The 81,805-nt window shown below is 37.3% G+C and carries 75 protein-coding genes, 2 tRNA genes, 1 other RNA gene, 2 pseudogenes and 3 other annotated features (1 of these 83 running past the window's edge); of the genes and pseudogenes, 72 read left to right on the plus strand and 8 right to left on the minus strand.

The features are described 5' to 3' along the window. The 4 genes from RZN25_02690 to RZN25_02705 all read left to right on the plus strand — a co-directional run. Positions 1–110: the end of a metallophosphoesterase gene (locus RZN25_02690; protein ID MEQ6375739.1), read on the plus strand. 403 nt of this gene lie to the left of the window's left edge; only the last 110 of its 513 coding nucleotides appear in the window; its start codon lies beyond the left edge, outside the window; its stop codon occupies positions 108–110. Between the two features lie 336 nt (positions 111–446). After that, positions 447–520, plus strand: a tRNA-Gly gene (locus RZN25_02695). 709 nt (positions 521–1,229) lie between these two features. Further along, positions 1,230–1,306, plus strand: a tRNA-Arg gene (locus RZN25_02700). 155 nt (positions 1,307–1,461) lie between these two features. After that, a complete protein-coding gene (locus tag RZN25_02705) occupies positions 1,462–2,475 on the plus strand; it encodes a site-specific integrase (GenBank protein MEQ6375740.1) in 1,014 nt (337 codons plus the stop codon). Positions 2,476–2,581: 106 nt separating this feature from the next. Here RZN25_02705 and RZN25_02710 read toward each other — a convergent pair whose 3' ends face one another. Next, positions 2,582–3,334: a DUF3888 domain-containing protein gene (locus tag RZN25_02710; GenBank protein ID MEQ6375741.1), complete on the minus strand. Its 753-nt coding sequence runs from the start codon at positions 3,332–3,334 to the stop codon at positions 2,582–2,584. A gap of 300 nt (positions 3,335–3,634) precedes the next feature. On the opposite strand from RZN25_02710, the gene RZN25_02715 reads away from it, so the two are divergent. Then, entirely contained in the window at positions 3,635–4,216 is a 582-nt protein-coding gene (locus RZN25_02715) for a recombinase family protein (protein ID MEQ6375742.1), read from the plus strand. A 675-nt stretch (positions 4,217–4,891) separates the two neighbouring features. Then, positions 4,892–5,434 (plus strand): helix-turn-helix domain-containing protein, encoded by a 543-nt coding sequence (locus tag RZN25_02720; protein ID MEQ6375743.1) that lies wholly within the window; start codon positions 4,892–4,894, stop codon positions 5,432–5,434. Between the two features lie 69 nt (positions 5,435–5,503). On the opposite strand, the gene RZN25_02725 is transcribed toward RZN25_02720, so the two are convergent. Further along, positions 5,504–6,184, minus strand: coding sequence for a hypothetical protein (locus RZN25_02725; GenBank protein MEQ6375744.1), 681 nt, complete (start codon positions 6,182–6,184; stop codon positions 5,504–5,506). 186 nt (positions 6,185–6,370) lie between these two features. Between RZN25_02725 and RZN25_02730 the strand changes: the two genes are divergently transcribed. From RZN25_02730 to RZN25_02775, 10 genes and pseudogenes are all read left to right on the plus strand, one after another. Next, on the plus strand, positions 6,371–6,988 hold the full coding sequence (locus RZN25_02730) for a hypothetical protein (GenBank protein MEQ6375745.1): 618 nt from the start codon (positions 6,371–6,373) through the stop codon (positions 6,986–6,988). A gap of 59 nt (positions 6,989–7,047) precedes the next feature. Continuing rightward, positions 7,048–7,407, plus strand: coding sequence for a hypothetical protein (locus RZN25_02735; protein MEQ6375746.1), 360 nt, complete (start codon positions 7,048–7,050; stop codon positions 7,405–7,407). 122 nt (positions 7,408–7,529) lie between these two features. Further along, complete coding sequence (locus tag RZN25_02740; protein ID MEQ6375747.1) at positions 7,530–7,757, plus strand: hypothetical protein; 228 nt, start codon at positions 7,530–7,532, stop codon at positions 7,755–7,757. A 614-nt stretch (positions 7,758–8,371) separates the two neighbouring features. Next, a complete protein-coding gene (locus RZN25_02745; protein MEQ6375748.1) occupies positions 8,372–9,352 on the plus strand; it encodes a DUF3196 family protein in 981 nt (326 codons plus the stop codon). Between the two features lie 136 nt (positions 9,353–9,488). Further along, on the plus strand, positions 9,489–10,778 hold the full coding sequence (tig, locus tag RZN25_02750) for a trigger factor (protein ID MEQ6375749.1): 1,290 nt from the start codon (positions 9,489–9,491) through the stop codon (positions 10,776–10,778). A gap of 512 nt (positions 10,779–11,290) precedes the next feature. Continuing rightward, positions 11,291–12,568, plus strand: coding sequence for an ATP-dependent protease ATP-binding subunit ClpX (gene clpX / locus RZN25_02755; GenBank protein ID MEQ6375750.1), 1,278 nt, complete (start codon positions 11,291–11,293; stop codon positions 12,566–12,568). Between the two features lie 322 nt (positions 12,569–12,890). Continuing rightward, positions 12,891–14,579, plus strand: coding sequence for an ATP-dependent protease LonB (gene lonB, locus RZN25_02760; protein MEQ6375751.1), 1,689 nt, complete (start codon positions 12,891–12,893; stop codon positions 14,577–14,579). Positions 14,580–14,699: 120 nt separating this feature from the next. After that, positions 14,700–17,024: an endopeptidase La gene (lon, locus tag RZN25_02765; GenBank protein ID MEQ6375752.1), complete on the plus strand. Its 2,325-nt coding sequence runs from the start codon at positions 14,700–14,702 to the stop codon at positions 17,022–17,024. Then, the gene (gene yihA / locus RZN25_02770; GenBank protein MEQ6375753.1) at positions 17,021–17,602 is read left to right on the plus strand and encodes a ribosome biogenesis GTP-binding protein YihA/YsxC; all 582 of its coding nucleotides are present in this window, start codon (positions 17,021–17,023) and stop codon (positions 17,600–17,602) included. The genes lon and yihA overlap by 4 nt, the downstream gene beginning before the upstream one ends. Positions 17,603–17,902: 300 nt before the next feature. Beyond that, positions 17,903–18,433: pseudogene (locus RZN25_02775) on the plus strand (amino acid ABC transporter ATP-binding protein). A gap of 167 nt (positions 18,434–18,600) precedes the next feature. Here RZN25_02775 and RZN25_02780 read toward each other — a convergent pair. Next, positions 18,601–19,077 carry a DUF5668 domain-containing protein gene (locus RZN25_02780; GenBank protein ID MEQ6375754.1) on the minus strand — a complete coding sequence of 159 codons (477 nt, stop codon included), beginning with the start codon at positions 19,075–19,077 and terminating at the stop codon, positions 18,601–18,603. A 238-nt stretch (positions 19,078–19,315) separates the two neighbouring features. Between RZN25_02780 and hemA the strand changes: the two genes are divergently transcribed. From hemA to RZN25_02820, 8 genes are all read left to right on the plus strand, one after another. Continuing rightward, the gene (hemA, locus tag RZN25_02785; GenBank protein MEQ6375755.1) at positions 19,316–20,686 is read left to right on the plus strand and encodes a glutamyl-tRNA reductase; all 1,371 of its coding nucleotides are present in this window, start codon (positions 19,316–19,318) and stop codon (positions 20,684–20,686) included. Positions 20,687–20,705: 19 nt separating this feature from the next. Continuing rightward, entirely contained in the window at positions 20,706–21,527 is an 822-nt protein-coding gene (gene ccsA, locus RZN25_02790) for a cytochrome c biogenesis protein CcsA (GenBank protein ID MEQ6375756.1), read from the plus strand. Between the two features lie 17 nt (positions 21,528–21,544). Then, positions 21,545–22,477 carry a hydroxymethylbilane synthase gene (gene hemC, locus RZN25_02795; GenBank protein ID MEQ6375757.1) on the plus strand — a complete coding sequence of 311 codons (933 nt, stop codon included), beginning with the start codon at positions 21,545–21,547 and terminating at the stop codon, positions 22,475–22,477. Then, on the plus strand, positions 22,474–23,229 hold the full coding sequence (locus RZN25_02800) for a uroporphyrinogen-III synthase (protein ID MEQ6375758.1): 756 nt from the start codon (positions 22,474–22,476) through the stop codon (positions 23,227–23,229). Before hemC ends, RZN25_02800 begins: the two co-directional genes overlap by 4 nt. 7 nt (positions 23,230–23,236) lie before the next feature. Continuing rightward, positions 23,237–24,217 carry a porphobilinogen synthase gene (hemB, locus tag RZN25_02805; GenBank protein ID MEQ6375759.1) on the plus strand — a complete coding sequence of 327 codons (981 nt, stop codon included), beginning with the start codon at positions 23,237–23,239 and terminating at the stop codon, positions 24,215–24,217. Between the two features lie 29 nt (positions 24,218–24,246). Then, positions 24,247–25,533, plus strand: a complete 1,287-nt coding sequence (gene hemL, locus RZN25_02810; GenBank protein MEQ6375760.1) for a glutamate-1-semialdehyde 2,1-aminomutase — start codon at positions 24,247–24,249, stop codon at positions 25,531–25,533. A gap of 124 nt (positions 25,534–25,657) precedes the next feature. Beyond that, positions 25,658–26,767 carry a stage VI sporulation protein D gene (gene spoVID, locus RZN25_02815; GenBank protein ID MEQ6375761.1) on the plus strand — a complete coding sequence of 370 codons (1,110 nt, stop codon included), beginning with the start codon at positions 25,658–25,660 and terminating at the stop codon, positions 26,765–26,767. An 80-nt stretch (positions 26,768–26,847) separates the two neighbouring features. Then, entirely contained in the window at positions 26,848–27,855 is a 1,008-nt protein-coding gene (locus tag RZN25_02820) for a phosphotransferase (protein ID MEQ6375762.1), read from the plus strand. Here RZN25_02820 and RZN25_02825 read toward each other — a convergent pair. After that, positions 27,852–28,040: a hypothetical protein gene (locus RZN25_02825; GenBank protein ID MEQ6375763.1), complete on the minus strand. Its 189-nt coding sequence runs from the start codon at positions 28,038–28,040 to the stop codon at positions 27,852–27,854. The two genes, RZN25_02820 and RZN25_02825, sit on opposite strands and share 4 nt — an antisense overlap. A 131-nt stretch (positions 28,041–28,171) precedes the next feature. Then, positions 28,172–28,391, plus strand: a binding site (T-box leader). A gap of 58 nt (positions 28,392–28,449) precedes the next feature. Here RZN25_02825 and RZN25_02830 point away from each other — a divergent pair. The 35 genes and pseudogenes from RZN25_02830 (at position 28,450) to yajC (ending at position 62,132) form a co-directional block, all read left to right on the plus strand. Further along, positions 28,450–31,083: a valine--tRNA ligase gene (locus RZN25_02830; GenBank protein MEQ6375764.1), complete on the plus strand. Its 2,634-nt coding sequence runs from the start codon at positions 28,450–28,452 to the stop codon at positions 31,081–31,083. A gap of 69 nt (positions 31,084–31,152) precedes the next feature. Next, positions 31,153–32,442: a folylpolyglutamate synthase/dihydrofolate synthase family protein gene (locus RZN25_02835; GenBank protein MEQ6375765.1), complete on the plus strand. Its 1,290-nt coding sequence runs from the start codon at positions 31,153–31,155 to the stop codon at positions 32,440–32,442. 120 nt (positions 32,443–32,562) lie between these two features. Next, the gene (locus tag RZN25_02840; GenBank protein ID MEQ6375766.1) at positions 32,563–34,299 is read left to right on the plus strand and encodes a sensor domain-containing diguanylate cyclase; all 1,737 of its coding nucleotides are present in this window, start codon (positions 32,563–32,565) and stop codon (positions 34,297–34,299) included. A gap of 691 nt (positions 34,300–34,990) precedes the next feature. Next, positions 34,991–35,974 (plus strand): pilus assembly protein PilM, encoded by a 984-nt coding sequence (pilM, locus tag RZN25_02845; protein ID MEQ6375767.1) that lies wholly within the window; start codon positions 34,991–34,993, stop codon positions 35,972–35,974. A 79-nt stretch (positions 35,975–36,053) separates the two neighbouring features. Beyond that, positions 36,054–36,467 (plus strand): hypothetical protein, encoded by a 414-nt coding sequence (locus tag RZN25_02850; protein MEQ6375768.1) that lies wholly within the window; start codon positions 36,054–36,056, stop codon positions 36,465–36,467. Positions 36,468–36,844: 377 nt separating this feature from the next. Further along, positions 36,845–37,759 carry a hypothetical protein gene (locus tag RZN25_02855; protein MEQ6375769.1) on the plus strand — a complete coding sequence of 305 codons (915 nt, stop codon included), beginning with the start codon at positions 36,845–36,847 and terminating at the stop codon, positions 37,757–37,759. Positions 37,760–37,950: 191 nt separating this feature from the next. Further along, positions 37,951–38,526 (plus strand): Maf family protein, encoded by a 576-nt coding sequence (locus RZN25_02860; GenBank protein MEQ6375770.1) that lies wholly within the window; start codon positions 37,951–37,953, stop codon positions 38,524–38,526. Between the two features lie 44 nt (positions 38,527–38,570). Further along, positions 38,571–39,122: a DNA repair protein RadC gene (gene radC / locus RZN25_02865; GenBank protein MEQ6375771.1), complete on the plus strand. Its 552-nt coding sequence runs from the start codon at positions 38,571–38,573 to the stop codon at positions 39,120–39,122. A gap of 550 nt (positions 39,123–39,672) precedes the next feature. Next, on the plus strand, positions 39,673–41,544 hold the full coding sequence (locus RZN25_02870; GenBank protein MEQ6375772.1) for a reverse transcriptase domain-containing protein: 1,872 nt from the start codon (positions 39,673–39,675) through the stop codon (positions 41,542–41,544). 79 nt (positions 41,545–41,623) lie between these two features. Further along, positions 41,624–41,764: pseudogene (locus RZN25_02875) on the plus strand (JAB domain-containing protein). A gap of 219 nt (positions 41,765–41,983) precedes the next feature. Continuing rightward, positions 41,984–43,024 carry a rod shape-determining protein gene (locus RZN25_02880; protein MEQ6375773.1) on the plus strand — a complete coding sequence of 347 codons (1,041 nt, stop codon included), beginning with the start codon at positions 41,984–41,986 and terminating at the stop codon, positions 43,022–43,024. A 15-nt stretch (positions 43,025–43,039) separates the two neighbouring features. Then, entirely contained in the window at positions 43,040–43,936 is an 897-nt protein-coding gene (gene mreC, locus RZN25_02885) for a rod shape-determining protein MreC (GenBank protein MEQ6375774.1), read from the plus strand. Further along, the gene (mreD, locus tag RZN25_02890) at positions 43,933–44,472 is read left to right on the plus strand and encodes a rod shape-determining protein MreD (GenBank protein ID MEQ6375775.1); all 540 of its coding nucleotides are present in this window, start codon (positions 43,933–43,935) and stop codon (positions 44,470–44,472) included. Before mreC ends, mreD begins: the two co-directional genes overlap by 4 nt. Positions 44,473–44,541: 69 nt before the next feature. Then, positions 44,542–45,225 carry a septum site-determining protein MinC gene (minC, locus tag RZN25_02895; GenBank protein ID MEQ6375776.1) on the plus strand — a complete coding sequence of 228 codons (684 nt, stop codon included), beginning with the start codon at positions 44,542–44,544 and terminating at the stop codon, positions 45,223–45,225. Next, the gene (gene minD / locus RZN25_02900; protein ID MEQ6375777.1) at positions 45,218–46,015 is read left to right on the plus strand and encodes a septum site-determining protein MinD; all 798 of its coding nucleotides are present in this window, start codon (positions 45,218–45,220) and stop codon (positions 46,013–46,015) included. Before minC ends, minD begins: the two co-directional genes overlap by 8 nt. 248 nt (positions 46,016–46,263) lie before the next feature. Continuing rightward, complete coding sequence (locus tag RZN25_02905; GenBank protein ID MEQ6375778.1) at positions 46,264–47,037, plus strand: M23 family metallopeptidase; 774 nt, start codon at positions 46,264–46,266, stop codon at positions 47,035–47,037. Further along, the gene (locus RZN25_02910) at positions 47,034–47,873 is read left to right on the plus strand and encodes a site-2 protease family protein (GenBank protein ID MEQ6375779.1); all 840 of its coding nucleotides are present in this window, start codon (positions 47,034–47,036) and stop codon (positions 47,871–47,873) included. Before RZN25_02905 ends, RZN25_02910 begins: the two co-directional genes overlap by 4 nt. A 24-nt stretch (positions 47,874–47,897) precedes the next feature. Continuing rightward, positions 47,898–49,307 (plus strand): ribonuclease E/G, encoded by a 1,410-nt coding sequence (locus RZN25_02915; GenBank protein ID MEQ6375780.1) that lies wholly within the window; start codon positions 47,898–47,900, stop codon positions 49,305–49,307. 59 nt (positions 49,308–49,366) lie between these two features. Beyond that, positions 49,367–49,441 (plus strand) — a sequence feature (ribosomal protein L21 leader region). Between the two features lie 13 nt (positions 49,442–49,454). Further along, positions 49,455–49,763 carry a 50S ribosomal protein L21 gene (rplU, locus tag RZN25_02920; protein ID MEQ6375781.1) on the plus strand — a complete coding sequence of 103 codons (309 nt, stop codon included), beginning with the start codon at positions 49,455–49,457 and terminating at the stop codon, positions 49,761–49,763. A gap of 11 nt (positions 49,764–49,774) precedes the next feature. Further along, positions 49,775–50,101, plus strand: a complete 327-nt coding sequence (locus RZN25_02925) for a ribosomal-processing cysteine protease Prp (GenBank protein MEQ6375782.1) — start codon at positions 49,775–49,777, stop codon at positions 50,099–50,101. Positions 50,102–50,120: 19 nt separating this feature from the next. Further along, on the plus strand, positions 50,121–50,405 hold the full coding sequence (gene rpmA / locus RZN25_02930; protein ID MEQ6375783.1) for a 50S ribosomal protein L27: 285 nt from the start codon (positions 50,121–50,123) through the stop codon (positions 50,403–50,405). A 400-nt stretch (positions 50,406–50,805) separates the two neighbouring features. Further along, entirely contained in the window at positions 50,806–51,342 is a 537-nt protein-coding gene (locus RZN25_02935) for a Spo0B domain-containing protein (protein ID MEQ6375784.1), read from the plus strand. Between the two features lie 9 nt (positions 51,343–51,351). Further along, positions 51,352–52,632, plus strand: a complete 1,281-nt coding sequence (gene obgE, locus RZN25_02940) for a GTPase ObgE (GenBank protein ID MEQ6375785.1) — start codon at positions 51,352–51,354, stop codon at positions 52,630–52,632. Between the two features lie 11 nt (positions 52,633–52,643). Beyond that, the gene (locus tag RZN25_02945; GenBank protein ID MEQ6375786.1) at positions 52,644–53,093 is read left to right on the plus strand and encodes an ACT domain-containing protein; all 450 of its coding nucleotides are present in this window, start codon (positions 52,644–52,646) and stop codon (positions 53,091–53,093) included. Positions 53,094–53,109: 16 nt separating this feature from the next. Then, positions 53,110–54,000, plus strand: coding sequence for a prephenate dehydratase (gene pheA, locus RZN25_02950; GenBank protein MEQ6375787.1), 891 nt, complete (start codon positions 53,110–53,112; stop codon positions 53,998–54,000). A 138-nt stretch (positions 54,001–54,138) separates the two neighbouring features. Further along, positions 54,139–55,293, plus strand: coding sequence for a SafA/ExsA family spore coat assembly protein (gene safA, locus RZN25_02955; protein MEQ6375788.1), 1,155 nt, complete (start codon positions 54,139–54,141; stop codon positions 55,291–55,293). Continuing rightward, positions 55,286–56,254, plus strand: a complete 969-nt coding sequence (locus tag RZN25_02960) for a phosphotransferase (GenBank protein MEQ6375789.1) — start codon at positions 55,286–55,288, stop codon at positions 56,252–56,254. The genes safA and RZN25_02960 overlap by 8 nt, the downstream gene beginning before the upstream one ends. Positions 56,255–56,289: 35 nt before the next feature. Further along, a complete protein-coding gene (gene nadE / locus RZN25_02965) occupies positions 56,290–57,039 on the plus strand; it encodes an NAD(+) synthase (protein ID MEQ6375790.1) in 750 nt (249 codons plus the stop codon). Positions 57,040–57,144: 105 nt separating this feature from the next. Then, entirely contained in the window at positions 57,145–57,687 is a 543-nt protein-coding gene (locus RZN25_02970; GenBank protein ID MEQ6375791.1) for a BofC C-terminal domain-containing protein, read from the plus strand. A 164-nt stretch (positions 57,688–57,851) separates the two neighbouring features. After that, entirely contained in the window at positions 57,852–58,451 is a 600-nt protein-coding gene (gene ruvA / locus RZN25_02975) for a Holliday junction branch migration protein RuvA (GenBank protein ID MEQ6375792.1), read from the plus strand. A gap of 10 nt (positions 58,452–58,461) precedes the next feature. Further along, the gene (ruvB, locus tag RZN25_02980) at positions 58,462–59,460 is read left to right on the plus strand and encodes a Holliday junction branch migration DNA helicase RuvB (protein MEQ6375793.1); all 999 of its coding nucleotides are present in this window, start codon (positions 58,462–58,464) and stop codon (positions 59,458–59,460) included. Further along, positions 59,460–59,657 (plus strand): DUF2905 domain-containing protein, encoded by a 198-nt coding sequence (locus RZN25_02985; protein MEQ6375794.1) that lies wholly within the window; start codon positions 59,460–59,462, stop codon positions 59,655–59,657. Before ruvB ends, RZN25_02985 begins: the two co-directional genes overlap by 1 nt. Before the next feature lie 13 nt (positions 59,658–59,670). After that, complete coding sequence (gene queA, locus RZN25_02990) at positions 59,671–60,696, plus strand: tRNA preQ1(34) S-adenosylmethionine ribosyltransferase-isomerase QueA (protein ID MEQ6375795.1); 1,026 nt, start codon at positions 59,671–59,673, stop codon at positions 60,694–60,696. A gap of 16 nt (positions 60,697–60,712) precedes the next feature. Further along, on the plus strand, positions 60,713–61,849 hold the full coding sequence (tgt, locus tag RZN25_02995) for a tRNA guanosine(34) transglycosylase Tgt (GenBank protein ID MEQ6375796.1): 1,137 nt from the start codon (positions 60,713–60,715) through the stop codon (positions 61,847–61,849). Positions 61,850–61,871: 22 nt separating this feature from the next. Next, positions 61,872–62,132, plus strand: a complete 261-nt coding sequence (gene yajC, locus RZN25_03000; protein ID MEQ6375797.1) for a preprotein translocase subunit YajC — start codon at positions 61,872–61,874, stop codon at positions 62,130–62,132. 47 nt (positions 62,133–62,179) lie between these two features. On the opposite strand, the gene RZN25_03005 is transcribed toward yajC, so the two are convergent. Together RZN25_03005 and RZN25_03010 are read right to left on the minus strand one after the other, a co-directional pair. Beyond that, the gene (locus RZN25_03005; protein MEQ6375798.1) at positions 62,180–62,530 is read right to left on the minus strand and encodes a hypothetical protein; all 351 of its coding nucleotides are present in this window, start codon (positions 62,528–62,530) and stop codon (positions 62,180–62,182) included. Between the two features lie 24 nt (positions 62,531–62,554). Continuing rightward, positions 62,555–62,947 carry a TIGR04086 family membrane protein gene (locus RZN25_03010; GenBank protein ID MEQ6375799.1) on the minus strand — a complete coding sequence of 131 codons (393 nt, stop codon included), beginning with the start codon at positions 62,945–62,947 and terminating at the stop codon, positions 62,555–62,557. A 152-nt stretch (positions 62,948–63,099) separates the two neighbouring features. Between RZN25_03010 and RZN25_03015 the strand changes: the two genes are divergently transcribed. Together RZN25_03015 and RZN25_03020 are read left to right on the plus strand one after the other, a co-directional pair. After that, a complete protein-coding gene (locus tag RZN25_03015) occupies positions 63,100–64,389 on the plus strand; it encodes an ArsB/NhaD family transporter (protein ID MEQ6375800.1) in 1,290 nt (429 codons plus the stop codon). 65 nt (positions 64,390–64,454) lie between these two features. Continuing rightward, positions 64,455–65,120: a DUF421 domain-containing protein gene (locus RZN25_03020; GenBank protein ID MEQ6375801.1), complete on the plus strand. Its 666-nt coding sequence runs from the start codon at positions 64,455–64,457 to the stop codon at positions 65,118–65,120. Between the two features lie 44 nt (positions 65,121–65,164). On the opposite strand, the gene spoVB is transcribed toward RZN25_03020, so the two are convergent. Continuing rightward, the gene (gene spoVB, locus RZN25_03025; GenBank protein MEQ6375802.1) at positions 65,165–66,715 is read right to left on the minus strand and encodes a stage V sporulation protein B; all 1,551 of its coding nucleotides are present in this window, start codon (positions 66,713–66,715) and stop codon (positions 65,165–65,167) included. 126 nt (positions 66,716–66,841) lie between these two features. Here spoVB and RZN25_03030 point away from each other — a divergent pair, with 126 nt between their 5' ends. The 7 genes from RZN25_03030 to dtd all read left to right on the plus strand — a co-directional run bounded on the left by RZN25_03030 (position 66,842) and on the right by dtd (position 75,935). Continuing rightward, a complete protein-coding gene (locus RZN25_03030; GenBank protein MEQ6375803.1) occupies positions 66,842–67,135 on the plus strand; it encodes a post-transcriptional regulator in 294 nt (97 codons plus the stop codon). 209 nt (positions 67,136–67,344) lie between these two features. Continuing rightward, entirely contained in the window at positions 67,345–69,603 is a 2,259-nt protein-coding gene (gene secDF / locus RZN25_03035) for a protein translocase subunit SecDF (protein ID MEQ6375804.1), read from the plus strand. A 234-nt stretch (positions 69,604–69,837) separates the two neighbouring features. Then, positions 69,838–70,164: a lipopolysaccharide assembly protein LapA domain-containing protein gene (locus tag RZN25_03040; protein MEQ6375805.1), complete on the plus strand. Its 327-nt coding sequence runs from the start codon at positions 69,838–69,840 to the stop codon at positions 70,162–70,164. A 65-nt stretch (positions 70,165–70,229) separates the two neighbouring features. Beyond that, positions 70,230–72,563 carry a single-stranded-DNA-specific exonuclease RecJ gene (gene recJ / locus RZN25_03045; GenBank protein ID MEQ6375806.1) on the plus strand — a complete coding sequence of 778 codons (2,334 nt, stop codon included), beginning with the start codon at positions 70,230–70,232 and terminating at the stop codon, positions 72,561–72,563. Next, positions 72,553–73,068: an adenine phosphoribosyltransferase gene (locus RZN25_03050; GenBank protein ID MEQ6375807.1), complete on the plus strand. Its 516-nt coding sequence runs from the start codon at positions 72,553–72,555 to the stop codon at positions 73,066–73,068. Before recJ ends, RZN25_03050 begins: the two co-directional genes overlap by 11 nt. A gap of 195 nt (positions 73,069–73,263) precedes the next feature. Next, on the plus strand, positions 73,264–75,465 hold the full coding sequence (locus RZN25_03055) for a bifunctional (p)ppGpp synthetase/guanosine-3',5'-bis(diphosphate) 3'-pyrophosphohydrolase (protein MEQ6375808.1): 2,202 nt from the start codon (positions 73,264–73,266) through the stop codon (positions 75,463–75,465). A gap of 14 nt (positions 75,466–75,479) precedes the next feature. Next, positions 75,480–75,935 (plus strand): D-aminoacyl-tRNA deacylase, encoded by a 456-nt coding sequence (dtd, locus tag RZN25_03060; GenBank protein ID MEQ6375809.1) that lies wholly within the window; start codon positions 75,480–75,482, stop codon positions 75,933–75,935. Positions 75,936–75,967: 32 nt separating this feature from the next. Here the strand turns inward: dtd and RZN25_03065 are convergent, their stop codons facing one another. Beyond that, entirely contained in the window at positions 75,968–77,467 is a 1,500-nt protein-coding gene (locus tag RZN25_03065; protein ID MEQ6375810.1) for an N-acetylmuramoyl-L-alanine amidase, read from the minus strand. Positions 77,468–77,603: 136 nt separating this feature from the next. Between RZN25_03065 and RZN25_03070 the strand changes: the two genes are divergently transcribed. The 4 genes from RZN25_03070 to ssrS all read left to right on the plus strand — a co-directional run bounded on the left by RZN25_03070 (position 77,604) and on the right by ssrS (position 81,484). Then, positions 77,604–77,780, plus strand: a complete 177-nt coding sequence (locus RZN25_03070) for a hypothetical protein (protein ID MEQ6375811.1) — start codon at positions 77,604–77,606, stop codon at positions 77,778–77,780. Positions 77,781–77,826: 46 nt separating this feature from the next. Further along, positions 77,827–78,055 (plus strand) — a binding site (T-box leader). An 80-nt stretch (positions 78,056–78,135) separates the two neighbouring features. Beyond that, the gene (gene hisS / locus RZN25_03075) at positions 78,136–79,422 is read left to right on the plus strand and encodes a histidine--tRNA ligase (GenBank protein MEQ6375812.1); all 1,287 of its coding nucleotides are present in this window, start codon (positions 78,136–78,138) and stop codon (positions 79,420–79,422) included. Then, positions 79,419–81,197, plus strand: a complete 1,779-nt coding sequence (gene aspS / locus RZN25_03080) for an aspartate--tRNA ligase (GenBank protein MEQ6375813.1) — start codon at positions 79,419–79,421, stop codon at positions 81,195–81,197. The genes hisS and aspS overlap by 4 nt, the downstream gene beginning before the upstream one ends. A 93-nt stretch (positions 81,198–81,290) precedes the next feature. After that, a non-coding RNA gene (gene ssrS, locus RZN25_03085) (6S RNA) lies at positions 81,291–81,484 on the plus strand. The last annotated feature ends 321 nt before the right edge of the window (positions 81,485–81,805 follow it).

Here is an 81,805-nt window from a genome sequence, read left to right on the forward strand (position 1 = left end):
CATCATATTCAGTATTATACTGGGATAATAGTGGTAGGGAACTGAATGTTGAGTTTAGGGATTTGGAAGGTAATTTAATTGAGGGATTAAGTGAAGTTTATAAGTTATAACTATTTAGGACTTCTTCTTGTTAGAAGGAGTCCTTTTATAAAGAATTTTTATGATTTTTTTCTTGTAAGTTTATTTAAATTAGTTTATTATAATAATGCTGTTGAAATTTCTTCTTTTAATTTAGGTTGACAAAGAATCCTATAAATTATATAATGATTTTTGTCTCTCCAAGAAGATTGATGATCTTAATTATAAAATGCGGGTGTAGTTACGAGCGATTACTTTTTATGAATTAGCTGCGAGTTGCTCCGAAGTACCCATCATCAGTGAATATGCTAGAAGATGCAAAGACATTGAAATTGCGTGAGTAATTTAAAATAAATAACTAATAAAATGCGGGTGTAGTTTAGTGGTAAAACCTCAGCCTTCCAAGCTGATGTCGTGGGTTCGATTCCCATCACCCGCTCCAACAAGCAAAACAACACTGAAAAAGCAACAAGTTGTCCCAAAGCATCCATCATCTTGAATAAGCTAGAAGATGCAGGGACAGGAATAAACAAATTAACTATAGATGTCCCAGTAGCTCAGCAACAAGCAAAACAACACTGAATAAGCAACAAGTTGTCCCGAAGCATCCATCATCTTGAATAAGCTAGAAGATGCAGGGACAGGAATAAACAAATTAACTATAGATGTCCCAGTAGCTCAGCAACAAGCAAAACAACACTGAATAAGCAACAAGTTGTCCCGAAGCATCCATCATCTTGAATAAGCTAGAAGATGCAGGGACAGGAATAAACAAATTAACTATAGATGTCCCAGTAGCTCAGCAACAAGCAAAACAACACTGAATAAGCAACAAGTTGTCCCGAAGCATCCATCATCTTGAATAAGCTAGAAGATGCAGGGACAGGAATAAACAAATTAACTATAGATGTCCCAGTAGCTCAGCAACAAGCAAAACAACACTGAATAAGCAACAAGTTGTCCCGAAGCATCCATCATCTTGAATAAGCTAGAAGATGCAGGGACAGGAATAAACAAATTAACTATAGATGTCCCAGTAGCTCAGCAACAAGCAAAACATCACTGAATAAGCAACAAGTTGTCCCGAAGCATCCATCATCTTGAATAAGCTAGAAGATGCAGGGACAGGAATAAACAAATTAACTATAGATGTCCCAGTAGCTCAGCAGGATAGAGCAACGGCCTTCTAAGCCGTCGGTCGGGAGTTCGAATCTCTCCTGGGACGCCATTACATAACAGTTTAACCCTTGATATGACAGGGGTTTTGACAGATAAGGGATGCTAACACAGATTAGAACACTGTGGGAGCATCTCTTTTTTTGTCCCTACAATATCTATGCAAAGTTCTACTACCTCCAACTTAAATGTAATGGAGGAGTTAGGATGACTAAGAAAAAAGGTATCTTTGATGTAAATGCAGATATTAACCTTTTTAATCAAGGAAAGGGAACAGCTGTAGAAGAAAAACTCTTAGGTGGTACAGCAAAAGGAACAGCATCAACTAAGAAAGATGGCAGAGACTTAGACAGTGTAATGGATATAATTATTCAGCAGATGAAAGTAAGTGGATACAGAGAAAGAACTATTACTGACTATATCAGGTATATGACACAGTTTAGAAAAATCACAAATGTAGAATACCTTGAGGAAATTACCACAGACACTATTTATTTATGGCTTGATTCAATGCAAGTATCAAATCAGACTAAATTAACAAGGTTAAAATGTCTTAAGGCAATACTAGGAAAGTGTTTCAATAATGGATGGTTTGGCTCAAAGTTCTGGCATGGCATCAACATTAAGGTTGATAAGAAGGTTAAAAAGGGTGCTAAAAAAGATGATGTAATGGTTTTATTGTCTTTGTTAGACTTGAATACCTTTATTGGGTTAAGAGATGCTGTGGCAGTTTTAACTCTTTATAAGACAGGAGTAAGAATTAACACACTAGGGCAACTCCAAGAAAGACATATTGACTTTGAGAATAAATTGCTCTGTATGGATGGCACAATCTTGAAAAACCACAAGGTTCTAAAATTACCTGTTGATGATGAACTTATACATTTGTTAAAAATACTAATACAGCAAAATGATAAAATTAGAGCATATTATGGGGAAAAGAATTCTTATTTGTTCATTACTTGCAAAGGTACTTCCCTTAATACCAAGTCCACCAACAATGCAATCTCAAAACAGTTAAACAAATATGCTAAAAAGTATGATCTGCACAATATTAATCCTCATGCTCTGAGAAGGGGTTATGCAAAGAGTCTGTTAGAGAAAGGAGCAAATCTTGCTTTAATCTCCAAAGCTCTAGGACATTCAAATCTAGGGGTTACAACTCAATATTTAGATATAGATGTGGATGAGGTTGCAGATAATCTAAGGGATTTTTTATAAGTAAGTATCCTCCTGCTGTTTAAGCAGGGGGTTTTCTTGTGATTAAATACAAAAGACAGAGCAATCATGCCCTGCCAACTTGTTTAGATTTGTTCTCCATGAAAAGTTACATATACCAAATTAATTCTTTTTTCATCTGTTTCCCTTGCTTAGTTTTCTTATCTATAACCTGCCATTTACCATCTTTCTTTTCCACTGTATAAACTACATTTGTTCCATCTGCTCTTTTAAAGAGTATAAATCCTTTGTTATCTTTAATATAAGTGACTGGATCAATTACATTTTTATATGGTGCTTTAGTTTCAGGATTTAGAATGTTAACTATTATGTTTTCTACAATGTCTAAAAGTGGCTTATAATCTTTTTGTACTTCTGCTTTATAAAACAATTGGTCATAGGTATATTGTTCATATGTGTTCAAGTCTAGATTGAATGAGTTTTTTATATCTGTAATTGCATCCTGATAAAATTTTTCAACTATTTTTTCCTCTTTGTCTCCTTGATGAATAAAATTAATTGTTTCTATACCAGAAGGAGTTACTTGAAAGGTTATTGTTTCTTTTCCATAAGGAGGGTTATGAGCATGTTCAAAGGTCTCAACTAGAACTTTAACTTCAAAACCAAACCCTCCCTCACTTTCCCTATTAATTGACAGTATTTCTACATCATATAAACCATATTGCTTCATGTATCCATAATAATTTATTATCTCTTTACTTATATGTGGAGAAAGTGCAGTAAGCAATGTATCATTTAGCAATTTATTATCTAAGCTATTTTGAGCTGCTTGTATCTTATAAGGTTGCATAAGAAAGAAAAATAACATAACTGAAATAACTAAAACATGTTTCTTCCTCACTTTGTCTAGCTCCTCTCAATTAATTAATTGTTTTTATTGTTACCATTCATAATGCAACTATTAAATTTACTCTAATTGGAATTTATTTACATTGAAAAGTATTTTTACTGTAGGTATCTTTGACAGCCTTCTCTCCCTCCTCAATACCCCCTAGTCCCCCCTGTACCCCCCTTTTGGCATCTAGTGTCTATTTAGACTCTACCTTAATTAGACAAAATGACTACTCTGAATTATACTGAGTTTCTAGTGTCTATTTTAAATGTCTATTTAATAATCTGCATAAATCAGGAGGATACATATATGGCTAAACAGTATGGATATGCAAGAGTTTCAACAGCAGAGCAAAGTCTTGAGGTACAGATACAGGCTTTAAAAGAGGCTGGAGTATCTGAGATTTTTAAAGATAAAGCTACAGGTAGAAATACTAAAAGGGATGGCTTACAATCTCTCCTGAGTATTCTAGATGTTGGAGATACCCTTGTAATAACAAAGTTAGATAGAATAGCTAGGAATGTTAAGGAAGGCATACAGCTTATAGATGAATTAGCAGAAAAGGGAATAAAGCTCCATGTACTAAATATGGGATTGTTTGATGGTACAGCTACCTCAAAGCTCCTGAGGAATATACTGCTCTCTGTAGCTGAGTGGGAGAGAGAAATGATACTTGAGAGACAAAGAGAAGGCATTGCAGTAGCTAAGACTCAAGGTAAGTACAAGGGTAAGCCTAAGAAATACACAGATAAAAATCCTGCTCTAGTCCATGCTTTAGAGCTGTTTGCAAACAGAGCAACAAATGGTAAGACTGTAAAAGAAATATGTGAGATAACTAAAATTAGTAGAGCATCCCTGTACAATATAGCAAAAGAGAAGGGAATTATTTAAGAGCATCCAATGTGATTGCTCTTATTTTTTTTCTTTTTTTAGTGGTCTTTTTCCCTGATCTGTGGAAAATACAAACTTTAAATATTTTTATGAATTGAGATACTCTGCATTTCTTGGATGTTGCATGGTTAGAAACATTGATATAACAACATTCCTACTATATAGAAAATCCAAGACCAGCTTAACCACTCCTGTAACATGCCTTATTCAATTTTTTTACTTTATTCATTTTCTTCTCAAGTATGGCATTCCATTCCCCTAACATTACTCCTATTTATTTAATCCATAATTGAAAAGGAATTCCCCTACAAGCAGTCACAGTTCTGTATTGGATATCTAATGATAGTTTTGTGAACAGGTTGTTTAGTGTGAGAATGTATAGCCTGTCACAGCAAAATTTAATCATCTAAATACAGGTTGGAGGAAAGGGAATATCTTATGTCACAGTTTTCATTTCTCATCTAATTATAGTTATGGGCAGTCATTCAATTCTAACTGTCTAACATTTTAAGGGGGAATGTCTACTTAACACTAAAGAACTGAAAGAACTGAAAGACATGAAAGCAGAGAAAGATTTTAAAGGTTGTAAAGGATGGATAGTACAACTATTAAATACAACTTTGTATCAATATGAATAACAACAATATATTAACAACATTGAGAGGGGATTAATAAATGAGTACAGTTAAAGTAAAGGATAAAAAGAATATACCAAAAGAAATTATTCAGGAGGGAAAAGGTCTATTAGGTGAAAGGCTTTCTAACTCTGATATAGAACAAGTACCATTTGTTCATCTGTCAGTAAAAGAATCTTACAACTTTGAAACTGATGAAATTGATAAAAAGGTTTATCTATCATTGGATAAAGATTTTATAGCTCAGGGTGGCTTAACTAATCTACATCCATCAGCATTAAAAGTGTTGCTTGTTATTGCATCTCATACTGATAAGGATGGCTATGCTTGGATTTCTCAGGAGAGCATTGGAAAGTTAGTTGGACTTACTAGACAGCAAGTGGGATCAGTAATTCATAAGTTTTTGTTGAGCAATGTTTATCTTAATAAAAAGCTATTGGAGGCTATTAAACTAAAGAAAGGAGATGGTCAGGAATTTTATCTTTACCATCCAATTAACTGTTATCTAGATTATGAGGTTTACTCAGGAGATGATGAGCTTAATGGGGAGTATGAAGACTTAGAGGCTATTGAGATTGACTAACAATGTGGGTGTTACCAAAAGGTTAAGGGAACCTCTGTACTAAGGAGTTTCCCTTTTTTCTTTTAGAAATCAAATATCTGCAGGTTGAAACTCAATTGATTTTGCTTGATACATTTTGTCAAGGTATTCATAAACAATAACAACTTCTCCAACAAAACCTGCAGGTGAAATTTGCCCCCCAACTCTGACTATAAGCTGATTGTTTTTTATTTCATAACTAATAATTCCTCCAAAAGCTATATCATCAAATAAATTTTCAGGGTTAATCTCTAAAGGGGTTATATCAATTATAGTTTTCTTCCCATCTATAGTAATTTCTGTCTTGTTAGTAGTTAATTTAGTCTTTACATTTTTTAATACTATTGCAATGGGATTATCTACAAGTACCTCTCTAAACCTATTGTGACCTGCATCAAAAACATAAACTTCTTCCCATAAAACTCCAGTGCCATAACCCTTTGTCAAAATGATAATAAGTTCTTTCTTTTCATCCCTATTTATATCTTCATAAATAATTTGTGGAGCATAAGAAGGTGCATTTGCTACACTAAGCCAAAAAGGTCTGTTATAAACTATTCCCTTGAAATCAATTTTGAAATCATGAAATAGCCCATCCCTTTCCTTGGCATACAAAGTTATATTTTCTTGGTTTGATTTTGCAACAATATCATACCCTTCAATACTTGCCATTGAATTATTAGGAACAATTACCATAAGAACTGCCAGTATAAGAATAATATTTCTTTTCATTTAGTTTAACACCCCTATTTAGTGTTCCTTTGTTGGTTGTTTTATCCATAAAACCTATAACTTATTCAAATCCCATGAACTTACAATTACTTACTTTAATCCACATAGACATAGTTAATCTAGTAGCAAATGGTTAATGGGCTTATCACCTGTTTTCCTGATAACTACAGAGGAGGAGTTAATTAAATGAAAGAACAAATGATTATTGAGATGACAGCTAAACTTGAAGAGGTACAAACTGCTAAAGAGGCAGTATATACATTTGTTGATGAGATTGAGGATAAATTGGCAGAGGGGGAGAAGGATGTATCAGCTTTGGAGCAAGACCTACAAGCTAAGCAGGAGGTTCTTTCTATTATTACAGACATTGGGGAGGCTAAATTAGCTAAGCAGGAGATTAAATTAATTGTAGAGGAAATTGAACTTACAAACTCAGTTACTGAGGCAAAGGTAAAGACAATGAAGGTTGAGCTTGAGAATAAAATTGAGGAGTATTTTAAGATTCATAAATCAGCTCATTTCTTATTTAGAGCAGTAGATAACTATTTTGTTTTAAATACAAGCATTTCATCTTTAGCAAAAGATAAGGAGACAATTGATGCTTTTGCTCAGTCATTAAATGGTTCATTCAGAGGAGTAAGACAAGTCTTATTAGATATAGGTATTGTAACCATTGCAGACCAAAATAAGCAGTACAGAGGTACTCACTTAGGACAAAGAGATTTAATGTCTGAGCTTACTAATTTTGAATATGAAATTAGACCATATGTAAACCATTTAAGGTCATCAGGAATTTATAAATAATAATGGGAAGGGTTGAGCAGACTGCTCAGCCTTTTTTATTTACTGAGAGGGAGAGGCAAATGAGCATAGACTACAAATTTAATGTTTGGAGAGTATCAGGAGAGAGAGCTGAGGCATGGAGTCCAAGGGCTTACAGGCTTATTTCATATAATCAAAATTCTGAATCAATGAGTGGCTATACAATTGGCAAAGTCTTGTATTTGCATCATTTAAAGAGGTTAGATGCTAAGCAAATAAGAGAACAATTAGAAAATAAAATACCCATTAATATGATAAAGGGAATCATCAGAGGTTTTAATAAAAAGTACCAGACAGCAAAGACAGAGAGTTATGAGGCTTATGCCATTGCTATGTATATGGTGGAACATCATCCAGAGGAACTTGAAAAGATATATTTATTTAAAATAAGCAGACTTTAAGGAGCTGGGCTTTGCTTGGCTCTCTGTTTATTTTAACTCCTAAGTCTGCAGCTTGAAAATACACTCTAATGGAAAAGTGGAAAGGAAATGACACTAATAAAACAGTTAAGGAGTTGGAAGGAATGAAAACAGTCATTGTTAAAAGAGGTAAGGAAATTAGAAATGCTTTTCCTGCTGAGATGGAAGAAGAGATAACTTTTTTTGAAATGTATTTAACCTTTGTTCTAAAGGTAAAAGAGTTAGAGGTAGTTTCTGATAGTCAAAGGGAACAGTATTTTGAGGATTACTTTGTCAGTGAGGGCTATAAGAATTTTCTGAAGAGTGCTGGGAAAATCCATCTGTTAGAGTAGCAATAAAAGATAGTAGGGAAAATAAAGTACTTGATAACTGATAATGTCTAAGTTATCCTTTTACTAGGTAATAGAACTTTGTTGGGGAATGGTACTAATCCCTACTATAAATACATTGTAGACAGACAGTGAAAATTTAATCTGTGTTAACCTTTGATATGCCTGTTGTTTGGCTGATAAGGAACAGGATTCCTCCCAGTAGCTCAGCTGGATAGAGCAACGCCCTTCTAAGCCGTCGGTCGGGAGTTCGAATCTCTCCTGGGACGCCATACATATTACATAGTAAACTTCCGCAATTAGCGGAAGTTTTTTTAGTTCATGATGTTCGGTGCTTTAACAACTATCATTGGAGAGAGTTTATTACTGGATGAAACATATTTTGCTGAGCCCCAAGGCTAAAAATAGTAATCATAAGCAGATAACCCGTGGAGCTTATATATTGTATTCTCTGAGAATATAAATCAGCATAAGGGGGATGACTCAGAACCCTTAAACTTGTGCTCAGTAATTTTCTCTATTATACTATGGACTCGAAAAGGTACATGACTATAGTTAAGTTGCAGTTATAAGGGCAAAATGGTTCATTATATGACAGGAAAGGGAAGTGATGAAATATGAGCGAACATGATGAAGATGTCGTTCTGTTCCCTAAATGGAGAAAGTCATTAGAGGAAGAAGGGTTTAAAGCCTTAGAAGAAAAGCGTTATAAAGATGCATTAGAAAGCTTTGAACAATTGCTTAGTTTTAGAATAGATAGCCATGATCTACTAATGGGAGTTTTAATATGTAAAACGGAGTTGGGTGAGCACGAGGATGCTTTAGAGATCTGCTCTAGATTGATGAAAGAGGCGGAAGAAGAACAATACTATCAATATTTACATATATACATCATGATCTTGTTTCAGATGGGACAATATTCAGAACTATTAGATTTGCTAGAAGAGATATTTAAGGAAAAAAATATTCCTACCCCGACAAGGCAACAGCTCTTTCAAATGTATGAGGCAAGTAGACAGTTAAACCTACAGCAAAGAGACCAGAACCGAGAAAAAGGAGAAAAAGAATTTACACAGGCGTTTCAAACAGAAGATCCACATCATCATTGGAGAATCCTACAGTGGATGAAAAATCATGATCTATATCCTCCTAAAGAAAAGATTAAACCAATATTAGAGAACCCTACTATTCATCCTGTTGTAAAAACAAGGCTGTTGGACTGGTTAAGTGAGGATTATATAGATCAAAATTTTACTATTCAAAAATTCATGAATACGACAACGATTAATCCTGCACATTCAGGTGTTTTTGCTGAAAATCAGAAAGTAAAGACCATTTTTAAACAACTAGAATCTATGGAACAGAAAGACCCCACTCTCTATGATTTTTGTAAAAAGGTCATATATAGGTATTTGTATGTAGTTTATCCTTTTCTACCAATTGAGGGTGAAGTGCAGGAATTAATAGATGCTGTCATCATCTATTCAAAAAGTACATTATATGGAGATGGAATTTCGAGGGATGTTGAATCTGAAAATAATTTTTTTGGTTTGCTTCAACAAATGGAAAAAATTTATTTATCAATCATCGACGAATAGGAATAGATGTAGAAGATTGTTGAAAGCTGTGTAACTTGTGGTATAATAAAATGGTTGTATTTTGCGTACGGAAATGTTGACCGTAACAATAAACAAAAACATTCAAATGAATAATAGATCTTGGAGGGAATTTTTAATGTCAGCAAAATGGGAAAAATTAGAAGGAAATGAAGGGTTACTAACGGTCGAAGTTGATGCTGATAAGTTTAATGGTGCATTAGACCAAGCGTTCAAGAAAGTAGTTAAAGATATTCAAGTTCCTGGATTCCGTAAAGGAAAAATACCTCGTGGAATGTTTGAAACACGTTTCGGTGTTGAATCTTTGTATCAGGATGCGTTGGATATTATCTTACCTACATCTTATATGGAAGCCATTGAAGAAACAGGAATCGAACCAGTTGACCGCCCAGAAGTAGATGTTAAACAAATTGAAAAGGGAAAACCATTAATTTTCACTGCTACAGTAACGGTAAAACCAGAAGTTATACTTGGTGATTATAAGGGACTCGAAGTGGAAGAATTAAGTACTGAGGTTACTGATGAGGATTTAGATGCTGAATTGAAGGAAATGCAAGAACGTCAAGCTGAACTAGTTATCAAAGAAGATGGAGAAGTTGAAAATGGCGATACAGTAGTAATGGATTTCGATGGTTTTGTTGATGGTGAAGCTTTTGAAGGCGGTCAAGCTGAAAACTATTCTCTTGAGATTGGTTCCGGTCAGTTTATCCCAGGATTTGAAGACCAATTAGTTGGTAAGAAATCCGGAGAAGAGATTGAAGTTGAAGTGACATTCCCAGAGGATTACCATGCGGAGGACCTTGCTGGCAAAGCAGCTACATTCAAGGTGAAAATCCATGAAATTAAATCAAAAGAGCTTCCTGAGCTTGATGATGAGTTAGCGAAGGATGTTGATGAAGAAGTTACAACTCTTGAAGAATTAAAAACGAAAACAAAAGAGCGTCTAGAAATGGATAAAAAGAGCGAAGCAGATACACAAAAGCGTGAATCCCTCATTGAGCAGGCTTCTGAGAATGCTGAAGTATCTATTCCTGATGCAATGGCAGACGCTGAATTGGATCGCATGATGCAAGAATTCGAACAACGTTTACAAATGCAAGGTATGAATCTTGATATGTACTATCAATTATCTGGAACAGATCAAGATGCATTGCGTGAACAAATGAAGAATGATGCAGAGAAGCGTGTAAAAACCAACCTAGTTTTAGAAGCTATTGCTGTTCAAGAAAACCTTGAAGTATCTGAAGAAGATGTTCAAAAAGAACTTGAAATTATGACTAGTATGTATCAAACAGACGTAGATAATCTAGTGAAAATGCTAGGTGGTAGTACAGATCCGGTGAAAGAAGATCTTAAGTTTAGAAAAGCTATTGATTTCTTAGTAGAAGAAAGCAAAACTAAAGCGTAAATAAAAAACAAGGTGCTTTTTAGTGCCTTGTTTTTTTAACAAGGAAAGTGAATAACCAATAGAACGGAACCATGCATCAACTAAACTTGGGGCTTGCCAAGTTTTTATGATGATCTCCGTTTATAAATCATAGTATTGTCAAAACTAAACAGTATGCAATCATTCATCCGTGGTAAAATAAAGATGTGCTCAAAAATGGAATGAAGACATCCCATAATTACATATAATAAATAAATATTAGAACCTTATAGATTGACGAAAAGGAATAAAATGTCCATAATATAAGAAACTTCCGACAGAGAAGGTAGTTCCTCCTATCTGTCGGTTTCATATCTATCGAGGTGCTATTAGAAGAACGGTAAGTAAAGAACATAATGAAAAGGGGTATTACTTTAGAAATATCTAGAATTTTGATATGATGAGCTCAAGGGGATGTAAGGAATGATACGGAGGAATGTTTGCATGGTAGCTTTCCTATAGATGGACCTAACATTTATAAAGAGGTGAAACAAATGTTTAAGTTTAATGAAGAAAAAGGGCAATTAAAATGCTCGTTCTGTGGTAAAACTCAGGATCAGGTTCGTAAGCTAGTAGCAGGACCAGGAGTTTATATATGTGATGAATGTATTGAATTATGTACTGAAATAGTGGAAGAAGAGCTTGGGAACGAAGAGGAAGTAGAGTTTAAAGAAATTCCTAAGCCAAAAGAAATCCTTGAAATTCTAAGTGATTATGTAATTGGCCAAGAAAAAGCAAAAAAATCTCTTTCTGTAGCTGTATATAATCATTATAAACGTATTAACTCCTCTCAAAAACAAGATGAGGTAGAATTATCAAAAAGTAATATTTGTATGATTGGACCTACAGGTAGCGGTAAAACATTACTAGCTCAAACTCTTGCTCGTATTTTGAATGTTCCATTTGCTATTGCAGACGCGACTTCACTTACAGAGGCTGGATATGTTGGGGAAGACGTAGAAAATATTTTACTTAAGCTTATTCAAGCAGCGGATTACGATGTAGAAAAAGCTGAAAAGGGAATTATCTATATTGATGAAATTGATAAAGTGGCTCGTAAATCAGAAAACCCTTCTATTACTCGGGATGTTTCAGGTGAGGGGGTTCAACAAGCGCTACTTAAAATTCTTGAAGGAACTGTAGCAAGTGTTCCTCCACAAGGTGGAAGAAAGCATCCGCATCAAGAGTTTATTCAAATTGATACAACCAATATCCTATTTATCGTAGGTGGTGCGTTTGATGGTATTGAACAAATTATCAAGCGTCGTCTTGGTAAGAAGACAATCGGTTTCGGTTCGGAAACAGAAAGCAAGGATTTAGACAAAGGAGAACTTTTAGCGAAAGTACTTCCTGAAGATCTATTGCGTTTTGGATTGATTCCAGAATTTATTGGACGTTTACCTGTTATCGGAAGCTTAGAGCCATTAGACGAAGAGGCATTGGTTGAAATTTTAACAAAACCAAAGAATGCTCTAGTTAAACAATATCAGAAATTATTCAGCATTGATGAGGTTGAATTAGATTTTGAAGAAGATGCCCTGCGTGAAATCGCTAAAAAGGCTATTGAAAGAAAGACAGGCGCACGTGGATTACGTTCAATCATTGAAGGAATTATGTTAGATGTCATGTTTGAACTTCCATCTCGTGATGATATTGAGACTTGTATTATTACGAAAGAAACTGTTGTTGAGGAAAATGGTCGTCCAAAACTTATCTTAAATGATGGAACAGTTATGGATGAAAATAAAGAATCTCCAAAAGAAAGTGCCTAATGAAAAGCCTGCCAATTCGGCAGGCTTTTTTCTCGCGAAATAAGTAAATCCTGCCTAGCTTCAGAGGAAAACTTCACTAACGTCTGTCTCATCTATTGTTAAAGTCGTCGCAGGAAGGAGAGCTACTCAAAGTTTCTTCGCAGAAATAATTGCTTTTCTTGTTTCGAAGGGTGCTTGCGCTTTTCTTATTAAGAAAGCTCGCTGAGTTCAAGCTTTTTCTAATATATTCCTATGATTGAAAACCTCTATCTTTACGTTTATCCCTCTTATTTCAGGAGATAATAGCTTGTAATGAAAGCATGATGGAGATGGAGGGAATAAGATGTCTTTAGTACACATCGTATTAGCAGTCCAATTGTTGTTTGGAATAGTCATTGGATTGTATTTTTGGAACCTTTTGAAAGGGCAAAGATCGCAAAAAATAACCATTCAAAAGGAATCTAAAAAAGAATTAGATCATTTAGCAAAAATGAATAGTATTTCTTTAAGTGTTCCTTTGTCAGAAAGAGTTCGTCCAGCTCATTTTGAGGATGTCATAGGACAAGAAGATGGTATTAAATCTCTGAGAGCAGCGTTATGTAGTGAAAATCCTCAGCATGTTATTGTTTATGGGCCGCCTGGTGTTGGTAAGACAGCTGCAGCGAGATTAGTTCTGGAAGAAGCTAAAAAAAGTGAGGGAACACCGTTTCGTTCAGATGCTGTTTTTATAGAATTAGATGGCACAACGGCAAGATTTGATGAAAGGGGAATTGCGGATCCCTTAATTGGATCTGTTCATGATCCTATTTATCAAGGTTCGGGTGCTATGGGGCAAGCTGGAATTCCACAACCTAAACCTGGCGCTGTATCCAATGCTCATGGAGGCGTTTTATTTATAGATGAAATTGGAGAATTGCACCCTATTCAAATGAATAAGTTATTGAAGGTGTTAGAGGATCGCCGTGTTTATTATGAAAGTGCCTACTATAGCGAAGAAAATGACCAAATTCCTTTACATATACATGAGATATTTAAAAAAGGGCTGCCAGCAGATTTTCGTTTAATAGGGGCTACTACAAGAAAACCAGAGGAGATTCCCCCTGCTATTCGTTCTCGATGCTTGGAAGTATTTTTTAAAGAGCTTGAAGAAGATGAAATTAAATTGGTGGCTCGTCGAGCGGCAAAAAAAATTCAACATGATATAAGTCAAGAGGCGGAAGAACTTATAGCACGGTTTGCTACAAATGGACGTGAGGCAGTCAACCTTGTTCAAATAGCAGCAGGAGTTATTGCTAATCAAGATAAGAATCAGATCACTTCAGAGGAAATGGAGTGGGTCGTCGAATCAAGCCAATTAACTCCAAGAATGGTGTCCAAAGTGCCTGAAAAAAGCCGTGTGGGTATTGTGAACGGTCTCGCTGTTTACGGGCCTAATATGGGCGCCTTACTTCCTGTTGAAGTTCGTGTTCTTCCTACAAGAAGTGAAAATGGAAAGGTGACTATAACAGGCATTGTGGAAGAAGAAGAAATTGGGAGCCAGCAGAAGTCGATCCGAAGGAAAAGTATGGCTAGAGGTTCAGTAGATAACGTGTTAACAATGCTGCAATCCCTTGGGGTTCCAACTCATCACTATGACATTCATATCAACTTCCCTGGTGGTGTACCGGTAGATGGTCCTTCGGCTGGTGTTACCATGGCAGCGGGTATAATGTCAGCTATTTATAAGAAAAAAGTGAAGTGTAAAGTTGCGCTAACTGGGGAAGTTAGTGTTTATGGATATGTTAAACCTGTCGGTGGGATTCCATCCAAGGTAAGAGCTGCCCAAAAAGCAGGAGCGGAAATGGTTATCATTCCGAAAGATAATAATCAAGCTTTGTTAAGTAATATATCGGATATTAGCGTTAATCTTGTGGAACAATTCCATGAAATTATCCCGCTTCTTTTTGAAGGCTCACCTAGTATTTCCGATTTATTACATCCACACGCCTATGATGTAGAAGAGGATAAAAGACCTTTTTCATCCTCCATGTAGTGAAATGTCAAGTTTGCTTATAAATTTACAAAGGGTTTTCTTTTCTTTATACTTTAAGCAAGCTTAATAATAAATGCAGCAATGAATCGAAGGAATTGAACTTTAGTGGAGGTGCAGAAAATGACAGAGAAGGAAGCAAGACAAATCCCCCTCCTTCCTTTACGCGGTTTACTCGTTTATCCATCCATGGTGTTACATTTGGATGTCGGAAGAGATAAGTCAGTAAACGCATTAGAAAAGGCAATGGTTGATGACCATATGATTTTCCTTGCCACTCAAAAAGAAGGCAGCATAGATGAACCAAGTACAGATGATATTTACAAAATTGGGACCGTTGCAAAGGTAAAGCAAATGCTTAAACTTCCGAATGGAACCTTGAGAGTCCTTGTTGAAGGACTTTATCGTGCAGAAGCCATTCAATATCTTAATCAGGATGATCACTTTGTCGTCGATATTGAGGAGATGACTGATCAACATGAAGATAAGGTTGAAGAAGAGGCACTCATGAGAACTCTTTTAAACTTGTTTGAGCAGTATATCAAAGTATCCAAAAAGATTAGCCAAGAAACCTTCGCTACTGTGTCGGATATAGAAGAGCCAGGTCGATTAGCAGATATTATTTCCTCGCATCTTTCCCTGAAGCTAAGGGATAAGCAAGAAATCTTAGAAATGCCAAAAGTTTCTGATCGGCTTCGAAGACTGATAGAACTGATTCAAAATGAAAAAGAGGTTCTTCACTTAGAACAAAAAATTGGTCAGCGTGTTAAGAAGTCCATGGAAAGAACTCAAAAGGAGTACTATCTCCGTGAGCAAATGAAGGCGATCCAAAAGGAATTGGGAGATCGTGATGGCAAAACAGGGGAAGTTGCTCAGCTTAAGGAAAAAATTGAAAAAGCAGAGATGCCTGAGCGAGTTTATGAAGTAGCCATGAAAGAACTTGATCGTTATGAAAAGGTTCCATCTAGTTCTGCTGAAAGCTCTGTTATCCGTAATTACTTAGAATGGCTGACATCCATTCCGTGGAAAAAAGAAACGATAGATGTCTTAGATATTAATAGAGCAGAAGGAATCTTAAATGCTGATCATTATGGATTAGACAAAGTAAAAGAAAGAATATTAGAATACCTATCTGTTCAGAAGTTAACAAAGTCTATAAAAGGGCCTATTTTATGTCTGGTAGGACCTCCAGGAGTTGGGAAAACTTCACTTGCACGTTCCATTTCTCGTGCCATCGAACGTAATTTTGTTCGAGTATCTCTTGGTGGTGTTAGGGATGAAGCGGAAATACGAGGACACCGAAGAACTTATGTTGGTGCTATGCCAGGACGAATTATTCAAGGGATGAAAAAGGTTGGAACCATTAATCCTGTCTTCTTATTAGACGAAATTGATAAAATGGCTAATGATTTTCGTGGGGACCCGTCTTCAGCCATGTTAGAAGTGCTTGACCCTGAGCAAAATAGTGCATTTAGTGATCATTTTATTGAAGAAAATTATGATTTATCTAAAGTTATGTTTATTGCTACTGCAAATAATATGAGCTCCATCCCAAGTCCCCTTTTGGATCGTATGGAAGTAATTTCGATTGCTGGATATACAGAGGTAGAAAAGCTTCATATCGCAAAAGAGCATCTACTTACAAAGCAATTAAAAGAAAACGGGTTAACTAAAGGACAACTCCAACTAAGAGATGAAGCTATATTGCAATTAATTCGATTATATACGAGGGAAGCGGGAGTTAGAAATCTAGAACGGCAAATTGCTTCTATTTGCCGTAAAGCAGCTAAGATTATTGTTTCAGAAGGAAAGAAGCGGGTTGTAGTTACTGAAAAATCATTGGAAACGATTCTAGGGAAGCCACGTTTCCGTTATGGACGTGCGGAAGAAGAGGATCAAGTAGGAGCAGCTACAGGATTGGCTTATACATCAGCCGGTGGTGATACTCTTTCTATAGAAGTCTCCATATACCCTGGAAAAGGAAAGCTTACCCTTACCGGGAAATTGGGCGATGTAATGAAGGAATCCGCCCAAGCGGCCTTTAGTTATATTCGTTCTAGAGCAGAGGAATTAAATATTGATCCTGAATTCCATGATAAAAATGACATCCATATTCATGTTCCAGAAGGTGCCACACCCAAAGATGGTCCCTCTGCAGGTATCACTATGGCGACTGCTTTAGTATCCGCTTTAACTGGAAAAGCTGTTAAAAAGGAAGTTGGAATGACTGGTGAAATAACATTACGCGGACGAGTTCTTCCAATTGGAGGGTTAAAAGAAAAGTCACTCAGTGCCCATCGTGCTGGGCTTTCCACAATTATCATTCCAGCGGAAAACGAGAAAGATTTAGAAGAAATTCCTGAAAGTATCCGAGATGATTTAACCTTTATCAAGGTTTCTCATCTAGATGAAGTGCTTAAACATGCTTTAGTAGGTGGAGATTCATGAGGGTAAATACAGCGGAGATCGTTATTAGTGCCGTAGGGCCCAAACAATATCCTACCGACCAGCTACCGGAAATAGCGCTAGCTGGTCGTTCAAATGTAGGGAAATCTTCCTTTATCAATAAGATGATTAATCGTAAAAACTTGGCAAGAACCTCTTCGAAGCCTGGGAAGACACAAACTTTAAATTTTTATCGAATAAATGATGCTTTCTATTTTGTTGATGTACCTGGTTATGGATACGCCAAGGTGTCAAAGAAAGAAAGGGAAGCTTGGGGGAAAATGATTGAGCAATATTTTACCTCTCGATCCAACTTGAAAATAGCAGTTCTTTTGGTAGACATTCGTCATGAGCCTACTAAAGATGATGTCACAATGTATGAGTTTTTTAAACATTATGGAATTAAAGTCATGGTAGTGGCAACGAAACTAGATAAAATCCCAAAAACAAAACGTGCTGCTCATAAAAATCGTGTGGAAAAAACGCTTGGGTTAGAAGAAGGAGACATCGTCATTCCTTTTTCCTCTGAAACGGCGGAAGGTAAAGAACAGGCTTGGAGTATATTAGAAAGCGTTCTTTAACATGAAAACCTATAGTTAGAAACACCTTATAAGAAAGGGGTTCTAACTATAGGTTTATTTTTTGGATAAAATGGAAAGGTGTATACAACGAGAATCTTGGACAATTATTGAGAATTCTTAAGCATTTTTCTCTATTTTAAAGAACATATAAGAATGACAATAAATATAGCTGATAAAACTGTTTTATCTTAGCATAGGGTTACATATACGCCTATATGAAAATTGAGAATTGTCTGATATGTTGTTACACTTATGAAGTGTCGTTAATTCGATATTAGGAGAATTATTGAGGATAATAATATAGATCCGAAAAATGAGAATTTAAATAAAGTAAGAGAACGTGTAGGAATGGTTTTCCAGCACTTCAACTTATTTCCTCATAAAACCGTAATCGAAAATGTGATAGAGGCTCCTGTACACGTGAAAAAGATTCCTAAAGAGGAAGCCTTAGAGGAAGGTAGGGAGCTTCTGAAAAAAGTAGGATTAGCAGATAAAGAAAATGAATATCCATCCCGCCTTTCAGGTGGTCAAAAGCAGCGTGTTGCTATCGCGAGAGCCTTAGCTATGAAGCCAGACATTATGCTTTTTGATGAACCGACCTCAGCGCTTGATCCCGAGCTTGTAGGAGAGGTCCTTGCAACGATGAAGGAGCTAGCTATGGAAGGTATGACGATGATTGTCGTTACCCATGAAATGGGATTTGCTCGTGAAGTAGCTGATTGGGTTTTCTATATGCATGATGGGAAGATTGTAGAGGTTGGAAAACCTGATGAATTATTCGATAACCCTAAAGAAACAAGAACACAAGAATTCCTAAGCAGTATTTTATAAAAACAAAAACAAAACTCGCCAATCGGCGAGTTTTTTTGTCTAGCTCCAGCGAAAAAGCTTCATCGAGTAATCTTCGAAGTTTTTGCCTCGAGTAATCGCACGAAGGAAAGCTACTTAGACCTTCTTCACAGAAACTTTTCTTGTTTCGAAGGGCGCTTTTGCTTTTCTTATCTATAAATGAAATAGAATCCGGCTATAATTAATAGAATGGGCCAATAGTTTACTGCATAGTTTACTGTTACATGAATCCATTGAAACCATCCAGGTTGTTGAGTTGAAAAAATAGCCATCAGGGCTATAGCTAATAAAATGAGCCCTGGAATCAACCCCTTTTTAGCTTTTTGGTATTGAACCAAAAAGCTTAGCCCAATAATTAATGGCACCATCCCCCAATGGTTAGGCCAAAAGGAATAATACGTAATCATATGAAAATGGACTCCGATTCCAAACAATATTGCGCCTAGAAGAAGATTACTATACTGTTTAGACATATAGGAATGAAGTAACATAGAAATACCAATGATGATAACTATGGTTGGCCATGAATAGAAGTTAGTGAAGAGAGGTAAAGCTAATTCTTTTAATAGAAAAAAGGCTCCAATTCCAATAAGAACCATTCCGACAAATGAATTTTGCTTTTTCATATGTATTCCCCACCTTATAAACGGTTTTCTTGATTCTACTTTCTCATTATGTTAGAGTACATACGGACTATATCCTATTACCATTATATTGTTTCATCTTATCATACACTTTCAAAAAGTGTTCACATTTTTCATAAGTTAGACACAAATAGCATGTGCTATAATAGATTAGAGCGATTAGGCAATTATATTTTATGGTGCTCTCGCTTAAATAGGTGCCTTAAGAAGGGTGATAATTATGCAAATAGTAGTCGTAGGTCTAAATTACCGGACGGCCCCTGTTGAAATTCGAGAAAAACTTACCTTTCAAGAAAATGAGTTAAAGGATGCAATGGTTGCATTAAACCAGCAAAAAAGCATTCTTGAAAATGTGATTGTTTCTACTTGTAACCGTACAGAACTGTATGCAGTTGTCGATCAACTTCATACTGGTCGTTACTATATTAAACAATTTCTTTCTCAATGGTTCAATCTGTCAATGGAATCATTTATTCCATATTTAACAATTTATGAAGAAGAAGCTGCTATTGAGCACCTTTTTCGAGTAACCAGTGGACTTGATTCCATGGTTGTGGGTGAAACCCAAATCTTAGGTCAAGTAAAACAGAGTTTTAGGCAGGCTCAAGAAGTTTCTACTACTGGAACTATATTCAATCAGCTCTTTAAACAAGCTGTAACATTAGCTAAGAAAAGCCATAAGGAAACGGGGATTGGAGCCCATGCAGTTTCCGTAAGTTATGCAGCTGTGGAATTGGCAAAAAAGGTATTTGGAGATTTAGGAAATAAACAAGTTGTCATATTAGGCGCGGGGAAAATGGGAGAGTTAGCGGCTAAAAATTTATATGGTTCAGGTATACAAACTCTATCCGTTGTTAACCGTACAAAAAGCAAGGCAGAAGAGTTAGCTAAAAGAATTTCCGGAATGGCCTATGCTCTTGATGAACTTAAAACATTGTTACCTTCTACTGATATTTTAATAAGCTCCACAGGGGCCAATGGATATGTACTAAAAAAAGAACATCTTCAAGAGATTCATCGTTTGAGAAAAGGAAAACCAATGATACTTGTAGATATTGCTGTTCCTAGGGATATTGACCCGTCTGTTGGGGAATTAGATGGAATCTTCCTCTATGATATTGATGATTTGCAAGGTATTGTAGATTCCAATATGGAGCAAAGAAAACAGGTAGCAGATACGATAGGCTTAATGATTGAAGAGGAAATCGTTCTATTTAAAGAGTGGCTTCAAACATTGGGAGTAGTGCCAGTTATTTCTGCACTCAGAATAAAAGCACTATCAATTCAAGAAGATACGATGAAAAGTATAGATAGAAAAATGCCAGATTTAACAGATCGTGAACGAAAGGTTTTAAATAAACACACTAAGAGCATTGTGAATCAATTGTTAAAGGATCCAATTTTACAAGTAAAAGAATTATCTGCACAAAAAAATGCAGAGGAAACATTAGATCTATTCGTTAAGATCTTTAACATAGAAGATGAAGTTAAAAAAGAAGTTCAAAAGCAAAATGCAAAGGGGACAGGGGCTTATCCTCTTAAATCTAATGGTAAAGCATCGGTTCAAGTTGTAAAACAAGCATCCTCTTGACCTAAGAAGGGATTCATTTATGAATATAGCTGAGATGAAGTGGATTTACGAACTTATTATAATTATTTATTGTTTAAGTATTACAGGGTATTTTATTGATTTTATTCAATCTAATCGGAAGGTTAATAAAATAGCCTTCTGGTTGCTTTCTTTCGTTTGGATACTACAAACATATTCCTTACTTTACAATATATTATCCACTTCAAGCTTCCCCATCACCTCTCTTCATGATGGGCTCTATTTTTATGCCTGGATTTTAGTGACTTTCTCATTGTTAATTAATAGGTTCTTTCGGGTAGATTTTTTTGTCTTTTTTACTAATCTACTCGGTTTTTTTATTATGGCTATTCAAATCTTTTCACGAGCAACGGCCCAATTAAGTGATTCGACAGGATTTGAAAATGAGTGGTTAATTACCCATATAACACTAGCGTTATTAAGCTATGGGATCTTTACCCTTTCATTCATTTTTTCCGTTATGTATCTTTTGCAATATCATATTTTAAAAAGAAAAAAGTGGAGTAAAGTTTTTTGGAGACTTGGAGACCTGGGGAAGCTTGATCGCTATTCTTTCTTTTTAATTATTGTTGGTGTCCCTTTGTTATTGATAGCAATTCTGCTAGGATTAATATGGGGGCACGTTTCGGGAGACCCTTTTTACTGGTATGACTCAAAAACATTAGGGTCTATTTTAGTCAGTTTTGTTTATATCATTTATCTGTTTTTACGTGTAGTGATGGGATATCAAGGGAAGGCGATTGCATTCTTTAATTTATGTGCCTTTTTATTTTTACTAGTCAATTACTTTTTGTTTGGAGCGCTATCTAACTTTCATTTTTGAGTTGTGGAGGATTGATTATGAGAAAAATTATTGTGGGATCTAGGCAAAGCAAATTAGCATTAACTCAGACCAATTGGGTCATCGAGCAGTTGAAAAAATCGAATCCCTCCTTTGATTTTGAAGTAAAGAAAATCATTACCAAAGGGGACGAAATTCTAGATGTGACCTTATCAAAGGTTGGGGGTAAAGGGTTATTTGTGAAAGAAATTGAGCAAGCCATGTTAGATAAAGAAATAGACATGGCCGTTCATAGTATGAAAGATATGCCGGCAGAATTACCTCCAGGATTTGTGATTGGCGGAATTCCCGATCGTGAAGATCATAGAGATGCTTTCATCTCAAAAAACCATAAAACATTAAAAGAGCTTCCGAGTGGCGCTATCGTGGGTACAAGCAGTCTTCGAAGATCTGCCCAAGTTTTAGCAGTACGTCCAGACATTGAAATCAAATGGATTAGAGGAAATATTGATACACGTTTGGAAAAGCTTAAAACGGAGGATTACGATGCCATAGTATTGGCTGCGGCCGGATTAAAGCGGATGGGTTGGTCTGATGATGTTGTAACGGAATATCTTGAGCCTGAAGTATGTGTTCCTGCTGTTGGCCAAGGGGCATTGGCCATTGAATGTCGAGAAGATGATGAGGAATTGCGTGAGTTGCTCCAAGCCTTTACAAATCGTCATACGGAAACAACGGTTCAAGCCGAACGAACATTTTTACACTTGCTTAATGGGGGCTGTCAAGTTCCGATTGCTGGATATGCCTTTTTAGAAAAGGATGAAGTAGTTCTAACAGCATTAGTGGGAACACCAGATGGGCAAACACTCCTCAAAGAAACGGTGAGAGGAAAAGACCCAGTTAAGGTCGGAATAGAAGCGGCTAACCTTATTCGAGAACGCGGAGGAAAGGGTATCATAGATTCTGTCAAGGAGGAGTTGGATCAGTCATGACTCCTCCCTTACAAGGAGTTCATGTCTTAGTAACAAGGTCTAAAGATCAGGCGCAAACTTTATCTGAGAAAATTATAAGTGTTGGAGGAGTTCCTATTGAGACTCCTTTACTTACCTACGTAGCCTATGAAAGTGGCGAAGAAAAGAAACTGTTGGAACTGGAAAAGTATGATTGGATTTTTTTTGCAAGTGTGAATGGGGTAGCATACTTTTTTGAGAAGTTGGATGGAAATATACGAATTCCTTGCAAGATCGGTGTAGTTGGAGAGAGAACAAAAGAAGCAGTAGAACAATATGGACATGAGGTTCATTTCATTCCGACTCAATATACAGCACTGGCCTTTGCAAAAGAGTTTTCTAGCTATTTCAGTTCACAGTCGATACTACTTGTTCAAGGTAATCTTTCAAGACCAACTTTACAAAAATCTTTAATCAATAAAGGACATAATGTCCAAAACTTTGTTGTCTACAAGACGGAAGTAAATCATGATATTAAAGATACATTGAAGGATATCCTTACAGAGAAAAAAGTCGATGTATTAACTTTTACATCACCTTCAACGATACAGGCTTTTTACCAACTGGGTGGTTCAATAGTCGAGGCCTACAAATCTGTGTTAACAGTATGTATTGGTCCGACGACAGCGGAAGAAGCAGAAAAATGCGGATTTAAAAATATTCTTACCCCTAAGATTCATACAGTAGATGGTATTATCAATGAATTAGAAAATCATTATAAAAATAGGATGTGATCTTACAATGGTAAATAATCAATTTCGTCGTCATCGAAGATTACGGTCTTCAGAGGGAATGCGGTCACTCGTACGTGAAACACATTTGCAAGTCACGGATTTTATTTATCCCATCTTTGTAGTAGAAGGGGAAAATATCAAGCAGGAAGTACCTTCTATGCCAGGGGTATATCATGTCTCACTTGATCATTTAACAGAAGAAATGAAAGAGCTTGAAGATCTTGGAATCCGTTCAGTCATTGTTTTTGGTGTGCCTAAAGAAAAGGATGAAGTAGGTTCACAAGCTTATTGTGAAACAGGAATTGTTCAACAAGCTATACGACAAATTAAAAAAGATGTTCCAAGCTTGACGGTAGTAGCGGATACTTGCCTATGTCAATATACTTCTCATGGACATTGTGGTGTCGTTTCTGATGGTTCTATTGAGAATGATTCATCCCTAAAGCTATTAACGAAAACAGCAGTCAGTCAGGCTACCGCTGGCGCTGATATTATTGCGCCATCAAATATGATGGATGGATTCGTTTATGCAATCCGACAAGGACTCGATGAAGCCGGATTTCAAGATGTACCTATCATGTCCTATGCTGTAAAGTATTCATCTGCTTTCTACGGACCATTTCGTGATGCCGCTCATAGTACACCGCAATTTGGAGACCGTAGAACGTATCAAATGGATCCCGCTAATCGAATGGAGGCCATTCGTGAAGCGGAATCTGATATCCAAGAGGGAGCAGACTTTCTCATTGTTAAGCCTGCTTTGTCTTATTTAGATATAATGAGAGAGCTAAAGGATCGCTACTATCTTCCTCTTGTAGCTTATAACGTTAGTGGAGAATATTCGATGGTTAAAGCGGCTGCACAAAATGGTTGGATCGATGAGAAAAGTATTGTTATGGAAGAACTTACTTCCATGAAACGAGCCGGAGCAGATTTAATTATTACCTATTTTGCCAAAGATGTAGCAAAATGGATTCGTGAAGATTAATAATTTGGATAAGGAGTGAATCATCCAAGATGAGAACCTTTGAAAAATCAGTGAATGCGTATAAAGAAGCGGTACAGGTCATGCCAGGTGGGGTCAATTCTCCGGTGAGAGCATTTAAGTCAGTAAAGATGAATCCTGTTTTTATGGCCAAAGGGAAAGGCTCAAAAATATATGATATCGACGGAAATGAGTATATCGATTATGTGCTAAGTTGGGGGCCGTTAATTCTTGGTCATGCCGATGATCGTGTTGTTCAACGGATTAATGAAGTTGCCGCGAAAGGGACAAGCTTTGGTGCACCTACACTAATTGAGACAAAACTGGCACAGCTAGTCATAGATCGTGTACCTTCTATCGAAATGATTCGAATGGTAAACTCGGGTACAGAAGCGACAATGAGCGCTCTTCGTGTAGCACGTGGCTATACAGGACGCAATAAAATTCTAAAGTTTGAAGGAAATTACCACGGTCATGGAGATTCACTACTTATTAAGGCAGGGTCAGGTGTAGCAACCTTAGGTTTGCCAGATAGTCCTGGAGTTCCTGAGGGAGTGGCTCAAAATACTATTACAGTTCCATACAATGATATGGAAAGTGTGGAAGCCGCTTTCAAACAATTTGGTGATGATATGGCAGCTATTATTATTGAGCCAGTATCAGGAAATATGGGTGTCGTTCCACCAAAGAATGACTTCTTGCAAAAACTAAGAGACATTACGAAGAAAAATGGGAGTTTGCTTATTTTTGATGAAGTTATGACTGGTTTTCGTGTAGGATACCACTGTGCACAAGGATATTTTGGTGTAATTCCAGATTTAACTTGTCTTGGAAAAGTGATTGGAGGAGGACTTCCGGTCGGTGCCTACGGAGGTAGGAAAGAAATTATGGAACAAGTAGCTCCAATTGGCCCTATTTATCAAGCAGGTACACTTTCAGGGAATCCACTTGCCATGGCGGCTGGTTTAGAAACCTTAAAGGCTTTGACAGAGGAAACTTATACGGAAATGAATCAAAAAGTGGATTTTCTAATAGAAGGACTTTCAAGCGCAGCAGAAGAATACGGAATTCCTTATCAAATCAATCGTGCCGGGTCCATGGTTGGGTTCTTCTTTGCAGAACATGAAGTCTATAATTATGAGACTGCTAAAGCTTCTAATCTCAATCATTTTGCCCAATTTTATCAAACGATGCTACAGGAAGGAATATATTTACCACCGTCTCAGTTTGAAGGCCTCTTCCTATCAACTGCCCATTCAAATGACGACATTCAAAAGACAATTCAAGCAGCTAAAGTTGCCTTTTCTAAACTTAGTTAGACAGTAAACTAGAATCCAAAGCCTACTCATAAATGAGTAGGCTTTTTTCACGTATATTTGACTCAGTATACGCATATATCTGATAGAGAAATGAGGCACGTATGCAATGAAGGGAGGAGTCAAATTGAGTTTTGACGAACCAGTATTTCGTTTCTCAATGGATGAATCATTATGGTTTAAAAGAGGACAGGAAGTCGACGAATTAATGGGGATTTCTTTAGAACCAGACATATCCATTCAAGAAATGAAAGATCATGTATCTGTAAGAGGGGTGATACGTCTCGAAGGAGAGTATTTCCCAACAGAGAGTGAAGAAGTTGATCAAGAACAGCAGGTATTATCGTTTAGGGACCATGGCAAAGGAAGAGTAATTGAGCATGTAGACGAGCATGATGATGGAATAAGTGAGTTTACTTATGCATTTCCAGTAGAGATAACTATTCCAAAATATCGTGTTCCATCACTCGATGATGTACTTATTAGTGTTGAGTCATTTGATTATGAAATTCCTGAAAGGTCACAAATTAAGCTTAAAGCAACAGTAGCTATCGAGGGTATTCTGGCTGAAGCACACGAGGAGCAAAAGGAAGAGGAAGTAGAGGAACCCAGAGAGGAAGAAAGGGTAGAGGAATCCAGAGAGGAAGTGGCAGTAGAGCGCCCCAGAGAGGAAGAGATTGAAAGAGCAGACCTCATTCCTGAACCGCAGTGGGAAGAATCCTTTGATGTGGATGAACTCGTAGAGTCTCCACCAGAAAAACCCGAATTTATTCCAGAAACCCCTGATCTTTTGAAATCTTCAGAAGAGGTAGAATCCTCTTCATCTGAAGAATTAGTCGATGAAGAAGAAAGCTCCTCTTCTAGTGAAGAAGGAAGATTTCAATGGCAAAAAAAGAAGACACAAACGTTTGCTGAATTCTTTGGAAAGAAAGAGTCACCTGAAAAAGTGGATATGGAGGAATCTGTGGAAATTTCACATGAAGAAGCAGAAGATGTGGATGATTCTGATGAATACATGGAAATGGAGGAGCGAAAATCTGATGCTGGATACTTAACAAAAATGTTAAGAAGTGAAGGTGAATCAAGATCATCCATGAAAATGTGTATTGTGCAACCAGAAGAAACACTTGATCAGATTGCTGAACGCTATGGAACGACTATTTCCGGCATTGTTCAAGCCAATCGTTTGACAAGTGAAAATGTGGCAAGCGGACAAATCCTTTATATTCCAAAATGAAAAATACTAGAAAAAGACTTGCGATATATAAAGCAGGTCTTTTTCTATAATGGAATCTAACATTAGAAGGGATGAAATGTATGGAAATTAAAAAAAGTATTTTAAAAGCTTATCCCTTTTATTTACATGAAGTAAGAGAAGTCACTCATCGTGTCAGCTACGCAAAAACAAGGGATGGTACGGAATTAGCCATTAAAAAAATACCAAAAGATAGTGAAGAAATTCATCAATGGATATTTGCCTATCAACAAGCCAGATCAAATAGATTGCAAGGTTTTATGCCTGTTTATACCACACCTAAAGGAGAGCCTTTTACTCAAGATCAAGATCATTTTTATTATGTTATGCCCTGGATTCATGAAATAGAGGAGAATGAGGCACCTCTGAAGAAAATGCTACAAGCTCTTGCTAGAATTCATAAAGGTACTCAAGCAGAGAGTGACTCAGAAATCGACGAATCAATCCATCACTTAATTCAAAACGAACACGAAAGAGTTAAACAAGAAGAGCCTCAATGGGAAAAGATAGTTTCTTACTATGAACAAAAGCACTATATATCTCCAAATGGATTTTTGTTGTTGATGAATTATCCCCTTTTAATGGAATCAAGAAAATCTTTGGATTATTGGTATGATCAATGGGAACGGGATGAAGAAGAACATGACCATTTAAGGACAGTTCTATGTCATGGGAATTTAAGACTGTCTCATTTTAAAATAAGCCAGAAAAGGTCTTATTTATTTAGTTGGGAAAAATCCCAAATGGCCGTCCCCATTTATGATTTGCTTCGACTTCTCAGACATTTGTTTCTGGAACATGACCTTTCTATGGAACAAGTCATTAGCGCTTTTGAAGCATATGAGAGTATTTTTCCATTATCGAAAAGAGAAAAATACTTGTTGGGTTATCATTTATCCCAACCTTTCTGGTTTACGAAGCAATATCTAACCGAAAGAAAGTATTCTCAATACTCTTCTTTAAGTCAAACTAGAAAAATCCAAAGGAGAGTTCGACAACTAAGCAACAGCATAGCTTTCCAGTCGTATTTAAAATCCAAGCTTTCAGAACAAACAGAAGCTTCCTCTTAAATCCATTCTAGATAAAAGGCAATGAAAATACCTACAAATACTCCTAATAATAAAACGTCAAACGTTGTTGGTAGAAAGAGAGTACGGATTAATTGAAAGATTAGTATTGGAAGTGTCACTCTTTCAATGACAAGTAACCAATGTCTTGCCCATGGCGGAAGCCGATATCGATAAAATCTAGCCATTGTTGTTTCCTCCCCAAAAAGATTTCAATTACTATAGTCTATGTAGATAGGGAGAAGAATGGTGCAAAAAAAGAAAAAGCATTTGACTTCTTTCAGTGAAATTGGATAGAATATGTAATACCAATACATTGTCAAATGCAATGAAGGGGAAGAGTATAGGAAATGCCTCTTAAGAGAGGGAAATCATTAGCTGTGAGATTTCCTAGATGCGCTTATCCTAGAAGTCGCCCCAGATGCAGTACTCTTGAACTCTTAGTAGGGAGTACCGGTGGGTGACACCGTTACCAATTTTGAGAGTACAGGATCTTCCTGTAAACAAAGGTGGTACCGCGAATCCTTTTCGTCCTTTTTTGGATGAAAAGGTTTTTTTATGGCTATATTTATCGAAAATTTTTAGGAGGTTTTGGTTATGAGTGAAAAGGGTTTACCGCCAAAATATGACCCATCTAGTGTAGAGAAAGATCGTTATCAGTATTGGGTGGAAGGGAAGTTTTTTGAAGCTAAGGGAGAGCCTGAAAAAGAGCCCTTTACGATTGTAATTCCTCCACCAAATGTCACTGGAAAGCTTCATCTTGGTCATGCTTGGGATACAACACTACAAGATATTATTGCAAGAGTGAAACGAATGCAAGGATATGATGTTTTATGGTTACCTGGAATGGACCATGCAGGAATAGCAACACAAGCAAAAGTGGAAGCAAAGCTTAGAGAACAGGGAACGAATAGATACGAACTAGGACGAGAAAAATTTATAGAAACTTCATGGGAATGGAAAGAGGAATATGCAGGGTTTATTCGTAAGCAATGGGAGAAGCTTGGGTTAGGTCTTGATTATTCCAGAGAACGATTTACCCTTGATGAAGGTCTTTCCAAGGCTGTTCGTGAGGTTTTCGTAAAACTTTATGAAAAAGGTCTCATTTACCGCGGAGAGTATATTATCAACTGGGATCCTGCAACAAAAACAGCTCTATCTGATATAGAAGTAGAGTACAAGGATATTCAGGGTGCCTTTTATCATTTGAGATATCCACTAGTAGATGGCTCAGGGTCAATTGAGATTGCTACAACCCGACCTGAAACGATGTTGGGAGATACGGCTGTTGCTGTTCATCCAGATGATGATCGCTATAAACATCTTATTGGGAAAAAGGTTAAACTTCCTATCGTAGGCCGAGAAATTGAAATTATAGCTGATGACTATGTTGATATGGAATTTGGTTCTGGTGCTGTGAAAATTACCCCAGCCCATGATCCAAATGATTTTGAAATCGGAAATCGCCACCACTTAGAACGTGTGTTAGTTATGAATGAAGACGGAACCATGAATGAAAATGCTGGGGAATATCAAGGATTAGACCGTTTCGAATGTCGAAAACAAATTGTTAATGATCTGAAGGAACAAGGCGTTCTTTTTAATATTGAAGAGCATGCTCATTCAGTAGGACACTCTGAAAGAAGTGGGGCGGTTGTTGAACCGTATTTGTCAACTCAATGGTTTGTCAAAATGCAACCACTAGCAGAGGAAGCCATTAAGCTTCAAGACAAAGAAAATAAGGTGAATTTTGTTCCTGATCGCTTTGAGAGAACCTATCTTCACTGGATGGGGAATATTCGAGATTGGTGTATTTCTCGTCAATTGTGGTGGGGACATAGAATTCCTGCATGGTATCACAAGGAAACTGGAGAAATTTATGTTGGGCATGAGGCTCCTCAAGACGAGGGAAACTGGGAGCAGGACTCTGACGTGTTAGATACATGGTTCTCATCAGCATTGTGGCCGTTTTCCACTATGGGGTGGCCTGATAGAGAACATCCAGATTTTAATCGATATTTCCCAATTAATGTATTAGTAACCGGCTATGATATTATCTTCTTCTGGGTTTCACGAATGATTTTCCAATCCCTAGAGTTTACAGGGGATCGTCCATTCAAAGATGTTCTTATCCACGGGCTAGTAAGAGATGCTCAGGGAAGAAAAATGAGTAAGTCTTTAGGAAATGGCGTAGACCCAATGGACGTCATTGAAAAATATGGGGCTGATTCCTTGCGCTATTTCTTATCGACTGGATCATCACCGGGTCAAGATTTGCGTTTTAGTTGGGAAAAGGTAGAATCTACATGGAATTTTGCCAATAAAATATGGAATGCCTCTCGGTTTGCGTTAATGAATATGGGTGACCTTACTTATGAAGAAATGGATCTTACGGAAAAGAAATCTGTTGCTGATGAGTGGATTCTTACCCGACTTAATGAAACCATCCAACAAGTAACGAAAACGATTGATCATTATGAGTTTGGGGAAGCGGGAAGAGCTCTTTATAACTTCATTTGGGATGATGTTTGTGATTGGTATATTGAAATGGCAAAACTTCCTCTATATGGAGAAGATGAAACGGCCAAGAAGACAACTCGCTCCGTTTTAGCTTATGTTTTAGACCAAACCATGAGGATGTTGCACCCATTCATGCCGTTTATTACGGAAGAAATTTGGCAGCAGTTACCTCATCAAGGCGAATCCATTACGAGAGCTTCATGGCCACAAGTTAGAAGTGAATTATCAAACCAACAAGCTGCAACAGAAATGAAAAGGTTGATGGAAATTATTCGTTCTGTACGCTCCATTCGACAAGATGTGGATACACCAATGTCTAAATCAATTGATATTCTAATTAAAGCTGAAACGAAAGTTGTCCAAGAACTACAAAAAAACCAAGCGTATCTAGAACGTTTTTGTAATCCCCAAAACCTTACTATCGCTACTGAAATTTCTACTCCAGAAAAAGCAATGACAGCAGTTGTATCTGGAGCGGAGTTATATTTACCATTAGAGGGTTTAATTAACATCGAAGAAGAGATCCAACGACTTGAAAAGGAATTTAAAAAGTGGGATGATGAAGTTAGGCTCGTTCAAAAGAAACTTTCCAACGAAGGTTTTGTTAAGAAAGCGCCTGAGAAAGTAATCGCAGCGGAACGAGAAAAGGAAAAAGATTATTTAGAAAAACGTTCGAAAGTTGAAGCTAGAATTCAAGAGTTGAAAAAGTAAAAAATGAATCATACAAGGGGCTGATGTAGGGAATCCTGTCAGCCTCTTCCTTATGGGAGGAACTGAGGAATGACCTATGAAGAAGCCATTCAATGGATACATCAGCGTTTAAAACATGGAATAAAGCCTGGTCTTGCAAGAATAGAATGGTTTATGGAGAAGTTAGGCTCTCCAGAGAAGAAAATTCCAGCTGTTCATATTGCGGGTACTAATGGAAAGGGCTCTACTGTAACCTATATGAGAAATATCCTTGAGGCAGAAGGATATCGTGTAGGAACCTTTACTTCACCGTATATCGAAACTTTTAATGAACGAATAAGTGTGAATGGAGTTCCTATATCAGATGAAGAGTGGATTCAGCTTGTAGAGGTTATAAAACCACTTTCTGAAGAACTTGAAGCTACAACATCCCTTGGTTCTCCATCAGAATTTGAGGTTATAACTGCAATGATGTTTTATTATTTTGATACTCACCCCGTTGACCTTGTCGTCATTGAAACAGGATTAGGAGGAAGACTGGATTCAACCAATGTTACCCAACCACTTTTAACCATCATTACAAGCATCGGATTGGACCACACAGAATTTTTAGGGAATACTTATGAAAAAATTGCTTATGAAAAAGCTGGAATAATAAAGCCTGGAATCCCAGTTATAGCAGCTGGGACCACAACTAGTGCAGCTGCTGTGATCGAAGAAAAGGCCGTTGAGTTAAAGGCACCATATTATAAAGTTTCCGAGAATCTATCTTTTCTATGGAAGGAATCTTCTCGTAACGGAGAATACTTCGATGTTTTTCTACCAGAGGGAAAAGAATTAAAAAATCTCTTTATTTCTATGAAAGGAAGGCACCAAATCTCTAATGCAACCCTAGCTGTTATAGCGACTGTTCTTTTAAGGGAGAAAGGCTATGATGTATCTGATGAATCCATTAGACTCGGTTTGAGTAAATCCGCATGGATGGGAAGATTTGAAAAGGTAATGGATCAACCAGAGGTTATTTTAGATGGTGCCCATAATTTAGAAGGGATCCAAGCTCTTTGTCAGACGGTAGAGAAACATTACTCAACTTATAAAAAACACCTTGTTTTTTCTGCTTTAGGAGACAAACCTTTACGCCAAATGATTGAATTTTGTGATGAAACTTTTGATTCCATTTTATTTACAACCTTTAGTTTTCCTAGAAGCATTCCAGCAAGTGATCTAGCAAAATACAGTCAGAATCCCCAAAAATCTATAAACGAAAAATGGGAGGATGCGATTGAAGGGCTTTTAAGGACTGCGAGTAAAGAGGATTTAATTGTTGTGACTGGATCCCTGTACTTTATTTCAGAAGTAAGAAAATATTTCAAAAGATAATGAATTAGAAAAAATATTGTGTGAATTTTTTAATTTTTTATTAAACCATTAGGAAATTTAGCTTATAATAGAGAAATAGATAATAGAACTAAAGGATCAAGTGAATTGGAGATGCTGCTTATGGTTAGCCCATTTAAAAGTAGAATGATATGGATCGTTTGGTTAGTATTTTGGCCGACCACATTATTTTTGGTTTATCAATATTCTGGTTTTACTTTAACTGGAAGAGAATTTGATCTTATTTCATTTGTTGTCCTCATGTCTATTGTCGCTTTTTTCCCTATCGTGGTAAATGAAACACCTATTTTTTTCATTCATGGAATTAGTCTAGTCGTATTTCTTTATTTTGGATTGTTTACTGAGATTCTTTTAACCACTATAGCTGTATTTGTTTTAATAGGAAAAGTTCGTGTTAGAAAAAATGACTTATATCGTATACCTTTAAATCTACTGATGTTTTCAACGATCTCCATTATTGGTGCCCTAGTATTCTATGCCCTTGGTGGAAAAAATGGAGAAATTTCACTTGTTATTGCAAGTAACATGATACCAATTGTAGGCTATGCCCTAGCGGTGTTTATTTCTAATCAATTAATTTTATACGTTATTAGTACAAAAGTTATAGGTAGAAAAGAACGTTTTTTTGATAAAGGACTTTTATGGGAATTCATGACATCCCTATTCGTTCTTCCCGTTGGACTTGTTCTTTATATCATGTACACCGAGATCGGTGCAGCGGCCATTTATTATGTAGGGTTACCTTTCGTTAGTCTTTCCATTATTCTTACCCTGTACTACTCGAGTCAGAGGATAAACAATTATCTTCAAAAGGCAAGTGAAATTGGACATCTGTTATCAGGAAGATTGGAAGTTTCAGAGGTTTTAGATACTATGGTTGCAAAGCTTTCCGATTTACTCCCTTTAGATTATCTGTATGTTTATGATGTAGAAGGGGATAAAGAATTACGTTTAATGCGTTTTTTTGACTCTAATGAGAAAAAAGATAGGCCAAATGTTTTTCTGCAAAAGTTTGAAGGAATTAGTGGGAAGGTTTGGGGACATAGAGAAGGGGTTTTGTATCGCAATAGAAAAGAATGGGCTCACTTAACGAGTGGGCAAATTCCTTCATCAGTCGAGAGCATTATTTCTATTTTGATTGAACGAGATCACCAGCCTATCGGAGTTCTAACGGTGGCATCTAATAAAAAGAGAGCCTATGAAAAGTTTCAATATATGATCCTTGATATCTTAGGGAATCATCTGGCAGTAGCACTAGAAAATGCCAAGCATTATGAAGAAACGAAAAATAAGAGTGAGCGCTGTCCTTTAACCAAATTATATAATTATCGGTATTTTGAAGATCGCTTAATAGAAAGCTTTTCACTAATAGATAAAAACAGTCAAAATCATAATATGTCCCTGATCCTATTAGACCTCGACCACTTTAAGTTGGTAAACGATACTTATGGCCATCAAAGTGGAAATGAAATCTTATGTGAGGTAGCAAATCGTTTAACCAATATCATAGGAGATAAGGGGATTGTAGCAAGGTACGGGGGAGAAGAGTTTGTCATTTTGTTACCTAAAGTGAACCGAGAACATTGCTTACATATTGCAGAAAATATAAGAAGAAAGATTGCTAACCATCCGTTTCTAGTACATGAACATATTTTAGATGATCCTAATGACGTTTATGTAACAGTAACTGCCAGTATAGGAATAGCTACCTATCCTGAGGATTGTGAAGATGCTATGGATCTTGTTCGTCATGCTGACCGCGCCATGTATTTAGGTGCTAAACGAAGAGGAAGAAATAAGGTAGCCTCTTATGCTACATTGTCAGAAGCAGCTGAATAAGCTGCTTTTTTTATACTATCAGAATTTGTAAGGTGATAGAGAATTTGTCTAGCTCCAGCGAAAAAACTTCATCGAGTAATCTTCTGAATTATTGCCTCGAGTAATCGCACTAGGGAAGCTACATAGAGCTACTTCGCAGAAACAAGTGATTTTCTTGTTTCGAAGGGCGCTTGCGCTTTTCTTAAGAGATAGGAAAGTATAAAATTTGTCTAGCTCCAGCGCCCTATCGACTAGAGTCGGTTCCCTCCTCTCTATCGATAAGTCAACATCGATGAAGGAGGTTCGGTTAAAAACGCGACATCCGATTACTCGGCCCACCGAAAACATTTGTCGCAACACCGAACTGACTCGCAGGATGCGAGCCCTCGTGAACCGTGTTTCCTTTGGGCCTACACGATGTAGGTCACGTCGGCGTTGTCACACGATGTGACGGTTTTAGCCGACGATCCTTAATATCGATGAGGTCCACCGCCTTACGTCGATGATCAAGGGCGCTTGTGCTTTTCTTATGGGACAATGGGAAGTCTTATTCTCCTTGTGATTGGGAAGGTTAAAAAGAAGAAGAAAATTCTATTTGGACCCTATATTTAATTGGGAACATTAACAGCCTATTTTTGAAGATAAACTTATACAGTGTATATAAACAGCTTCTTCATACATTAATAGTTATTAGTAGTTAGGAGGAAAATGTGTGTCTCTTTATCGCCGAACAAAGTCAAGGCTACATGTAATCATAAAAGATCATGTGGTTCGTTACGTGATTAACCATCAGCCGAAAGTAGAGAGTATTATATCTTATGGTGAAATCCCCATTCCAAAAGGCGTTTTACAGGATGGTAAAATAATGAATCATAAAGCATTTGTAGAATTAATGAAAGGAATGGTAGAGAAAGAACGAATCCACAGGTCTGAAGTTTTCTTTACTGTTCCAGATGCAACAGCTATCATCCGTACCCAGGGAGTCCCCAAGGGATTATCAATAGATGAGATTAAGGGATATTTATATTTACAAATAGGAAATAAAATCCATTTACCTTTTTCCAATCCTATTATCAATATTCATCGAACAAACCACGTAATGGATGAGGAAGAGCAAGTATTACTATTTGCATTTCCAGCAGAAAGACTTAGACAGTTTCAATTGTTGTTTAAAGAGTTAACCCTAAACCCAGTTGTAGCCGATTTATCTACTTTATCCTTATATAGATTGTATGTCCAAAAAGAATTAGCGGAAACGGATGAATATTTATTGAGTGTTCAGTGGAATGTGGATTCGATAGTCTTAACCGTATTTCATGAGTCACATCCTGTTTTTTTCCGTCATATGAAATCTACTCTTCCTAGCGAAAAATGGGTTTATAAACCCGATAAATGGATCCACAGTCCTGATTCTGTTTTTTTCTGGAAAGGAGAAAAAGGTCATATCAATGGATATGTGGAAGATAAATTATTGGAAATAGAGAGGTTTATGAATTTTTATAAGTCTCCTACTGCTAATGGAGAAGCAAGTATTAACAAAATTATTCTTACTGGAGACTTTCCAGAATTAGAGGGCATTATTGAAAAATGCAGACAAAGATTTAAGTTGCCAATAAATGATATACAGGAAGACATTACTATAATACCAAAGAGATATGTAGAGGCCCTTGGACTTGCAATTAAACCAGTAATATAAGGGGGAAAATGATTGTCAAAATACACTTTCTAGAAGAAAAAAGAAGCAAACTGTTTCTGCTGTCCTTTAATTCTATAAAATGAAGATACCGAAAAGTTTTTGGGGTGCTAAGAAACTTCGTTTCAAATTACGTTATTGGCGTAAAACGGCGATTCAACACAAAGTCGAAGAAATGGCTCATTATGCAGGTATACGTATTTCAAGAGTCCATCCTCGAAACACAAGTGCATTAGCATATGATGGTTCTGGAAAAGTAGAACGTAATAATAAAAAAGGCCTTGCCACGTTCACTACGGGCAAGATCTATCATGCTGATCTGTCAGCTAATTATAATATAGCAACTCGTTATTTTATTCGGGCATATCAAAAATCCATGTCTGAAAATTCATGGTTGTCCCTACAGGCAAAAGTTCCTGTATTGGAAAAAAGAACATCACAAACTTTATCTTCGTTAATTAGTCTTAATCGTGCTTGTTTTGTACTGTATTCATGATAAGGGATGCTCCATCAAATTGCGTAAGCAATTAGTTGGAGAGGTTCACTTGTAAGTATCATCAAAAGGATATGAGGAATTTATTCGGTTTTTGTCGGAATTGCAAAACCTGTCAAGAATAAATCAAATAGAATCTCTTAATTTCTAATTCGCTACAGCAGAAGATGCGTTCTTATTCTCGTTATCTTTTTCTATATTCTATTATCCCCTGCTAGAAGACGAATTTCTTCAGGAATCGAACCTATAGAATAGGCGAATGAAAACAAAATTTGAATAAAAATGACGAAAAGCTTTTTCAAGAAGACGACATTAGTCGCCTTCTTTTTTTTCTATACTGTGATAGAGTTAATAGAAATCGATGGCTAAGGAGGGGCAATGTGGATAAGCAATCTATTACAGTAAAGCTTAATAAGGATCCGAATTTCAACGAAACCAAGCCAAAGAACATAGACTCCTTTCAGAAAGAGGATGAAGAATCTCCTTACACAATAGTAGAGTGGGATCGTAACGATTCCGTCCACTCTCATAAAAATAAAAAAAAGAGAAAATCTAGAAGGAAATGGCCATCATCAAACTCTTCATTTAAGGGACTAGCTATAACGCTTATTTCTGCCCTCATTGTTGGAGGGATCTTTGGCTTTGGAATGTTAAAGCTATTTACAGGCATGGAAGGAACAAATAATCTTCCCCCTGTTTCAGTTCCATCTGCATCCAATAATGGAGAAAAAGAAGTCCAAGATAACAATGTAAACTCTTCTTCACTTACATTGTCGGGAATATCCATGTATGTGATTCAGCTTGGGATATTTTCAACTGCTGAAAAAGCAGAAGAGCAAAGGGACATCTACCAAACAAAAGGGGTACAAAGTATCGTTTGGCCACGAGAGAATCAATACTTTTTATTTGCTGGTTTAGGTAGTGATAAGGATGATTTAAAAACCTTTGCCTCTTCTATTTCCGAGCGAGAGATAGAAATCTATGTGAAGGAATGGGAAATTCCAGCTATGGAAAAAGAAATTGACACGGCTGATCAAAACTTCATAGAAAGTAGTATTCAAAAGATAAAGGAGGGAATTACTGCCCAGTCAAATGGGAGCCAAGCCAATTGGACTCAATCCCTATCTGATTTTCATGGAGAAGGAGTGGACATGGAAAAGTATCCTTTTATGCAAATATTACAGAATTCATCTAGGGATATGGGGGGGGGAGATGGAGAATTTGAAACAAAACAGAGAATACAAATAAACTTACTGGCAGCACTGAAGGAATATGAAAAGTGGGGCAGCAACTAAATATTTTTTTATTTTTACAGGTTTTTTAAAAATAAACATTGGTGAATAATGAATAATAGCAAAAAGCATGGTGTAAAATTGCTTTTTGCTATTTTATTTGTCTTTAAAAATACAATAATGTAAGCTTGTGTTCATTGATTAAAAACAGATAAGATAAGTCTACCCTTATCTTTAGATATGGAGTGAACCAAATGAACGAACTAGTATTAGCTTCTACTTCTCCTAGACGTAAGGATTTATTATTTCAACTTGGGTATTCTTTTTCTATTCGTCCATCCCATGCAGATGAATCCCTAGATGAAGGCATATTACCAATGGATGCAGCGATTTTATTAGCGAAGAGAAAAGGTGAAGAGTGTCCATTTCATTCCAATCATGAGGTCATTATAAGTGCTGACACAGTCGTAGCATTGAATCAAAAAATTTTAGGAAAGCCATCCACTCCTATGGAAGCTTTAGAGATGCTACAGTTCTTAAATGGTCAAACACATGAGGTTATTACTGGAGTACGGATCGCTTCAGTATGTGATGAAGTTCTTTTCTCCGAAACAACTAAGGTTACTTTTTGGGAGCTAACTGATGACGAGGTAAATCGCTATGTTACTACTGGTGATCCCTATGACAAAGCTGGTGGCTACGGTATACAAAGTCATGGGGCCTTCTTAGTAAAGCAGATTGAAGGGGATTACAATAATGTAGTTGGCCTTCCGATATCGAGACTAGTCAGAGAACTTGAGAAATTTGGCATTCATCCTGCAACATGGTAAGGGAATTTATTTAAAAGGGGGTAGAAAACCACGTGGCATCTGTCATGATCAAGGATGTTCCAAAATGTGATCGTCCTCGTGAAAGACTGATCCAGTTGGGCGCAAAGCATCTTTCCCAACAGGAATTAATTTCTATTTTATTAGGAAGTGGTACAAAAGAAGAATCGGTTACCAATTTAGCACAACGGCTACTCATGCATTTTGAAGGAATTCAGTTACTTAAGGATGCGTCTGTAGATGAACTTGTTGCTATTAAAGGTATTGGAGAAGCGAAAGCAGTGACTATATTGGCCGCTGTTGAATTAGGGCGCAGAATCCATCAGCTACAACCTCAGGAACGCTATGTTATTCGAAGCCCAGAAGACGGTGCAGATTACATTATGGAAGAAATGCGAGATTTAAAACAAGAGCATTTTGTGGCCATGTACCTTAATACGAAAAATCAAATTATTCATAGGCAGACCATTTTTATTGGTAGCCTGAATTCTTCCATCGTCCATCCGCGTGAGGTCTTTAAAGAAGCGATTAAGAGATCGGCAGCTTCCATCATATGTGCGCATAATCATCCTTCCGGCGTGCGCCTGCGAGGTGCGTAAATTTAGTGATTTCTTGGAAATCTAGAACTCCTTACAATGTTCTATGGTCAGCATCTTACCTTGAGAGGAAACTCATAGAGGGAACAGAGCATGATGTGAAAAGGAGAAAAGACGACAAAGCTATCTAATGTCGAGTCAGTTCTTCAGACCAAGTGATGTATGGTAAAAGCTATACTGCTTGAATCCTAGGCGAATGAGCGATGGGTGCGCCATTGTCTACGATAGCTAACAGGCAATGAGGACAAAATGGGGGACGTATCGCCTGAGCGTCCGTTGGAAATCACCGCTTTCCTGTCCATAGTAAGGTTTGTCCTTCAATCCTCAACTAGAGGAAACCGTCGAAAGGGATACCTAACCATCACATATCTAAATTTATGTCATAATGCAGGGATTACCTAAGTGCAAGTGCCAAATGGCTATTAGACATTGGTCTATGAAAATTGCATATGGTAACGGAGTCTCCATAGTACCCAACGTTTGCTTGTAATGAGTTTAGCAGGGGGAAGGGAGATAGGTTGATGTTAACGTCAATGAGAAAGGAGTCATGAATATGGCAACAAATCCATTTCATCAGTTAGACGTTATAAGGAACGCTTCTCAAAAAGGTAAAACTATAACCGATTGTTACCGTCTTATGTATAACAGAAAATTATGGATAAAGGCATATGCAAAACTATATCCGAATGATGGGAATCTAACAAAAGGAACGTCTGATGAAACCATCGATGGTTTTAGTTTGCAAAAGATTGATGAAATCATAGAGCAACTTAAAAATGGGACGTTTCGTTTTGCACCTGTAATTCCAAAAGCAAATGGTAAAAAGAGAACTTTAGGGGTTCCTAACTTCAAAGATAAGTTGGTACAGGAAGTAATGAGAATGATTATGGAAAACGTTTATGAACCAACCTTCTCAGATAATTCACACGGATTCAGAGAGGGAAGAAGCTGTCATACAGCATTATCCCAAATAAAGAATACGTGGAAAGGGTTAACATGGTGTATAGAAGGAGATATAAAAGGCTTTTTCGACCATATTGACCATTCTGTTCTATTAAATCTTATTTCAAAAAGAGTCAATGACCATCGTTTTCTTCTGCTTATTCACAATGCACTTACAAGTGGTGTCATGGAAAATTGGACTTATCATAAAACTTACAGCGGAACACCACAGGGTGGTATTATCTCACCATTACTAGCCAATATCTACCTTCATGAGTTTGACCTATTCATGGAAAAGCAAATGGAGAATTTTGATATAGGTAAAATAAGGGATAGAAACAAGGAGTATAGGCGTATACGCTCAGAAATCAGCACTCTCTCTCGAAAAGTTAAGAGACTTGATGAGAGAAATGGACATCAATTATGGGAAAACAGAGAGGTATTGATACTAGGTATCGAAGAACTTAAGCGCAAACAAGTTCTAATACCTTCAGTAGACCCTATGGATAAAAACTATCAAAGAATGAAATATGTCCGTTATGCAGATGATTTTGTAATTGGTATAGCTGGTTCCAAAGATAGTACAGTGGATGTAAAAGAAAAGATAAAGGACTACCTTAAACGAGAACTACACCTTGAATTAAGTGAAGAAAAAACACTTATAACCCTTTTGGAAAATCCAATTCCCTTTCTTGGATATGAATTTCGAAAGTGGAATGAAATCAAGGTCACCAGGGCTTCGTATAAAAACCATAAGCATCCTCTGAAAAAAAGAACTCTTTCTGGTGCAATAAAGTTAGAAATACCTGAGAAGAAAATTAGAAATTTTGCTATAACAAACGGATATGGTAATCTGGATAATTTCAAAATTATACATCGGGCAAAGCTTATTAACAATTCGGAATTAGAAATTCTGCATACTTATAACGCTGAACTTAGAGGAATTGCAAACTATTACAAGCTGGCAAATAATTATCATCATCTTGATAAGTTATTTTATCTAGCAGAGAGTAGTTTTATCAAAACCATTGCTAATAAACGAAGAAGTACCTCTATGAAGGTTGCCTCAACCATGAGAACACACAAACAAGGAGTTCTATGTATAGTTAGGAAAGATAAACATGGCAACGATAAAATCCACCAGTTTGTGAAACTAAAAGACTTGCCGAAACATAAAGGTGCAATAAAAGCAGACTCTCCTGAAATTGATACGTATGTAAATACGATGAAATATTCAGGAAGGACAGAATTTGAAAATCGTTTATTAGCAAATAAATGTGAAGCGTGTGGTACAACAGAAGGTCAGATGGAAGTCCATGACATCAGAAAGTTGAAGGACTTGAAAAAGAAATTAAACTTAAAATACTTGGACAAAATTATGATTGAACGCAACAGAAAAACAATTGTCCTGTGTTTTAAATGCCATCATGACCACCATGAGAAGCAAATTCCGATTAAACAACTGGCGAGCCGTATACGCTGAAAGGTGTACGTACGGTTCTGAGGGGGGGATTGTGAAACCTACTTGGGCGACCAAATAAGGCGCATGTTCCCTACCCTACGACCCTAGTCCTTCGCAAGAGGATATCCATGTAACTAGGAGATTGTTAGAATGTGGGAAAATACTTGGAATCGAACTTTTGGACCACATCATTATTGGTGATCGTAAATTTGTATCATTAAAAGAAAAAGGCTATCTGTAAGGGCTACCTATTTTTATTTTTTTCTCGTATAATAAGAAATACAACAGATTTCGTTAAGCGCCATTCATATGTCTTTTTGAAAAAGACAGGGATTGGCGCTTCTATACGTTTGTGCTAATCGTTTTTACAATACATATTTCTATCCGTTTTTGCATGTATATTTAAAAACAGGATCAAAGTTTTTTAGAAAAACTTTTAATAAAAGAAAGGGAGATTCAATTGGCTAAATTTGGATTTTCTCAAGACCTTGGCATAGATCTTGGAACGGCAAACACATTGGTTTTTGTTAAAGGAAAAGGTGTTATTGTTAGAGAGCCATCTGTCGTTGCTCGAAATTTAGATAATGGAACGGTTATCGCTGTTGGAAATGATGCGAAAAATATGATTGGAAGAACCCCTGCCAATATATCGGTTATTCGACCAATGAAAGATGGGGTTATTGCCGATTTTGATACAACGGCAGCTATGATGAACCATTATATGAACCAAGCTATGAAAAACCGGTCAAGATTTACAAGAAAACCTAATGTAATGGTATGTGTTCCCTCTGGCATTACTATGGTAGAAGAACGTGCAGTTATTGATGCTGCAAAACAAGCGGGGGCAAAGGAAGCTTACCCAGTTCCAGAACCATTTGCTGCTGCCATTGGGGCCGGGTTACCTGTTTGGGAACCGACTGGCAGTATGGTAGTTGATATTGGGGGAGGAACAACAGAAGTAGGAATTATTTCCCTGGGTGGGATTGTTCAGAGCCAGTCTATCCGTATTGCAGGGGATGAAATGGATGAGGCTATTGTTCAATACGTTAGAAAGCATTATAATTTGATGATTGGGGAAAGAACAGCAGAAGCTATTAAAATGGAAATTGGATTCGCAGGTACTCCTAGCGAAGAAGAGGAAATGGATATTCGAGGAAGAGATCTCATAGCCGGTCTTCCTAAAACCATATCCATTACCGTTCATGAAATATCGGAAGCATTAAATGATACAGTTGAATCCATAATAAATGCCGTCAAAAATACACTTGAAAAATCTCCACCAGAGCTTGCTGCAGATATCATAGATAGAGGAATTGTACTAACTGGTGGTGGAGCTCTTCTAAGAAACTTAGATGTTGTGCTAAGTGAACAAACGAATATTCCTGTATTTGTTGCGGAAGAGCCATTAGACTGTGTGGCAATTGGTACGGGTAAATCATTAGATTACATTCACCATTTTAGAAATTCTCCAAATGTCGCGAGGCGTCCAACCATTGAATAAGTAGGTGCTTTTACTATGCCGTCTTTTTTTCGAAATAAACGTTTAATTATTATTTTAATTAGTTTTATACTTTTAGTAAGTCTTATAGGGGTTTCTATGAGGGACCGAGAAAATCTTACTATTCCAGAACAAGTGATCATGGATTCTGTTGGGTGGCTGCAAACCCTTTTTAATCAGCCTGTACTTTTGGTGAAAGAAGTATCTGAAAACATTAGGGATATGAAAGATACCTACGACGAAAACCAGATTTTAAAATCTAAACTTACAGAATATCGTTCATTAATAGTTGAAGTACAGGAACTTAGAGAAGAAAATGAGGAATTACGTAATATTGTGGGTAAGGAAGAGTCGCTTCGAAACTACAAGCCCATACAAGCCACGGTTATTGCTAGAAGTCCTGAAAGCTGGTTTGATCAGCTAACCATTAATAAAGGAAAATTACATGGTGTTGAAAAGAATATGGCTGTAATAACGGGAGATGGAATGGTTGGGAAGGTTCAATCTGCCTCTCAAGGAAAGGCAACCGTTAAGCTCCTAAGCGGATTTGATCGCAGTAATCGAATTTCTGCTGTTATTTCAGGAGAAGAAGGAAATATTTATGGACTTATCGAAGGGTATGATGACGATAAAGAAGCCTTATTATTAGTCATTAAGAGAGGTTCTTATGAAGAAGACATTAAAGAGGGGCAAATGGTCTCGAGTTCAGGAATGGGCGGTGTCTTCCCAAGTGGACTATTCATTGGAACTATAATGGAAGTCTCTATTGACGAATATGGCTTAACAGAGAATGCCTATGTAAAGCCAGCAGCCAATTTGTACGATATGAATCATGTAATGGTCGTGGATCGGGAAATGGAGATAGCTGACCCTAATGCAGAGGAGATTCTCGAAGGAGAGGGTGAAGAAGAATGAAAAGAGCCATTCTTCCTCTCCTTTTACTTGTCAGTCTTATTCTTGAGAGCATAGCGTTAGAGTTTTTGCCTAACCAATATTTAGTGCGAGATTTTATGATAACTCCCCACTGGGTATTTGTTATGATTTTGTACATTGCTATATTTTATGATTCTGACCGAACTTATATGTCAGTTTTATACGGGATTACTTTTGGATTTTTAGTAGACATTCTTTATACAGATATCTTAGGTGTATATATGTTTACTTATGGAATAGTCGCCTATGTGGTTCACGGACTTAAAAAAATGCTTCATGCCAATTTTTTTGTTGCATTTCTCCTCTCCTTCCTTGGCCTTTTGCTTGTTGAGTGGAGTTTATATATTGTCTATACAATGACTGGGGTAGCATCTATGGGGGTAGAAACCTATATGCTGTATAGGCTAATTCCGACAATGACTGCAAATCTCATCTTTATGATCATTCTTTATCCATTTTTTCCTCGTCAGTTATATCAATTAGCAGAAATGCATCTTTCTAAACCAAAAAAGGGATAAGATTTGTTGAGAAAAGAGGATTTTTTACTTATAAAATCGAACTATTTAGTTTGAGGTGAACTTCACGTTATGGACAAACGACAAGTAGTAACAATAAAAGGAACAAAAGATGGACTAACCTTATATTTAGATGATACCTGCTCCTTTGAGGAAATCTTAAAGGAATTAAATGAAAAATTAACAACAGAACATGTTAGTGAGAATCAACCGTTTATCACAGTTCATGTGAAGCTGGGAAACCGATACTTACATAAAGAACAGGAAGAACAATTAAGGGGAATTGTACGAAAGAAGAAAAAGTTAGTGATTCATTCCCTCGAGTCCAATGTACTAACAAAAGAAGAGGCTTTAGAATGGAAAAAAAACTTAGAAGTAACTACGATAACAAAAGTGGTTCGCAGTGGACAAGTAATGAAGGTAGATGGTGATCTCCTTTTATTAGGGGATGTTAACCCAGGTGGCTCTATTATAGCGTCAGGGAATATTTATGTTATGGGTTCACTGAGGGGGATTGCCCACGCTGGTTCAAAAGGGAATCAGGAGGCTATTATTGCTGCTTCCTACATGGAGCCCAGCCAATTAAGAATTGCTGACTATATTAGTCGCTCTCCTGACTACGAGTCTGAAGGCGCTTATATGGAATGTGGCTTTATTGACCGCCATCAAAATAAAATTGTAATCGAACGTTTACAAACGGTCATACAAAAAAGACCGAATTTTTATTGGGAGGAAAGGGGAATATCTAATGGGTGAGTCGATTGTAATAACATCGGGTAAAGGTGGAGTAGGGAAAACAACAACAACAGCAAACTTAGGTACAGCTCTTGCTTTAACTGGTAAGAAGGTATGCTTAATTGATACAGATATTGGCCTTAGAAACCTTGATGTCGTCATGGGATTAGAAAATCGTATTATTTACGATATTATTGATGTCACCGAAGGAAGATGTAAACTGCAATCTGCATTAATTCGTGATAAACGATTTGATGATTTGGTGTTGCTTCCTGCTGCTCAAACCAGTGATAAGACTGCTTTAACTCCTGAAGCTATGGTGAAAATTGTAGACGAACTCCGTCCGGATTATGATTATATCTTAATAGATTGTCCCGCAGGTATTGAGCAAGGATATAAAAACGCCGTTGCTGCAGCAGACAAATCTGTAGTAGTTACGACTCCTGAAAAATCTAGTGTTAGAGATGCTGATCGAATTATTGGTCTATTGGAAAAGGAAAATGTCGATTCTCCAAAACTGATCATTAACCGAATTCGTAATCACATGGTGAAAAGCGGAGACATGTTGGATATTGATGAAATAGTGGCTATTCTTTCCATTGATTTGCTAGGGATTGTTGCAGATGATGATGAAGTCATCAAAGCTTCTAATCATGGTGAGCCTGTCGCTTTTCAACCGAATACAAAAGCTTCTATAGCCTATCGAAATATTGCAAGAAGAATTTTAGGAGAAACTGTTCCACTTCTTTCCTTAGAAGATGACAAGGGAATGTTTACAAAAATGAAAAAGTTCTTTGGTTTAAAAGCCTAAATTTCTAATAAAGTGAAACTTCAATCAGTGGCCGTCCCCATTGATTGTTAGCAATGACCTATAGGCCCTTGAACTAATCGGATATTTACGGGCAGAAATACCCCCACCTACTTTTCTCGTTTTACGTAAGATTTGAGGTGGGGGTATTTCTGCCCGTTCATGCGGGATAAAGGTTTTTTTGTTGGAATATCTCGCCCAACTCTCTCATAGACTTGTACAAACTTCTTTAAAAAATAAGGATGGGGTCTATGAAACGAGATGTAAAATTGATAAGAAAAAGTATAGAAGCGAGAAGAAAAAAGAAGTACGGTTTGAAAAAACATTCACCTTCCAAGCTTCCCCCTTTGGTACAAGAGGAGGAGCGATATGGATTGTATCCTTTTTCACCGTCTATAGAAGATTCTAAGAATACTTCTCCAACACCAGTTCCTTTTTTGTTTAAACTTGTTTTGTCTGGTATCTTATTTTTCTCGGTAGCGATCCTGTTACAGCTTGATGATCGTTTTGCTGGACCACAAAAGTGGGTTGAGTATCAGTTAACTGAAGAATTTCAGTTCGCCGCAGTTAATAGCTGGTATAAAGATACTTTTGGGGAGCCTTTAGCTTTTCTGCCTATTTATGATGAACAGGAAAGTGAGGAAAATAAGGATAATAGTCAGATGTTAGCAATGCCTGTGACTGGTACAATTGGACAAACCTTTCAAGTTAATGGAGAGGGGATCCTTATTCAGACGAATGAAAAGTCGTTTGTAAAGGCCATGGAGGAAGGTACGGTTGTTTTTGCTGGGAATCGAGAAGACACTGGGAAAACAGTAATTATTCAACATAGTGACAATACTAAGTCCTATTATGGTCAGTTATCTAGTATATTAGTCGAGCAATATCAAGGGATTAATAAAAATGATGCAGTTGGAGAAGTAATTCCACAAGAGGGGAAAACACATTCCTTTTATTTTGCCATAGAGAAAAATAAGAAATTTATTGATCCATTGGAAGTTATGAAGGTAGACGATCTACCATGAGCCGAATACCTCCCATTCATATACATCCACTTCTTTGGCTAATGATTGGAATTGCATGGATAACCGGTTCTTTTTGGGATTTAATTATTATTTATGGAATTTTATTCATACATGAATGGGGTCATGGGGGCATGGCTCTTTTTTTTCGCTGGAAGATCCATTCTATGACCTTTTTTCCGTTTGGAGGAAAGATGGAAACAGACGAGTTTGGTCATCGACCTGCAATAGAGGAGATATTAGTCATTCTAGCAGGTCCTGCAACTCATATTTTTATTTTTATTTTTGCTGCTTTAGGACAGAATAGAGGATTCCTCTCACCATATTTGGTAGAACAGATTCTTTATTATAATCAAATCATTTTCATTTTTAATTTACTTCCTATATGGCCGCTAGATGGTGGAAAGCTTGTCTTTGAGTGGCTTTCCGTTTTAAAACCATATAAAGATGCCTATGAAAAAACGATTATGTTATCAGTATGTTGTCTATTGTTGGGCTCCGTCATACTCTATATGAATATTCCTTTTTCCGTAACCCCCCTTTTTATGATTGCTTTTCTCTTGTATGAAAATAAGCTAGAATGGAAGCATCGGACGTACCAATGGATTCGACATTTGATGTCACGGACGCAAACGTTAAGATATGAACCTAAAATTCAACCTTTATTTGTAGATCCTGCTGAGAGAATTAGTGCCGTGGTTAAAAACTACAAAAAGGGATATCAGCACCCTGTTTATGTTCTTCTTGATTCGAAAACATATGTGGTAGACGAAAGAGCGATTGTTTGGGCTTATTTAAATGGTAATAATAAACCGATTATGGACTTGATAACCCATTAATAATGTAGGAAAGGGAAACGATTCATGAAACGAATATTTATCTCAACATCAGGATATGAAAAATTTGCAATGCATTTTGATGAAATCGGAATTGCAGATATACGCTTAGAACGTTTATCTCAACCAAATATCATAGGAAATATTTATATAGCAAGAGTGACAAAAGTTTTACCTGAACTTCAATCAGCGTTTGTGGACTTTGGTTCTCGCCAAGAAGGCTTCCTGCCTTTTCATGAAATTCCCGGATTTACGAAGGGGACGATCCCTGTCCATGAAGGAGAAAAAAAAATCATTCAGGTTATAAAAGAAGCCTATGGTACGAAGGGCGCAAAACTTACTGCAAACATTACAATTCCTGGTCATCATTTTGTTTTTCTACCATTTGGTGAATATATTGCCTGTTCTAAACGGATACCGGATCATCAAAAAGAGGATTTAAAAAATTGGTGTCAAAAATTCTTAAGTGACTCAGAAGGCTTGATTATTAGGACGTCTGCTCAGGGGAGGGAGGGGAAGCTTTTATCAAGCGAGATTCATGCTTTAAAGCAAAAATGGGAGATGATCCTTGCTTCTCAAAATGAAGGGAAGGTTCCCATCTGTCTTTTTGAAGACGCTCTTATTCCTGACCAATTTTTACGAAAAAAACCTTTGGATTCTGTTGATGAAGTTTGGTTTGATGATGCTGAAACCTACAGAAGGTGTAAAGAGGAATATAGGGAAGTGCAACAAAAATTTTATTGGAAACACCATGATTTTCCTTTGCCCTTTTCCCTTGATGTAGCTTTTGATCAGGTTTTATCACATAAAGTAACGACAAAAGAAGGGGTAACCCTTCATTTTGATAGTACAGAAGCATGTCATGTTATTGATGTTAATTCTAATCATTTTAGAAGTCATCATCAAAAAGAGGATTTTGTTAGAAAAACAAATGTAATTGCAGCCCAGATAATTGCTAGGCACATTCGTTTACGAAATCTATCAGGGATTATACTTATTGATTTTATAGATATGAAAAAATCTGAACATCGAGAAGAAGTCATAAAACAACTCTCAAATGCACTTAAGAATGACCCACTTCGAACGGAGATCTATGGATTTACTAAATTAGGAATGCTGGAAATGACACGAAAAAGAGAAGGGAAATCGCTGGCGCTTCAAGTGTTACAAACATCAGATGACCACATTAGCTATTCCCTTGATACATGGGTATATAGGTTAGAACGTAAAATTAGAGAGTTGGGAAAAGGACAGGAGGCTATTCTAGTTGATATACGTCCTGAGCTTTTAAAAAGGTTCCTTGAGCTAATTCCCAAAAAAAGATTCCAAGAAGAGTTGGGACTGAAGCTTTTTTTCAGAGAAAAAAGTAATCTTTCCGATCTGTTTGAACTCATTTATATAGGAACAAAAGAGGTTGCAAAAGAAAGAATGTTGTAAATCAAACATTGACACCACCCCTTTTGCTATGGTAACATCAATACGTTATGGCTCGTAGCACCGCGCTACAACCGCACAGAACAGGTTTTGAAGCTATTCTCGTAGCACCTGTGATGGCGAGTCTGAGTATAATAAGGAGGTGCAGGTATGTACGCAATTATTGAAACTGGTGGTAAGCAAGTTAAAGTAGAAGAAGGACAAACTATCTTTGTAGAAAAGCTTGCTAGTGAAGCTGGTGACAGCGTAACGTTTGACAAGGTTCTTGTTGTTGGTGGTGACGAAGTGAAAGTAGGTGCTCCATTCGTGGAAGGTGCTACTGTAACGGCTAAGGTTGAAAAGCAAGGTCGTGCGAAGAAAATCACTGTATTTAAATACAAGCCAAAAAAGAACTACAAGCGTAAGCAAGGACATCGTCAACCATACACTAAGCTTGTTGTTGAAAAAATTAACGCGTAAGGCTGATTTACATGATACGTGTGAAAATCAGACGAAATGAACAAAAAATAATCACAGCATTCGAAATTAGCGGGCATGCGGAAAGTGGACCAAAAGGTCACGATCTCGTTTGTGCTGCCGTTTCTGCCATTTCATTTGGCACTATAAATGCTGTTCTCTCGTTATGTGAGATAGATCCAGAGATACAACAAGGTGGGGAAGGTGGATACCTTCGTATAGAGCTTCCTAGTACTATGGAGCTCTGGCAAAAGGAAAAAGCATCAACCATTCTTGACGCAATGGTCATCTCACTGGAAACCATTGAACGTGATTACGGTCAATATATTTCCATCTCGTAAAGCTAAGGAGGTGCAATTAATGTTACGTTTGGATTTGCAGTTTTTCGCTTCTAAAAAAGGTGTAGGTAGTACAAAAAACGGTCGTGATTCTGAATCAAAACGTCTTGGAGCTAAGCGTGCAGACGGCCAGTTCGTAACTGGTGGTTCTATACTTTACCGTCAACGTGGTACTAAAATCTTCCCAGGAACTAACGTAGGTCGAGGAGGAGATGACACTCTTTTTGCCAAGACAGACGGTGTTGTTAAGTTTGAACGCCAGGGGCGTAATGGTAAAAAAGTTAGTGTGTATCCTGTAGCGAAATAATTTGTACAATAAAAACTCTAACCCTTGGGTTAGAGTTTTCTTTATATCATTAGAATTTATAAATTTAGTCGGTTGATAGTATAAGTAAAATTAAGGCTTTTAAATACTATTAGAATTTATAAGTTGGAGTGAAAAATGGGATTCCCATTTTGAAAAATAATAAAGTGTCTAGTTTCAGCGGATAAGCTTCATTGAGTTATCTTCGAAGTTTCTCCCCGATTGGTTCAAGGGCCTTTAAGTCATACCCTTGGGTGCTAACAATCAGTGTGGATGGCCACTGATTGAAGTCTCACTTTATACGTTCAGACAGTTGAATAGGTAAAAACTAAAGGGTTATCCATAAGCCTTAGATTTTCTAATATGCTATAATTTAATTTATGATTGGCGGGGAGTGAGGGAAATGGATACAGAAAAAGTGATTGAATTGTTAAGACATTATCGACATGACTGGATGAATCAATATCAATTAATTCATGGTTATGCTTCCATGAATCGGTTGGAGGATGTCAAGAAAAAAGTGCAGGAGGGAATTGAAAAGTCCCGAGAAGAATCAAAATTGGTTCAACTCCATGCCCCTCATTTAGCACTCTGGTTAATTTCATTTAATTGGTATGAAGAAGTGTTTAGACTTACATATCATATTGAAGAGGAGACTAGTGTCACAACTCTAAGTAAGGCGGATCAAGAACTGGTAGAATCTCTTAAAAAAATAATAAATCAGTTACATAAATATACGCTTACAGATGTTTTGTACCATGGTCAGCTTCATATTATAAATACACAAGACGTATCCCTTCATTTAACCATTCAGGGGACTTTTCTTGAATGTGAGAATCTTGTTCAAGAGCTTTTGAAAATAAAATTTGTGAATGAGGTTCAAACTGATAATAGGGAATCCTTAAAAATAATTTTGTGTTTGGAAGATAAGAAGACGTGAGGTGAAGAAATGTTTGTCGATCAAGTCAAAGTTTTTATAAAAGCCGGAGATGGAGGTAACGGAATGGTTGCCTTCCGCCGTGAAAAATATGAGCCAATGGGTGGGCCAGCTGGTGGAGATGGTGGAGATGGCGGAGACGTTATCTTTGAAGTTGATGAAGGTTTAAATACATTAATGGATTTTCGTTATAATCGCCATTTCAAAGCACCTAGAGGCGAAAATGGAATGAGCAAATCAAAAAATGGGAAAAATGCAACTCCTCTTATTGTTCGAGTTCCACCTGGTACAACAGTTCGTGATATGGAGACAGGGGATACTATTGCCGATCTTATTGAGCATCATCACCAAGCTGTTATTGCTAAGGGGGGACGAGGGGGACGAGGGAATATCCGTTTTGCTACACCCAGAAATCCCGCTCCTGAAATCGCTGAAAACGGGGAACCTGGTGTGGAAAGAGAGGTTCAGCTTGAACTTAAGCTAATTGCTGATGTGGGTCTTGTTGGTTTTCCAAGTGTAGGGAAATCAACACTTTTATCTGTAGTAAGTGCTGCTAAGCCGAAAATTGCTGATTATCATTTTACCACTTTAGCTCCCAATTTAGGAGTAGTGGAAACAGATGACCAACGAAGCTTTGTCTTAGCCGATTTGCCAGGATTAATTGAAGGTGCACATGAAGGTATTGGATTAGGGCACCAATTTTTACGTCATGTAGAAAGAACAAGGGTCATTGTCCATGTAGTTGATATGGCTGGGATTGAGGGGCGTGACCCTTTCGATGACTTTGAGAAGATTAATGAAGAGCTTGAACAATACGATCCTAACATTTTATCCAAACCTCAGCTTGTTGTTGCGAACAAAATGGATATGCCCGAGGCCCAAGAAAATTTAAATATATTCCGTGAAAAAATGAAGGATGATATTAAAATTTTCCCAATCTCTGCACTTACAAGAGAGGGACTTAAAGAACTTTTATTCGCAATTGCTGATCTTCTAGAAACCATACCAAAGGATGCAACACCTATTGAGCCAAAAGAAAATCGTGTGGTGTATAAATTTGAAAAAGAGGAAGATGGGTTTGACATAACAAGAGAGCCAGATGGGACATTTGTTCTTTCAGGTCCTAAAATTGAAAAACTATTTAAGATGACTGATTTTTCAAGAGATGAATCCATACGCAGATTTTCACGTCAGTTAAGAGGTATGGGAGTCGACGAAGCTCTCAGAAAAAGAGGAGCAACGGATGGGGATACTGTTCGTTTATTAGACTATGAGTTTGAATTTGTGGAATAGGAGAGATTTGGATGGGGAAAGCAGATCATCAATTTTTTCTAGTTCGGGAAGATGTTTTACCAGAAGCTATGCTTAAAACATTAAAGGCCAAATCTTTACTTGAGCGAGGCAAAATTTCCTCTGTTTATGAGGCAGTACAGCTTGTCGATTTGAGTAGAAGTGCTTTTTATAAATACCGAGACGCTGTCTTTCCGTTTCAAGCTATGGTGAAAGAGAAAATGATTACTCTTTTTTTTCATATAGAAGATCGGACAGGAACGCTGTCCCGATTGTTAGGCATAGTTGCTGCAGCTGGGTGTAATATTCTTACGATCCATCAGACCATCCCACTTCAAGGGAGAGCAAATGTTACATTGTCACTTAATACCACTGCTATGACCATGGAAATCGATGAATTATTGAGTCAATTACGCAAACTAGAATTTATTGATCGTGTGGATTTGTTGAGCAGTGGTGCATAAACTGGGGGAATCGAGAATGGAACAAACTATTGGATATTTAGGACCAAAAGGAACATTTACGAAAATGGCCGTAGATTCTTTTTTTCCTTCGCAAACTTCGATTAGTTATGAAAGCATACCATCCTGTATAGATGCGGTTCAAGAGGGGAAAGTGGACTTAGGAGTAGTTCCTTTAGAAAATGCTATTGAGGGTTCGGTTCACATTACTTTGGATTATTTAATACACCAAATACAACTTCCAATTGTTGGAGAAATCATTGTGCCAATTCGCCAACATCTATTAATACATCCAGAAGCTCAACAAGATTATAAGGCTATTCATACCGTATATTCTCATAGCCATGCCATAGCTCAATGCCATCAATTTTTACACACTCACCTTCCCCATGCAGACATAGAATATACACCTTCTACAGGAAGGGGTGCTGAAATTGTGCAAGAAAAGGGACCAGGGGTAGCAGCTATAGGGAATGAATTGGCTGCAGATTCCTACGGATTATCGATCTGGAAGCCTGACATTCATGATTTTCCTAATAATCATACTCGATTTGTAATCATTAGTAAGAATCGAAAGCAAATTAATTTTCCAAATGAAGAAAAGATTACTGAGAAAACAACATTAATGGTAACTTTGCCAAAAGATTATACAGGGGCACTTCACCAAGTATTGTCTGCCTTTGCTTGGAGAAAAATGAACTTATCCAAAATTGAATCAAGACCAATGAAAACTGGTCTTGGGAATTACTTTTTTATTATTGATGTAGATCAACCATATGACGATGTGCTTTTCCCAGGTGTTAAGGCAGAGTTAGAAGTGCTAGGCTGCCAGGTTACAGTTTTAGGAACCTATTCCTCATATCACTTGCATCGTTCTAAAAGAGAAACATTAACTGAAAAAACATGGTGAAAATGTCTCCTTATTCACTGTGTTTTTTCTTTTTTTATGTCAAATTCATCAACCTTTTTCCGTGTCTCGCATATGTTGAAAGTGAAAGTATGTGTGATCAGCCTAAACTATAACATTAGGAAGAAGGGAGAAACACCATTGAGAATTCATGTAGTTCAAAAAGGAGATACCTTATGGAATATTGCTCAAAAGTACGGCGTTGATTTAGAGCAAGTAAAGAAAATGAATAGTCAGCTTGCAGATCCGGATAAAATTATGCCTGGGATGAAAATTAAAATTCCTACACAGGGCAAGGAAGTTAAAAAGGAAGAACAGATGAAGCCTAAGGAACAACAAATGAAAAAGCCTAAAGAAGAGCAAGTACAAAAACCAAAAGTGGAACACCCTTATAAGGATACTAGTCCAAAACCAATGCCAGTGATTAAAGAAGATCATAAAAAAATGGAAAAGCCAGTCATTGAAAAACCAATGATGCCGATATTTGAGCAAAACTTTCATGCTCAACTAAGTGTTCCGAACATGCCTTATATGCAACCTATGCAGGAACAACCTATGCAGGAACAACCCATGATGGAAGAAGAGCCTTCTATAGAAGAACCGCCAGTGCCCCCAGTACAACAACCAATGCAACAACCAATGCAACAACCAATGCAACACCCAATGCAACAACCAATGCAACAACCAATGCAACAACCAATGCAACACCCAATGCAACAACCAATGCAACAACCAATGCAACAACCAATGCAACACCCAATGCAACAACCAATGCAACAACCAATGCAACAACCAATGCAACAGCCAATGCAACACCCAATGCAACAGCCAATGCAACAACCAATGCAACAACCTTGTTACCCACCAGTACACCATTCTATGGTTTGTAGTTATTGTGGCAATCCATATCCACAAGCAGTTGCACCTTATTCCCAGCCACCCGTGTATCCAGCTGCAACACCTGGATTATGGGGAGGAGACTGGGAAAGTGTGTCCTCTGAATCTGATTTTATGGGAACCGTAGGTGGGGACGACGGTTGTGGGTCTCAGCCACAGGTTCATCCAATGCAGCAAGGATTCCAACAAGGATATCCTAATGGGTATTATGCACCACCACAAGGTTACCCAGCACCACCTCCGCAAATGGTTCCAAACCCATATGGGTATCAACCGTACCCACAAGTGGGAGGTTATCCACCGAATACTACGGGTTATGGAATGAATCCTTGGCCAGGAAATCCCGGAGAGGAATATCCAAGACCAAATCCATATTTGGCAGATGATGAAAGTGAATAATATCTCCAATCGAGGCGATTCCTATGCGAATCGTCTCGTCTCCTTTTTTCAAAAGGAGTGGTCCACATCTTTTAAAATAAAGAAAAGAATAAAGGAACACGTATTTCTTTGTGAAACTGATGAAAAAAAATGGATATTAAAAGCTTATAAAAGTAAAAGGAGCCTTGGTCAACAAATATCTTTTTTTAAGAAGTGGAAGTCAAATAATCCCATGTGGGTACAGTTTCGTTCCTTCCCCGATGGTCGATGGGTGAAAGAATGGGATCAAAAATATTGGGTTATCATGTCTTATGTGTCAGGTCAGTCCCTTTCTTATACGAACGAGGAGGATAGAAAGGAATCATTAGAAGTCATTCAAACTTTTCATCATCAAAGTGAAAGAGTAAGAATAAAACGTCCTATTTTAAGAGATCCATTGTATCTCCGCTATTATCAGAGACTTAATAATTTAGAAGAAACGGAGTCTTATTTCACTTCATTTGGATATCAATGGCTATATATGGATATCGTTCAAACTTGCCGTTACCTCATTCAAAAATTTGAAGATCTACCTTGGAGTAATCTTGAGGACGAAAGTCTTAACAATGGAACCTGGATACATGGTGATGTGGCTAGTCATAATTTTATTCGACGACAAGATGGATTGGTCTGTTTAATAGATTTTGATCTGTTAAGTTTCTCTCCACATGTATATGATTATATTCAATTTGGACAGAGGTTTATTCCTTGGTATGAAGACCAAGAATCAGAATTTCTTTCTCTATTTGAACCATATGTAGATGTAACGGACCCTTTCTGGCAAGAGGGAGTCGCGTTTCCAGCAGATATTTTAAGAGAATGGATTCGATTTATTCGCAACAACCATAATCCAGTGGAAATAAAGTCTTATTTAAAGTATTTGGAAGTGGAATGGAAAAAGCGAAAAAAATTTGTGGAATCCTTCTTTAATATGCTATCATAAGGCAAATAGTTGCAGGAAGGAAGTGCCTTTTTCTAATGGAAGAGCAAGTAAATAAATTGGTAGGGTGGTTAAGAGAAACTGTCCACAATGCTGGATTAAAAGGGGCTGTTGTTGGTGTAAGTGGTGGTATTGATTCCGCTGTGGTTACCAACTTAATAAAAAAAGCGTTTCCTGATCAATCTATGGGAGTCATGCTTCCTTGTAAAAGTAATCCTGACGATCTTAGATATGCTAAAATGGTCATTGATCGATGCGGGATTAACCACATGACTGTTGATTTAACTGTTGCACACGATGCTTTATTTTCTACAGTAGTTCAACAGATTAAGGATCGTAAAGAATTAGATGAAGATCAACAGAGATTAGCAGATGCAAATCTTAGAGCCAGATTAAGGATGAGCGCTCTCTATACGGTAGCTACTAATTACAAGTATCTTGTAGTAGGAACAGATAATGCTGCAGAATGGTACACTGGATACTTCACAAAATATGGGGATGGAGGCGTGGATCTTGTTCCATTAGTTCACTACACTAAGGGTGAGGTACGAGAATTGGCTAAAGTTCTCCAAGTCCCGAATGAAATCATTGAAAAACCGCCAAGTGCTGGTTTGTGGGAAGGTCAAACAGATGAGGCGGAAATGGGAGTTGCTTATAATACGATTGATGATTTCTTAAATGGAGAAACCATTCCAGAACATGACAGAGCTATTATAGAGAGAATGCACAAAGCTACAGAACATAAACGCTCACTGGCGGCTGCTCCACCAAATTTTAAAAATATATAAGATTTCCCCCTTCAAAAATCGTCTTTTAGGATAAAACTTCTATTCTTTGGTTAAGCTGAGAATAGAAGTTTTTTTATACGATTTGTGAAAAACGGGGTGAATTTAATGAAAAAATGGACATTACTACTTATTTTTATTATCCTAAGTGAAATGATTAGTCTTCATATTCAAGCAAAAGACATGAGTGATCAAGGAAGTAAAGAAGAAGATAAGGCTTCCTGGGAAAGAGAACCTTTGACGATTGAAATTGAATTGAAAACAAAATATATTGATGGGCAAGAGGAAGAAGTACGGAAGAAGCAAACGATTTGGTCCATGGAGGATTTATGGAGTGATTATTCAGATTACAGAGTTACGCATCAAGATCAAGGAGAAATAAACTTTCTTAGGGAAGTAGATGATATATCACCAGAGACTAAGGAAAATGGGAGAATTGGCATAAATGAAAAGGGAGAGCTTACCCTATATTATGGTAACCCTGAGAAAGGAAAGGCTGTCCATTCTTACTTTCAAATTAATTTGGATGCACTAGAAAGCTACCAATATGAAGAATTAGAAAAAGGAATTCCGATTCCTACGAAGGAAGTATTTTTGGAAGTAATGGAGACTTATACCCAAGAGGTTTCTGCATCACCTAAAGAAGAATAACTAGGAAAAGGCTGACTTCTAATGAGGTCAGCCTTTTTTGAACAGAAATATAATTCACAAGTCTATTTCAATAAGTTAATCAATACTAAACACCTTTTCTCTTTGTATGTTAAAATGATAGGGATATTTTCACTAAGACTTCCATTTAGAAAGAGGTTAGAGGATTGATAGCATACATAAAAGGGGAAGTAACTGCAATTGATTCAAGTTTTATCATTGTGGAAGCGATGGGGGTAGGATATGAGCTCTTATGTCCAAATCCATTTGTTTTTCAAAAATATAAAAATAGTACAGTGACTATCTACACCTATCACTATGTTCGAGAGGATGCAGAGCATTTATACGGTTTTGAATCTCTTCGGGAGAAAATATTATTTTCAAGACTTCTTCAAGTGTCAGGCATTGGGCCAAAAGGTGCGCTATCAATAGTTGCAGCCTCAGAGGTGGAGGAAATTGCTTCTGCTATTGAAAGAGAAGATGATGCTTTTCTTACCAAGTTTCCCGGAGTTGGGAAAAAGACAGCTAGACAAATGATTCTTGATTTAAAAGGAAAGGTTCAAGAATGGCTTCCAGATGGTCCAGAGCAAGTAACACATCCTACGAGTGCTTCTAATCAATCATTGGAAGAAGCTATGGAAGCTCTTCGTGCTCTTGGCTATACAGAAAAAGAAATCCAAAAGGTTCATAAACAGTTTAAGAATGAAGCTTTGAAGTCACCAGATGAGTATATACGATTAGCGTTGGCATTTATGATGAAAAAATAGGGGGATGACTATGGAGGACAGAATCGTATCTGGAGAGTTACTTGAAGAGGATCAAGTCGAACTGAGCTTACGACCACAAACCTTAAAACAATATATTGGTCAAACCCAAACAAAAGAAAATCTAAGCATTTTTATAGAAGCTGCCAAGATGAGAAATGAACCATTGGACCATGTATTATTGTATGGTCCTCCCGGTCTAGGAAAAACGACCCTTGCTGCCATTATTGCAAACGAGATGGGGGTTCAGTTTAGGAGTACATCTGGTCCTGCTATTGAACGTTCTGGAGATTTAGCTGCTATTCTAAGCTCATTAGAAGCAGGTGATGTTCTTTTTATTGATGAGATTCATCGATTACCAAGAACTGTGGAAGAAATCTTATATCCTGCTATGGAAGACTTCTGTTTAGATATTGTGATTGGCTCTAACGCTAGTGCCAGAAGTGTTCGTGTTGATTTGCCACCTTTTACATTAGTCGGAGCCACAACAAGAGCTGGGTTATTGACTGCTCCATTAAGAGATCGGTTTGGTGTACTCAGTCGTTTAGAATATTATGAAACAAAAGATTTATGTTCCATCGTAGAAAGAACAAGTGACATATTTGCAGTTACCCTCAAGGAAGAAGCTTCGTACGAAATTGCTCGCAGATCTAGAGGAACACCTAGGATTGCCAATCGTTTATTAAAAAGAGTGAGAGATATTGCTCAAGTGAAGGGAGAGTCCATTATTTCTTTGGAAACAACAAAGGAAGCTCTCCAAAGACTCCAAGTGGATGAAGAGGGTCTTGATTCAATTGATCATAAATTGTTGCTTTATATGATTGATAAATTTAAAGGTGGACCCGTTGGACTTGATACAATTGCTGCAACCATTGGAGAGGAATCACAAACGATTGAGGATGTTTATGAACCCTTCTTACTTCAGCGTGGGTTTATTCAACGAACACCAAGAGGAAGGGTAGTAACCCCACTTGCCTATTCTCATTTTAATCGGGAGGTGCCAAAGTCTTGATGGACATTGGCAAAATGCTGATTGTATTTGGGATTGTTTTAGTAATTATAGGATTAATTTGGACATTTATTGGGAAAATACCAGGAGACATTTCTTTTCGAAAGGGAAATGTTACTTTCTATTTTCCAATTATGACCTCTATCATAGTGAGTGTTGTTTTATCTTTATTGTTTTACTTATTTAGTAAATTTAGATAATAGGAGTCACGCCATGAATATACAAGATTTTGATTTTGACCTGCCTGAAGAACTGATCGCACAACACCCATTGAAGGATCGAACATCATCGAGGCTAATGGTTTTAAATAAAGAGAAAAAGACTATAGATCATTTATCCTTCACTGATATTGTTTCTTTTTTACAAGAAGGGGATTGCTTAGTTCTCAATAATACAAAGGTGCTGCCAGCGAGACTTCTTGGTGTAAAAAAGGATACGGGTGCCAAGATGGAATGCCTACTTCTACACCAAAAGGAAGAAGATCATTGGGAAGTCCTCGTAAAGCCAGCCAAGCGAATGAAGGTTGGAACAGTCGTTGAATTTGGGGATGGAAAACTAAGAGCTATATGCACAGACGTTCAAGAAGAGGGAATTCGAATCGTTCGTTTTGAATACGATGGGGTCTTTTTGGAAGTGTTGGATCAATTGGGAGAAATGCCCCTTCCACCCTATATTCGCGAACAGCTAGAAGATCGGGACAGATACCAGACTGTATACGCTAAGGAGCAAGGTTCAGCAGCTGCTCCCACAGCAGGTTTACATTTCAGCGAAGAAATACTAGAAAAAATTGCTCAAAAGGGAGTCCATATTGAATACATCACCCTTCATGTTGGTTTAGGTACATTTCGTCCAGTTAGCGTAGATTCCATAGAGGAACATGAAATGCATTCTGAATTTTATCGTATGAGCCAAGATACAGCAGAGCATTTAAATCAAGTGAAAGAAAATGGAGGAAGAATTATTTCTGTTGGAACGACATCGACCAGAACATTAGAAACTATTGCAAATAATTATGGAAAGTTCGTAGAAGCCTCAGGATGGACGAATATATTTATTTATCCAGGCTATGAATTTAAAGCAATAGATGGATTACTAACCAATTTCCACTTGCCAAAATCAACCCTTATTATGCTTGTCTCTGCGCTTGCTGGAAAAGACTTTATTCTATCTGCTTATCAGGAGGCTGTAAAAGAAAGATATCGTTTTTTTAGTTTTGGAGACGCAATGCTAATCATATAAGAATAGGAGTTCAACGATGGCTATAACTTACGAACTGATTAAAACTTGTAAACAAACGGGAGCACGACTTGGGAAAGTTCATACTCCCCATGGAAGCTTTGATACCCCAGTCTTTATGCCGGTGGGAACATTAGCAACCGTCAAAACCATGAGCCCGGAAGAGTTGAAAGAAATGGGAGCAAATATTATTTTATCTAATACCTATCATTTGTGGTTACGCCCTGGAGAGGATATCGTAGAGGAAGCAGGAGGGCTCCATAAATTTATGAATTGGGATGGATCCATTTTGACTGATTCTGGCGGATTCCAGGTGTTTAGTTTGTCTGATTTAAGACAAATTGAAGAAGAAGGTGTTCATTTCCGTAATCATCTTAATGGTGAAAAGCTTTTTCTATCTCCGGAAAAAGCGGTGCATATCCAAAATTCCTTAGGGTCTGATATTATGATGGCTTTTGACGAGTGTCCGCCTTATCCAGCAGAGTATGATTATATGAAAAAATCCGTTGAGAGGACAAGCCGTTGGGCAGAGCGCTGTTTAACAGCTCATAAAAGACCTGATGACCAGGGCTTATTTGGAATTATTCAAGGGGGAGAATATGAAGACCTTCGAAAATTAAGTGCACAAGATTTAGTTTCTTTAGATCTTCCAGGATATGCGATTGGAGGTCTGTCTGTTGGAGAGTCAAAAGATGTTATGAATCGAGTGTTAGAATTTACTACTCCCTTGTTGCCTACTAACAAACCGCGTTATTTAATGGGAGTTGGATCCCCTGATTCCTTAATAGATGGTGCTATTCGAGGAATTGATATGTTTGATTGTGTCCTACCTACAAGAATTGCAAGAAATGGCACATGCATGACTTCTAAAGGGCGTCTCGTTGTTCGTAATGCAAAATATGCACGTGATTTCAGACCATTAGATGAGAACTGCGATTGTCATGTATGCCAAAATTATACAAGGGCATATATTCGTCATCTAGTAAAATGTAATGAAACATTTGGATTTAGACTTACTACTTATCATAATCTATATTTTTTGGTAAAATTAATGAGTCGGGTTCGTGAGGCCATAAGCGAAGACCGTTTAGGAGACTTTAAAGAAGCCTTCTTCGAACAATATGGATTCAATAAGCCAGATGCTAAAAACTTTTAAGAAGAAGGGAGGAGTGGATTAGATGGAGACATTAATCGGGTTATTGCCTTTAATCTTAATGTTTGCGATCTTTTATTTTCTGTTAATTCGTCCACAACAAAAGAAGCAAAAAAAAATCCAACAAATGCAACGTGAACTTGAAAAAGGAAGCGAAATTATTACGATTGGCGGATTACATGGTACAATCCATGCGCTTGATGAAGGAACAGTTGTTATCAAGGTGGATGAAGGAACGAAGCTTACATACGACCGTTCTGCGGTTCGTGAAGTCGTTCAAGATTAATGGTGTAAATTAAGAAAAGCCTCCCATATGGGAGGCTTTTTAACAAGTTAAGAAAATTTATCTAGCTCCAGCGAAAAAGCTTCATCGAGTAATCTTCGAAGTTTTTGCCCCGAGTAATCGCACAAAGGATAGCTACTTAGAGCTACTTCGCAGAAACAAGTGCTTTTCTTGTTTCGAAGGGCGTTTGCGTTTTTCTTAACAGATAGGAAAGTATAAAATTTTCCTATCTGCATAAGTGCAACTAAGGCATTCTCCACAAAGGCTTGGCGAATGCCGAGTTTTCTAATAGTATCAGAATTTATCCTGCATAAAAAATCGAGTGGTGGAATCATATGCTTCTTATTATTATTAGAAAAGTCCTCTGCTGTGAAAGACCATATAGAATTTTCATTTTGCATAATACCACATTACTTTTTAACGCATTACACTTTAGTTGATCGGGGGTCACGCCCATTTATCTGAACTCCAATAACTCCTCCTACAAGTCCTGCAAAGAGGTAAGTGACATGCAACCACACCTGATTTAGAGAATAACTTTGGTTATATCCTAAGTATTGCAATAAAATCGTTATGAAAATAAATCCTGCTCCAGTTAAAAGGCCAAGGAGCCATCCTTTCTCTTTCCCCTTTAAACCAGTAACAATACCTCCAATGACTAAAGCTAAAACCCCTAACACCCATGTTATGGCTTCCGTTGATTTTCCTCCAAGGTCTGTGAAACGTAAGATAAGCGCAAAGATAAAGCTACTGACCAGCATTACTAAAAGAATGGACACCCATCCATAAAGTAGTGCTACCCCTTGTTTTTTCATCATAATTCCCCTCCCTTAAGAATAACCGTATAAAAGGTTGTACCTGTGTACAAGTTCTATTGTTATATGTATTCAAAAAAAAATGAAATAGACGTAAATATTTTGTACAGGTCCATGAATATAGTGTAGTAAAAGGAACGTAAAGGAGTCATTTTATGACCACGACACTTGCTATTTTAATTTTCATTATTAGTTATTTCTTTATCATCTTAGAAAAATATAACCGTGCCATCGTTGCCTGTGGTGGTGGGTTTTTAATGCTTCTAACAGGGATTTATAGTTGGGATCAAGCTTTTGAAAGTTATATTGACTTCAAAACCATTACCCTTTTGTTTTCAATGATGGTCCTTGTTTCTATTACAAAAAAAACAGGGCTATTCCAGTACGTCGCCATTAAATTGGCCCAAAAAGTGAAGGGTCAGCCGGTAAAACTACTTATCTTATTTGCAACACTTACGGCATTTGGTTCAGCTTTACTAGATAATGTTACGACTGTCCTACTGCTCGTGCCGGTTTTGCTTACTTTAACACAAGAACTAAAATTACCGGCTTTCCCTTTTTTAGTAACTGTCATCATCAGTGCCAATGTGGGGGGAACAGCAACTCTAATCGGAGATCCACCAAATATTATGATCGGACAGGCTGTAGAACATTTGACCTTTTTGTCGTTTATTAATCATTTAGCACCGTTCGTTCTTGTTCTACATGTCATAATTTTAGTTATACTTTATTTTGCTTTCCGGAAGTCACTTCACTCTGGACTGCAGAAAGGGGAAACTTTAGCAAAGCTTAATCCAGGTGAATATTTAAAGAAAACACCTATGTTATACCAATCTATAACTGTTCTACTTATGACTATTGCAGGTTTCCTTCTTCATCCCATCATACATGTGGATTTAACAACCATTGCTGTTGGTGGAGCAATCTTATTATTACTTTTAACAGAAAAAGAAGTACACACGGAAAAAATTCTCCAAGAAGTGGAATGGGTGACTCTATTCTTCTTTACAGGCTTGTTTATGCTAGTTGGAGGTCTGGAAGAAGCGGGAGTGATTGATGAAATGGCAAAATCCATCATGTGGATGACAGAAGGGGATTTACCTAAAACGGCCATATTTATTCTATGGATTTCAGGATTGTTCTCTGGAATTGTAGACAATATTCCTTTTGTTGCAGCTATGATCCCTGTTATTGAACAATTTTTTTCTTATGGAATGTTAAACCTTGATCCTTTATGGTGGGCACTAGCTTTAGGCGCATGTTTGGGTGGGAATGGAACTTTAGTAGGGGCCTCAGCAAATGTGGTGGTTGCTGGATTAGCTTCAAGTGCGAAACAAACCATTCCATTTTTAAAATATATGATCTACGGGATTCCAATCGTTCTTCTTTCCTTAGTTTTAGCCACCATCTATTTATATTTTAGATATTTACTTCCCTTTTTGTAATGGTTTTTTAAAATATGGGAAGGCTAAATAAGTAGTAAAGGTAACGAAGAATGGAGAATAATTTTATGTGGGAAGAAGCTTTTGCCCTTGTTTGGAGGACAGGATTTACTTATATCGTCATTCTCATAATTTTTAGAGTGATGGGGAAACGGGAAATTGGAGAATTAAGTATTTTAGATCTTGTCGTATTTTTAATGTTAGCCGAAATGGCTGTGTTTACTATAGAAGATCCAAAAGAAAATGTATTTTTAATGATTATTCCAATGGTTGTGTTGCTACTTATTCAATTATTTAATTCAAAAATCTCTTTACACAGTCATAAGATTCGCAGAATATTGGATGGGAGTCCTTCTATTATTATAAATCGCGGGAAAATTGATGAGTATGAAATGAAGAAGCAAAAATATAACTTTGATGATCTCTTAATTCAATTAAGAGAACAGGGGATCACACAAATGGAAGAGGTGGATTTTGCTATTCTTGAGCCATCAGGGAAGCTATCTATTCTAAAAAATTCTCGTGGCGGTGGTACTTCATCAAGTGGGATGGTCTATCCTCTGATCACAGATGGGAAGATTCATCATGAATCATTAAAACAGATAGGTAAAACTCAAGAATGGCTATTATCCTCTCTTAAACAACAAGGCTATACAGATGCTAAAGAGATTGCTTTTTGTTCCATAAATGATATTGGCAAATGGACAGTTGATATAAAAAATGAAAAGAGATAGGAATAAACGAAAAAGGCTCGCCAGTTCAGTTGGCAGCCTTTTTGTTATAGAAAACGGTTAATGATAGGTATTTGCTTCCATTCATCTTTCTTAACGATTCCTAATATTTGTAGCAATAGTAAGTAAATAATTCCTAATAGAAGTAGAGCTCCTAAAAATAAAAATACATTACCTCCTACTGTGTCTAACATCGACTTCATAAATTGAGCAGCAGCGTAAGTTAATCCTAGCAAAGCTCCAATTTTTGCCCATTCTTTAAACGGCATGGAAAACTGAATGGCTTTTTTTAAGGATGCATAGTGAAGCAAGGTAACAACAACTACTCCAATGACAATGGCTAATGCAACTCCCATAATCCCTAACTCCGGTCGAGAGGCTAATACGACTAAGGCTACAAATTTAACAATTGATCCTATTACACTATTCCACATAGCTGGTTTTGCATAATCTAATGCCTGTAATCCTGACTGAAGCGGCGTTTGGAAATAAAGCAACAGGAAAAAAGGTGCCATTATATATAAAAAGGAGGTGGCGCTGTCATCGTTATACATATAAGTTAATAACGGAGAAGCAAAAATAAATAATATAACTGTGGCAATTCCTCCCGAAGCCAACGATAGTCGAATAGACTGTTGTAATCGGTAGTGAATTAATCTAGTTTGATTTTTGGCATTGGCCTCACTAATAGCAGGCACGAGTGCAATGGATAAGGAATTTGTAATAAAAGTAGGCAAAAAGAGGAGTGGCATCGCGTACCCCGTAAGTGTCCCATATTGCTTTGTAGCCTCTACGGCAGCTATTCCTGCAATGGCTAGACTTTGAACAACTAAAATGGGTTCAAGAAAATAAGAAACTGAACCAACTAACCGACTTCCTGTGGTTGGGATTGCAATTCTCATTAATTCGTAAAAGGTTTGTTTGCCCGACTTGATAGATGATAAAAATCTGTTAAAAATTTTCACTCTTTTTTTCTGTTTAAACATCCATATCATATACATCAATGATACAAATTCACCTATTATCGCAGAAATCATAGCACCTGCTGCAGCATATTCCACTCCATAAGGGAGAAGTGCTTTTACAAAAAAGGCCACGAGGGTAATTCTAACAATTTGTTCAATGACTTGAGAAATTGCTTGTGGTAACATATTTTGTCTTCCTTGGAAATATCCCCTTAGCACGGACGAAATAGCGACAATGGGAACGATAGGGGAAATAGCCAGTAAAGGATATAACACTCTTTCGTCCGTCAATAAATGCTTCGCAACTAATGGCGCTAACAGGATCATGGCGGTTGTAAATATAACACTTAACAAAGTAGTTATCGATAAGGAGATCACAAGGATAGCTTTTATCTTTTTTTTATCTCCCATTGCTTCTGCCTCTGCAACACGTTTGGATATTGCGACTGGTAAACCAAATTGGGTCAGGTTGATGACTAAGACAAATGTAGGTAGAGCCATCATATATAAGCCAACGCCTTCTTGTCCCATAACCCTTGCAACTACAATTCGGTTAATAAAACCTAAAAAGCGTGTGATCATACCTGCTACAATAAGAATTAACGTTCCTTTTAAAAACGACTGCTTGGTCATCTTGAAACCCTACCTTCTCAAAGAAGTCAAATTCATATACAATGAATGTATATGCGAAGATGGTACAAGGATGACAAGCTTTCATAAATTATCTATCAGAATGAAGGACAGTTTGGGAGGATCGCCATGGAAGAGGAGAAAAGTGTTTTGCAATGGAAGAAAACTCTTTTGCCGTTTTTAGAGAGTAAGGCAGAAGAATTAAAGGTTATGGGATATGATAAAACAAAGCCAGAAGATGTTTGGGATTGTTTGATGAAAAAGGTTTGGAAGAAGGAAAAAAACTTGCGATTACATCAGGCAGTCCAGGATGTTATGCATTTAAGCACTCAAATTTTTATGAGCTATTTGACTATGAAGGCTTACGAAAGCAATGATTTATTCGCACAAATTCGAGAATTGGCAGAAAACGTTCCTGAATAATAGATAGCTATCTTTGGGATGTATATTGACAGTTCTTTGAAGCCGTTTCTATAATGGGAATAGTAATTGTGCAGAAAGTTATAGTTTTATCACTTATTGTACATTAGTGATGGCATAGTGGTAAGATCACCCTATGCTGAACTCTTTGGGTACATACTACATCAAAGAAGAGATTCACTGGTTTCAAAGTAGAAGGAGGCACAAAAGAAATGACAAAAAGGGGCCGAATTGTTGCCTTTTTTGCGATCGTCTTTATTGCAGCAGTTGCAATTGGGATGACAGTTAATGGGGTTGCAAAGGATGTTAGACTAGGACTAGATTTGCAAGGTGGATTTGAAATTCTCTATGAAGTAACACCCCTTGATGGAGAAGAAGAAGTTAACGATAAGGTATTAGATGCTACTGTTCAATCCTTATATGAACGTGTTGACGTTTTAGGGATCAGTGAAACGGACATAGAAATTGAAGAACCTAATCGAATAAGAGTTCAATTAGCTGGAATTAAAGATCAAGCTGCTGCAAGAGAATTGTTATCTACTTCGGCAGAATTGACTTTCCGTGATATAGAAGACAAGAAATTGTTAGACGGTTCTGATTTAGTTGAAGGAAGTGCACAACAATCCTATAACCAAAATAATGAGGTTGTTGTGACTGTTAAGCTGAAAAGCGCAAGTAAGTTTGCAGATGTAACACAGGAAGTTTTGAATCGAGGAAGAAATTATCCTAATAATGCGCTAGTCATATGGTTGGATTATGAAGAGGGAGATTCTTTTGCCGAAGAATTTCAAAAGGAAGACCCAAAATACATCTCTGCTCCAGGAGTAAATGAAATCATTCGTAGCACCGATGTGGAAATTAGTGGTAATTTCACGATGGAATCCGCGAAACAATTAGCAGATATCTTGAATGCAGGATCCTTACCAGTTAAACTGGACGAGCTTTATTCAACCTCTGTCAGTGCACAATTTGGCGAACAAGCATTATTTAAAACAGTAACCGCTGGAGCAATTGGTGTTGCTCTTATCTTGTTATTTATGTTAGTTTACTACCGTTTCCTAGGGGTTATCTCTGTAGTTACATTAAGCATCTATATCTATTTAATTTTATTAGTTTTTAATTTGATGAATGGGGTTCTCACCTTACCAGGTATTGCCGCATTGATTCTCGGTATAGGTATGGCTGTCGACGCTAATATCATCACCTATGAACGGATTAAAGAAGAATTAAAGTCTGGGAAAAGTACAATGGCTGCTTTTCGTACAGGTATGAGTAGATCACTGGCAACTATTTTAGACGCTAATGTAACTACTATTTTAGCAGCTATTGTCTTATTCATTTTTGGTACAAGCTCTGTTAAAGGATTTGCGACCTTGTTGATTATAAGTATCGTTTTAAGTTTTGCTACTGCAGTATATGGAACTAGACTCCTTTTAGGGCTTTGGGTGAAGAGTAGATTCCTAAATAATCGTCCTGGATTTTTCGGTGTCAAGAAAGAGCAAATTGTTGATATTGAAAAAGGTGAAGAGGTAAAGCCTCAAGTTTTAGGTCGACAATTCAATTTTGTAGATCATCGAAAAAAATTCTTTGTTTTGTCAGGGATTCTTCTTTCTGTAGGTGCTATTATGTTACTCACAATGGGCTTGAATTTAGGAATAGATTTCACAAGTGGGTCACGAGTAGAGATAGGAACCAATCAAACATTAACTGTAGACCAATTAGAGAAGGATTTTGAAGAAATAGGAGTCAATCCAAAACAAATTCTGTTATCGGGAGACAATAATGAATCAGGCGTTGCTCGATTTGATAAGCAATTACAACAAGACCAAGTAGCGGAGATTAATTCCTATTTCCAGGATAAATATGATGCAACTTCCAATGTTGGAACAGTAAGTCCAATTGTAGGACAAGAGTTAGCTAAGAATGCTGTTTTAGCAGTACTCTATGCTTCAATCGGAATTATTATTTATGTTACCTTCCGATTTGAATTTTTCTTTGCAATTACGGCGATCATTGCCTTATTGCATGATGCCTTCTTTATTCTGGCTCTGTTTAGCATTACTCGACTTGAGTTTGATATTACCATTATAGCTGCCATTTTAACCATTGTTGGTTACTCGATCAATGACACGATTGTAACCTTTGACCGAATTAGGGAAAATTTAATTTTGGAGAAACGAGTTAAGTCCTTTAGTCATCTGGCATCTATTGTAAACAAAAGTCTGATGCAAACTCTTAGCCGAAGTATTAATACGGTTCTTACTACCATCTTTGCTGCTATGATGTTGCTCATCTTTGGAGCATCGTCCATTACTACATTTGCATTCGCATTAGTAGTAGGACTAGTAGCGGGTACCTATTCATCTCTATTCATTGCAGCTCAGCTTTGGCTTGTTTGGAGAGGAAAAATGCTTGATAGAAACCCAATTAATTTTAATAAGAAAAAGCCAACAGGTGGACCACAAGTATAATCTTCATGAATGACCCTTTTCGAAGGGTCTTTTCTTATACTATCAGAATAATTAGTTTCACCGGTTGGTAACATGAAAAAATCGACTTTTGCCATTAGGACTTGCGATAAATCGGTTTCAAGGACACTGAAAGGGGTATGTGTAAAATATTTATTAGAAAGGAAGGGTGGTGGGTGGCGAGTAGTTCAAAACTAATCTATAATAATTATATTGAACATAGTAGGAGGAGAAGTAATGAAGGGACAAACCTATTTTATATTTGCCTTACTTTTTGCTGTACTTATTGCCGTTTTTGCTGTTATTAACGTAAATGATGTTCAGGTAAATTACTTATTTGGAAACGGAGAAGCGCCTCTAGTATTGGTGATCTTGTTTTCAACTTTAGTAGGCGGAATTATAACTGCGGCATTTGGATCAGTAAAATTGTTTAGGTTACAGCGAGAGGTAAAGGCTTTGCGAGTAAAACTAGCTCAAAAAGATACCGATACACTAACAGAAGAGATGAAGCAAATTCCTAAAGATGAAGAAGAAATAGAAGATAAGGAAAATGAACAAAAATAGGAAATGAGAAGTCGTTTGCCACCCCTGACTCCCTCTAGTATAATAGTTGAGTCAGGGGTGAATCTATGTTACATAGTAAATCAAAATGGATCATTCAAGAAAATATAGATCAGATCAATCATTCATTAAGCAGTTACTCTCCTTTGCTAAGAAATCTTCTAATTAACCGGGGAATTACAACTGAGGAAGAAGCTAAGATATTTCTAAATCCTTCATTAAGTGATCTTTCTGATCCTTTTTTATTTTCAGGAATGGATAGAGCGGTTGAGCGCGTGAAAGAAGCAATCGGATTGGGAGAGCATATTTTAGTCTTTGGGGATTATGACGCGGATGGCGTCAGTGCTACTTCGGTGTTAATGGAAGCTTTACTTGAATGTGAAGCCATAGCGGAATATTATATTCCAAACCGCTTTAAGGAAGGATATGGTCCTAATGAAGTAGCGTTCCAAAATGCTGCTGCAGAAGGATTTTCTCTAATCATTACAGTGGACACAGGAATCGCAGCTGTTCATGAAGCCAAGATTGCTAAAGAGTTAGGAATAGATTTAATTATTACAGATCATCATGAAGCGCAGGAAGAACTACCGGACGCTTATGCTATTATACATCCAAAACTTTCACCGAATTATCCTTTTAAAGAGTTAGCGGGAGTAGGAGTAGCTTTCCAGTTTGCTAGAGCCTTATTAGGTTATTTCCCTAAATATCTTTTAGATTTAGTAGCTATAGGGACTATAGCCGACCTTGTTCCGTTGCGTGAGGAAAACCGCGTCCTAGCCACATTCGGTTTAAAAGCCTTTTCTCAAACGAACCGGCCAGGTTTGATTCATTTAAAAAAACAAAGTGGAATAAAAGAGGATGTTATAAACGAGGAGCATATTGGATTTGTTATAGCTCCAAGAATTAACGCTGTTGGACGTCTTCAGGATGCATACCCTGCCGTGGAACTCTTAATGTCGCAGAATGATGAAGAAGCGAAACATCTTGCTGAAGAAATTGATCAGCTTAATAAAGTTAGACAGCAATTGGTTACCGAAATTGCAGAAGAAGCGGAGGCTATGCTTGAAGATAACCCCGACCAATCGGTTCTTGTTGTAGCTAAAGAAGGCTGGAATCAAGGAGTACTCGGAATAGTTGCTTCGCGGCTTGTTCAAAAATTTGAGAGGCCAGCTATTGTTTTGGCGATTGATTCTTCTAAAAATGAAGCGAAAGGTTCTGCTAGAAGTATAGGAGCTTTTGACTTATTTTCTAATTGTATGAAAGTCAAGTCTTTATTCACTCATTTTGGAGGTCATGCACAGGCGGCAGGAATGACCCTTCCTATTGAAAATGTTTCATCGCTAAGAGATATTTTGAATGAATTGGCTAATAAGGAGCTTAGCCCTGAGGATTTCGTACCTATACTTGAAGTAGATACTTCGTGTGACTGGTCAAGCTTATCAGTGGACGCCATTCAGGAAATGAATCAGTTAGCGCCATTTGGGATGGGAAATCCTAAGCCATTATTTCACTTCGATAAGGCTGTTCCTCAGCAGATAAGACAGATCGGAGCAAATTTAGACCACTTGAAACTATTATTTGAAAAAGAAAATAAAAAAATAGATATGATTGGTTTTGGTATGGGATCACTCTATCAAAAAATAGCTATTCAGTCCGAGTTGGAGGCTGTGGGCCGTCTTCAAATAAATGAATGGAATGGAAGAAAATCTGTGCAACTCATGCTGGAAGACCTTCGAATTCAACATTGGCAATTATTTGACCACCGTGGAACAAAGCAATTAGAAAATATTTTGTCTCAGCTTAATGCTGGGGATACTAAAATTTTTACTTTTAAAAATCATGTAAACGGACAATACTTTTCACAATCCCGAGTATTATATGAGGATTGGAAACAGGATAAGACTATTATTAATGACTCTCATCTCGTTTTTGTAGACTTGCCATACTCTTTACAGGAGATGGAAGAAGTCTTACAACAAATCCAGTCAGACTGTGTATTTGTATGTTTCCAACGAGAGGAAAGCCGATATTTGACTGCCTTTCCTTCAAGAGAGGATTTCAAATGGTTATATGCTTTCTTCAGAAAACAGCAAACTATTTCCTTGCAAAAGGATCGTGAAAAGATTGCGCAGTACAAAGGCTGGAACCCGGAAATTGTCGATTTCATGTCGATGGTGTTTTTTGACCTTGATTTTGTTACAATAGAAAATGGATATGTGACCATACAGTCGAAACCTGGTAAAAAAGATTTATCGGATTCTTCCACTTATCAAAAAAGATTACAGCAAATTGAAGTGGAGAAAACTTTATACTATTCTTCCTATCAGGAATTAAAAAATTGGATGGAAAAAGCAATGAATAGCCGAACGATGGGCAAGGAGGAAGTATTAAATGGACTATAAGCAATATATTACAGTTGTTGAAGATTGGCCGAAAAAAGGGATTCGTTTTAAAGACATTACAACCTTAATGGATAACGGGAAGGTATATAAATCCGCTGTTGATGAAATTGTGGAATATGCGAAGGGAAAGAATATTGATCTTGTGGTTGGACCTGAAGCGCGTGGTTTTATCGTCGGCTGCCCAGTTTCATATGCTCTAGAAATTGGATTTGCTCCTGTACGAAAAGAAGGGAAGCTTCCACGAGAAGTCATAAAGGTAGATTACGGTTTGGAGTATGGTCAAAATGTTCTTACTATCCATAAGGACGCTATTAAGCCAGGACAAAGAGTTCTAATAACTGATGACCTACTAGCAACTGGAGGCACTATTGAAGCAACAATAAAACTTGTTGAAGAATTAGGCGGTATTGTTGCGGGGTGTGCCTTTCTTATAGAATTAGGTTACCTGAATGGTCGTGACAAGCTAAATGGATATGACGTTTTAACTTTAATGAAATACGATTGATTTTTGGAAGTGGAATAAAATCCCTTGTTGTATAGCAGCAAGGGATTTTATTCCACCTGCTAATACCAAAATTATAAAAACGAGAAGATTCGACAAAAGATGGTCCTTTCTTCTTTACTTTTTTCATAACTTTTCTGATAATGGAGTCAATACACTTGTAAATAGGTGTGAAAGTATAGGATATAAGGTGATTGAATGGCCAATGATAAATTATTGACGATCGATGACGTCATAAAAAAAGCTAGCACATATATATCGAAGGAAGATATAGAGTTCATCCGGAGAGCATATAATTATGCTTACGAAGCTCATAAGGAGCAGTATCGTAAATCGGGAGAACCTTATATTGTCCATCCTGTTCAGGTTGCAGGGATATTAGTTGATCTTGAAATGGATCCCGTGACTATAGCGGGTGGTTTTTTGCATGACGTGGTTGAAGATACTCAAGTAACGTTAGAAATGCTTGCAAAAGAATTTAATGAAGAAGTAGCAATGCTTGTTGATGGTGTTACGAAGCTTGGGAAAATTAAATTTAAATCAAAAGAAGAGCAGCAGGCTGAAAATCACCGCAAAATGTTTGTAGCCATGGCAAAAGATATTCGAGTTATTCTCATAAAATTAGCTGATAGGCTTCATAACATGAGAACTTTAAAGCATCTTCCACCTGAAAAACAGAGACGAATTGCCAACGAAACTCTTGAAATATTTGCACCACTTGCCCACAGATTAGGAATTTCGACTATCAAATGGGAGCTAGAGGATACGGCTTTGCGCTATCTCAATCCTCAACAGTACTATCGTATCGTTCATCTCATGAAGCAAAAACGTGCTGAACGAGAGCATTATATCGAAGAAGTAATGGATGAAATAAGGGATAAAGTAGAAGAAGTTAATATTCAAGTGGACATATCTGGAAGACCGAAACACCTATATAGCATATATCGTAAAATGGTGATTCAAAATAAACAGTTTAATGAGATTTATGATTTATTAGCCGTTAGGGTTATAGTTGACAGCATTAAAGATTGCTATGCTGTTCTAGGAATCATTCATACATGCTGGAAACCAATGCCTGGTCGATTTAAAGATTATATTGCCATGCCTAAGCCAAATCTTTATCAATCTCTCCATACAACAGTAATTGGACCAAAAGGTGATCCGTTAGAAGTGCAAATTCGCACCAAGGAAATGCATGAAATAGCAGAGTATGGAATTGCTGCTCACTGGGCCTATAAAGAGGGCAAACAGCTGAATAATGATATAAACAATTTTACTGATAAACTCACCTGGTTTAGGGAAATTTTAGAATGGCAGAATGAAACTCATGATGCGGAAGAGTTTATGGAATCCTTAAAAGTAGATCTCTTTTCGGATATGGTTTATGTGTTTACTCCTAAAGGAGATGTTATTGAATTGCCATCAGGCTCTATTCCTATTGATTTTGCCTATCGAATTCATACAGAAGTAGGCAACCATACCATTGGAGCCAAAATAAACGGCAAGATGGAGCCTTTAGATTATAAGCTTCATACTGGTGACATCGTAGAAATGATGACATCAAAGCATTCTTACGGTCCTTCTAAAGATTGGATTAAAATCTGTCAAACCTCACAAGCAAAAAACAAAATTAAACAATTCTTTAAGAAACAAAAACGAGATGAAAATATAGCTCGTGGAAAAGAATTAGTGGATAAAGAGATTCGCTCTCTGCAATTAGATCCTAAGGAAGTTATTACAACAAGTAATTTAAGAAGAGTTCTTGAGAAATTTAACTTTGCAAATGAGGAAGATATGTACGCTGCAGTTGGTTATCAAGGAATTACTGCAGCCCAAATTGCTACAAGATTAACGGATAAAATTAGAAAGGAAGCTTTAAAGAATCAAGATCTTCAGGAAACTCTCGAGGACGTTAAGACAGACGTAAAGTCGGATCAAGTTAAAAAGAAGGAATCCGGAGTTCATGTAACTGGAGTTGATAATCTTCTTGTTCGCTTGTCTAGATGCTGTACCCCTGTTCCAGGTGATGAAATCGTTGGCTATGTCACAAAAGGCCGGGGAGTATCGGTTCACCGTTCCGATTGTCCAAACGTTCATACAGAAGAGGCACAGCAGAGAACATTGCCTGTTGAATGGGAAAATGAAAATAGTAATTCAAAACAGTACAGTGTAGACATAGAGATTTCTGGGTATGACAGAAGAGGTTTATTAAATGAAGTCTTACATGCCGTAAATGAATCCAAAACTAATATTTCTGCGGTAACAGGAAAATCCGATCGAAATAAAATGGCTACAATTAATATTACAATCTTGATTCATAATGTTAATCATTTAAAGAAAATCGTAGAACGAATCAAACAAATACCAGATGTATACTCTGTAAGACGAGTAATGCAATAAGGAGAGTTTGGGCTGTGAAAGCTGTTATTCAAAGAACAACTAAAGCATCTGTTGAGGTAAATGGTGAGATTACTGGTGAAATTGAGGAAGGACTTGTAGTCCTTGTAGGTGTTACTCATGGAGACAAAAAAGATGCTGCCCAGTTTTTAGCCGAGAAAATTATAAATCTTCGTATTTTTGAAGATGACAATAATAAAATGAATCTCTCCCTTTTAGATAAAGGAGGAGCTATTCTTTCTATTTCGCAATTCACTTTATACGGAGATGCTAGAAAAGGAAGACGACCAAACTTTACTAAAGCAGCTAGTCATGAGCAAGCTCTTGTTTTATATCAATCGTTTAACAATCATCTTCGTACCCTTGGAGTAAGGGTAGAAGAAGGGGTTTTTGGAGAAATGATGGACGTTCGCTTGACGAACTCTGGGCCTGTAACTATGGTTCTGGATACAGAAGAAATAAAACCTAAATAGAAATAACCCCGGACCGAGTGCCCGGGGTATTTCTATTTTGTAAAGTATTTTTGCAATCCTTGAACAACCCCAAGGGCAGTTTGTTCTTGAAATCTACCTGTTTGAATCGTTTCTTCTTCTTTTTCGTTTGACATGAATCCAAGTTCAACTAAAACGGAAGGTTTGCTGTTTTCTCTAATGACATAAAAATCCTCAAACCTAGCTTCTCTGTCTCTTCGATTGGTATGTTGAATAATTCCTTCCTGTATCATGTAAGCAAGGTCTTTGTGTGAGGTATGGAAGTAATAGCTTCCTATCCCTGATACGGATGGGTATTCGGGAAAACTGTTGTAATGGATACTGATAAAGGCATCCGCATCAGATAGATTAGATAAGGTTGCCCTAGCCGACAAAGAAAGGTAGACATCAGTCGATCGACTCATAATTACTTTTGCTCCTGCTGCCTCTAACTTTTTCTTTATCGCCTGAGCGGTGGTAAAAGCAATATCTTTTTCGTAGGCTCCATCAATTCCAATAGCACCAGTATCACGACCACCATGGCCTGGATCTAAAACAATCGTTTTATTGTCTAATATATTTTCCGTTGAGGGGATATCTGTTTTCTTCACTGATTCTCTAGATACAAGCCATCCCGGTACAAAGGCAGACTCACTTTCCCATTCAACCTCAAACCATTGATCCTGTTGTTGTATTACCTTAAGTTTTTGTCCTCGTTGCCCTTGAGCAACAATATTGAAATCCGTTGAAGGGCCTGCCCGTAAGTTAGTTTCATTGTAGATTAAATAAATTTCTGTAGGGAGATCCCCTGGTTCTTGAGCATCTACAAGCCAACTAGAAATCCATCCTAACTGTCCATTTTCTAATTTGATTTGATACCATGATTTATCTTTTTTAAGAATCTCGTATTCCTCTCCAACCTTGATGCTCGAAATTACATTAGAAGTCAAAGAGGCTTCTTCTCGAATGGATACTTCAGGACCAAGAATGGTGAGCACTCCATTCTTCTCCTCCGATCTTTCAGGAGACTCCTTCGTGGTATTCGGTATGGCCGAGCTAGATTGGTCTTCAACTTTTATGTAATCTCCATGGACCCACCCTTTAGTACTATTGTAGATGATTTCATACCAATCACCTCTCTGAGAAATAAATTCATAGGTAGAACCTGTATTTAATGATCCAATGACAGGAGCATTGGTGGAAGGCTCGCTTCTTACTCTAAGCCCATCAGCCGTTGGCGATAAGTATCTTGCACTTTGATTCATGGTTTTAACTGCAACTAATTCCTTTAAAACCCACCCAGTATTTCCGTTTTTTAATTCAATTTCCACCCATTCGCCTTCTGAGGAAAGAACTTTAAACTGTTCCGAGTGGTTGACCTGTTGAATGGTTTCAAAATTTAGCCCTGGGCCAGAACGAACATTTAATACGTCAACTTGGATAACCACTTCATCGGCAAGAATGAACGATCCCCATCCCAATATAAGGATGAAAAAAGAAAAAAGAACGGAAATCTTGCGAAATATTTTCTTCAAGAATGATCCCCCTGTCTTAAAAGCTCACAGTTCTTATTCTACACATTTTTCTACATTTTTCTATAATAATTCATTTCTGTGTGTAACAAAAATGGCAAATGGGCAAGCTAGAAAAAAATAGGAAAGGGGAGTAGAAATGAGAGAGAGTGCTAAATCAGCAATATCAGCAAAAGAAGGAAAGGATATATTTGGAGTGAATTTCCATCGCTTTCTGCAAGTTCAGGATGATTTTGGCGGAATTGAAATGGCCCAGGAATTTGGTGTTTCTTTAGGAGATATAAAAAAACTTCGTGATAAATCAAATCGTGCTTGACAAGTTCTTCATTCGACATTATGATTATTAACAATTCAAAAGAACATTCGAACCGGTGACGGAAAAAAGTAAAATGAACCATGTGGTCAGAGAGAGGATACCATTGGCTGGAAGTATCATCCCATTATTTCATTTGAAAGACATTCCTTAGGTTTCACACTGAACGTTACTTCAAGTAGGTGTTGGACGTATGCAGGCGTTAACTGTCAAAGTTGGAAGCAAATAAATTTGCTTCAATCAGGGTGGCAACGCGGGAATCAACTCTCGTCCCTATTGATGGTCTTAGGATCGATCAGTAGGGGCGGGAGTTTTTTAATTGATAAGGAACCGTTCGCAATATAAGGGAGGCATGAAAATGAGTAGTAAAGGACCGAGGGGAACTCAAGATATCTTACCAGGCCAGGTTGAAAAGTGGCAATATATTGAAGGTAAGTTATATGACCTGTGTAAATCCTTTCATTATAAGGAAGTAAGAACTCCGATTTTTGAGCACACGGAACTCTTTCAGCGAGGGGTTGGAGATTCTACAGATATTGTTCAAAAGGAAATGTATACTTTTGAAGATCGCGGTGGAAGAAGCTTAACGCTACGACCTGAAGGAACAGCATCAGTTGTCAGATCCTATGTAGAACACAAACTGTTCGGCTCTGCAAATCAACCAGTTAAATTGTTTTATTTTGGGCCCATGTTTCGATATGAAAGACCCCAACAAGGAAGAATGCGTCAATTTGTCCAATTTGGAATTGAAGTTTTAGGAAGTAATGATCCTGCAGTAGACGCAGAGGTTATTTCTCTGGCTATGCAAAGCTATCGAAGCCTGGGGCTCCAATCTTTAAAGCTAGTTATTAATAGTCTTGGAGACAAGGATAGCCGTCAAAATCATCGTGAAGCACTTGTGCAACATTTTGACCCTTATAGAGAAGAATTGTGCTCTGATTGCCAAGTTCGATTAAAACAAAATCCGTTGCGTATTCTTGATTGTAAGAAAGACCGTAACCATCCTGCAATGAAGGATGCACCATCAATCCTAGACTTTTTAAATGAGGAATCTTCAGCTTACTTTGAGAGAGTAAAAAGGTATTTAGATGCTATGGGGATCTCCTATGATGTGGATCCTAACTTGGTTAGAGGATTGGACTATTATAATCATACGGCTTTTGAAATTATGAGTGAAGCAGAAGGTTTTGGGGCCATTACTACACTTAGTGGTGGTGGTAGATACAATGGCCTAGTTCAAGACTTAGGAGGACCTGAAACCCCTGGAATTGGATTTGCCTTAAGTATTGAACGTCTTCTAATGGCACTTGAAGCCGAAGGCATTGAGTTACCAGTTGAGGATCAGTTGGATTGTTTTGTTGTTGCAATGGGAGACCAACCTAGAGAGGTAGCCTCACAGGTGGTCTTTGACTTACGTAAATCCGGGATTCAAGTCGATCAGGATTATTTGGGCAAAAAAATAAAGAGTCAATTTAAAACAGCTGATCGATTAAAAGCTAAGTTTGTCCTTATGCTAGGAGAAAGTGAAATGGAGCAGGGTGTTGTTTCGGTAAAGGAAATGGGAACAGGTGATCAACAATCGGTTGCTCTTTCAGAAATCGAGAACTTTTTATTGGGAAAACTAAAGGGAGGTAGTTCATCATGAGTAGCCGAACGCAGTGTGGTAAGGTTCATATGGAGCAGGAAGGACATGAAGTTACGTTAAAGGGTTGGGTTCAAAAGAGAAGAGATCTTGGTGGGCTTATTTTTATCGATCTACGTGATCGTTCTGGGATTGTTCAGGTTGTATTTAATCCTACTGTATCGGGGCAGGCCCTTTCTACAGCAGAAAAAGTCCGAAGTGAGTATGTAATTGAGGTAAAAGGTAAGGTTGTGAATCGAGATCCTTCCACCATTAACCCAAATCTTGCTACAGGGGAAATGGAAGTCGTAGCTGAAGAGATATCTATTTTAAATGCTTCTAAAAATCCACCTTTTCTCATTCAAGATGACACCGACGTTGCAGAGGATCTACGTTTAAAATATCGATATTTAGATCTTAGAAGAAAACCATTGCAGGAAACCTTTATCTTAAGGCATAAAATAGCACAAGCCATTCGTAACTTTTTGAATGAAGAAGAGTTTTTAGAAATGGAGACTCCAATTTTAACAAAAAGCACACCAGAAGGGGCTCGCGATTACTTGGTTCCAAGTCGCGTCCATTCAGGAGAATTTTATGCATTACCACAGTCTCCTCAACTATTTAAACAGTTGCTGATGGTCTCTGGTTTTGAAAAATATTATCAAATTGCTCGTTGTTTCCGTGACGAGGACTTGAGAGCTGATCGTCAACCTGAATTTACGCAGATTGATATCGAAACCTCCTTTTATTCTATGGAGGACATTATTCACCTAACCGAAAACATGATGAAAAAAATGATATCTGAAGTAAAGGGATTAAAGGTTTCTACGCCATTCCCTAGGCTTTCTTATCAAGAGGCCATGGAGAGATTCGGTTCTGATAAGCCAGATACACGATTCGAAATGGAACTTAAAACCGTATCAGAAGTAGTGAAAAGTTCTGGATTTAAAGTGTTTAGTGGCGCTGTTGATTCCGGTGGTAAAGTAAGTGCTATAAATGTAAAAGGAAAAGCAAGTGAGTTTTCGAGGAAAGACATAGATGCATTAACTGAATTTGTAAAGGTATATGGTGCAAAAGGTTTGGCATGGCTGAAAGTTGAGGAAGAAGAATTCAAAGGTCCAATTGCCAAATTCCTATCTAACGAGGAAGTAAAGGGGCTACAACAGATTTTAAATGCAGAGGATCAAGACCTTCTTTTATTTGTTGCTGATAAAACACAAGTGGTATATGACAGTCTTGGTGCTTTAAGATTGAAAATAGGGAAAGAACTAGGTTTGATTGATGAATCAAAGTTTAATTTTCTCTGGGTGACGGACTGGCCATTACTGGAATATGATGAGGAACTTGGACGATACTTTGCAGCTCATCACCCATTTACTATGCCTCAGGTGGAAGACATTGAAAAATTAAAGGATAATCCTGGTGAAGTAAAAGCTCAAGCCTATGACCTAGTGCTAAATGGATATGAACTTGGCGGAGGGTCTCTACGTATATATCAAAAAGAAATCCAGGATCAAATGTTTGATATACTTGGTTTTTCGCAGGAAGAAGCAAAGGAACAATTTGGTTTTCTATTGGAAGCTCTAGAATATGGGGCGCCGCCACATGGAGGAATAGCTTTAGGGCTAGATCGAATTGTCATGCTACTTTCAGGAAGAACCAATTTGAGAGATACAATATTATTCCCGAAAACGGCATCTGCATCCTGTCTCTTAACAGAAGCACCTTCTCCAGTTGCTAATGCTCAGTTACAAGAATTGAATTTATCTCTTACCAAAAAAGACAGCAATAACGATTAAAATGGATTAGAAGTATAGTTTTGGTTAGTTTTCTCCTTCGGGTGAATCTTGAAGCTTGAGAAAAAATATGGTATTATTCAAGTATAGAAAGATCCAATCCTGATGTGTTCGTTGTTTTAAAAATCGTTTTGACCGAACATCAAAACAATGGGAGCTTAATTGGTTTTCATGTGGCATGCAAGCCTCATTATTTATGAATGAGAGGAAGCATAAAGCATGAAACAGGGCACCCACCTGCTAGGAGCGGGTTCAAAACTTGGCAAAACGACGGCACGATTGGGATTGGGTACATAATTGTAAATCCTTAAGGGAATCCCTAAGGATTTTTTTCGTGAATCGGGTAAAAGTAAGATTACAGATTTTCAAACGAGAAAGCCCACTCCTTTAGGTGTGGGAGGAGAGTGAGGTCAAATACGGAGTACCACATGTTAAACCGATGGTTTGTGGTGCTTTAAGTATTGGAAGATTTCATTTTTTTACACAGTTTGTGTTTCATAGGGATAAAATAAATGTATGAATGAATTCCGTTGAAAATAAATCAAACAACGCCGGTTTGAGATTTGTGAATGGGTGCATTCTTTGGGGAGATTCCCCCACGAAGAAAAACC

The sequence above is a fragment of the Bacillaceae bacterium S4-13-56 genome (genome assembly GCA_040191315.1).
GTDB lineage: Bacteria > Bacillota > Bacilli > Bacillales > JAWJLM01 > JAWJLM01.

Bases quoted from the DNA above. Each gene is read 5' to 3' on its own strand.
- RZN25_02705 (MEQ6375740.1), top strand. From the start codon at position 1,462: ATGACTAAGAAAAAAGGTATCTTTGATGTAAATGCAGATATTAACCTT.
- RZN25_02715 (MEQ6375742.1), top strand. From the start codon at position 3,635: ATGGCTAAACAGTATGGATATGCAAGAGTTTCAACAGCAGAGCAAAGT.
- RZN25_02720 (MEQ6375743.1), top strand. From the start codon at position 4,892: ATGAGTACAGTTAAAGTAAAGGATAAAAAGAATATACCAAAAGAAATT.
- RZN25_02725 (MEQ6375744.1), bottom strand. From the start codon at position 6,184: ATGAAAAGAAATATTATTCTTATACTGGCAGTTCTTATGGTAATTGTT.
- RZN25_02730 (MEQ6375745.1), top strand. From the start codon at position 6,371: ATGAAAGAACAAATGATTATTGAGATGACAGCTAAACTTGAAGAGGTA.
- RZN25_02735 (MEQ6375746.1), top strand. From the start codon at position 7,048: ATGAGCATAGACTACAAATTTAATGTTTGGAGAGTATCAGGAGAGAGA.
- RZN25_02740 (MEQ6375747.1), top strand. From the start codon at position 7,530: ATGAAAACAGTCATTGTTAAAAGAGGTAAGGAAATTAGAAATGCTTTT.
- RZN25_02745 (MEQ6375748.1), top strand. From the start codon at position 8,372: ATGAGCGAACATGATGAAGATGTCGTTCTGTTCCCTAAATGGAGAAAG.
- tig (MEQ6375749.1), top strand. From the start codon at position 9,489: ATGTCAGCAAAATGGGAAAAATTAGAAGGAAATGAAGGGTTACTAACG.
- clpX (MEQ6375750.1), top strand. From the start codon at position 11,291: ATGTTTAAGTTTAATGAAGAAAAAGGGCAATTAAAATGCTCGTTCTGT.
- lonB (MEQ6375751.1), top strand. From the start codon at position 12,891: ATGTCTTTAGTACACATCGTATTAGCAGTCCAATTGTTGTTTGGAATA.
- lon (MEQ6375752.1), top strand. From the start codon at position 14,700: ATGACAGAGAAGGAAGCAAGACAAATCCCCCTCCTTCCTTTACGCGGT.
- yihA (MEQ6375753.1), top strand. From the start codon at position 17,021: ATGAGGGTAAATACAGCGGAGATCGTTATTAGTGCCGTAGGGCCCAAA.
- RZN25_02780 (MEQ6375754.1), bottom strand. From the start codon at position 19,077: ATGAAAAAGCAAAATTCATTTGTCGGAATGGTTCTTATTGGAATTGGA.
- hemA (MEQ6375755.1), top strand. From the start codon at position 19,316: ATGCAAATAGTAGTCGTAGGTCTAAATTACCGGACGGCCCCTGTTGAA.
- ccsA (MEQ6375756.1), top strand. From the start codon at position 20,706: ATGAATATAGCTGAGATGAAGTGGATTTACGAACTTATTATAATTATT.
- hemC (MEQ6375757.1), top strand. From the start codon at position 21,545: ATGAGAAAAATTATTGTGGGATCTAGGCAAAGCAAATTAGCATTAACT.
- RZN25_02800 (MEQ6375758.1), top strand. From the start codon at position 22,474: ATGACTCCTCCCTTACAAGGAGTTCATGTCTTAGTAACAAGGTCTAAA.
- hemB (MEQ6375759.1), top strand. From the start codon at position 23,237: ATGGTAAATAATCAATTTCGTCGTCATCGAAGATTACGGTCTTCAGAG.
- hemL (MEQ6375760.1), top strand. From the start codon at position 24,247: ATGAGAACCTTTGAAAAATCAGTGAATGCGTATAAAGAAGCGGTACAG.
- RZN25_02820 (MEQ6375762.1), top strand. From the start codon at position 26,848: ATGGAAATTAAAAAAAGTATTTTAAAAGCTTATCCCTTTTATTTACAT.
- RZN25_02825 (MEQ6375763.1), bottom strand. From the start codon at position 28,040: ATGGCTAGATTTTATCGATATCGGCTTCCGCCATGGGCAAGACATTGG.
- RZN25_02830 (MEQ6375764.1), top strand. From the start codon at position 28,450: ATGAGTGAAAAGGGTTTACCGCCAAAATATGACCCATCTAGTGTAGAG.
- RZN25_02835 (MEQ6375765.1), top strand. From the start codon at position 31,153: ATGACCTATGAAGAAGCCATTCAATGGATACATCAGCGTTTAAAACAT.
- RZN25_02840 (MEQ6375766.1), top strand. From the start codon at position 32,563: ATGGTTAGCCCATTTAAAAGTAGAATGATATGGATCGTTTGGTTAGTA.
- RZN25_02850 (MEQ6375768.1), top strand. From the start codon at position 36,054: ATGAAGATACCGAAAAGTTTTTGGGGTGCTAAGAAACTTCGTTTCAAA.
- RZN25_02860 (MEQ6375770.1), top strand. From the start codon at position 37,951: ATGAACGAACTAGTATTAGCTTCTACTTCTCCTAGACGTAAGGATTTA.
- radC (MEQ6375771.1), top strand. From the start codon at position 38,571: ATGATCAAGGATGTTCCAAAATGTGATCGTCCTCGTGAAAGACTGATC.
- RZN25_02870 (MEQ6375772.1), top strand. From the start codon at position 39,673: ATGGCAACAAATCCATTTCATCAGTTAGACGTTATAAGGAACGCTTCT.
- mreC (MEQ6375774.1), top strand. From the start codon at position 43,040: ATGCCGTCTTTTTTTCGAAATAAACGTTTAATTATTATTTTAATTAGT.
- mreD (MEQ6375775.1), top strand. From the start codon at position 43,933: ATGAAAAGAGCCATTCTTCCTCTCCTTTTACTTGTCAGTCTTATTCTT.
- minC (MEQ6375776.1), top strand. From the start codon at position 44,542: ATGGACAAACGACAAGTAGTAACAATAAAAGGAACAAAAGATGGACTA.
- minD (MEQ6375777.1), top strand. From the start codon at position 45,218: ATGGGTGAGTCGATTGTAATAACATCGGGTAAAGGTGGAGTAGGGAAA.
- RZN25_02905 (MEQ6375778.1), top strand. From the start codon at position 46,264: ATGAAACGAGATGTAAAATTGATAAGAAAAAGTATAGAAGCGAGAAGA.
- RZN25_02910 (MEQ6375779.1), top strand. From the start codon at position 47,034: ATGAGCCGAATACCTCCCATTCATATACATCCACTTCTTTGGCTAATG.
- RZN25_02915 (MEQ6375780.1), top strand. From the start codon at position 47,898: ATGAAACGAATATTTATCTCAACATCAGGATATGAAAAATTTGCAATG.
- rplU (MEQ6375781.1), top strand. From the start codon at position 49,455: ATGTACGCAATTATTGAAACTGGTGGTAAGCAAGTTAAAGTAGAAGAA.
- RZN25_02925 (MEQ6375782.1), top strand. From the start codon at position 49,775: ATGATACGTGTGAAAATCAGACGAAATGAACAAAAAATAATCACAGCA.
- rpmA (MEQ6375783.1), top strand. From the start codon at position 50,121: ATGTTACGTTTGGATTTGCAGTTTTTCGCTTCTAAAAAAGGTGTAGGT.
- RZN25_02935 (MEQ6375784.1), top strand. From the start codon at position 50,806: ATGGATACAGAAAAAGTGATTGAATTGTTAAGACATTATCGACATGAC.
- obgE (MEQ6375785.1), top strand. From the start codon at position 51,352: ATGTTTGTCGATCAAGTCAAAGTTTTTATAAAAGCCGGAGATGGAGGT.
- RZN25_02945 (MEQ6375786.1), top strand. From the start codon at position 52,644: ATGGGGAAAGCAGATCATCAATTTTTTCTAGTTCGGGAAGATGTTTTA.
- pheA (MEQ6375787.1), top strand. From the start codon at position 53,110: ATGGAACAAACTATTGGATATTTAGGACCAAAAGGAACATTTACGAAA.
- nadE (MEQ6375790.1), top strand. From the start codon at position 56,290: ATGGAAGAGCAAGTAAATAAATTGGTAGGGTGGTTAAGAGAAACTGTC.
- RZN25_02970 (MEQ6375791.1), top strand. From the start codon at position 57,145: ATGAAAAAATGGACATTACTACTTATTTTTATTATCCTAAGTGAAATG.
- ruvB (MEQ6375793.1), top strand. From the start codon at position 58,462: ATGGAGGACAGAATCGTATCTGGAGAGTTACTTGAAGAGGATCAAGTC.
- RZN25_02985 (MEQ6375794.1), top strand. From the start codon at position 59,460: ATGGACATTGGCAAAATGCTGATTGTATTTGGGATTGTTTTAGTAATT.
- queA (MEQ6375795.1), top strand. From the start codon at position 59,671: ATGAATATACAAGATTTTGATTTTGACCTGCCTGAAGAACTGATCGCA.
- tgt (MEQ6375796.1), top strand. From the start codon at position 60,713: ATGGCTATAACTTACGAACTGATTAAAACTTGTAAACAAACGGGAGCA.
- yajC (MEQ6375797.1), top strand. From the start codon at position 61,872: ATGGAGACATTAATCGGGTTATTGCCTTTAATCTTAATGTTTGCGATC.
- RZN25_03005 (MEQ6375798.1), bottom strand. From the start codon at position 62,530: ATGCAAAATGAAAATTCTATATGGTCTTTCACAGCAGAGGACTTTTCT.
- RZN25_03010 (MEQ6375799.1), bottom strand. From the start codon at position 62,947: ATGATGAAAAAACAAGGGGTAGCACTACTTTATGGATGGGTGTCCATT.
- RZN25_03015 (MEQ6375800.1), top strand. From the start codon at position 63,100: ATGACCACGACACTTGCTATTTTAATTTTCATTATTAGTTATTTCTTT.
- RZN25_03020 (MEQ6375801.1), top strand. From the start codon at position 64,455: ATGTGGGAAGAAGCTTTTGCCCTTGTTTGGAGGACAGGATTTACTTAT.
- spoVB (MEQ6375802.1), bottom strand. From the start codon at position 66,715: ATGACCAAGCAGTCGTTTTTAAAAGGAACGTTAATTCTTATTGTAGCA.
- RZN25_03030 (MEQ6375803.1), top strand. From the start codon at position 66,842: ATGGAAGAGGAGAAAAGTGTTTTGCAATGGAAGAAAACTCTTTTGCCG.
- secDF (MEQ6375804.1), top strand. From the start codon at position 67,345: ATGACAAAAAGGGGCCGAATTGTTGCCTTTTTTGCGATCGTCTTTATT.
- RZN25_03040 (MEQ6375805.1), top strand. From the start codon at position 69,838: ATGAAGGGACAAACCTATTTTATATTTGCCTTACTTTTTGCTGTACTT.
- recJ (MEQ6375806.1), top strand. From the start codon at position 70,230: ATGTTACATAGTAAATCAAAATGGATCATTCAAGAAAATATAGATCAG.
- RZN25_03050 (MEQ6375807.1), top strand. From the start codon at position 72,553: ATGGACTATAAGCAATATATTACAGTTGTTGAAGATTGGCCGAAAAAA.
- RZN25_03055 (MEQ6375808.1), top strand. From the start codon at position 73,264: ATGGCCAATGATAAATTATTGACGATCGATGACGTCATAAAAAAAGCT.
- RZN25_03070 (MEQ6375811.1), top strand. From the start codon at position 77,604: ATGAGAGAGAGTGCTAAATCAGCAATATCAGCAAAAGAAGGAAAGGAT.
- hisS (MEQ6375812.1), top strand. From the start codon at position 78,136: ATGAGTAGTAAAGGACCGAGGGGAACTCAAGATATCTTACCAGGCCAG.
- aspS (MEQ6375813.1), top strand. From the start codon at position 79,419: ATGAGTAGCCGAACGCAGTGTGGTAAGGTTCATATGGAGCAGGAAGGA.